The 114,061-nt window shown below is 70.8% G+C and carries 102 protein-coding genes, 1 tRNA gene and 2 pseudogenes (2 of these 105 running past the window's edge); 50 read left to right on the plus strand and 55 right to left on the minus strand.

Annotated features, from left to right (window positions below; translation table 11 throughout):
• Positions 1-442 carry the 5' portion of a CoA pyrophosphatase gene (locus ABZ385_RS03205; RefSeq protein ID WP_358581366.1) on the minus strand. Its footprint begins 218 nt before the window's first position, so only the first 442 of its 660 coding nucleotides appear in the window; its start codon is at positions 440-442; its stop codon lies beyond the left edge, outside the window.
• 254 nt (positions 443-696) lie between these two features.
• Entirely contained in the window at positions 697-1,761 is a 1,065-nt protein-coding gene (nth, locus tag ABZ385_RS03210) for an endonuclease III (protein WP_358581324.1), read from the minus strand.
• A gap of 470 nt (positions 1,762-2,231) precedes the next feature.
• Here nth and ABZ385_RS03215 point away from each other — a divergent pair, with 470 nt between their 5' ends.
• Positions 2,232-2,906 (plus strand): Crp/Fnr family transcriptional regulator, encoded by a 675-nt coding sequence (locus ABZ385_RS03215; protein ID WP_016642758.1) that lies wholly within the window; start codon positions 2,232-2,234, stop codon positions 2,904-2,906.
• Between the two features lie 80 nt (positions 2,907-2,986).
• Here ABZ385_RS03215 and ABZ385_RS03220 read toward each other — a convergent pair whose 3' ends face one another.
• The 4 genes from ABZ385_RS03220 to ABZ385_RS03235 all read right to left on the minus strand — a co-directional run bounded on the left by ABZ385_RS03220 (position 2,987) and on the right by ABZ385_RS03235 (position 5,518).
• A complete protein-coding gene (locus ABZ385_RS03220) occupies positions 2,987-3,817 on the minus strand; it encodes an MBL fold metallo-hydrolase (RefSeq protein WP_358581322.1) in 831 nt (276 codons plus the stop codon).
• A 97-nt stretch (positions 3,818-3,914) separates the two neighbouring features.
• The gene (locus ABZ385_RS03225; protein ID WP_358909413.1) at positions 3,915-4,799 is read right to left on the minus strand and encodes an NUDIX hydrolase; all 885 of its coding nucleotides are present in this window, start codon (positions 4,797-4,799) and stop codon (positions 3,915-3,917) included.
• A 72-nt stretch (positions 4,800-4,871) separates the two neighbouring features.
• Positions 4,872-5,360 carry a RidA family protein gene (locus ABZ385_RS03230; protein WP_358581318.1) on the minus strand — a complete coding sequence of 163 codons (489 nt, stop codon included), beginning with the start codon at positions 5,358-5,360 and terminating at the stop codon, positions 4,872-4,874.
• A complete protein-coding gene (locus ABZ385_RS03235; RefSeq protein ID WP_003975360.1) occupies positions 5,357-5,518 on the minus strand; it encodes a DUF4177 domain-containing protein in 162 nt (53 codons plus the stop codon). The genes ABZ385_RS03230 and ABZ385_RS03235 overlap by 4 nt, the downstream gene beginning before the upstream one ends.
• 128 nt (positions 5,519-5,646) lie before the next feature.
• Between ABZ385_RS03235 and ABZ385_RS03240 the strand changes: the two genes are divergently transcribed.
• Together ABZ385_RS03240 and ABZ385_RS03245 are read left to right on the plus strand one after the other, a co-directional pair.
• Positions 5,647-6,627 (plus strand): ArsA-related P-loop ATPase, encoded by a 981-nt coding sequence (locus ABZ385_RS03240; protein ID WP_358909415.1) that lies wholly within the window; start codon positions 5,647-5,649, stop codon positions 6,625-6,627.
• The gene (locus ABZ385_RS03245; protein ID WP_358699235.1) at positions 6,624-7,943 is read left to right on the plus strand and encodes an ArsA family ATPase; all 1,320 of its coding nucleotides are present in this window, start codon (positions 6,624-6,626) and stop codon (positions 7,941-7,943) included. The genes ABZ385_RS03240 and ABZ385_RS03245 overlap by 4 nt, the downstream gene beginning before the upstream one ends.
• 195 nt (positions 7,944-8,138) lie before the next feature.
• On the opposite strand, the gene ABZ385_RS03250 is transcribed toward ABZ385_RS03245, so the two are convergent.
• The gene (locus ABZ385_RS03250) at positions 8,139-8,483 is read right to left on the minus strand and encodes a WhiB family transcriptional regulator (RefSeq protein WP_030782081.1); all 345 of its coding nucleotides are present in this window, start codon (positions 8,481-8,483) and stop codon (positions 8,139-8,141) included.
• A gap of 561 nt (positions 8,484-9,044) precedes the next feature.
• Here ABZ385_RS03250 and ABZ385_RS03255 point away from each other — a divergent pair.
• Positions 9,045-11,387, plus strand: coding sequence for a transglycosylase domain-containing protein (locus ABZ385_RS03255; protein WP_358909416.1), 2,343 nt, complete (start codon positions 9,045-9,047; stop codon positions 11,385-11,387).
• Positions 11,388-11,792: 405 nt separating this feature from the next.
• Here ABZ385_RS03255 and ABZ385_RS03260 read toward each other — a convergent pair whose 3' ends face one another.
• A complete protein-coding gene (locus ABZ385_RS03260) occupies positions 11,793-12,257 on the minus strand; it encodes a GatB/YqeY domain-containing protein (RefSeq protein WP_358909418.1) in 465 nt (154 codons plus the stop codon).
• Positions 12,258-12,374: 117 nt separating this feature from the next.
• Here ABZ385_RS03260 and ABZ385_RS03265 point away from each other — a divergent pair, with 117 nt between their 5' ends.
• From ABZ385_RS03265 to ABZ385_RS03280, 4 genes are all read left to right on the plus strand, one after another.
• Positions 12,375-13,304, plus strand: coding sequence for a metallophosphoesterase (locus ABZ385_RS03265; RefSeq protein WP_358581306.1), 930 nt, complete (start codon positions 12,375-12,377; stop codon positions 13,302-13,304).
• A gap of 404 nt (positions 13,305-13,708) precedes the next feature.
• Positions 13,709-14,548 carry a Pr6Pr family membrane protein gene (locus ABZ385_RS03270; protein WP_358909420.1) on the plus strand — a complete coding sequence of 280 codons (840 nt, stop codon included), beginning with the start codon at positions 13,709-13,711 and terminating at the stop codon, positions 14,546-14,548.
• A 50-nt stretch (positions 14,549-14,598) separates the two neighbouring features.
• A tRNA-Pro gene (locus ABZ385_RS03275) sits at positions 14,599-14,672 on the plus strand.
• Positions 14,673-14,897: 225 nt separating this feature from the next.
• Entirely contained in the window at positions 14,898-15,962 is a 1,065-nt protein-coding gene (locus tag ABZ385_RS03280) for a hypothetical protein (protein WP_358909422.1), read from the plus strand.
• Between the two features lie 110 nt (positions 15,963-16,072).
• On the opposite strand, the pseudogene ABZ385_RS03285 reads toward ABZ385_RS03280, so the two are convergent.
• Positions 16,073-16,324 (minus strand): annotated as a pseudogene (locus ABZ385_RS03285) (LacI family DNA-binding transcriptional regulator); the annotation flags it as partial.
• 186 nt (positions 16,325-16,510) lie between these two features.
• Between ABZ385_RS03285 and ABZ385_RS03290 the strand changes: the two are divergent.
• The 4 genes from ABZ385_RS03290 (at position 16,511) to ABZ385_RS03305 (ending at position 21,934) form a co-directional block, all read left to right on the plus strand.
• Complete coding sequence (locus tag ABZ385_RS03290) at positions 16,511-18,667, plus strand: NACHT domain-containing protein (RefSeq protein WP_358909424.1); 2,157 nt, start codon at positions 16,511-16,513, stop codon at positions 18,665-18,667.
• Positions 18,668-18,703: 36 nt separating this feature from the next.
• Positions 18,704-19,261, plus strand: a complete 558-nt coding sequence (locus tag ABZ385_RS03295; protein ID WP_358909425.1) for an SAVMC3_10250 family protein — start codon at positions 18,704-18,706, stop codon at positions 19,259-19,261.
• An 887-nt stretch (positions 19,262-20,148) separates the two neighbouring features.
• Entirely contained in the window at positions 20,149-20,784 is a 636-nt protein-coding gene (locus ABZ385_RS03300; protein ID WP_358909427.1) for a hypothetical protein, read from the plus strand.
• Entirely contained in the window at positions 20,753-21,934 is a 1,182-nt protein-coding gene (locus tag ABZ385_RS03305; protein ID WP_358909429.1) for an XRE family transcriptional regulator, read from the plus strand. The genes ABZ385_RS03300 and ABZ385_RS03305 overlap by 32 nt, the downstream gene beginning before the upstream one ends.
• An 82-nt stretch (positions 21,935-22,016) precedes the next feature.
• Here the strand turns inward: ABZ385_RS03305 and ABZ385_RS03310 are convergent, their stop codons facing one another.
• The 3 genes from ABZ385_RS03310 to ABZ385_RS03320 all read right to left on the minus strand — a co-directional run bounded on the left by ABZ385_RS03310 (position 22,017) and on the right by ABZ385_RS03320 (position 24,243).
• Positions 22,017-23,522 carry a LacI family DNA-binding transcriptional regulator gene (locus ABZ385_RS03310; RefSeq protein WP_358909431.1) on the minus strand — a complete coding sequence of 502 codons (1,506 nt, stop codon included), beginning with the start codon at positions 23,520-23,522 and terminating at the stop codon, positions 22,017-22,019.
• 27 nt (positions 23,523-23,549) lie between these two features.
• On the minus strand, positions 23,550-23,867 hold the full coding sequence (locus ABZ385_RS03315; RefSeq protein WP_358909758.1) for a DNA-binding protein: 318 nt from the start codon (positions 23,865-23,867) through the stop codon (positions 23,550-23,552).
• Between the two features lie 118 nt (positions 23,868-23,985).
• On the minus strand, positions 23,986-24,243 hold the full coding sequence (locus tag ABZ385_RS03320; RefSeq protein WP_358909433.1) for a helix-turn-helix transcriptional regulator: 258 nt from the start codon (positions 24,241-24,243) through the stop codon (positions 23,986-23,988).
• 476 nt (positions 24,244-24,719) lie between these two features.
• Here ABZ385_RS03320 and ABZ385_RS03325 point away from each other — a divergent pair, with 476 nt between their 5' ends.
• From ABZ385_RS03325 to ABZ385_RS03345, 5 genes are all read left to right on the plus strand, one after another.
• Complete coding sequence (locus tag ABZ385_RS03325) at positions 24,720-25,640, plus strand: hypothetical protein (protein ID WP_358909435.1); 921 nt, start codon at positions 24,720-24,722, stop codon at positions 25,638-25,640.
• Positions 25,637-26,353, plus strand: a complete 717-nt coding sequence (locus ABZ385_RS03330; protein WP_358909436.1) for an ATP-binding protein — start codon at positions 25,637-25,639, stop codon at positions 26,351-26,353. The genes ABZ385_RS03325 and ABZ385_RS03330 overlap by 4 nt, the downstream gene beginning before the upstream one ends.
• A 455-nt stretch (positions 26,354-26,808) precedes the next feature.
• Complete coding sequence (locus ABZ385_RS03335) at positions 26,809-27,777, plus strand: DUF2637 domain-containing protein (RefSeq protein ID WP_358909438.1); 969 nt, start codon at positions 26,809-26,811, stop codon at positions 27,775-27,777.
• A 257-nt stretch (positions 27,778-28,034) separates the two neighbouring features.
• On the plus strand, positions 28,035-28,460 hold the full coding sequence (gene mobC / locus ABZ385_RS03340; RefSeq protein ID WP_358909439.1) for a plasmid mobilization relaxosome protein MobC: 426 nt from the start codon (positions 28,035-28,037) through the stop codon (positions 28,458-28,460).
• Positions 28,461-28,466: 6 nt separating this feature from the next.
• Positions 28,467-30,146: a relaxase/mobilization nuclease domain-containing protein gene (locus ABZ385_RS03345; RefSeq protein ID WP_358909441.1), complete on the plus strand. Its 1,680-nt coding sequence runs from the start codon at positions 28,467-28,469 to the stop codon at positions 30,144-30,146.
• A 47-nt stretch (positions 30,147-30,193) separates the two neighbouring features.
• Here the strand turns inward: ABZ385_RS03345 and ABZ385_RS03350 are convergent, their stop codons facing one another.
• The 15 genes from ABZ385_RS03350 to ABZ385_RS03420 all read right to left on the minus strand — a co-directional run bounded on the left by ABZ385_RS03350 (position 30,194) and on the right by ABZ385_RS03420 (position 45,347).
• Positions 30,194-31,423: a damage-control phosphatase ARMT1 family protein gene (locus ABZ385_RS03350; RefSeq protein WP_358909443.1), complete on the minus strand. Its 1,230-nt coding sequence runs from the start codon at positions 31,421-31,423 to the stop codon at positions 30,194-30,196.
• Positions 31,424-31,447: 24 nt separating this feature from the next.
• On the minus strand, positions 31,448-31,993 hold the full coding sequence (locus ABZ385_RS03355; RefSeq protein WP_358909445.1) for a hypothetical protein: 546 nt from the start codon (positions 31,991-31,993) through the stop codon (positions 31,448-31,450).
• 75 nt (positions 31,994-32,068) lie between these two features.
• Complete coding sequence (locus ABZ385_RS03360; RefSeq protein WP_358909447.1) at positions 32,069-32,338, minus strand: hypothetical protein; 270 nt, start codon at positions 32,336-32,338, stop codon at positions 32,069-32,071.
• Positions 32,339-33,617: 1,279 nt separating this feature from the next.
• Complete coding sequence (locus ABZ385_RS03365; protein ID WP_358909449.1) at positions 33,618-35,117, minus strand: amino acid permease; 1,500 nt, start codon at positions 35,115-35,117, stop codon at positions 33,618-33,620.
• Between the two features lie 44 nt (positions 35,118-35,161).
• Complete coding sequence (locus tag ABZ385_RS03370; RefSeq protein ID WP_358909451.1) at positions 35,162-36,013, minus strand: hypothetical protein; 852 nt, start codon at positions 36,011-36,013, stop codon at positions 35,162-35,164.
• 157 nt (positions 36,014-36,170) lie between these two features.
• Positions 36,171-36,821 (minus strand): Sua5/YciO/YrdC/YwlC family protein, encoded by a 651-nt coding sequence (locus ABZ385_RS03375; protein WP_358909453.1) that lies wholly within the window; start codon positions 36,819-36,821, stop codon positions 36,171-36,173.
• Between the two features lie 4 nt (positions 36,822-36,825).
• On the minus strand, positions 36,826-37,605 hold the full coding sequence (locus ABZ385_RS03380; protein ID WP_358909455.1) for a phytanoyl-CoA dioxygenase family protein: 780 nt from the start codon (positions 37,603-37,605) through the stop codon (positions 36,826-36,828).
• Complete coding sequence (locus ABZ385_RS03385; protein ID WP_358909457.1) at positions 37,574-38,410, minus strand: creatininase family protein; 837 nt, start codon at positions 38,408-38,410, stop codon at positions 37,574-37,576. Before ABZ385_RS03385 ends, ABZ385_RS03380 begins: the two co-directional genes overlap by 32 nt.
• Positions 38,407-39,204: a class I SAM-dependent methyltransferase gene (locus ABZ385_RS03390; protein ID WP_358909458.1), complete on the minus strand. Its 798-nt coding sequence runs from the start codon at positions 39,202-39,204 to the stop codon at positions 38,407-38,409. Before ABZ385_RS03390 ends, ABZ385_RS03385 begins: the two co-directional genes overlap by 4 nt.
• Positions 39,201-39,866 carry an HAD family hydrolase gene (locus ABZ385_RS03395; protein WP_358909459.1) on the minus strand — a complete coding sequence of 222 codons (666 nt, stop codon included), beginning with the start codon at positions 39,864-39,866 and terminating at the stop codon, positions 39,201-39,203. Before ABZ385_RS03395 ends, ABZ385_RS03390 begins: the two co-directional genes overlap by 4 nt.
• Positions 39,863-40,309: a hypothetical protein gene (locus ABZ385_RS03400; RefSeq protein ID WP_358909461.1), complete on the minus strand. Its 447-nt coding sequence runs from the start codon at positions 40,307-40,309 to the stop codon at positions 39,863-39,865. The genes ABZ385_RS03395 and ABZ385_RS03400 overlap by 4 nt, the downstream gene beginning before the upstream one ends.
• The gene (locus ABZ385_RS03405; protein ID WP_358909463.1) at positions 40,291-41,361 is read right to left on the minus strand and encodes an enolase C-terminal domain-like protein; all 1,071 of its coding nucleotides are present in this window, start codon (positions 41,359-41,361) and stop codon (positions 40,291-40,293) included. Before ABZ385_RS03405 ends, ABZ385_RS03400 begins: the two co-directional genes overlap by 19 nt.
• Positions 41,358-43,409, minus strand: a complete 2,052-nt coding sequence (locus tag ABZ385_RS03410) for a hypothetical protein (protein ID WP_358909465.1) — start codon at positions 43,407-43,409, stop codon at positions 41,358-41,360. The genes ABZ385_RS03405 and ABZ385_RS03410 overlap by 4 nt, the downstream gene beginning before the upstream one ends.
• A complete protein-coding gene (locus ABZ385_RS03415) occupies positions 43,406-44,503 on the minus strand; it encodes a hypothetical protein (protein ID WP_358909467.1) in 1,098 nt (365 codons plus the stop codon). The genes ABZ385_RS03410 and ABZ385_RS03415 overlap by 4 nt, the downstream gene beginning before the upstream one ends.
• A 145-nt stretch (positions 44,504-44,648) precedes the next feature.
• On the minus strand, positions 44,649-45,347 hold the full coding sequence (locus ABZ385_RS03420; RefSeq protein ID WP_358909469.1) for a haloacid dehalogenase-like hydrolase: 699 nt from the start codon (positions 45,345-45,347) through the stop codon (positions 44,649-44,651).
• Between the two features lie 96 nt (positions 45,348-45,443).
• On the opposite strand from ABZ385_RS03420, the gene ABZ385_RS03425 reads away from it, so the two are divergent.
• Together ABZ385_RS03425 and ABZ385_RS03430 are read left to right on the plus strand one after the other, a co-directional pair.
• Entirely contained in the window at positions 45,444-46,214 is a 771-nt protein-coding gene (locus ABZ385_RS03425; RefSeq protein ID WP_358909471.1) for an XRE family transcriptional regulator, read from the plus strand.
• Positions 46,201-46,668, plus strand: coding sequence for an NUDIX domain-containing protein (locus ABZ385_RS03430; RefSeq protein ID WP_358909472.1), 468 nt, complete (start codon positions 46,201-46,203; stop codon positions 46,666-46,668). Before ABZ385_RS03425 ends, ABZ385_RS03430 begins: the two co-directional genes overlap by 14 nt.
• A gap of 4 nt (positions 46,669-46,672) precedes the next feature.
• Here ABZ385_RS03430 and ABZ385_RS03435 read toward each other — a convergent pair whose 3' ends face one another.
• Complete coding sequence (locus tag ABZ385_RS03435) at positions 46,673-47,248, minus strand: HD domain-containing protein (RefSeq protein WP_358909474.1); 576 nt, start codon at positions 47,246-47,248, stop codon at positions 46,673-46,675.
• 262 nt (positions 47,249-47,510) lie between these two features.
• On the opposite strand from ABZ385_RS03435, the gene ABZ385_RS03440 reads away from it, so the two are divergent.
• The 5 genes from ABZ385_RS03440 to ABZ385_RS03460 all read left to right on the plus strand — a co-directional run bounded on the left by ABZ385_RS03440 (position 47,511) and on the right by ABZ385_RS03460 (position 53,780).
• Positions 47,511-48,932 carry a hypothetical protein gene (locus ABZ385_RS03440; RefSeq protein WP_358909476.1) on the plus strand — a complete coding sequence of 474 codons (1,422 nt, stop codon included), beginning with the start codon at positions 47,511-47,513 and terminating at the stop codon, positions 48,930-48,932.
• Between the two features lie 306 nt (positions 48,933-49,238).
• Positions 49,239-49,655, plus strand: coding sequence for a hypothetical protein (locus ABZ385_RS03445; protein WP_358909478.1), 417 nt, complete (start codon positions 49,239-49,241; stop codon positions 49,653-49,655).
• The gene (locus ABZ385_RS03450) at positions 49,652-49,813 is read left to right on the plus strand and encodes a hypothetical protein (protein WP_358909480.1); all 162 of its coding nucleotides are present in this window, start codon (positions 49,652-49,654) and stop codon (positions 49,811-49,813) included. Before ABZ385_RS03445 ends, ABZ385_RS03450 begins: the two co-directional genes overlap by 4 nt.
• Positions 49,814-50,201: 388 nt before the next feature.
• Positions 50,202-51,404, plus strand: coding sequence for a DEAD/DEAH box helicase (locus tag ABZ385_RS03455; RefSeq protein WP_358909482.1), 1,203 nt, complete (start codon positions 50,202-50,204; stop codon positions 51,402-51,404).
• 111 nt (positions 51,405-51,515) lie between these two features.
• Positions 51,516-53,780: a restriction endonuclease gene (locus ABZ385_RS03460; RefSeq protein WP_358909484.1), complete on the plus strand. Its 2,265-nt coding sequence runs from the start codon at positions 51,516-51,518 to the stop codon at positions 53,778-53,780.
• Positions 53,781-53,973: 193 nt separating this feature from the next.
• Here the strand turns inward: ABZ385_RS03460 and ABZ385_RS03465 are convergent.
• The 3 genes and pseudogenes from ABZ385_RS03465 to ABZ385_RS03475 all read right to left on the minus strand — a co-directional run bounded on the left by ABZ385_RS03465 (position 53,974) and on the right by ABZ385_RS03475 (position 60,581).
• A pseudogene (locus tag ABZ385_RS03465) lies at positions 53,974-55,448 on the minus strand (LacI family DNA-binding transcriptional regulator).
• Between the two features lie 715 nt (positions 55,449-56,163).
• A complete protein-coding gene (locus ABZ385_RS03470) occupies positions 56,164-60,261 on the minus strand; it encodes a HEAT repeat domain-containing protein (RefSeq protein ID WP_358909486.1) in 4,098 nt (1,365 codons plus the stop codon).
• Positions 60,240-60,581 (minus strand): CU044_2847 family protein, encoded by a 342-nt coding sequence (locus ABZ385_RS03475; protein ID WP_358909488.1) that lies wholly within the window; start codon positions 60,579-60,581, stop codon positions 60,240-60,242. The genes ABZ385_RS03470 and ABZ385_RS03475 overlap by 22 nt, the downstream gene beginning before the upstream one ends.
• A gap of 461 nt (positions 60,582-61,042) precedes the next feature.
• Between ABZ385_RS03475 and ABZ385_RS03480 the strand changes: the two genes are divergently transcribed.
• The 10 genes from ABZ385_RS03480 to ABZ385_RS03525 all read left to right on the plus strand — a co-directional run bounded on the left by ABZ385_RS03480 (position 61,043) and on the right by ABZ385_RS03525 (position 74,419).
• Positions 61,043-61,435: a hypothetical protein gene (locus ABZ385_RS03480; RefSeq protein ID WP_358909490.1), complete on the plus strand. Its 393-nt coding sequence runs from the start codon at positions 61,043-61,045 to the stop codon at positions 61,433-61,435.
• A 435-nt stretch (positions 61,436-61,870) separates the two neighbouring features.
• Positions 61,871-62,416 (plus strand): DUF5994 family protein, encoded by a 546-nt coding sequence (locus ABZ385_RS03485; RefSeq protein WP_358909492.1) that lies wholly within the window; start codon positions 61,871-61,873, stop codon positions 62,414-62,416.
• 707 nt (positions 62,417-63,123) lie between these two features.
• Positions 63,124-63,327: a cold-shock protein gene (locus ABZ385_RS03490; protein WP_004986771.1), complete on the plus strand. Its 204-nt coding sequence runs from the start codon at positions 63,124-63,126 to the stop codon at positions 63,325-63,327.
• A gap of 423 nt (positions 63,328-63,750) precedes the next feature.
• Complete coding sequence (locus ABZ385_RS03495; protein WP_358909494.1) at positions 63,751-65,205, plus strand: DEAD/DEAH box helicase; 1,455 nt, start codon at positions 63,751-63,753, stop codon at positions 65,203-65,205.
• A gap of 41 nt (positions 65,206-65,246) precedes the next feature.
• Positions 65,247-65,573, plus strand: coding sequence for a CBS domain-containing protein (locus ABZ385_RS03500; protein WP_358584492.1), 327 nt, complete (start codon positions 65,247-65,249; stop codon positions 65,571-65,573).
• A 38-nt stretch (positions 65,574-65,611) separates the two neighbouring features.
• Positions 65,612-65,980 (plus strand): SCO5918 family protein, encoded by a 369-nt coding sequence (locus tag ABZ385_RS03505; RefSeq protein WP_358909496.1) that lies wholly within the window; start codon positions 65,612-65,614, stop codon positions 65,978-65,980.
• A 180-nt stretch (positions 65,981-66,160) separates the two neighbouring features.
• On the plus strand, positions 66,161-71,965 hold the full coding sequence (locus ABZ385_RS03510) for a caspase family protein (protein WP_358909497.1): 5,805 nt from the start codon (positions 66,161-66,163) through the stop codon (positions 71,963-71,965).
• A gap of 13 nt (positions 71,966-71,978) precedes the next feature.
• Positions 71,979-72,362, plus strand: a complete 384-nt coding sequence (locus tag ABZ385_RS03515) for a hypothetical protein (RefSeq protein WP_358582870.1) — start codon at positions 71,979-71,981, stop codon at positions 72,360-72,362.
• Positions 72,359-72,994 carry a hypothetical protein gene (locus ABZ385_RS03520; protein ID WP_358909499.1) on the plus strand — a complete coding sequence of 212 codons (636 nt, stop codon included), beginning with the start codon at positions 72,359-72,361 and terminating at the stop codon, positions 72,992-72,994. Before ABZ385_RS03515 ends, ABZ385_RS03520 begins: the two co-directional genes overlap by 4 nt.
• Before the next feature lie 651 nt (positions 72,995-73,645).
• Positions 73,646-74,419: a hypothetical protein gene (locus ABZ385_RS03525; RefSeq protein ID WP_358582866.1), complete on the plus strand. Its 774-nt coding sequence runs from the start codon at positions 73,646-73,648 to the stop codon at positions 74,417-74,419.
• Positions 74,420-74,448: 29 nt separating this feature from the next.
• Here ABZ385_RS03525 and ABZ385_RS03530 read toward each other — a convergent pair whose 3' ends face one another.
• From ABZ385_RS03530 to ABZ385_RS03540, 3 genes are all read right to left on the minus strand, one after another.
• Positions 74,449-74,745: a DUF6401 family natural product biosynthesis protein gene (locus ABZ385_RS03530; RefSeq protein ID WP_358700073.1), complete on the minus strand. Its 297-nt coding sequence runs from the start codon at positions 74,743-74,745 to the stop codon at positions 74,449-74,451.
• Positions 74,746-74,950: 205 nt separating this feature from the next.
• Positions 74,951-75,895 carry a DUF2382 domain-containing protein gene (locus tag ABZ385_RS03535; protein WP_358909501.1) on the minus strand — a complete coding sequence of 315 codons (945 nt, stop codon included), beginning with the start codon at positions 75,893-75,895 and terminating at the stop codon, positions 74,951-74,953.
• Between the two features lie 253 nt (positions 75,896-76,148).
• Complete coding sequence (locus tag ABZ385_RS03540) at positions 76,149-77,363, minus strand: FAD-dependent monooxygenase (RefSeq protein WP_358909503.1); 1,215 nt, start codon at positions 77,361-77,363, stop codon at positions 76,149-76,151.
• A 191-nt stretch (positions 77,364-77,554) separates the two neighbouring features.
• Here ABZ385_RS03540 and ABZ385_RS03545 point away from each other — a divergent pair, with 191 nt between their 5' ends.
• From ABZ385_RS03545 to ABZ385_RS03555, 3 genes are all read left to right on the plus strand, one after another.
• The gene (locus ABZ385_RS03545; protein ID WP_358582858.1) at positions 77,555-77,743 is read left to right on the plus strand and encodes a hypothetical protein; all 189 of its coding nucleotides are present in this window, start codon (positions 77,555-77,557) and stop codon (positions 77,741-77,743) included.
• A 116-nt stretch (positions 77,744-77,859) separates the two neighbouring features.
• Positions 77,860-78,513 (plus strand): M23 family metallopeptidase, encoded by a 654-nt coding sequence (locus ABZ385_RS03550; protein WP_358909505.1) that lies wholly within the window; start codon positions 77,860-77,862, stop codon positions 78,511-78,513.
• A 106-nt stretch (positions 78,514-78,619) separates the two neighbouring features.
• Complete coding sequence (locus tag ABZ385_RS03555; RefSeq protein WP_358582853.1) at positions 78,620-78,895, plus strand: chaplin; 276 nt, start codon at positions 78,620-78,622, stop codon at positions 78,893-78,895.
• Positions 78,896-78,964: 69 nt separating this feature from the next.
• Here the strand turns inward: ABZ385_RS03555 and ABZ385_RS03560 are convergent, their stop codons facing one another.
• From ABZ385_RS03560 to ABZ385_RS03585, 6 genes are all read right to left on the minus strand, one after another.
• The gene (locus ABZ385_RS03560; protein WP_358582850.1) at positions 78,965-79,837 is read right to left on the minus strand and encodes a tyrosinase family protein; all 873 of its coding nucleotides are present in this window, start codon (positions 79,835-79,837) and stop codon (positions 78,965-78,967) included.
• A 53-nt stretch (positions 79,838-79,890) separates the two neighbouring features.
• Positions 79,891-80,346 carry a tyrosinase family oxidase copper chaperone gene (locus ABZ385_RS03565; protein WP_358582847.1) on the minus strand — a complete coding sequence of 152 codons (456 nt, stop codon included), beginning with the start codon at positions 80,344-80,346 and terminating at the stop codon, positions 79,891-79,893.
• Positions 80,347-80,382: 36 nt separating this feature from the next.
• Positions 80,383-81,048, minus strand: coding sequence for a vitamin K epoxide reductase family protein (locus ABZ385_RS03570; protein WP_358909507.1), 666 nt, complete (start codon positions 81,046-81,048; stop codon positions 80,383-80,385).
• A gap of 319 nt (positions 81,049-81,367) precedes the next feature.
• Positions 81,368-81,637: a hypothetical protein gene (locus ABZ385_RS03575; RefSeq protein WP_358582841.1), complete on the minus strand. Its 270-nt coding sequence runs from the start codon at positions 81,635-81,637 to the stop codon at positions 81,368-81,370.
• A gap of 190 nt (positions 81,638-81,827) precedes the next feature.
• On the minus strand, positions 81,828-82,466 hold the full coding sequence (locus ABZ385_RS03580; RefSeq protein WP_358582838.1) for a hypothetical protein: 639 nt from the start codon (positions 82,464-82,466) through the stop codon (positions 81,828-81,830).
• 261 nt (positions 82,467-82,727) lie between these two features.
• Entirely contained in the window at positions 82,728-82,967 is a 240-nt protein-coding gene (locus tag ABZ385_RS03585; protein ID WP_358582836.1) for a chaplin, read from the minus strand.
• 387 nt (positions 82,968-83,354) lie between these two features.
• Between ABZ385_RS03585 and ABZ385_RS03590 the strand changes: the two genes are divergently transcribed.
• The 8 genes from ABZ385_RS03590 to ABZ385_RS03625 all read left to right on the plus strand — a co-directional run bounded on the left by ABZ385_RS03590 (position 83,355) and on the right by ABZ385_RS03625 (position 92,703).
• Positions 83,355-84,494: a glycosyltransferase gene (locus ABZ385_RS03590; RefSeq protein WP_358582833.1), complete on the plus strand. Its 1,140-nt coding sequence runs from the start codon at positions 83,355-83,357 to the stop codon at positions 84,492-84,494.
• Positions 84,491-85,972 carry an exopolysaccharide biosynthesis polyprenyl glycosylphosphotransferase gene (locus tag ABZ385_RS03595; RefSeq protein WP_358909509.1) on the plus strand — a complete coding sequence of 494 codons (1,482 nt, stop codon included), beginning with the start codon at positions 84,491-84,493 and terminating at the stop codon, positions 85,970-85,972. The genes ABZ385_RS03590 and ABZ385_RS03595 overlap by 4 nt, the downstream gene beginning before the upstream one ends.
• 5 nt (positions 85,973-85,977) lie before the next feature.
• Complete coding sequence (locus ABZ385_RS03600; RefSeq protein WP_358909511.1) at positions 85,978-87,330, plus strand: O-antigen ligase family protein; 1,353 nt, start codon at positions 85,978-85,980, stop codon at positions 87,328-87,330.
• Positions 87,327-88,958 carry a lipid II flippase MurJ gene (locus ABZ385_RS03605; protein ID WP_358909513.1) on the plus strand — a complete coding sequence of 544 codons (1,632 nt, stop codon included), beginning with the start codon at positions 87,327-87,329 and terminating at the stop codon, positions 88,956-88,958. The genes ABZ385_RS03600 and ABZ385_RS03605 overlap by 4 nt, the downstream gene beginning before the upstream one ends.
• A gap of 106 nt (positions 88,959-89,064) precedes the next feature.
• Positions 89,065-89,766: a polysaccharide deacetylase family protein gene (locus ABZ385_RS03610; protein WP_358909760.1), complete on the plus strand. Its 702-nt coding sequence runs from the start codon at positions 89,065-89,067 to the stop codon at positions 89,764-89,766.
• A complete protein-coding gene (locus ABZ385_RS03615; RefSeq protein ID WP_358909515.1) occupies positions 89,763-90,926 on the plus strand; it encodes a glycosyltransferase in 1,164 nt (387 codons plus the stop codon). The genes ABZ385_RS03610 and ABZ385_RS03615 overlap by 4 nt, the downstream gene beginning before the upstream one ends.
• Positions 90,923-91,576, plus strand: coding sequence for a lipopolysaccharide biosynthesis protein (locus tag ABZ385_RS03620; RefSeq protein WP_358909517.1), 654 nt, complete (start codon positions 90,923-90,925; stop codon positions 91,574-91,576). Before ABZ385_RS03615 ends, ABZ385_RS03620 begins: the two co-directional genes overlap by 4 nt.
• The gene (locus ABZ385_RS03625) at positions 91,573-92,703 is read left to right on the plus strand and encodes a GNAT family N-acetyltransferase (protein ID WP_358909519.1); all 1,131 of its coding nucleotides are present in this window, start codon (positions 91,573-91,575) and stop codon (positions 92,701-92,703) included. The genes ABZ385_RS03620 and ABZ385_RS03625 overlap by 4 nt, the downstream gene beginning before the upstream one ends.
• A 24-nt stretch (positions 92,704-92,727) precedes the next feature.
• Here the strand turns inward: ABZ385_RS03625 and ABZ385_RS03630 are convergent, their stop codons facing one another.
• The 3 genes from ABZ385_RS03630 to ABZ385_RS03640 all read right to left on the minus strand — a co-directional run bounded on the left by ABZ385_RS03630 (position 92,728) and on the right by ABZ385_RS03640 (position 95,686).
• A complete protein-coding gene (locus tag ABZ385_RS03630) occupies positions 92,728-93,912 on the minus strand; it encodes a glycosyl hydrolase (protein ID WP_358909521.1) in 1,185 nt (394 codons plus the stop codon).
• A gap of 654 nt (positions 93,913-94,566) precedes the next feature.
• The gene (locus tag ABZ385_RS03635; RefSeq protein ID WP_358909523.1) at positions 94,567-95,340 is read right to left on the minus strand and encodes a chaplin; all 774 of its coding nucleotides are present in this window, start codon (positions 95,338-95,340) and stop codon (positions 94,567-94,569) included.
• Between the two features lie 118 nt (positions 95,341-95,458).
• Complete coding sequence (locus tag ABZ385_RS03640; protein WP_358582875.1) at positions 95,459-95,686, minus strand: chaplin; 228 nt, start codon at positions 95,684-95,686, stop codon at positions 95,459-95,461.
• Positions 95,687-96,011: 325 nt separating this feature from the next.
• Here ABZ385_RS03640 and ABZ385_RS03645 point away from each other — a divergent pair, with 325 nt between their 5' ends.
• The 3 genes from ABZ385_RS03645 (at position 96,012) to ABZ385_RS03655 (ending at position 99,359) form a co-directional block, all read left to right on the plus strand.
• Entirely contained in the window at positions 96,012-96,545 is a 534-nt protein-coding gene (locus ABZ385_RS03645; protein WP_358698381.1) for a GNAT family N-acetyltransferase, read from the plus strand.
• Between the two features lie 98 nt (positions 96,546-96,643).
• Complete coding sequence (locus tag ABZ385_RS03650; RefSeq protein ID WP_358582812.1) at positions 96,644-98,488, plus strand: prolyl oligopeptidase family serine peptidase; 1,845 nt, start codon at positions 96,644-96,646, stop codon at positions 98,486-98,488.
• A gap of 73 nt (positions 98,489-98,561) precedes the next feature.
• Positions 98,562-99,359, plus strand: a complete 798-nt coding sequence (locus tag ABZ385_RS03655; protein WP_358582809.1) for an SURF1 family protein — start codon at positions 98,562-98,564, stop codon at positions 99,357-99,359.
• A 13-nt stretch (positions 99,360-99,372) separates the two neighbouring features.
• Here the strand turns inward: ABZ385_RS03655 and ABZ385_RS03660 are convergent, their stop codons facing one another.
• The 7 genes from ABZ385_RS03660 to ABZ385_RS03690 form a co-directional block, all read right to left on the minus strand.
• On the minus strand, positions 99,373-100,509 hold the full coding sequence (locus ABZ385_RS03660; protein WP_358909525.1) for a hypothetical protein: 1,137 nt from the start codon (positions 100,507-100,509) through the stop codon (positions 99,373-99,375).
• Positions 100,506-101,168 carry a SigE family RNA polymerase sigma factor gene (locus tag ABZ385_RS03665; protein WP_358582804.1) on the minus strand — a complete coding sequence of 221 codons (663 nt, stop codon included), beginning with the start codon at positions 101,166-101,168 and terminating at the stop codon, positions 100,506-100,508. Before ABZ385_RS03665 ends, ABZ385_RS03660 begins: the two co-directional genes overlap by 4 nt.
• Before the next feature lie 364 nt (positions 101,169-101,532).
• Positions 101,533-102,591 carry an aspartate-semialdehyde dehydrogenase gene (locus ABZ385_RS03670; RefSeq protein ID WP_358697704.1) on the minus strand — a complete coding sequence of 353 codons (1,059 nt, stop codon included), beginning with the start codon at positions 102,589-102,591 and terminating at the stop codon, positions 101,533-101,535.
• On the minus strand, positions 102,588-103,862 hold the full coding sequence (locus ABZ385_RS03675) for an aspartate kinase (RefSeq protein WP_358582800.1): 1,275 nt from the start codon (positions 103,860-103,862) through the stop codon (positions 102,588-102,590). Before ABZ385_RS03675 ends, ABZ385_RS03670 begins: the two co-directional genes overlap by 4 nt.
• A gap of 217 nt (positions 103,863-104,079) precedes the next feature.
• Positions 104,080-104,754 (minus strand): DUF5063 domain-containing protein, encoded by a 675-nt coding sequence (locus ABZ385_RS03680; protein WP_358582797.1) that lies wholly within the window; start codon positions 104,752-104,754, stop codon positions 104,080-104,082.
• Positions 104,747-105,346, minus strand: coding sequence for a recombination mediator RecR (gene recR / locus ABZ385_RS03685; protein WP_358582795.1), 600 nt, complete (start codon positions 105,344-105,346; stop codon positions 104,747-104,749). Before recR ends, ABZ385_RS03680 begins: the two co-directional genes overlap by 8 nt.
• Positions 105,347-105,417: 71 nt before the next feature.
• Positions 105,418-105,759 (minus strand): YbaB/EbfC family nucleoid-associated protein, encoded by a 342-nt coding sequence (locus ABZ385_RS03690; RefSeq protein WP_358582793.1) that lies wholly within the window; start codon positions 105,757-105,759, stop codon positions 105,418-105,420.
• A gap of 279 nt (positions 105,760-106,038) precedes the next feature.
• Here ABZ385_RS03690 and ABZ385_RS03695 point away from each other — a divergent pair, with 279 nt between their 5' ends.
• Complete coding sequence (locus ABZ385_RS03695) at positions 106,039-106,794, plus strand: SLATT domain-containing protein (RefSeq protein ID WP_358697705.1); 756 nt, start codon at positions 106,039-106,041, stop codon at positions 106,792-106,794.
• A gap of 102 nt (positions 106,795-106,896) precedes the next feature.
• On the opposite strand, the gene ABZ385_RS03700 is transcribed toward ABZ385_RS03695, so the two are convergent.
• The 5 genes from ABZ385_RS03700 to ABZ385_RS03720 all read right to left on the minus strand — a co-directional run bounded on the left by ABZ385_RS03700 (position 106,897) and on the right by ABZ385_RS03720 (position 113,626).
• Positions 106,897-107,547, minus strand: coding sequence for a hypothetical protein (locus ABZ385_RS03700; RefSeq protein WP_358582788.1), 651 nt, complete (start codon positions 107,545-107,547; stop codon positions 106,897-106,899).
• Positions 107,548-107,670: 123 nt separating this feature from the next.
• A complete protein-coding gene (locus ABZ385_RS03705) occupies positions 107,671-110,280 on the minus strand; it encodes a dolichyl-phosphate beta-glucosyltransferase (protein WP_358909527.1) in 2,610 nt (869 codons plus the stop codon).
• Positions 110,277-110,975: a GntR family transcriptional regulator gene (locus tag ABZ385_RS03710; RefSeq protein ID WP_358698052.1), complete on the minus strand. Its 699-nt coding sequence runs from the start codon at positions 110,973-110,975 to the stop codon at positions 110,277-110,279. Before ABZ385_RS03710 ends, ABZ385_RS03705 begins: the two co-directional genes overlap by 4 nt.
• Before the next feature lie 216 nt (positions 110,976-111,191).
• Positions 111,192-112,550 carry an aspartate aminotransferase family protein gene (locus tag ABZ385_RS03715; protein ID WP_358909529.1) on the minus strand — a complete coding sequence of 453 codons (1,359 nt, stop codon included), beginning with the start codon at positions 112,548-112,550 and terminating at the stop codon, positions 111,192-111,194.
• 263 nt (positions 112,551-112,813) lie between these two features.
• Entirely contained in the window at positions 112,814-113,626 is an 813-nt protein-coding gene (locus tag ABZ385_RS03720; protein ID WP_358909531.1) for a VTC domain-containing protein, read from the minus strand.
• Positions 113,627-113,994: 368 nt separating this feature from the next.
• On the opposite strand from ABZ385_RS03720, the gene ABZ385_RS03725 reads away from it, so the two are divergent.
• Positions 113,995-114,061, plus strand: partial view of a helix-turn-helix transcriptional regulator gene (locus ABZ385_RS03725; RefSeq protein ID WP_358909532.1) — the beginning only. 1,130 nt of this gene lie beyond the right edge of the window; 67 of the gene's 1,197 nt are visible here — the first part of the coding sequence; it begins with the start codon at positions 113,995-113,997; its stop codon lies beyond the right edge, outside the window.

Raw genomic sequence — 114,061 nt, forward strand, 5'->3', positions numbered from 1 at the left:
TCTCGTTCGGATCGACGACGCCGACGGGGGTCGGGGTGCGCCACCAGCCGAGCACGGGCGTCACGACGAAGTCGCTCACCGGGATGAACAGGCGCGGCAGCACGCCGAAGAGCTGGACGCCCCGCGGGTCGAGGCCGGTCTCCTCCTCGGCCTCGCGCAGGGCGGCGCGCAGCGGTCCGTCCGTCTTCGGATCACCGTCCCCCGGGTCGAGGGCGCCGCCCGGGAAGGACGGCTGCCCCGCGTGGGACCGCAGGGAGCCCGCGCGCTCCATCAGGAGCAGCTCGGGGCCTCGCTCGCCCTCTCCGAAGAGGACGAGGACCGCGGACTGGCGCCCGGTGCCGTTCTCCGGAGGGAGGAAGCGGCTCAGCTGGAGCGGCTGGATGGTCCTCGCGGCGCGGGCGACGGGCGTCAGCCAGGCGGGCAGGCCCTCGGAGCTGAGCAGGGGGTGCGCCCCGGACGGCGGCCGGGCACCGCTGCCCGCCGGGTCGGCCGCGCCCTCCGTGCCGACGCCCGCTCCGCCGTGCGTCCTGTTCGCCGTGCCGGCCGTCTCAGTCGTGCCACCGGTCGTCTCAGTCGTGCCGGTCGTCTCAGTCGTGTCAGTCGTCTCGGTCGTGTCGCTCGCGTGCCTCATCTGCACCCCCGTCCGTCCCTGGACAACGCTCTTTGCCCCCGCGTTCGTTCCGTCCTGCTTCCGGTTCACCCCGCGGCCAGCGGCGGCGCGGGCTGCCCGGGGTAGTCCGCCGGGGGCTTGAGGCGCTGGCCCGGGAAGCCGCCCATCTCGTACTTCAGGAGCTTCTTCGCCTTCTCCGGGTCCGTCTCGCCTTCTCCGTACGAGGGGCAGAGCGGGGCGATGGGGCAGGCACCGCAGGCGGGCTTGCGGGAGTGGCAGATGCGGCGGCCGTGGAAGATCACGCGGTGCGAGAGCATCGTCCACTCGCTCTTCGGGAACAGCTCGGCGACGGCCGCCTCGACCTTCACCGGATCGGTCTCCTCCGTCCACTTCCAGCGGCGGACGAGCCGGCCGAAGTGGGTGTCCACGGTGATGCCGGGCACCCCGAAGGCGTTGCCGAGGACGACGAACGCGGTCTTGCGGCCCACGCCGGGCAGCTTGACCAGGTCATCGAGGCGTCCGGGGACCTCGCCCCCGAAGTCGTCCCGCAGGGCCTTGGCCAGGCCCATGATCGACTTTGTCTTGGCGCGGAAGAACCCGGTCGGCCTGATCAGCTCCTCGACTTCCTCGGGGACGGCCGCGGCCAGGTCCTCCGGGGTCGGGTACGCGGCGAACAGCCTCGGCGTCGTCTGGTTCACCCGCAGGTCGGTGGTCTGCGCGGAGAGCACCGTGGCGACCAGCAGCTCGAAGGGGTTCTCGAAGTCCAGCTCGGGGTGGGCGTACGAATACACCTCGGCCAGCTCGCGGTTGATCCGCCGGGCCCGGCGGACGAGGGCGGCGCGGGACTCCTGCGGGGGGACGACCGGCGCCTTGACGGCGCCGGGCGCGGCCTCCTTGGCGGGAGCCTTCCTGGCGGCGGCCTTCTTGGCGGGGGCCTTCTTGACGGCGGCCTTCTTGACGGCGGCCTTCTTGGCTGCAGGCTCCTTGGCGGTGGCCTTTTTGACCGCGGCCTTCTTCGCGGGGGCCTTCTCGGCGTCGGCCGCCTTGGCGCTGGGGGCCTCGGCGCTGGGGGCCGCCTTCTTCGCCGCGGACTTCTCGGCACCGGGCGCGGTCTTCTTGGCCGCACTCGCCGCCGGCGTTGTCTTCTTCACTGGAGGTGCCTTCTTCGGGGAGGTCGGTTGCCTCGCGGGTGCCGTTCGCTTCTTTTGGTGCCGCTCACTTCTCGGGGGGTCCACTTCACGGGGGCGTCCGTTTCTCGGGGACGCCTGCCCTACCGCAGCTGCCCGCTCCGGCGGGGGTGTACCCACCGAACGGGCCACGCCTGCCCGATTTGCCGGATTATCCGACCCCCCGGACGTCTGTTCGCCCACAGCAGAATCGGGGGGTGCGGCCACCTTCCCGGCCCCCTTGGCCTGTGAGTTCACCGGCTTTTTGGATACCCGGTCAGCCTAGAGGCCGACACCGACATCCGTCGTCGGCCCCGAGGATCGGCCCCCAATTGGCCCCCTCCCGCACAGCACGCCACGCCGGTGCGGCAGACTTGTGACTGATCACACTGTTTGGACCGTCCGGCAAACTGGGGAACACGGTCCCCTGATGCAGGTCGACAAGGAGAGAACTCGTGGACGACGTTCTGCGGCGCGCCCCGCTCTTCGCGGCGCTCGATGACGAGCAGGCCGCGGAGCTCCGCGCCTCCATGAGTGAGGTGACGCTCGCGCGCGGGGATGCGCTTTTCCATGAGGGCGACCCCGGAGACCGCCTGTACGTGGTCACCGAGGGCAAGGTGAAGCTGCACCGCACCTCGCCCGACGGCCGCGAGAACATGCTCGCGGTGCTCGGCCCCGGTGAGCTGATCGGTGAGCTGTCGCTCTTCGACCCGGGTCCGCGGACGGCCACGGCCTCCGCCCTCACCGAGGTGAAGCTGCTCGGCCTCGGCCACGGCGACCTCCAGCCCTGGTTGAACGCCCGGCCCGAGGTGGCCGCCGCGCTGCTGCGCGCCGTCGCCCGGCGCCTGCGCAAGACCAACGACCAGATGTCCGACCTGGTCTTCTCCGACGTGCCGGGCCGCGTGGCCCGCGCGCTCCTCGACCTGTCGCGCCGCTTCGGCGTGCAGTCCGAGGAGGGCATCCACGTCGTGCACGACCTCACGCAGGAGGAGCTGGCCCAGCTGGTCGGCGCCTCCCGCGAGACGGTCAACAAGGCGCTGGCGGACTTCGCGGGCCGCGGCTGGCTGCGCCTGGAGGCCCGCGCGGTCATCCTGCTGGACGTGGAGCGGCTCGCCAAGCGCTCGCGCTGACACCCGAGTCCGTACGCCGATGGGCCCCGCCTCTCAGGAGGCGGGGCCCATCGGCGTACCCGGCGGCATAGGGACCACCGTCAGATCAGGCCGTGTTCCCGCAGGTAGTCCAGCTGTGCCCGGACCGAGAGCTCCGCGGCCGGCCACAGGGAGCGGTCCACGTCCGCGTAGACGTGCGCCACGACCTCCGCCGCCTCGACGTGGCCGTTCTCCACGGCCGTCTCGACCTGGGCCAGACGGTTCGCCCGGTGCGCGAGGTAGAACTCGACGGCTCCCTGGGCGTCGTCCAGGACCGGCCCGTGGCCCGGCAGGACCGTGTGGACGCCGTCGTCGACCGTCAGGGAGCGCAGCCGGCGCAGGGAGTCGAGGTAGTCGCCCAGGCGCCCGTCCGGGTGCGCCACGACCGTCGTGCCGCGCCCCAGGACCGTGTCCCCCGTCAGCACCGCCCGGTCGGCGGGCAGATGGAAGCAGAGCGAGTCCGCGGTGTGCCCCGGCGTGGCGACCACCCGCAGCTCCAGGCCGCCGGTGGTGATGACGTCGCCGGGGCCGAGACCCTCGTCGCCCAGGCGCAGGGCGGGGTCGAGGGCGCGTACGTGAGTCCGGGTCAGCTCGGCGAAGCGGGCGGCGCCCTCGGCGTGGTCGGGGTGGCCGTGGGTCAGGAGGGTCAGCGCCACGCGCTTGCCCATCTTCCCGGCCGTCTCGACGACACGGCTCAGATGGGCGTCGTCGAGCGGGCCCGGGTCGATGACCACCGCGAGGGGCGAGTCCGGCTCCGAGACGATCCAGGTGTTGGTGCCGTCCAGCGTCATGGCGGACGGATTGGGCGCGAGGACGTTGACCGCGCGGGCGGTGGCGGGGCCGCTCAGGACCGCGCCACGGGGCTGGCCCGGGAGGGCTGCGGCTTCGGTCATACGGGGGTGACTCCCGTCGGGATCGGGGTGGGCGCGGGACTCTTGGGCAACGGGGCGCGTCCGGGACGTGCGGGACGCGCACGGGGCCGGGCCGGGGTCATGGCGCGGCGTCCGGGGTGATCCGTTTGGTGAACTCGCCGTGGCCCGGCCAGGAGAGCACCAGTTCGCCGCCCTCCAGGCGCGCCTGAGCGAGCACCGGGGCCATGTCCTGCCCCGCGGCCGCGTCGAGCGCCTCGGAGGGCGACACATAGGCGCTCAGCGCCCGCAGCGTCGCGATCGTCGGCGGCATCATCAGCAGCTCGCCCTTGTCGTAGCGGGCGGCAGCCTCCGCGGGGCGGATCCAGACGGCGCGGTCCGCCTCCGTGGAGGCGTTGCGGGTGCGCTGCCCCTCGGGGAGCGCGGCCACGAAGAAGAACGTGTCGTAGCGCTTGGGCTCGAACTCCGGAGTGATCCACCGCGCCCAGGCGGCGAGCAGGTCGCTGCGCAGGAAGAGCCCCCTGCGATCCAGGAAGTCCGCGAAGGACAGGTCGCGGGCGACCAGGGCCGCGCGGTCCGCCTCCCAGTCCTCCCCCGTGGTGTCGCCGACGACGCTCTCCGTGGAGGGTCCGGCGAGCAGCACGCCCGCCTCCTCGTACGTCTCGCGGACCGCCGCGCAGACGATCGCCTGGGCAGTGGCCTCGTCGTCGACGCCGAGCCGGGCGGCCCAGGACGCGCGCGTGGGGCCCGCCCAGCGCACCAGGTGGTCGTCGTCGCGCGGGTCGACGCCGCCGCCCGGATACGCGTACGCGCCTCCGGCGAAGGCCATGGAGGCGCGTCTGCGCAGCATGTGTACTTCAGGCGCCCCGCCGGCCGCCGCGCCCCGCCCGTCCCTGAGCAGCATGACGGTGGCGGCGCGGCGCGGGGTCGCCGGAGTCAGCTCGCCGCTCGCGAGGGCGCGGATGCGGTCGGGCCACTCCGGGGGGTACCACTGCCCATTTGCCATGGGCGGAGGCTATCCCCTGGTGAGCGGATGTTCGAGAGGCAGTGATCGGGTCCGGCGGGACCCCGCCACGGCTCAGGCCTCGGTCAGCTCCACCTGGAACTCGACCTCCACCGGAGCGTCCAGCGGGAGCACGGCCACGCCGACGGCACTGCGCGCGTGCACGCCCTTGTCGCCGAGCACCTCGCCGAGCAGTTCGCTCGCGCCGTTGATCACGCCGGGCTGGCCCGTGAAGTCCGGGGCGGACGCCACGAAGCCGACGACCTTCACCACGCGCGCGATGCGGTCGAGGTCACCGGCGACGGACTTCACCGCGGCCAGGCCGTTCAGCGCGCAGGTGCGGGCCAGGTCCTTGGCCTCCTCCGGGGTGACCTCGGCGCCGACCTTGCCGGTCACCGCGAGCTTGCCCTCCACCATGGGGAGCTGCCCCGCGGTGTAGACGTACACGCCGGACTGGACGGCCGGCTGGTACGAGGCCAGCGGCGGCACGACCTCCGGGAGCGTCAGGCCCAGCTCGGCGAGGCGGGCCTCGACGGCCGAGCCGCTTCGCGCCGCCCCGCTCATGCCTGCTTCTCGCGCTTCAGGTAGGCCACCAGCTGCTCGGGGTTGTTCGGCCCGGGCACGACCTGGACCAGCTCCCAGCCGTCCTCGCCCCAGGTGTCCAGAATCTGCTTCGTGGCATGGACGAGCAGAGGCACGGTTGCGTATTCCCACTTGGTCATGTGGCCGACTGTAGTCGGTGTCAGGGGATGCTCAGGCGGGGCATGGGGGAAGGCTCGGGGTGGGGATCGGGGAACGCTCAGGGTGGGCTCCTGCGTAGGCGGGGCGGCGACTGGTTAGGCTCAATGACGTGAGCAGGCTCCAGGTCGTCAGTGGCAAGGGCGGTACCGGCAAGACCACGGTGGCCGCCGCCCTCGCGCTCGCCCTCGCGACGGAGGGGCGACGCACCCTCCTCGTGGAGGTCGAGGGCAGGCAGGGCATCGCGCAGCTCTTCGAGACGGAGGCGCTGCCTTATGAGGAGCGGAAGATCGCCGTCGCTCCCGGGGGCGGGGAGGTGTACGCCCTCGCCATCGACCCCGAGCTGGCACTGCTCGACTACCTCCAGATGTTCTACAAACTGGGGGGCGCGGGCCGGGCCCTGAAGAAGCTCGGCGCCATCGACTTCGCGACCACCATCGCGCCGGGCCTGCGGGACGTCCTGCTGACCGGCAAGGCCTGCGAGGCGGTGCGCAGGAAGGACAAGAGCGGCCGGTTCGCCTACGACTGCGTGGTGATGGACGCCCCGCCGACGGGCCGCATCACCCGCTTCCTGAACGTGAACGACGAGGTGGCTGGCCTCGCGAAGATCGGCCCGATACACAATCAGGCGCAGGCCGTGATGCGGGTCCTCAAGTCGTCCGAGACGGCGGTGCACCTGGTGACCCTCCTCGAGGAGATGCCCGTGCAGGAGACCGCGGACGGCATCGCCGAGCTGCGGGCCGCGGGGCTGCCGGTCGGGCGCGTCATCGTGAACATGGTGCGCTCGGCCCTGCTGGACGACGCCGAGCTGGAGCTGGGCCTCAAGCAGGCGCCTCGTACGGCCATCGCCAAGTCGCTCTCGGCGGCGGGGCTGGGCGGCGCGCGGCGCGGCGGCAGCGCCGAGCGGCTGGTGGACCCGCTCCTCGAGCAGGCCGGGGAGTACGCCGAGCGGCACGCCCTGGAGCGCGATCAGCGCTCCGTCCTCGCGGAGTTCGGCCGGCCGCTGCACGAACTCCCGCTGCTGGCGGGCGGGATGGACCTCGCGGGCCTGTACGAGCTCGCCACGGCACTGCGGAAGCAAGGGATCGCATGACCCCGGAACCGGCACGGACCTCGGCCCCGGCGCGGCCCCTGGACGCCGCCCGCGCGCTGGACGTCGACGCCCTGATCGACGACCCGAAGACCCGCATCGTGGTGTGCTGCGGCTCCGGGGGCGTGGGCAAGACGACCACGGCGGCGGCCATAGGCCTGCGCGCGGCCGAGCGGGGCCGCAAGGTCGTCGTGCTCACCATCGACCCGGCACGCAGGCTCGCCCAGTCCATGGGCATCGACCGGCTCGACAACGTACCGCGGCGGGTCAAGGACATCGACGGGGACGGCGACGGCGAGCTGCACGCGATGATGCTCGACATGAAGCGGACCTTCGACGAGATCGTCGAGGCGCACGCGGACAAGGAGCGGGCCGCCGCGATCCTCGCCAACCCCTTCTACCAGTCGCTCTCGGCGGGCTTCGCGGGCACGCAGGAGTACATGGCGATGGAGAAGCTGGGCCAGCTGCGCTCGCGGGAGGAGTGGGACCTCATCGTCGTCGACACCCCGCCCTCGCGTTCGGCGCTGGACTTCCTGGACGCGCCCAAGCGCCTCGGGTCCTTCCTGGACGGGAAGTTGATCCGGCTGCTCATGGCGCCGGCGAAGGTGGGCGGCCGGGCCGGTATGAAGTTCCTGAACGTCGGCATGTCGATGATGACGGGGGCACTGGGCAAGCTGCTCGGCGGGCCGCTGCTGCGCGACGTACAGACGTTCGTGGCGGCGATGGACACCATGTTCGGCGGGTTCCGTACGCGGGCGGACGCCACGTACCGGCTGTTGCAGGCGCCCGGCACGGCGTTCCTCGTGGTGGCCTCGCCGGAGCGGGACGCGCTGCGGGAGGCCGCGTACTTCGTGGAGCGCCTCGCCGCCGACGACATGCCGCTGGCGGGTCTGGTGCTGAACCGTGTGCACGGCAGCGGGGCCGCCCAGCTGTCCGCCGAGCGGGCGCTCGCCGCCGCGGAAAATCTTGAGGAGAGCGGCATTGTGGATCAGGGGGACGGGAAGGTTGCTGATCGTAACTCCCCTGTGAACAGAGCGACTTCGGAGCCGGGCGCGGCGCACGCGCCCACGACCGACCAGCCCGAGACCGACCACTCCCTGACCGACCCCGAGTCCGCCGACCCCTCGGTGGAGAAGTTGACCGTTGGACTGTTGCGTCTGCATGCCGAACGTATGCAGCTGCTCGCGCGTGAGCAGCGCACGCGGGACCGCTTCACGGCGCGCCACCCGGAAGTGGCGGTGGCCGAAGTGGCCGCGCTGCCCGGCGATGTGCACGACCTCGCGGGGCTCCGGGCCATCGGTGACCGCCTGGCGAGCTGAGCGATCGGCGAAATGACCGCCTGGCGGGTTCAGCGGTCGATGAGGACCGCTCGGCAGGTCCAGCGGTCGGCGAACTGACCGCTCGACAGGTCCAGCGATCGGCGAAATGACCGCTCGGCGAGTCGAGGCGCCGACGGGCCGACTCCGCAGGAGCCAGTAGTGCGTGTGGGCCAGACGCGTGTCGCCCCAGGGGCGCTACCCCACCGCGGCGTAGCTCTCGTATGTCTCCTCGTCCTCCAAGTCCACGGGCAGCAGGCCCGCGCCGCGCTCGTACTCGGAGCGCGCCGTCTCCAGGAGCCTGCGCCATGAGGTGACGGTGGGACGCCTGCGCAGCAACGCGCGGCGCTCACGCTCCGTCATGCCACCCCACACGCCGAACTCGACGCGGTTGTCGAGCGCGTCGGCCAGGCACTCGGTCCGCACCGGGCATCCGGTACACACCGCCTTGGCCCTGTTCTGCGCTGCTCCTTGAACGAACAGTTCATCTGGATCGGTAGTGCGGCAGGCCGCCTGCGCACTCCAGTCGGTTACCCAGCCCATACCGGCGCCGTCCTCTCCCGAATCGAGGCTCCCCCACGGCGGCAGCGGCATATTCACCGCCGCCAGTTGAGGACGTTACGGAAGGTGGGCACAGCGCAACACCCCCTTCGGGCCCAATCTTGAATGGCCCGAACGGACTATGGGTAAGCGGCAGATCACCCGACGGAGTGAGCGGACGACATATGGGGGGAACCCGGCACATCGGGAGAGTTCAGTTGTGTCACGGCGGGCACTCGACGCCACGTAAGGGAAGGTCGGGCAGGAATCCGTCGCATTCGGGAGGGACGGAGGCTTGTTGCCGCACCGCACTGCTGTGACAGTTGAGAACAGCTTAGGCCAAGGCATTCGCCGCTGTCCGGCGATTGGAAACCTCCGTGGAGCGGCGGCCCGATCGCCCCTGGCGACGGGGCGGGCGGCAGGGGCCCGCGACGGGGGTCCGCGACGGGGCGGGCCGCCCGGATGTACGGGGCGGGCCGCCCGGATGTCACGATCCGGCACTCGAACATCCCGAGGAACACTTGCTCCCTCGGAACGCCGTTGCGTACGGATTAGGCTGCCCCCATGGGAAAGAAGCGCTCCGGCGGTGGTCTGTCACCAATTCAACAGGCCGCGAAGTTCCTCGGTGTCAGCGTGCTGGCGGGTGCGGTGCTGGCCGGGATCGCCCTGCCCGCGGCCGGAGCGCTGGGCCTGGCGGCCAAGGGTTCCGTCGAGGGATTCGACGAGATCCCCGCCAACCTGAAGCAGCCGCCGCTCAGCCAGCGCACCAGCATCCTGGACAGCAAGGGCGGCCACATCGCCACGGTCTACTCGCGTGACCGCACGGTGGTGCCGCTCAAGGACATCTCGCCGTACATGCAGAAGGCGATCGTCGCGATCGAGGACTCCCGGTTCTACGAACACGGCGCGGTCGACCTCAAGGGCATCCTGCGCGCGCTCAACCAGAACGCGCAGAGCGGCGGCGTGTCGCAGGGCGCCTCGACGCTCACCCAGCAGTACGTGAAGAACGTCTTCGTCGAGGAGGCGGGCGACGACCCGACGAAGGTCGCCGAGGCCACGCAGCAGACCCTCGGCCGCAAGATCCGCGAGCTGAAGTACGCGATCCAGGTCGAGGAGAAGCTGGGCAAGAAGCGCATCCTCAAGAACTATCTGAACATCACCTACTTCGGTCAGCAGGCCTACGGCATCGAGGCCGCCTCGCAGCGCTACTTCTCCAAGCCCGCCAAGGAGCTGAAGCTCCAGGAGGCCGCGCTCCTGGCCGGCATCGTGCAGTCGCCCAGCCGGTACGACCCGGTCAACGACGCCACGGAGGCCACCCAGCGGCGCAATGTCGTGCTGCAGCGCATGGCCGACACGCACGACATCTCGCAGCAGGAGGCCGACAAGGCCAAGAAGGCGGAGCTCGGCCTGAAGGTGAGCCGCCCCAAGAACGGCTGCATCACCGCCGTCAGCGGCGCCGGCTTCTTCTGCGACTACGTGCGCGAGATCTTCCTCAACGACCCGGTCTTCGGCAAGACGAAGGAAGAGCGGGCCAAGATCTGGAACCGCGGCGGCCTGAAGATCCGTACGACGCTGGACCCGAAGGCGCAGGAGTCGGTGCAGGCGTCCATCAAGGAGCACGTGAACAAGGGCGACGACGTGGCGACCGCCGCCACCCTCGTCGAGCCGGGCACGGGCAAGATCGTCGGCATGGGCCAGTCGCGGCCCTACGGCTTCCGCAAGGACGAGACGACGATCAACCTCTCCGTCGACAGCGACATGGGCGGCGGCGCGGGCTACCAGCCCGGTTCGACGTTCAAGCCGATCGTCGCGGCGGCGGCCCTGGAGGGCGGCAAGTCCGCCGGGCAGACCTATCCGTCGCCGTACGAGATGCCGTATCCGGAGCGGGTCACGACCTGTAGCGGCAAGGACTGGCTGAACCTCAACAACGAGAAGCTCAGCAACGAGAACGAGTCCGAGGTCGGCCCGTACGGCATGCGGGAGGCGACCGCCAAGTCGGTCAACACCTACTACGTGCAGCTGATCGGCGACGTCGGCATCTGCCCCGTGACGAAGCTGGCCGCCAAGATGGGCGTCGAGCGGGCCGACGGCAAGGAGCTGGCGCAGGCGCCGTCGATCGCCCTCGGCACGCAGGAGATGTCGCCGCTGACGATGGCGAGCGCGTACGCGACCTTCGCCTCGCGCGGCACGTACTGCTCGCCGGTGGCCATCGAGTCGGTCACCACGCTCGCCGGCAAGTCGCTGCCGGTCCCGAAGACGACGTGCTCGCGCGCGATGTCGGAGAAGACGGCCGACACGATCAACACCCTCCTGAAGGGCGTGGTCGAGGACGGCACCGGTCAGAAGGCGGGGCTCGGCTCCCGGGCGAGCGCGGGCAAGACGGGTACGACGGACTTCCGTTACGCCGCCTGGTTCGTGGGCTACACCCCGAACATGTCGGGCGCGGTCTGGGTCGGCGACCCGCAGCACAAGCGGCAGATGGTCGACATCACCATCGGCGGAGTCCCGTACGACAAGGTCTTCGGCGGCGAGGTGCCGGGCCCGATCTGGCGCGACGCGATGAGCGGCGCGCTGGCGGACAAGCCGGCGCCGAACTTCAGCTCCGTGCGGCTTCCCGGGAGCGACAAGGGCCGCGACAGGGGTGGTGACGGTTCCAGCGACGGCGCGGGTACCGATCCCGGTGCCGGAACCGGTACCGACCCCGGTACCGGCGGCGAGGGTGATGGCGGGGGCGGTGGCGATGTCGGAGGTGGCGACGGCAAGCCGGGCACCGGTGGCGGTGGCGACGGCGACCCGTGGCCGGGTATCTCGATCCCGCCGGACATGCTTGGTGGCCTCGGTAACGGCGGGGGTCATGGTGGGGGTCACGGCAATGGGGGCGGGGATGGTGGGGGCTGGCGGCGGTAGTGGTAGCGGTGGCGGTAGTGGTATCGGTAGCCGCTGGCGGTAGGTGAGTAGTACGAAGATGAGGGCGCCCCCTGGTGCAGGGGGCGCCCTCATCGGCGTACGGGTGCCGGGGATCGGGGTCGGCGTACGGCTGGAGGCGGAACCGGGTCGGGGGTGCGGCTGGAGGCGGAACCGGGTCGGGGGTGCGGCTGGAACCGGAAGCGGGTCGCGGGTGCGGCTGGAACCGGAACCGGGTCGCGGATGCGGCTGGAGCCGGAAGCGCCGCTGGAGTCGGGAGCGCTGCCGGAATCGGAGGCCGACAGGGCGGCGGCGGGGGCCGGCGAACCGGAGCCGGAGCCGGAGTCGGCAGGCCGAAGGCGGCGAACGGGGAGCGGTGGGGTGGTGGACGGGGGCCGGGGGGCGGGGTCAGCCCGCGAGGAGCTTCTTGACCGTGGCGGCGACGCGGCCGCCCTCGGCGAGCCCCGCGACCTTCGGGTTCACGATCTTCATGACCTGGCCCATGGCGCGCGGCCCCTCCGCCCCGGCGGCCCTGGCCTCCTCGACGGCCTGCGCGACGATCGCCTGGAGCTCGTCGTCGGAGAGCTGCTTGGGGAGGTACTCGGCGAGGACCTCGCCCTCCGCCTTCTCCCGCTCCGCCTGCTCGGTGCGCCCGGCCTGCCCGAACGCGTCCGCGGCCTCCCGGCGCTTCTTCGCCTCGCGGGCGATCACCTTCTGCACGTCTTCGTCGGAGAGTTCGCGCGCCTGCGTGCCCGCGACCTCTTCCTTCGTGACGGCGGTGAGGGTCAGCCGGAGCGTCGAGGAGCGCAGCTCGTCGCGCCCCCGGATCGCGGCGGTGAGGTCTTCCTGCAGCTTCGACTTGAGCGTGGTCATGGGGTGATTGTGGCAGGTGCGAGGCGTTTCCTGCCCGCTGATTTCCCCGGGGCACGGGCAGGTTGGCCGCCGGCTCCCTCGCGTCGGGGGGCCGTCGGCATCTGACACGATGGGAGGATGCGCGCGCGATACGCAGTACCCCTGGGCATCACGGCGACGGCCGCGGCCGGTCTCGCCTACTCCGTGGGCTTCGAAGCCCGTTCGTTCCGGCTGCGGCGGATCACGATCCCCGTCCTGCCGGCGGGGATGCGCCCCTTGCGGGTCCTCCAGGTCTCCGACATCCACATGGTGTCCGGGCAGCGCAAGAAGCAGCGGTGGCTGCGCTCGCTCGCGGGCCTGCGCCCCGACTTCGTGATCAACACGGGCGACAACCTCTCCGACCCGGAGGGCGTTCCGGAGACGCTGGACGCGCTGGGCCCGCTGATGGAGTTCCCCGGGGCGTACGTCTTCGGGTCGAACGACTACTACGGGCCGAAGCCGCGCAACCCCGCCCGCTATCTCGTCGAGAAGGTCCAGGGCAAGCACGGCCTGAACGGCAACGCGCCGGCTGTCGGCGTCATCCACAACCCCTGGGAAGGCCTGCGCGACGGTTTCGACGAGGCGGGCTGGGTGAACCTCACGAACACCCGCGGTTCGCTGAAGGTCGACGGCTATGAGATCGGCCTCACCGGCGTGGACGACCCGCACATCAAACGCGACCGGTACGCGCGCGTGGCGGGCGGTCCGGACGCGGCGGCCGACTTCTCGATCGGCATCGTGCACGCGCCGTACCTGCGGTCCCTCGACGCGTTCACGGCGGACGGCTACCCGCTGATCCTCGCCGGCCACACCCACGGCGGCCAGGTCTGCATCCCCTTCTACGGAGCCCTGGTCACCAACTGCGACCTGGACACGGACCGCGTGAAGGGCCTCTCCACGCATACGGCGCAGGGCCGGACGTCATTCATGCATGTGTCCGCGGGCTGCGGGGCGAACCGGTACACGCCGATGCGGTTCGCCTGCCCTCCGGAGGCGTCGTTGCTGACGTTGGTGGAGCGGCGGGGGTAGCGGGGGCGGGCTTCGGGCCTCGGGGGGACTCGGGGGTTCAGGTCTCGGGGGTCTCGGGGGTTCGGGGCTCGGGGCTCGGGTCCCGAAGATCCGGAGCCCCGGGGTCTCGCAGTTCCCGTAGGTCTCGCAGGTCTTGCAGGTCCGGGGGGCCTGCACGTCTCGGAGGTCTCGCAGGTCCGGGGGGCCTGCACGTCTCGGAGTTCTCGCAGGTCCGGGGGGGGGACTGCCGGTCTCGCAGGTCCGGGGGGTCCTGCAGGTCCCGGAGGTCTCGCAGGTCCGGGGGGGGTCCTGCCGGTCCCGGAGGCCTCGGGAGCCTCCTAAAGGGCGGCCCGTGCGGATCACCCGCATACGCGTCCACCGCCCAGCTCCCACCGCTCACCGCCACCACCCCTACGGTGGAACGCATGATCACACCGACCCCCTCGGGCCGCTCGGGCTACTCGGGCCGCTCGTCCCCCACGAGCCGCTCGGGCCGCTCGGGCCGCTCGGGCCGCTCGGGCCGCTCGGCCACCGCGTTTGCGGCCGGCGCCGCGGGTGTCCCCGCGGAGGCGGTCGTGCCACCCGTACGCCGCCCTCGCGTGGCCGCCCTGCGCGCCCTGATCGCGCTGGCGGCGGTGACCGGAGTGGTGATCGACCTGGTCACCGGCAGCCCCTTCCGCGTCCTCAGCTACTTCACCGTCCAGAGCAATGTGCTGGTGGCGGTGGTCCTCGGCCTCTCCGCATGGCGGGCGTGGCGGGCCAGGCGCCCTCTCCCGCCCTGGCTGACCGGGGCCACGGTCTTCTTCATCGCCATCACGGGCCTCGTCTACCACCTGGTCCTGGCGAACGGCTCCAGCGGCTTCTCCATGACGGAGGAGGGGCCGCCGTCCAACTGGCACGCCCTCGCCAACCACCTCCTGCACACCGTGACCCCGCTCGGCGTGGCCCTCGACTGGCTGCTGCTCACAAGGCCGGGCGGCCTGCGCCCCCGCCATGCGGCCCTCTGGCTGCTCTACCCGCTGGCGTACCTGGCCTTCGCCCTGACCCGCGGCGCCCTGCTCCCACCGGGCTCGCCGGCCCGCTACCCCTACCCGTTCCTGGACGTGGCCGCCCATGGCTACGCCGGCATCCTCGGCAACGCGATCATCTTCGGCTCGGCCTTCTACGCACTGGCCCTGCTGACCGTCACCCTGGACCGCTTCCGCCCCGGCCCACGAGCCCCGAAGAACCGGATTTCGCCTCAGGCCGCCGGTCCGCTAAAGTAATCGATGTCGCCACGGGCCTGCAGCAATGCGGGGCGGTGGAACAACGACATCGGGGTGTAGCGCAGCTTGGCAGCGCGCTTCGTTCGGGACGAAGAGGTCGTGGGTTCAAATCCCGCCACCCCGACAGCTGAAACACCAGGTCAGGTCCGGTACTGAGAGATCAGTACCGGGCCTGATTTGCGTTGGGCGGCCATTCTGGGAGCCGTTTGGGAGCCGACTTCGGGATCCGGCTCCCCGGGGAGCCACCTGGGAAGCCGCACTATCGCGACGGGCACCCCTCCTGGTACATGGGCTCGCTGTCAGTGTTGCCGTCTAGCCTTGAGCCACCACCGTCCCATAGGAGATCGGATTGGCCGGGTTCAAGATCGACAAGCGCGCGATCGCGAAGATGCAGAAAGAGATCGTCAAGGAGTTCGAGCGGGCGAACCGCAAGCATCCCGTACGTATCCCCATCGAGGTTGAGCCTCCGTCCATAGGGGTGCTCACCCTCGCGAGTGCCAGCGGCCTCGAAAGCGACCCTCAGCTGTCTCGCTTGTTGCTCTGGCTGTACGAGTCCGTCCAGCAGGGTCCGGGCCCCTACGTAGACGTGAAGGTCTTCGCGCGGAGCAAGGGACTGCCAGAAGACGACAGCGACAACATGGCCCTGCAGCTAGAAAAGTTCGGGCTCGTCAGGATCGCGCGAAGCCTCGCCAGCGGGCTCTCCGAGGTGTATCCCACCGACGACGGGCTGCTGGAAGCACGCCGCCTACTCACCTTGCGCACCGACTCAGTCGAACGCTTCGGGCACGCCTGCGATGTCTTGTTGCGCTGGGTCCTGCGCGTGGGCGGAAGGCAAGCCTCTGTTCCGGCGCTTGCGTTCCTGGAAGATCCGCTGTGCAGCTTCGCCGGAGATCCCCTGGCCGAGGATGAGGTTCTCAGCGCGCTCGACTACCTACGCGAGCACGCTCTCCTGGAACGAGTAGTCACAGATGCCGGGGTCGCAGTCCTGATCACGGCGCAAGGCACCCGCTGCGTACTCGCTGGAGGCACCGTGAATGACTTTCTGAGCCGCCAACCGGCCGGCGGCGACACGTACAACATCACCGATTCGCACGGCTTCGTTGCTGGCTCTCAGCAGCACGTCGTACAGAACAACACCTTCGGCCTGGACGCATCTAAACTCGCCGGATTCGCCCAGCAGGTCCGGCAGTTCGCGCCAAGCCTGGGAGCCTCCGCGGAGGAGCAAAGCCAGTTGGTCCTGGACGCAGAGGTCCTGGAGGAAGCTGCCACCACCGATGCGCCTGAACCGGGTCGCGTACGGGCCGCATTCGACCGGCTGAACACAACCCTCAACGCCATCGGTACGGCTACCCCTGGCCTGACGATGCTGATCGGGGCAGGGCAGAGCGCATGCCAAGCCGTCTTCGGTGCCTGAAGCACTACTGGGAGCCAGCGAGCGAGCTTTGAGAAGACCGTCGAGCACGCACCGGTGACATCGAGCACATCGCGAGGCGTGCGTTGAGCGCCGCCTACCTCTGCTCAGTGAGGCCGAGCATGGGGCGCCTTCTTCGGGTACCAGCCGGAGACCGCCGGGGTGAACAGCCAGGTGGCGAAGCCATTGCGGCGCCAGTGGGCTGCGTGCTCCGAAGGGGCGCCTCCCCGTACGAACCCGAGATCTGTGATGGCGAGTTCGACGCGTACGCGGGTTTCCTCGCGTACGCGGTCGGGGTGGTTGAGGACGTTGGACACCGTGCCCGTGGAGACTCCGGCGCGACGGGCGACGTCGTCGAGCTTCGCTGACGGCGATTCTTGAAAACGACCCTGGCCGCTTCTCGCCTCAGCTCGTTCCTATGTGGGGAAGCTGGGGAGCCCCCACTCTTGGAGTGCCCCCTCGGCTGCATCTGCTGCGCTCTGCGAACCGTACGAGGTGCTGATCGCACGAACCCCCGTCCGCGTCCCGATACCCATGGCAGCATCACTGGCATGCGCAGATCACAACGCGTCGTTCTCACGCTCTTGACCGTGGCGTCGGGCGCAGGGATCGCCTCCTTCCTGTGGTCCTACCGTGCTAAGCAGCAGGGCCTCGAAGACGGGGATGTGACGGGCCGACTCGGGGTTGCGCTGGCACTGGTGGCCCTCGCTTGGGGGTTCTGGTCCCAGTTCGACGGCCGACGGGAGGGAGAACGCGAGCAGCCGCTGAGCGCCAGCGTCGACCTGGTGGCCCGGCGGATGCGTCAACATTGGGAAGCCGCTGAAGATCTGCACCGGCTCAACGACGGCCACGCTCTGTCGGTCGCCTGGCGCAGCGACACATCAGGGCTCTCACTCGATCTCGCCGCCGTGCGCGAAGTGGCCGCAACGTGGGAGTCAGCGGCCGAACAGCCTCCGGACGCTGCGGCGCCTCCCACTGGTGGGGACGAACTGGCGGGCGAGGGTGCTGATCTCGCCCAGATCCTGCGCGACCGGGTACCGACAGGTCGCCTCGTCATCCTCGGTCGGGCGGGATCCGGTAAGACAGTACTGGTCGAGCGCCTGCTGCACGGCATGCTGGGACAGCGTTCGGCAGGTGGTCCCGTTCATGTCCGTATTCCGCTGGGGAGTTGGCCACTGGAGGGACCCGATCTGGACGCATGGATGGCGTCGTACCTGATCCGGATCGAACCCTCTCTGCGCTCGTTCGCACCACGCAACCACGGCAGGCGCGTCCGTCGGGCTGACGCACTCCTGGACGAGGGCCTGATCGTGCCCGTCCTGGACGGCTTCGACGAACTGCCGCTCGGCGCACGACGTCACGTGCTGCGGAAGATCAGCGCGGCGCTGCGGGCGAAGCGGCCACTGGTGCTCGTGAGCCGCCCGGACGAATACCGTGAGGCGGTCGAGGTACCGGACGGCACGGGCCGCCGTCTGCTCCCTGGCGCCGCGGGTATCGAGCTGCTGCCGGTACCGGCGGACCAAGCCGCGAAGTATCTCCGTCAGAAGGAGGGCGACTGGGACGAACTCCAGGAGAACCTCAGCACGGACAGCCCAGTCGGCGCCGCCCTGAGCAGCCCTCTGACCCTCTTTCTGTGCCGCACCGCATACGAACGGGCGGCACTAAGGCCCGGGGCATCGCCGGGCGAACTCCTCGACACCGCCCGTTTCCGAAACGAACTCGCCCTGCGCACCCACCTCTTCGAAGCATTTCTTCCGGCCGTGTACCGGGAGAGCAGGGCAGAACAGCAGCCCCCGTGGTCCGCCGAGCGTGCCGATCGTGCGCTGCGCCACCTCGCCCGCCATCGACGGGCCACCGCGTCCGTCGTTGGCTCGAGGACCGACCTCTCATGGTGGCAGCTCCACCATCTCGGTCCACGGATCCGGCGCCGCCTCGCGTGGGCGATATCGCTCATGGTGGCAGTCCTCTGGCTTCTGAGCGGAGTCAAGAACCCCGACGTCCTTCCCTCCGCTCTGTTCGCGTCCCTCGTCCTCTTCGGCTTCGGTCACGCCGTTCTCAGGCATCCCACAGCCGGCCGAGGCCCAGCGGCCGGACTCGGCTGGCACTGGCGGTGGATTCCCATCCCTGCCGGCTTCGGCGCACTCATGGGCGCGGCCATGGCCCATGCGCACGTCGAGGCCGGCGCCCTCCCTGAAGAACCTGTCTCGTACGTCGTCTTCGCCGCCCTGTTTGCCTGTCTCGGTGCCGTCATCTGCGGCTGGCGTCCCCGCAAGGCCGACCGCGACCGCCCTGTGACACCGCTGTCTCTGCTGCGTCAGGACTGCCGCACATTTCTCGCATGCCAGCTGACCTGGACGCTCATCATCACGCTGACGTTCTCTTCGATTCTGGCGCCCTCAGTCTGGTCGAGCCTGCCGCGGCTCGACCAGACAGGCATCGGGTACGGGGAGTTACTGCTCACCGTCGCCCAAGTCTTCTCACTCTTGGCCGGGTTCGGCATGGCTGTCGGCTTCATCGCCGCGTACTGCCAGACCGCGTGCGGGCACTTCGCCCTTGCCTGTCTGGGGCACGGCCTCACCGGGCGCACCCCTCTGCGGCTCCTCGCCTTCCTGGACGACGCGCACCACCGCGGCGTACTCCGACAGGTGGGCGGCACTTATGAGTTCCGCCATGTCGAACTGCGGCGGCACCTCGCAGCGGAGGACTGAATCGTCAGGTTGTTCGCGACATACGCGGAGGGGAACATGCGAGAGCTGCTCTACCTGTCACGACCGAAGCTCGACACGTTCATGCCCAACGGAAAGCCGGTAGCTCTGCGCGCCGCAGAGCTCGGCGTCGACGTCTCGGTGGTCAATGCGCGGATCGAGGCGGGCCCATCCAACGACGAAAGCACCAACGAGCCGGTCCGCTTCGGCAAGGTCATCAAGCACATCGCGCGCCGGGCGGGAGAGGTTCACGACCGGTCGGTGCGACCTGGCGAGTGGATTTGGTTCGACATGCCGATGGGCTACGGCAAAGTGCACGAGGACACCGCCCTGCCCGATCTCCCGGACGATGTCGTCCTGTTCGGAGGTGACGCTCCTCAAGCCGACTCGGCAAAGCCCGTCGAGCTACTGCTGTGCGGCTCAGCGTGTCGCCTCACCGACCGGTGCGCTCCCGCGACGGGCGGAAGCGACGACAGCCGGATGGGGTCCGGCACCCGCTGGCTGCACGAGATGATCACGCTCCTCAACTCCCGTGATGAGGAGGGGATTACCACTCTTCCGCCAGAGATCGTGAAGCCCGAGCATCGCATCTGGTGAGTCAACGACCCTGATGAAGTGGCCCATTGGGCGTGCCGCATGATTGACACACATCACCCTCGCCATCAAGGGCAACGCCTCGCCGGCCTTGCCCGGGTGGTGATGCATCTAGACGACACGAGGTGGATGAGCTGTCTTGTCGTGGCGACCCCGCTGTACGTTGAGTACGGCGGGTTCACACCGATCAGATCCTGGTACCGGCGCTGGGGCAACAGGAGGCTGCCGGATCCGGCGCACCATGGAGGTCTGTGATCTTCCACGGTGCCACCGACCTCAGTCCGCGTCAGCAGGGATCGTCCCGGACCGGACACTCGCCTAAGACTGGACGAGCTGCAGTACTTCCTCGCGTGACGTCCACCTACGCAAGACTTGCCCGCGCAACGTGATGCGCGAGCACGGCCTAGACTCGCCTCCGCGCCCAGCTGGGAGAATTCTGGGAGATGATCTTCTCCCAGAGGCCCACCGAGGCCACCCCACCCCAGGCCCTGACCAGCACGAATACCGATACACCCCGGTGGTGATCTTGCTCGAACCTGATTCGGGACGAAGAGGTCGTGGGTTCAGATCCCGCCACCCCGACAGCTGAAACACCAGGTCAGGCCCGGTACTGAGAGATCAGTGCCGGGCCTGATTTGCGTTTGGGGGCCAGTTTGGGAGCCGACTTCGGGAACGGGCTCCCGAAGTCGCACGCGTGCACCCAACGCGCTTGCCCACGAGTAGAGCTCTGGGGCGCCCGACTAGGCCGACCTTTTGCCCACACAGCAGCGCTGCGGTCGCCCACCGCGGCGATGCGCTTGACCTGTCATCACGTCATCTCGCCTGCGCCCCTGGGTAGTTGTGGCACTATCACTTGCACCCTTAACTTTTCCCGTGATATTTTCACGGCCGTGATTAAGGATGAGGTCGCGTACATCCGCGACGCCACCGCACAGCTCTGTGAGCCGCTTCACGACGCCTTCGCTTGGGCAGTCCAGCATCAGCGGACACAGGTGCCCGAGCTGGACGGTCACACCTACGGCTGGATCCGTACACACATGACCCGAGCCTTTGTCCACTACTGCCTCGCGTCCGCAGCAGCCAAGCTTGGCGACTGGAAGCTCAGCGGCAATCACCGCAGGAACGGCGAGCTGTGGCTCACGAACGACGTGTACTGCACCCGCCTGCTTCATGGCTTCAGGGCCGACCACGTCCCTGCACCCGGCCCGAACCGCAAGCGGCGCGCCTTCTATCAGAACCGCCCCCTGGCGAAGTTTGGCCAGCCGACCCTGATGGGACCCGAAGACAACGATCTGCTTATCCTCTGGCGTATCGATACCGAGGGCGCGCCGTTGTTCCGTGTAGTGCGGACCATCGGGACATGGAGGTTCGGCAAGGAACAGCTTGTCGACCTTGATTTCCCCCTGCTCGCCAGCGCGTCCGACCTGCGGGACCTTCACTTTGAACCGCAAGATGAAGGTCTGGAACTTGAACTTCCGGATGAGGAGACGAACGATGCCGACGGCACTGGAGGCTTCGCCTGGTGAGCGGCTGCGGACGCTCCGCGACCTCCTTGGCCTCACCGGCGCCGACCTCCATCGCCTGACTGGAGTCAGCCAGAGTTGGACCTCGCAGGTTGAGACGGGTGCGCGCGAGCCAGCCGAGGATCGGCTACGCACGATTGCCGAAGCCACAGATACTCCGATGAGTTTCTTCTACGCCCAGCCCTCCTCTGTCCCCCTGGACTCCTTGCGCTTCCGCAAGATGGCGACAGCGAGCCGAACTGTCACGCGCCGAATCAGCGCGTTCTACGGGGAGAGCTTCCGCGTTACGGAGGAGATCGTCGGTAAGGCTGGCTACCCGGCACCTCCGCTTCCCTACGCCAGCGCTCCGGACCTATCGAGAGGCGACATCGAGGCCCTAGCGGCTCAGACCCGCGAAGCCCTGCGTTTGGCTCCAGACAAACCCATCCCTCACCTCACTCGCGCACTGGAGCGCGCCGGCATCGCGGTCGCGCCTATCGTGCTACCGGACCCGACGGGCGACTCAGTCAGCCCGACGAACAAACACTTCGGTGTCTCGTACTGGGCGGGCATCGGCGAGACCGCCTTGATCGCGTACTTTCCTGGCGCCCAAGGTGACCGCGATCGGTTCACACTCGCCCACGAACTTGGGCACCTCGTGCTTCACACCTTCAGGCCGCGCGCCGCAGACCCAGAAGGGGAGGCAAACCAGTTCGCAGGCGCCCTGCTCGTCCCTGGTGAAAGAGCGCGCGAGGAAATCACAGACCGGCTGACCCTGGAAGGCTTCGCGCGGCAGAAGCAGGCGTGGGGGGTTTCCATTCAGGCCCTGATCCTTCGCGGCGCAGCAGTGGGGAACATCGACGACAGCCGCAAGCGGTCCTTGTACGTGCAGCTCACTCAGCGCGGATGGCGAAAGACCGAGCCTGTCTCAGTGGGGCAGGAAGATCCCCTCCTTCTGTGGCGTCTGTTGCAACGCCAATACGGGGACAAGCCCTACCTGCCGGCATCAGACCAGCTGGCAATCCAGGCGCCCGTTCTGCGATCCATCGCCCCCCAGCCAGCGGCGAGGGCGCAAGGTGCGGTCACGGGACGCCCAAAGCCTGACGGAAAGGTAGTCGCTTTCAAGCCGCGTGCTGATCGCCAAGGGGGCACTCTCCGCAGCACCGCGCCCTGACTGCTAAAAGGCGGAATGTGGTGAGGTCGGACCCATCTCGTGAGTGCCGACCTCACCTCACTCAGCCACAGCCCCCGGAGATTCACCGGCGCGCTCGCAGAAGGTCGTTGAGCGCACTCACTGGCGATGTGGGGCACATCGCCAGGCGGGCATCGAGAGCCGCCTCCCACTGGTCCGTCAGACCGGCCATGAGGCGCTTGCGCATGCCCGGCGTGACATGGGCGTAGCGTGCCGAGACCGAGCCGTCGATGTGGCCCATCCGCTCGTCCATGAGGACCTTCTCGGTGCCGAGGTCCTCCATCATCGTGCGGTGCGTGTGGCGCAGGCCGTGGGGTGTGAAACCCTTGGCGATCGGGAGCCAGCAGGCGTCCGCCCGAGCGGCAGCTCCTCGGCCGCGGGCCGGGACGCCAGGCCAAGGCTCGCCGAGGACAGGTACCGGACGAGCCTCCTGGGGTGCCTTCTTCGGGTACCAGCCAGAGACCGCCGGGGTGAACAGCCAGGTGGCGAAGCCGTTTCGACGCCAGTGGGCCGCGTGCTCCGACGTGGTGCCTCCGCGTACGAAGCCGAGGTCGGCGGTTGCCTGCTCGACGCGGGCTCGGGTGTCCTCCCGTACGCGCTCGGGGTGGTTGAGAACGTTGGAGACCGTGCCGGTGGAAACTCCGGCGCGGCGTGCGACATCGGCCAGCTTCGCGCCCAGGTGGCCGCCAGTGCGGGCTGTGCCCTGGCCTCGGAAGACGTATGTCCTACCGTGGCAGCGGCACGGCAGGGGCTTCGTACGGGCGATGTGGTTGAGGACCAGGGCTGATAGCCAGTTCGGCGAGTCGATGGTGCGGTAGCTGTCGTCTTTGGGCGGGCAGCGGACCAGCTCGCCGGTGTCCAACTCGTACAGCTGCCACTCGACTCGGAAGGCCGCAGGGCGGACGAACTCTGTTTCCAGGCCGACGATTTCGCCCCAGCGCTTGCCGGTGTAGCCCTTCAGGACGGTGGCGACGAACTCGTCGTCGCGGCCTGAGAGCAAGGCCGTCCTCTCGGCGGTGAGCAGGATGCCGAGCGCGTCGGTGACGACATTCTCCGGGCCGCGATCGCGGGAGCGGCCGGCGCGCTTGCCTCGGCCTCGGCGCCTCGCTGCCGGGTTGGACGTGATCAGGCCCTCGTCGATCGCATCCTCGAAGATCAGGTGGAGCGTGGAGCGCCAGGTCTTGACGCTGGAGGCCGCGTACGCGGCCCGCTCCTTCTTCTCCCACAGCTCGACATCCGTGCGCAGGATGCCCGCAAGCGCCTTGTCCTCGAAGTCGGGGAGCAGATGCTCCTCGATGTGGCGCTTGTAGTTCTGCATCGTCGAGGCAGCCAAGTCCTGGGCTGCGTACCAGCGGCTCGCGTACTCGCCGAAGGTCTCCTGGCCGAGCGCCGGGTCGCGCCAGTCACCGCGCCGGTACTTGTTCTCGGCCTCGCTCGCGGCGCGCTGGGCCTCGCCCTTGGTCGCGAACTTGATCGGCTTGCCATCCTCGCCGACGACGGTGAGGTGCTTGCCGGGCGCGATCTTGTAACGGCCGCGCCAGTAGTTTCCGCGCTTCTCACCGAAGCCCATGTGTCCCTCCCCTTCTTCGTCGTCGTGCTAGGCGGCGGGTCCGAACTGGCTCTGGCGGGCTCGGCGGGGTGGCCGGGAGCGCAGGCGAGTCGTGGGTGCGGCGGAGGGCGGAGGAGCCTGTGGAGAGGGGGACTTGGAGGTGGGGCGAGCTTCGGCTCGCTGCTGTGGGACCGCGGGGCGGGCCTCGTGCATGTGGATGATCTCCGCGAGGTGTTCGCCGGTGAAGCGGTACGCGCGGCCGACCCGTGTGAAGGGGATGAGGCGTCGGCGGGCGCGGTCCTTGACCCACCAGGCGGAGCAGCCGAGAACGTCGGCGATCTCCTCGGGGAGGTAGAGGCGCGACAGCGAGGAGCCACCGGGTCGGAGCGGAGCAGGTGTGGGCGCGGCGGGTATGGCGGCTTGGGGCAAGGGTGAGGAGTCCTTACGTAGGCGGCGCGGGGGGCATGAGTTGGAATGCCCGCGCTCACAGCGCGACCTCGCCCTCCAGCAGGGCGAAGGGCGGGACGCGGAGGGCCTGGGCGAGGGCGGTGAGGTCGTCGATGTCGCAGCGGCGGTGGGCGCGCTCGATACGAGAGAGCGCAGTATTCGACATCGGGTGTCCCAGAGCGGTGACGCGGGCGGCGAGCTGGCGTTGAGAAAGGCCACGCTCGGTGCGGATAATTTCGATAGTGCGGGCGGCCCTGATTCCTGCCGGGCCGATTTCAAGAGGTCGGGTTGCCATGGAGATTTTGTAGCCTCCCTTCCCCGGTTTCGCTAACCGGGGATCGTCTGCTATAAAGCGCCGCCGCGATTCACGTAACAGCCAATTCGGGCATGCAAGGATCGAATGCGAGGTACGAGGTGATGCTCTGACGTGCGGTGTCGTGTTGTAGCTTCCTCGCCGACGGGCAGTCAACAGGTTGCGGATGTGATCCTTCTGGCTCGGCCCCAGGGGTAGATGATTTCGCCAACCGGGGATCGCCCCTTACGGTTTTGGCGGCGCACCACCAATCTCATCTCCAAAGGCATTTCTGCCGTGAGAGATGGGGGTGGACTTGCGCGGCGGAGTGTGGCTGTGTTGACAACACCTCCGAATGCGCCGGCACCTGCGGCGGGCCCCACGCCGCGCGCCTCGCACCATCTCTCCCCTTCCCCAATGTGACGACGGTGAGCCCTGGCCCCGACCGCCCGGCCACCGAGTGAGGACACCCACCTGCCTTGGCACGAATACGCACCATCAAGCCCGAAGCCTTCATCTCCGAATCGCTCGCCGCAGTGGGCGTCCACGCCGAGCGGACCTTCTTCGGGCTCCTCACCCAGGCCGACGACCACGGCCGCTTCCGCGACCAAACCGCAGTGATCGCCGGTGCTCTGTGGGCGCTGCGGCCCGAGCACGGCCCGCTGGAAGTCGAGGACGACCTCAACCAGCTCGACACGGCCGGCCTGATCTGCCGGTACGAGGGCGAGGACGGCAAGCGGTACCTGCACATCGTCACCTGGGCCAAGCACCAGAAGATCAATCGGCCGAGCGGCAGCCGCTGCCCTGCCTGCCCGCATCACGAAGGCGGACGCCCCTCGCAGCCCGCCGGGAGCCATCACGGAGGGCTCACCGGGCCTTCAGTGAGCCCTCCCGGCGCCCTCACCGAAGACTCGCGCACTCTGCAGGAGCCTTCGGTGACTAGCGGCGAATCCGCAGCTCAGGAGAGTTTCAGTGAGCAATCACGGGGGATTCTGGGAGGGCTCACTGAGGACTCGGTGAGCCCTCAGGGTCCGGATCTAGGACCTAGGATCCTGGATCTAGGATCACCTCCGGTGGGAGGCGCGAGCGCCCCCGCGCCTGAGTCCGTCTCGGCCAAGACGCTCATCGCCGAGTATGCCGCCGCATGCGCAAACCGGCCGCCCGGCAGCTTCCTCGGTCATCTCGGCAAGGAGACCGCCAAGCTGCTCGCCGAAGGCATCGACGCGGCGTACGTACGCACCGGACTCGACCGGCTGCGTGCCAAGGGCCTGCACCCCAGCGTGCTGCCGGGCCTGGTCAACGAGGCCATGAACCCGCCCACGCCGAGCGGCACATCCGCAGGGCACCAGCCGTGGACCAACCCGATCGACGCGCAGGCCGCGTACGGGGGTGAGCTGTGAGCACGAAGACATCTGCCCGCGAGCCACGCCAACTGGGCGGCGCCGTGGCCAAGCTGGGGGCGATCCTGGCCTCCCGCGACATCGATCCCACCGCCGTTGGCGACGCCGCTCCGTCGCCGGAGCCGGTGACCGCGCTGGAGCTGGCCGCCGCCCGCCTCCCGCGCCGCTACCGCGATGCCCTGGCCGACCACGCCCACGTATCGGCCTGGGTCGAGGAGATCGCGGCCGCCGGTCGGCCGGGGCCAGGTGGGGCGCCAGGCATCGCATACGGCCCGTCGCTGCTGATCGCGGGCCCGACCGGCACCGGCAAGACCTACCAGGCGTACGGCGCCATCCGCTCGCTGCTCGGCGCCGGGGTCCGGCTGCGCTGGGAGGCCACCACCACCGCCGAACTGCACGCCGCCCTGCGCCCACGCCAGGGCCACGACGGCGAACGCCGCTTCCAGAAACTGGCCCGCAGCCCGCTGCTGCTCCTCGACGACCTCGGCGCCGCCAAGGCGTCGGAATGGACCGAGGAGCTGACCTACCGACTCATCGACCACCGGTACGTCCACGAGCTGCCTACCCTCATCACCACCAACCTCCCCATCGCCGACCTGCGCACCGCTGTCGGCGACCGCGTCGCCTCCCGCCTCGCCGAGATGACCCGCCGCGTCATCCTCGACGGCCCCGACCGCAGGCGCGGCGCGGTCACCAGCCCCCGCAGGTACTAACAGGCCCGTGCGCCCCGGCGCCGCCTCACCCGCCTCGTCCGACAGCAACCTGACCACCAAGGCCGACGGCGTTGCCGAAGGGGGGCGAGCAGACCCGCTCCTACGCCATCGCCCGCCACCTCACCGCCGTCGGCTGAACCCCTACCGGTGCGCGACGCGATCACGCGAGCGTCCACGCGTACACGCGCCCAGGCGTACACGCGCGGGGCCCCTTCAGAACGGGCCCGCGTGAACGCCCCTCACGCCCACCCCACAAGCCCCACCTCTCCACCCTGGAGCCCACTGCCTTGCACTCCCCCGCCCCGAGCGCACTGACAGCCATACGCGGCAACCGCAGCACCCACGCAGGCATTGACCCTGCTCCCGCTCGCTCCGGCCGCCGAGGACGAGGCCCTCGCCAGCATGGCGATCCTGGCGATGCTCGCCAGGCACCGGCATCAGCTAGGGAGCGTCGCATGAACCGCAACGGACGCATCTCCCTGGTCATCGGCCTGTCGGCCGTCGTCCTCATGGCCTTCCGCGTCTCGTGGAACGCGCTGTCCGACGTGGCCCGCGCCATCGGCGCCGACTCCGCCGCCGCCCTGCTCTACCCGATCGTGGTCGACGGGCTGATGGCGCTCGCACTGGTCGCCACGCTCGTGCTGACCGGCGCCGACCGGAAGTTCGCGCTGCGGGTCCTGGCGACCTACACGATCGCCAGCCTCCTTCTGAACTACGTGCACGGCCTCGCTCCGACCCTGCACACCTCGTCGAACCGGTGGGGCCGACTGTCCGACTGGGACCCTGCGAACTGGGCCCTGGTGCTGCTGGCGACCTCGCTCCCGATCGGGTCTATCTACTTCGGGTCGGACCTCGTGGCGAAGGTGCTCCACCACAACCCCGAGTCGGCCGACCCAGCCGAAACGGCCCCTGGCGAGTCGGCCAGACAGCAAGCTGACGAGTCGGCTAGTGAGCAGACCGCACAGCCGAGGTCTGACCAGGACGAATCGGCCCCCGATCAGCCGACCGAGTCGCCCCCCGTGAAGGTCGCCGAAGCGCCCGCGACAGGGCCGACCGCAGCCGGCGAGTCGGCCCCCACCCCGGCTGCCCGACCGCCCCGGTCGGCCGCCGTGGCTGAGTCGACCGGAGCCGCCCCGCGTCGGACGACCGGTCGGATGCCCGCCGCCAAGTCGACCACCGACCGCACCCGCCCCCGCACCCGGACCGACGCCGAAATCCTCGACGAGGCCCGACTCCTGACCTCCAACTGGAGCGACGACAAGCTGACCGCCGAGCGCCTGCGCGACGAACTTCGGATCAGCCAGAAACGCGCCCGCGTCGTGCGCGACCAGCTGAAGTCCGAGCGCACCGACCAGGCCAAGCCCGGCGCGAAGGCCGCCTCCCAGCAGCAGGGCGAACTCAACGCGCCTGCCGACGCCGCCTGATTCCCCACGTACCTCACCCTCACGGCCCGCCCCCCGCTCCTCGGGAGGCAGCGCGGGGCCCTCGACACCAGCACCCCACGGAGATCGACCTCATGCACGACCCGAATCACGGACCCGTCGCAGCTCAGCAGCAGACGACCACCACATCCCTCACACGCGCAGCAAGTTGTCGGGTAAGGAGTCCTTACCCGGCCGCCGCCCCGGTGGGGGCGGCGGCACCCGGCGTCGAGGGCGCGCCGGAGAAGGCCGGCCCGGGGGTGCCGACCGAGGCAGGGGGCTTCGAGTCGTCGCCGAACGCGCCGCGTCGCCGTCTGCGTGACAAGCAGCTGCGCAAGCACCGAGTCCACCCTCGCTACAACGACGACGAGTTCGCCCTCGTGAAGAACGCCGCTGCCCTGAGCCGTATGAAGCCCGGCGGTTACGTCGCCGAGTGCTCTCTCGCCGCCGCCCGCGCCGACGACCCCTCCGCCGCCGTCGCCGACTACCGCGCCATGGTCAAGACCCTGATGGCCGCCAACGGGCAGCTCGGCAAGATCGGCAGCAACCTCAACCAGCTCACCTGGCACCTCAACAAGGACGGCGCCTGGCCCCACCCCGACACCGTCCAACGCCTCCTGGCCCGCGTCGAGGCGTCCATCGCCGAGTTGGACGCCGCCGTCGCCCAGGTCACCGAGGGACGGTGAGAGCCGGTGATACCGAAGATCATCCTAGGCAAGGGGCCGGAGGCCACGCGCCGCACGATCGGCTATCTCTTCGGCAAGGGCCGGGCCAACGAGCACACTGACCCGCATCTGGTGGCCTCCTGGAACGGCTTCGCCCCCGACCCTGGCCGCAGCCCCCACCGCGACCCGAAGGAGGTGGAAAGGCAGCTCGCCACCCAGCTCGACCAGCCCGTGAAGATGCTGGGTGACAAGGCACCCAAGTACACCGTGTGGCACTGCCCCGTCCGCGCCGCGCCCGAAGACCCCATCCTCACCGACGCCCAGTGGGCCGACATCGCCCGCCGCATCGTGGCCGCCGCCGGCATCGCCCCCGACGGGGACGAGGAAGCCTGCCGGTGGGTGGCCGTCCGCCACGCCGATGACCACATCCACATCGCCGCCACCCTCGTCCGCCAGGACGGCCGCCACCCCCAGCGCGACTACGACCAGCGCGCCGTCCAAAAGGAGGCCCGCCAGATCGAAATCGACTATGGGCTGCGGCGGTTGAAGCCGGGTGACGGCACCGGCGCCAAACGCCCCACCAGCAAAGAGCACTTCAAGGCCAAGCGCCTGGGCCAGGACACCACATCCCGCGAGATCCTGCGCCTGCGGGTACGCCGCGCAATGGCCGCAGCCGCCAGCGAAGCCGAGTTCTTCGCCTTCCTGGAGGCGACCGGCGTGAACGTACGCCCGAAGACCGAGCCCTCCGGCGACGTGACCGGCTACAGCGTCGCCCTGCCCGGCGACGTCAACAAGCAGGACGAACCCATCTGGTACGCGGGCTCCACCCTCGCCGGCGACCTCTCCCTGCCCAAGATCCGCCAGCGCCTCACGCACACCAGCCCCGCGCCCGCCCCCATCCCGCCGGGCAATCCGTGGCACCAAGCCACCGCCGCCACCGAACGCATCCCCCACCACCTCACCCGTGGTGACGATCCCGCCGCCCAGGGCCAGCTCGTCGCACTCGGTGCCGCCTTGGACCTGCTGCCACTCACCGCACCGGCCGGGATGAGGAACGAACTGGAACGAGCCGCCGCGGCGTTCGAGCGCGCCACCCGCTCCCGCATCGCCGCCGACCTCGACAGCGCCCGCGTTCTGCGCCGCAGCGTCCAGGCGATCTGGCACAACCCCGCACCCGTGGGCGACGGGTCCGGCCTGGCGATGCTGATCGACGCCGCGCTCACCGCGGTCGCCTTCGCCCGGCACTGGCACCACACCCGCCAGCACGCCCAGCAGGAAGCGGCAGCCGAACAGGCCCTCCTCCACCTGCAAACCGCGTACGCGCAGATCGCCACACCGGTGCTGGACAGCCTCGCCCGCCACGCGCCCACCCTGCAGACCAAGCATCGCCTCGCCCAGTACGTCCACAGGGCGGTGCCCACCTACGCCGAGCGCATTCTTGACGACGCCGCCTGGGATGCCTTGGCCGCATTGCTCGCCGAGGCCGAGAAGGCAGGGCACAACGCAGCCACCGTTCTCGACCAGGCCGTCAGTCAGCGCACCCTGGACGACGCCCGCAACCCCGCCCGCGCCCTGACCTGGCGCATCCAGCGCCTCGGCCAACGTCACGCCCCCGGCCCTCGCGCCCAGGCCGCAGTGCAGCACCCCGCCCCCGGCACCAGCGCGCCCGGCGCCAGGCCAGCTAACGGTGCCGCTCGTCGGCGTTGACCGGGCACAGAGGGCCAGGAGCCGCTGGCCCAGCGCGGCGGCCGCGTCTACGGCCGAACTTGGATCAAGGCATGAGTACCGCTCGTACGCCAAGCCGCACCTGACTGCTCCAGAGCGTCCAGCGCTTTCTGCTCCAGCCCCACGATGACGTCGGACTTGAGCGTGCGGAACGCCGCGACGGCCCCGGGGAAGTACGTCGTGCAGTCGGCGAACGGTGTCGTCGTGTCCCACAGGCGGTCGCCCACCAGCCGCCGGTAGTTGAGGTCGCCCTTCAGGATGGTCAGCGTGACAGCCGCGAACTCCTCTCGCAGGTCCTCCGGCATGTCCTTGTACGGCAGCGGCGCGCAGAAGAACGGGTGGGCGCGGATCTCCAAGCGCCCGGTCGCCATGGCGTCCCAGAGGCGCCCGCAGATCCCACCCGCCTCACCGGGCGCCTCAGCGAGGCGGCGCAGGCAGTCGACGACGTCGGCCGTCATCGCGTCGGAGACGTAGTACGGGTAGGGCTTTACGTGGAGCACGATCCGCTCGGCGTGCCGGTGCAGCAGGAGGTGGTCGATGAGGATCAGGTCCGGGGTCAGCTCCCGCCCCGCGTTGTCGGCCACCACGGCGACCGTTGCGCCGGCCCCGGCGGGCAGGAGCTGCCAGAGCACAGCGCTGTCATCGGCGACCAGGCCATCGGCAATGGCACCGGGCGCTGCGTCCCCCTCCGTAACGCGGAAGCCGAGGTCCGCGCGGTTGCCCCAGAGCGAGGCGTGGAGCAGAGCTGTGGCTCGCTCGACGGCCGGTGCGTCGGCGAGCGCGTCCAGGGCCCAAAGCTCCTCGTCCACTGCCATGCCGCGCAGCTCGGCCCTCTTGAAGGGGGCGAAGGGATCGACCCCTTGCCACGGGCTCGTACCGAAGTATTCGGTGGCGCCGAGGAGCCTGCGGTAGAAGTAGCTCTCCGCCCACAGGAACGGGGCGTCGAACCACGATCGCCCGAAGTGCTTTCGCCCCCAGGCCGACCACTGTCCGTGGTCGGGCTCCGAGGGGTCGAGCGGTTCGATCACGCCGTTGGTGATCTCGTCCAGCAGGGCATCGAGAGCCTCGTGCTGGCGGGGGCCGTACGGGAAGGCGTCTCGTACCTGCTGGATCAGGGCCGGATGGCGCTTGGCCAGGACGCCCCAGGCGAACGAGCCGGGCTCGTTGCTCAGGATGACTTGTGCGTCCCGTTCGGCGGCCGGACGGGAGGAGCCGCTGTCCACGCCGTCGTCCGAGCTGCGGGGCGTCTTCTCTGCCATGTGTCCAAGCCTTTCGTTTGTCGCTCACGCATCCTTGGTCCTCAGGGCCATTACCCCCGCCGCACTGCCGAGCAGCACTTCTCCCGTTGCGGGTTCGAAGGCCGTGCAGTGCAGGGAAGCGTCAACCCTGATCTTGGCGATCTGGCGTTGCTCGCTGAGCGACCTCAGGCGCACTGTCCCGTCCGCCGCGGCTGACACCAGGCGATCCTCGTCACCGGTGAAGCCGAGCATAAGGATGCGGCCGGTGTGCCCGGCGAGGTGGGAGGTGAACCTGTCCGCGCCGCGGTGCCGCACCGCGATGTCACCGGTTCCCGCACCGACCGCGACACGATGCCCTGGTCCGTCGACTGTGAAGGCGCGGGCCCACCCGCTGGGGCTGGAGAACCGGCTCTTGAACTCCCCGGTGAGGGCGTGCCACACGCGTACGGAGCCGTCGCCTCCACAGGCAGCGACCAGGTCACCGCTGTTGTCGAAAGCGAGCGAGCGCAGTCGGCCCGCGTGAACGTCCTGGCTCCACAGCAGCGCCCCTGTAGAGAAGTCCCAAACCCGGATGTGTCCGTCACCGGACATGGTTCGAGTCCTGTGGTTTACCGGCGGCCGGGAAGAATGAGCGCCCGACGGCTGGTGGGCTGCCGAGGTGCTGGGTCAGGTGGAACCAAGTACCTCGTCGCAGTCGGTGCACATCCACTGCGTCTTGTTCGGCGGACACCACGGTTGCCCAGGGCTCTTCGGTGCGTACGAGAGCCTGGTCATGCCCGCCGTCGACTTGCCGCAGATGGTCATCTCCGTCGGAGTGTCCGACCCAGGCGGATCGGCGGGCGCGGCGTGCACCGCTTCGATATAGATGGCAGCATCCCCCGGGCCGAAGTCCTCGGAAAGCTGCTTGTGAGGCTCCTCGAAGGTGACGATTCGCATGACTCTCACTGTGCGCCCGTGCCCTGTCTGCTGGCTACGTCTGGGCTGAATCCCGAAGGTAGGGCGGCAGTTGGCAGCAGATGTAGCGTCGCGAATCTCGGAGGATGAGGGACGATGCTGTGGCGCCCTTGAGCTGCAAGGGCGTCCATGCGTTCCCGAAAATCGGCGGAGGCGTTTCTGCGCATCCCCGTGGCAGCTGCCTGACTGCAGCTTCGTACTTTTACTCAAGGCCCGTCCGTCGCCCGTACTCGCGGCGAGGCGGGATGTCGAGCGAGCCATCGCGATGGCCCCCGTACGCGCGGTGTCCTGGTTCAGGGTGAGCGACCATGCCGTATCGAGCAGCGACCAGACGCTGTCTGCTATAGAACCGGCGCGACCCACGCATGCCCCGCCTGCCGATCCCGCCTCTTTACCCCATGACGGGGCCCCTGCGGCCTTGGCGGTCGGCTTAGGCAGTATCAACCAAGCTAGGGCCGCTGGAGACCAGGACAGTGGCGGCGGAGACACCAGGCTGGCGTACGGGCTGCCTCCGGCCAGCGCCACGTCCCCAGGCTGTGAGCTGAGTCGGTAGGTCCCAGTGCGTTGAGCCACTCGGTAACAGAGGACGACCTCAGCGCTCTCTGTTGCCCGGTTCGGGCACGGTCGAGTGGGCAGGTCTTGTCCGGTCAGGGGAAGGCGTGGCCGCACTGTCGTGGTCGCTGACGAGCCACGCACCCAAAAGGAGGCCCACGACGAGCAGGACCAGGTGACGGTTCTTCTTCCACCACGACGGCGGGCTGGGCTTGGTTATGACGTATTCCACGCCTGGGGGTTTCGGCACGGAGGTCCTCCCTCTCTTGGAGAGCATCCCGGAGTAGGCGTGATGCTGCCTCGGTCTGGGAGCGTGTGGACGTGCGGACGTGGACGTTTACGCGAGTGGAGTTGCCGGTGAGGGCCCAATCCGTGGTGGCGGCTGGGCCTGCAAAGGACGGGCAGTTCCCGCTGCCGAGCGGGTCGCCTCGTAATGGCTTGGAGCCAAGTGTGAAATATGAAGCTGGCGAGCAGCCACTCGATTAGCGGTGCCGCCGGCACGATGAGCCCTGCGAACCAGAGGTTCTCAGCCAAGCGGCTTCAGGCGTTTCGCGGTTTGAGCGAGAGGTGCTGTGCAGACGGCTGGAGATACCGCCACTCGCGCCAAGGCTGCCGAACGCAGACTCCGCGTGGCCCGCCCCGCATCAGCGCGGACCACGTCAAAGCCGTATGGAGGGGACCTACCAGCGAGCCGTCTGCATCCGTGGCCCTAATCGCGATCGCGGCTGGCGTTACGCGGGTGGTGCGGGTTGAGGAACCATTTGCGGGCCGAGGCGAGCCACCAGATACCGCAGAAGGCGACGACGACCCCGACCGCGATCGGCGCGTAGTTGAAAGTGTCCGCGGTGACTGGGGAGCTCTGCGGCAGCATGAACAGCACCGTGATCACCACGACCCACGCGACGGCGATCGTGCCGACCGTGGTGGACCAGGAGCCGAGGTGCCAGGGGCCGCGCTCGAACCGGCTCCCCAGGCGCAGCCGCAGGAACGTGGGGATCACGTACGCGATGTAGAGGCCAATGGTCGCGATAGAGGTGACGGCCGCGTAAGCGGTGCTGTTCCACAGGTAGGGCAAGCCGAGGACGAAGGCACCGCCGGTGGCGAGCCAGACGGCGTTGGTGGGGGTCCGTGTGCCGGGGTGGAGCTTGTGCCACGTCCGGGAGAAGGGCAACGCGCCGTCACGGGAGAAGGCATAGATCATTCGGGAGTTGGCGGTCACGGAGGCCATCCCGCAGAAGAGCTGGGCAACGATGATGACGAGCAGCAGCCACTTGCCGACCGCCGCGCCGAGGACGTCCATGAGGACCTGCGCCGGGGGCACGCCGGTGCTCGATTCGAGGGCGCCGGTGTAGGAGTCGATGGCGTAGGTGAAGCCGAAGAGGAGGACGAATCCGGCCGCGAGGGAGACGAGGATCGAGCGGACGATCCCCTTGGGGCCGGCGGTGGCCGCGTCGATCGTCTCCTCGGTCATGTGGGCCGAGGCGTCGTAACCGGTGAAGGTGTACTGCGCCATCAGCAGCCCGATGAGCACCACGTAGGCGCTGGAGGCGAAGCCGGTGTTGTTGACGAACTCGCCGAAGACGAAGTGGGCCGACTGGTGGTGGTCGGGGATGAGGACCAGGGCGCCGCAGATGACGACGACGCCGAGGATGTGCCACCAGATGGACACCTCGTTGAGGGCAGCGACGATGCGCACGCCGAAGGTGTTCAGGACACCGTGCAGGACCAGGATTATCCCGAACAGCATGATGGTGTGCCCTGGCGTGGCGGCGTATCCGAACTGGAGATCAAGCAGGGCGTTGAGGAAGTTGGCGGCGCCGAAGTCGATACCCGCGGTGACGGCTATCTGGCCGAGGGTGTTGAACCATCCGGTGAACCACGCCCAGGCCGCCGCCGAGCGTCTCGGAGCCATGCGGTGCGCCCAGAAGTACAGGCCGGCGCTGGTGGGGTATGAGGAGCAGACCTCGGCCATCGACAGCCCGACGAAGAGTGTCATGAGGCCGACGAACAGCCAGCCCCACATGATCACCGCCGGGCCGCCGGTGTTCATGCCGTAGCCGTACATGGTCATGCAGCCGGACAGGATCGAGATGATCGTGAAGCTGACGCCGAAGTTGGCGCGGCCGGACATCGAGCGGGACAGCGTCTGCTGGTAGCCGAGCTGCTTGAGGCGTTCCTCGTCGGAGACGCGGGAGACATCGAGAGGCACAGGGGTTCCGTCCTTCGTACGTGAAAGGGGGATGGTTCGGGTGCTCAGCGGTGTCGGCGTCGCGGAGGGCTGTAGGCCCAGCCGCGGTGCCGCAGGAACAGTTCGCGGGGCTGGCCGCAGTACGACCACGGCACTTGCGTGGCGTACGGGCCGATCGCGTCGAAGACCTCCAGGGCCTCGTGGTGGCGGTTCGCGAACGACAGGGCGTGGGCGAGGTAGTTGGCGTCGTCGGCAAAGCAGGCGTGAGGCTGCGGTGCTCGGTAGCGCCACCAGCGCTCCAGCACCGGATCGATCTGCGGGCAGTCGACCCAGGGGTGGATCGTCAGGCCGTATGACGTCTGGTCCTGCTCTTGGCGGGACCGGTGTGCTTCCGCCAGGGCGATCAGGGGCAAGGCCGCTATGGGCAAGCCTTGGGGAGCGATGGATGCCTGCTCCTCGGCCCACCAGGCCGCCTCACCTGGCTTGCCGTGATGGCGGGGAAGCAGGTACGTGATGACCTCGTGATGCGCCTCGCGGTTCCACGGGTCACGCTGCTTGATCTCCTCCCACACGTGGCAGAGCGTGTCCCGATCGGGAGCGTGGGTGCGAAGTAGCGCGAGCATGACAATTAAGGGGGCGACGTCCTGCGGCCACACTTTTAGAGCGGCACGGCACGTGGCCCACGCTTCCTCCATAAGCATCCGGCCCGCGTCCCGTCCGACGATCATGGCGCGTAGAGCCTGGACGTTCGCGAGAAGGGCGAGGGCGTGTGGTGAGCGCGGTTCGGCCTTCGCCCAGGTGTCCGCGAACCGGAGCCGTGCCCCCGCTTCGGCGAGGACCTGGAGGCGGAAGATCCGGCGATCCCAATCCTGGCCGGTAGAGGTTAGGAGATCGCGCGGGCCCTCCCAGCGGCCCATAGAGGCATCTTCGAGAACCCGCCGCAGCGCCTCGTCGCCCCTCGCCGGGTGCGTGTCGAGGAGTGGCCTGGGCCTCATTCCTTCCCGCCCTCGACCGCGATCCGCAGCCTGCATGGCCCCGGCGCCCGTCCCCACGCGACGCGACTCGATATCTCCATCAGGAGGGCCGCACTTCCCGTCCAAGGACTGCGTTGACAGCTCGCTGGTGTACGAGGCCCGTGCGTACGAGCTTGGCCTCCGGGGTGAAGCAGTCCACGATCGTCATGTGGTTGGCCGCAGGGCAGACCCCTCCGTCGACGACGACGGACACCGTGAGGCCGGAGGCTGCGAGGAAGGTGTGAACCTCGTCGAGGGTGACGGCGGGACCACGGTCATCCGGTCCGGCGTCGCCGGAGATGTTGGCCGTCGTCGCGGCTACAGGGACCTTTGCCCGCGCAGCCAGTTCGCCGAGGAACCCGGGCGCCATGGTGGTGAGCGCCGGCGAGCCGACAGCGGCATGGCGTGCGGCGTCGTCGGGGTCCCGCCACGGCAGGAGGAGTGCGAGGTCGCCGGGCCAGAACTGTTGGGCGAGTCTCCGCGCCTCGGCTCCGAGTTGGAAGTGCTGTTCACAGACAGTCAGCGAGGGAGTGACGTAGGCGAGGGATTTGCCGGTCGGGCGCCGCTTCCCCTCGAAGATGCTGCCGGCGGCGTCTGCGTTGCTGGCGTCGGCGCAGATCATGTACCAGCGGTTGGTGGGGACGATGACGAGCCCTCCGGCCTCGATGGCGCGGGCAGCGGTATCGAGTTCGCCGGGGTAGACGATGCGCATGGTGCTACTCCTGGAAAGTAGGCGCGGGGATATCCGCGGGGGGCGGGTAGTCGAGCCAGGGGTCACGGAGAGCTTGGAGGCGGCGGCCTGCGTGATGCGGGTGGGAGACGCGGAAGTACGCCATCACCCTGGGGAACGGCATGAAGTTCTGGGCCACCGTGTGGGGAACGAGGTGGTGCATCAGCAGGACGTCTCCGGGGAGGCCGAGAAACGGGGTGCCTCGCTCGCGGTCGATCTCTGGCGGAACCTGCTCTGTCATTCCGAGTGACCACTCCTCGGCGAACCAGCGGGCCATGGCGAGGTGCCCGCCGGGCAGGTAGTGCAGCGCTCCGCATCGCGGGTCGCTGACGTCGGAGAGGATCACGCCGACAAGCAGGGAGAACGTACGCAGCTCGCGCGGGTCCAGGTGAGGGCAGGAGACCCCGTCGACATGCATGGCCTTTACCGGTTGCATGCCTGGGAACTCGCTTTCGGGCACGCGTATCTGGATCTGCGCGGTCGTGACCGGTGCGGCGGCGCCGAGCAGGTCGCCGACGAGCTCGGCTGCGCCTGTCTCCGTGTACAAGGCGAGCAGTTCTGCGCTGTCCCCCAGTTCCGGGGCGAAGGTGCGCCGGGAGTAAGCAGGTATGTCGTCCGGAGTCATTTCCTTGCGGTACGACACGTCGATCAGGGAGACGGCTCGCCTCACCTGGTCGGGGGCGGCCAAGCCGCGTCGTATGAGGACGCCGTCCCGTTTGAAGGTCGCCCTCTCCTCAGCTGTGAGACGCATGGGGCCCCCGTACATCGATCGGTTCGTGGGATGTGGGTGGGACGAGCCGGTCCAGGACGTCCACACACGCCTCCAGGGCGGCGGTGACGAGTGCCTGGCCGTGATCGGCGGTGGCCTGCCGCGGGTCGCCACCGATGACTCCGTGCGCGGAGATCGCGGGGTTGTCCGACGACCAGGGCCATGTGGTGCCCCGGCCGAATACGAGGCGCTGGATCTCCTCCCGTCGGGCGGGATCGTGAATGGGCTCACTCGGGAGGAGGTCCATCCGTACGTGGTCGGGTGCGAGGGCGAGCATCAGGGAGGTTTCCCGGACGCCGGCGTGCACCTCGGGGAACTCGCCGTCGCCCTGGAGCCGGCCGGCGGCGAGAGTGCCGGGATTGACCACGCAGGTTGCCGCATCGTGCGTGCGCTGGAGTTGGTGTACGAGGGCCTCAAGGACGCCCTTATTGCCTCCGTGGCCGTTGACGATGAGGACCGTACGCGCGGGGGTGGCCCTGATGTACTCCCCCACCAGCGTCTCGATCAGGGCGGTGTAGAGCGAGACGTTCAGGGTGATGGTGCCGGGTGACCAGGCGTGCTCCGGAGAGAGCCCATAGGGGACGGGGGGCACGACCCAGAGGTTGTGACGGTCCGCGACGTGCGTGGCCAGTCGCGAGGCGAAGCGCTCGGCGATGAGGCTGTCCGTGTTCAGCGGCAGGTGCGGGCCGTGCTGCTCAAGAGACCCGACCGGCAGGCAGAGGACCGACCGCTCACTCAGCTCGGACGTGAGACGCGGGGCTGTCAGCCTGCCGTAGGACCGCGCCTCGCCAGCAAGTGTCATTTCTTGCCCCGCCGTCCGAGGCGGATGAGGAATTCGTTCTCCTCGGGGAAGGTGTCGTTGTCGCTGAAGTCGGCCAGCCGGTGCTCCAGCGCGCCCTCGAACTCCTTCAGCCGGTCACCGAAGAGGTGAGGAGCGGCGAAGGACGTGGAGTAGAGGTAACCGAGGATGCTCTCCGCGGCCCAGGTGCGCTGAACGGGTACGCGGACTTCCTCGACCTCGTTGAAGGGCGACTCCTCCATGATCTCGCTGTAGGGGCGGTTGTGGTGCTGGAAAGTGCCGGATCCCGCCCGCCGCTCCTCTCCGAGGAAGCTCTTCACCACATCCCGGACGGCTTCCTTCCAGGGGCTCCCAGCGGCCCAGAAGCTGTTGTCCCCGAAAATGGCGACCACGCCGTCCGGAGCGACCTGCTCGTCCAGGAGAGTCAGGACGGCGGCTTGGTCGAGCCAGTGGAACGCGCGGCAGATGGTGACGAGTTCGGCCTGCCAGCCAGCGGGTGGCGTGAAGTCTTCGGCCGTGCTCTGGACGATGGACAGGCTGGAGCCCTCGGGGAGCTTCGGCCGCAGCGCCGACTCGGCCGCGGCAAGCATGTCGGCGTCGTTGTCGACGGCGATGATGTCGCCGAAGCGGTCGAGGAGAGCCTCGGCCACGAGCCCGGTTCCCGTACCGACGTCCAGGAGCCGGCGGTGGCCATCGGGGCGTGCCGGGGCAGCGCGGTCGAGTACCGATGCCACATCGTCGGGGATGCCGGGGCGGAACTGGCGGTAGTACGTGGTGGTTCCGGCGAAGAGGCTCATGTGACGCTCCCTGCTGCGAGGTGTTCGATGTGCGAGGCGGCTGCCGTCAGGTCGGCGACGACGCGTACGCCGTGGTTAACGACCAAATCTTCAGCGGGGACTTGGCGCCCGCGGGATATCCAGACGGCTCTGATGCCCGATTCGACGGCCCCCACGATGTCGCAGGCCCAGTCGTCGCCGACGTGGATCACGCGATCGGGGACGACTCCGAGCTGGTCGATGACGGTGTGGAAAGCGCGGGGGTCCGGCTTGGTGTGTCCGATGCGGCAGGAGGGGAAGTAGTCGCTCACCCAGGGGGAGAGCAGGCCACGCAGACCCTCGGTGTCGGCGTCGACGCACGTGACGTTGGACAGCGTGACCACAGTCGCGACGCCACTGATCCGGCGCAGAGCCTCCGTCGTGCCAGGAAAGAGACGGAACGGGGCCGGGGGAAGATCACGGGGGAATGACTCCGGTGGTACCCCCAATGCCTCGCAGACCCCGGCTGCCACGGCGTCGGTGATCTCCGGTTGAGTGTGGAGGCTGGCCCGCATGACCGCCCGGGCCTGAGCCGCGGGCAGCGGGGAGACTTCCGTCAGCCGCATCGTCAGGCCCGGGCCATCGGCGGTGCCGAGGGTTCCGCCGACGTCGACCATGACCAGGAGTGAGGGATCGGTGGTCATTGGGGCCTCCCGGTGATCGCCGGCAGGGCGGAGACGATGGCCTCGACGCGCGCCTGTCTGATGGTGGTGGTCGTGGACTCGGACAGGTAGGTCAGGACGTAGCGCAGCTCCGCCTCGTCCAGCGCCTCCAGGGCGCGCCCTTCCTTCGCGGCTGCCTGCTCAAGGTCCGGCGGCACGGTGCGCGGTCGTAACCCATGCGGAAGGTGGAGCGATCCATCCCACTCCGTTCCCACAGCAGGGACGGCGGAGTGCTCCGCCGGACGTAACACGGTGACGTCGTCCAGGGTGAGGATGCGCACGAAGATCCTTTTCCCTCCCGTCTCCAGGCTCCCCTTGAGGAAGGTGTCGTGGCCGTCGAGCCGCTCGGAGAGCACCAGGAACGGCCCATCAGGACCCTGGACGACCGTGCCGTGGACAGCGACGGTCATCGATGTGCTGGGCATGCCGTGCTCCTCTGGGCCGTGCCGAGACCTGGGGTGGCCGGCAGACGAATACGTCCGTGCTCTACATGAAGTGGGGTGTCGTAGAGGAGTTGCCGTCGCGGCTCCCACTGGAGCCGGTACTCCACGGCCGGTACGGCGTCGTGATGGGCGGCCGCGAGGTGGAGGCCGGGGACGAGCGAGCGCCCGTGCGGGTAGACGGGGACGGCCTGGGCGCGGGTCACGTCGAGGATCTGAAGTGCACGGGTAAGACCGCCGCAACCGACGACGTCGAGGGTCAGAGCGCTGGGGCTGACGTACTGGATCAGCCCGGCCGGGTCCTCGTCGACGTGCGCGCGCTCACCAACGGCCAGCGGCAAGTGCGCGGCCGCGAGGAGTGCATAGGTGTCCAGGTCGTGACGCGGCAGCGGGTCCTCCAGCCAGCGGAGGCTGCCGCCATCCACACTCTGGGCGAAGGCCATGGCCACAGCTGGAGTCCAGGTACCCACCGCGTCGACGGCAAGCGGGGCACCAACGGCCTGGGCACTGCGCTCCACGGCTCTCGCCATGCGCACGGCGGCGAGATCGGGTGCGTCGGCCGACGCTCGACGCAGTCCCCACTTAGTGAAGGACCAGCCGCCCGACGCGACCCTGCCAAGTACGTCCAAGTCCTCGACGGCGGCCAGGTCCTGGGAAAGCCAGGAGGCGTAGGCCGATACGTCTGACCGTGGCGCATCGGTGCCCAGGAGGGCGGCGACGGGGCAGGAGGCGAGCCGGCCGTGCAGATCCCAGACGGCACAGTCGATCGCACCGACCGCCCACGACGCGCTCTCCGACGGGGCTCGACGCGACGCCGTACGCAGCCGCTCCAGGAGCCGGACGTGATCCAGGGCGTCGGCGCCAGGCACGACGGATGCCAACGCATCCCTCACATAACTGCCGATCCGCTGACTGACCGGACCGTAGGTGCCGACAGCACCCGCGCCGTGGATCATGATGAAGATCGCGTCGTCGCACGGGGCCGTGTTCTCCCGCACTTCGGTGATCTCCAGGCACTCGATGGTCGCCGGGTTCATCGGACCACCTCGCGGGAGACCAGCAGAAGGCCGGCGGATCGCTCCACGCCCGACCGATCCATGCGGAGGGCGTGGGCCAGGGAGCGCTGAGGCATGGGACCAGGCGGCTCCTGCCAGCCGATGACGTCAACGGGGCGACGGAGCCGTCCGGCCAGCAGCCCCCAGACGGCTGCGGAGTGGCCAAGGGTGAGGACGAGCACGGGAGCGTGGGTGCCGAGGTAGTGGTCGACCTCCCCGTCGTCGAGGCCGCGAGGCCACCGCGACGAGTCGCCGAGAACGGTCAGGTCGAGAAGGTTCACCACGCGAACGCGGCACCCATACCGATGGCGGATGGCGTCCACGGCCTCCGTGGCGACGGCGGCCGGGATGTCTCCAGCCGTCACGATCGTAAGATCGGGCTCACCGTCGTCGCTGAGGTGCGGCCAGATCGCTAAGCCATGCTCACGCTCCTCGTCGAGCGTGGCGACGGGGTGCCCGGTGCAGGCGTGTTTTCCGGCGATCACGAGGTTGACGCCATCGACGGAGTCGAAGACCTCGTCCAGGACGGCCGCGGTGCGCACCGGGTCCGCCGGTGTCAGCACGCGCACCCGAGGATCGGCCAGGGCGAGGAGCGCACTGGCCAGAGACGGATCACCGTGGGTGTAGACGTTGTGCCACCCATAAGACGTGAGCAGAAGGTTGAGGCTGGGCAGGCCCATCGCGCCGGCCAAGCGCCGCTGCTTGATGTGACTCACCAAGCCGCTGGTGAGCAGCGGTGCGAACGCCTCGTACGAGACCATCACCCCTCGACGCCCACTGGCGGTCCAGCCGGCCAGCCACTCCAGCAGCACCTCCTCCGCCAGGAGTTCGTATGCCCAGGGCTCGCCGACTAGGCCCGGGAGCCGGTTGGACGACAGCTCGTCCGGGCTGAGGACGCGGAAATCTCCACGTGCGGCGTGCCGCTTCATGACCTCGGTGACCGCTTCACCGAACGTGTCCACCTGTCGGAGGATCGAGATCCGCCCTGCTGCTCCCGGGCGCTCGGCTGGAGCGAAGGAGCACCAGCGAGCCATGGCCACCGCCTCGGCTAGTTCCCCGCGGGGGCGTCCGTCCGGGTCGAAGAGATCTGCGGGCCGGTAGGAGGCGAGCCAGTGGGTCAGCTCGGTGAGCTGCTCCTGATCGGTGTGCGGGCTGACCAGCGGTGTCTTGTGCAGGGCGGGGGTGCCCAGCAGGGGGCGGCCTCCGAGCGATGTGGGGCCGCCCCATCCCTTCAAACAGCGCAGGATCAGTACCGTGTGCCGGCCCGCAAGCGTCTCCTCCAGTGCCTCCCGTAACGCCACCTGGAAGACGCTGTGCTCCTGCGGAGCGCCCGTCCCCACATGCACCACCGAGCCTGCCCAGCCCAGACCGCCGAAGTACGCGCGAAGCTCGTCGTCGTTCATCGCGCCGAGCAGCGACTGCTGCCCCATGCGGAAACCGTTGGCGTGCACGATGGGCAGTACCGAGGCACCGGGAAGGACTTTCTGCCCCAGCCAGCTCGCTGCGGTCGTAGGGGTCTCACACTCGCCGTCCCCGATGATGGGCACGACAACCCTTCCCGGCGCGTCGAGGGCGACTCCCTGCGCGAACGGAAGACAGCCACCGAGCCGCCCGCCGAGGAAGCCGCCGGCGGGGAGAGAGGGAGAGACCTCGGCCCCGAGGCCCTCCACGTCCGGGAACGCCTGCGCCAGCCGCCGCAGGCCATCCGCATCCGAGCCGAACCGCGACCGCACCTTCGCGAGCTCACCCGTCACCCAGGACAGGGCGAGCTGGACGACACCAGCGTGCCCCGCACCCAGGAGCGGCACCACATCCACTCGCCGGTCCAGGTGCCCGGCAGCGAGCACCACGTGGGACAACGCCCAGGCGGTGCCGGGCACGGTGCCCCAGTGCCCGGAGGGGCGTGCCTTTACATGCTCGGCGACCAGCGGCTCCGTGAGCAGGACGTTGTCCCGCAGGTGCAGCTGACAGACCGAGGCGTAGACGGTCGCCCGCCACAGAGCATCGGCCAGAAGGGCGGTCGCGGTCACCGCGCACCGACCAGGGGCTCTTCAGCGAAGGTGAAGTACCACAGGGGCCGGTAGCACTCCCATGCGGCGGGCCGCAGTCCAGTGGGGCCCATGATGTCCTCGATCACCACGCGGGCCTGCAAGTAGTGCTCCAGGTCCTGGGCTCCGGGGGTACGCAGGCCGGCCATGACTGAGTTGTGGGCCTGGTAGATCTGGAAGTTGGGGAACTCGGAGACGTATGGAGCCAGCGCACCGACGCCCGCATGCAGGGCCGCAAGCCCGTCCAACCCCACGATGTAGGTGAACGAGGTGTCGTGACCGGCTTCCAACGCGCGCCGGAGCACTCCCGGCATCTGTGATGCGACGAGTGCAGCCTTGCTGGCCTTCAGCAGCAGATCCCGGCGAGTGAAGCACTCAGCGGTGAGCCGCAGCACGAAGGGTGTCACGTCGCGGGCGAGTTGATCAAAGGCGTACCTGGATCCCAGCACTGAGGTCAGGAAACCGATTCGCGCTTTGACACCATGCTCGTCGAGCACGGCCCGCAGAGTGCGAAGGTGATGCACCGCCGCCGCCTCGCGTTCGAAGCAACCCGTTGAGACGGTCACCTCACGCAGTTCCGTCAGGTCGCGGCGCGGGTGCTGCTCCCGCAGAGCGGAGAGGAGCTCCCGCAGGTCCCGCTCCTCCGAGAGCCGAGGGTCAGCGGCAGCTTCAAGGGTGTTCGGGCAGAAGGCGCACCCCACACAACGGCTGCGCGCATTCGGGTTGAGGGTGAGAGCCGCGCCGCCATCGCGGAAATACCCGCCGACCGCCTCGTCCGCATCGATGCGTTCGACGGTTCCGACTGGCGCGCCGCCCAGCGTGAGGTGCTCGCCCCTGAGCCGGAACGGAGAGTCCGTGACGTTCAAGGGGACTATGAGCTGCCAGGGCACCGATGGCGCCCTCAACAGTCGGACCTGGACGCGGGCCCGGTGGCGCGGCAGATCGGAGTCGATGCCGTGCAGATTGACCGCGATGAGCAGCGCGTCCTCGACAGGCACGCGGTACTTGGCTGCAAGCCGTTCCACCGCTCTGAGCGTGGAGGTCGTGCTGGTCTGTCCGCTGAGTAGTGCCGTCATGCGCGTGCTCCGTCCAGTCAGCCGGAGGGGGTGATGCGCCGGCGGCCCGTAAGGGTTCAGCTGCCGACGACACGCAGAGACTGTCGTGGAACACGAGGACGCCGAACGCCGTCCTGGGACCTCTCGGGGACGTCCTGGGACGTTTTCAGTCGCTGCCCTCGGCCAGCGAGCGCAGATGACTCACCAGAGCGGCGACACCCCGCAGATCAGAGAGAACCATCGCTGCCCCGGCGGCCCGCAGCTCGTCGACGCTGTGGATGCCAGACGCCACGGCGACGACATGAGCCTCGGAGTCGAGGGCAGCCTGGACGTCGCGAGGGGTGTCACCGATCAGCACGACGGGCGTGTCGTGCGGAAGGCCATGGGTCTGCTGAATGTGCTCTCGTGCCACCTTGACGAGGGCGGCACGATCCTCTGAGTGTTCTCCGTAAGCACCGCACTCCATGTCCACGAGCACATCGAGCCCAAAGGCACGCAGCTTCACACGGGCGTTGGCGGCAATATTCCCTGTGAGCACCGAGGAGATCATGTCCGGTTCCGCAGCTACCGCCGCGAGTGCCTCCCGCACACCGGGAAGAGCAGAGCCGCGCGCCGAGAGCTCCGCTTCGCGCCTCGCACCCGCTGCCTCCAGGGCGAGCGCGATCCGCTCCCAGGCTGGTGGCTCCAACCCGTGATCCCGGAACATGTCGGCGAGGATCAAGCGGTCCGTCCGCCCTTCCGTACGGGCAGGACGGTCAGGCGCGCGGCCGGCGACCGTCGCGAAAGCCGCCGCGTAGATCTCCTTGCTGACGCCCGAGTTTTCGATGAGCGTGTGGTCGATGTCCCAAAGCACGATGAGTGGCACACCACCAGCGTAGGCAGACGTGCAGCTCCCGCCTTTCCCCGGTGATGTCGAAAGATGCTCTTGCCGCAGGCAGTGCGGTCCGGTTGGCTTACCTGAGTGAATGAGCGACTTCGTTCCGCACTCGTGCAACGCAGCCTCACCGTGGATGAGGTGGCCGAAGCCTGCTCCGTCGACCCCAAGACAGCCAGCCGCTGGGTCAGCGGCCGGGTCCCCCACCGTCGACACCGCTGGGCCGTCGCCAACCTGTTGCGGGTGGATGAGACATACCTGTGGCCCGAAGCAGGCGAGAAGACGTCTCGCTTCGGTGCCGCGCAATCCGAGATCGCAGACACATACCCAAACCGCGCGAGCGTCCCCCGCGATGTCTGGATCTCCCTGCTGCTAGGGGCCATGAAGCAGATCGACGTCCTGGTCTTCTCCGGCACCTTCTTCGCACAGAGCAACCCTCACATCGCTCGCATGCTCCAGGAACGTGCCCAGGCCGGCGTGCGTGTGCGGCTGTGCTTCGGCGATCCGGCAGGAGAAGCGGTACGCATCCGCGGCCACGAGGAAGGTATCGGCGACACCCTGGCCGCCAAGGTCAGGGCTTCACTCACCTACTACCGCACTCTCGTCGGCCACCCGGGCTGCGAGGTACGCCTGCACGACACGACGCTGTACAACTCGCTCTTCCGCTACGACGACCACCTTCTGGTCAACACCCACATCTGGGGCCAGCCGGCCAGCGCGAACCCGCTCTTCCAGCTCCGCCGCACCGCCAACGCAGAATGGTTCGACCGGTACGACGAGAGCTTCGAAGCGGTCTGGAAGACAGCGCGCCCCTGGGCGCCCGACAGGCAGGAGCACCACCGCAGTGGGCAGGACTGAGTACTACTACGACCCCAAGGCCCCCAAGGCGAACACCCTGATCCCCGCAAGCAACCTGCTCGTCGTGAACGACCAGGGCGAGATACTTCTACAGCGGCGCCGTGACACCGGCCAGTGGGCCCTGCCCGGAGGCGCCCAGGACATCGGTGAGAGCCCCGCCCAGTGCGCGGTGCGCGAATGCGAGGAGGAGACCGGCATCATCGCGGAGGTCACCGGCTTCCTCGGCGTCTACTCCAACCCGTCGCACATCGTCGCGTACACCGACGGCGAGATCCGCCAACAGTTCGAGGTCGCGTACATCGGGCGTCCCGTCGGCGGTAAGCCGACGATCAACGAGGAGGCAGACGGCGTACGTTGGGTGCACCCGGACGACCTCGAAGCCCTCGACATCCACCCGAGCATGCACGAACAGATCGGCCACTATCTGGCCGGCACCTACCCCTACCTCGGATAGCGGTTCAGAGCGCGAGGCCCGCTTCATCCGCCAAGGCCCCCACCCGCCCGACACTGGCGTGGATCTCAGGCGCGGCCCGGCGGATGAACCGTCCGACGATGCTGTCCGCGCCGTAGCGGCCCAGGATCTCGCCGACTCGCTCCTCGGACGTCGTACGGCCGCCGTCCGGCGTCGTCGTCATGTCGCAGTACACCAGGGCGTCGACGAGCAACGGTTCGTCGAGCAAGGGGAACTCGTCGGCCAGCTCCGACCGAAGTCCGCGCTCCTCGGCCTCCAGGAGGGCGAAGGAATGGTTCGCCACCAGGCGAACAACTCGATCGTCGACCTCGTTGAGCGTCCGCAGGTGACGGGCACCGTCGAGCGGGTGGAAGCCGGTATCGACTAGCGGTGGTGCGTAGCCGATGTCGTGCAACACAGCCGCCGCCTCCAGGTCGTTAGCCCTGTCTCCCATGACGGGCGCCAGGCTTCTAGCGCGGGACGCCACTCCCTGCGTATGCGCCCACCGCCGTGGCAGGCTTTCACCCAGCAGTGCTTCCGCTAACTCGTACGCGTACCCGACTGTCGTCACGCCCGTGAGCATACGACTGCGGGCAAGGCGGGGACGCAAGATCAGTGGCGATGAACGTAGCGACCTTGCTGCACGCGAAGCCATAAGCAGGGCTCGCACGTGTGCTGAGCGCCTTCTCCCGAATCTCGGCCTAAGGTGCGTCCTGGCTTTGACGGTGGCTAGGACAACGACTTGACGTACACCGTCCAGCTCTTCATGGAGACGGGCAGCTGCACCCTCATGGCCTGAATCACACCCTTGCCGTCGATATCCGCAATTCTTACTGTCCCAGTGCATGGACTCCACAGCCTTCGACGTGATCAGGCGACTCGGTGACCTCCTGACCGTGCAGGTGAACTCATCACCCGAACTCTCCGCCGGAGTGCAAAAAGCAGCCGCTGCCGTCGACCGTGAACGAGCGAAGAAGAAGACCAGAAATGAAGGCCACGGCCCCCGCAAGCCGGACCTGCGTCAACTCCCCCTCGCCGAGTGTGCCCCTCTACAGACGACTCCGTGGGACCTGCTCGCGACGTTCGCGCGCGCTACGACCCTTGCCCGGCAAGGACGAGGCAGGGGGCTGGCTGAGCACTGGCAGGGCCTGAAATACTGCCGGGCCTTTGCCGCCGACCGGCACGGAAGCCTGCACCTCACCGATGAAGGGAAGGCTCCCGAGCTGTCCTACCGGGCCATGCAGGCAAGGGAGCTGGGACGGGCGTTTGGGCTCGCTGTCGCAGAGCGGGCGCTTCGCGAGCGGTATCCGGACCGCCTGATCAGCATCGTCGACGCGGAAACCGTTTTGCTTCCCGGCTTCGCGCGGACCAAGCCAGCTGGGACTCTCGGCGCGAGACCGCGGCCGGACTTTCTGCTGGAGGTATGGCGTCCCGGGGAGGCTTCCCGGATCTTCGTGGTGACCGTGAATGGCAACCACCAAACTGTGAAGCCGAAGACCTCCGCGAGCGCTCGCACGACATACAGACAACTGGGTCGGGGCAGTGAACGCGTGGAGCGGCTCCATCTGGGGCAGCGGAACGAAACTCCCACGCTCATGACGTCGACCGAGTTCCTGGCGACTGCCGGTGTGACAGTGCACATTCTGCACACAAAAGGAGGTGTCGAGCTCCCGGTACGACCGAGCTCCGGTGCGGGTTCCGCCGATATGGCCATCGGGCGCCGCGCTCTGCCGTACGTGGACTCCGTGGCCATCCCCACGGCACGCGGAGCGGAACGGCACAACGCCTTCCTGATCCCTGAACGGCAGTTCTCCTGGTTCGGCCAAGTAATTGCCCGGGCCCACGCCGCCGGGCAACTCTCACTAGCCGGTGGCGGAGGGAAGGTCGGCCAGTATCTGATCGATGAGCAGGGCCGCAAGCACTTCAGCGAAACAGCCTTCGCCGGGACTGCCAGTGTCCACGACGCGGAAGTCTGTTTCGCGGAGGAGCGATACGTCGGTACTGACCAGGTCTTCCGTATCAACGGCACGCGCATCGAAGCGTTCTCTGGCATGGCCACAGATCTCTATGATCTGCTCGCAGAGGGCAAGGTGGAGGAGTACCGCCGACGGGCGTACGAACGACGGAACGACTGGCCCGAGCCAGAAGACATCGACGACTGGGGTGCGAGTTCCTTTCGGCCGGACGGCACTGCGCTCGCGATACGGGTGGTGCCGACGAGGGCATTGCCCGATGACCGGTCCCTGCGGGCACCAACCTGCGAGTGAGGAAACACGCTTTCGACTTGGTGCGGGGACGAGCCCAGCAGTCCCAGATCCCGCTATACCAGCGGACGTACTCCTGGATCGAGAAGCAGCCGGCACAGCTGTGGGGGCGACATCCCGACCAGTTTGAGCCGACTCGAGGGAGACCGGGAGCAAGCCGGATATCAGGTCGGACACCTCTTCTCCGACGTTCGGAGGTGGCCGGATGCCGTCCCTCCCGTTCAGCCTCGACTGTCTCTTACAACGGCCCGCGTGCCAAAGTCGCCGGACGGACCGTGCAGGCACACACGCGAACGCAAGGAGCAGCACATGCGCAACGGGGGAACGCCGTGGACACTCGCCGTGCCCACGGGCGGCGACACACTCCGGCAGGAGCGTCTCACCCGGGATTTGCACGCCACCCTGCACGCGACGGAGGGGCTTGTCGTCGGCTTTCATGACGCAGACAAGCCCACGCAACCGGGCCATAAAGGTGCCGGTGTGGGTGAGGTGGCTCTCTGGGCCGCCAGCACCGCCGCTGTCGCCCGCCCGACATCTCAGGTCCTGATCACCCTGATCAAGGAGTGGTGCGCCAAGGAGCGGCACCGCAAAGTCGTGGTCACCGTCGGGGACGACTCCATAGAGATCACTGGCCGTCCGGACGTTGCACAGGAGCGCATGGTCCGCGAGTTTCAGGACCGGGTCGCCGACGAGGGCGGCCCCGAACCGGATGACGGCGCAGTATGACTCGCTTTCACAAGCGCCGGGCTCTCCTGATCGGCAATGAGCACTATGACGACGGCCGCTTCTCTCCGCTGGCCTCCGTACGGGCGGATGTATGGGGACTCGCCCAGGTACTGAAACACCGCAACATCGGCAACTTCGTCTCCGTCCGGACCGAATAAGGCACGCCGCCTCGCCCACACGCGCTTCCTCGGATCGTGGCGCCGAACCCGATTCCTGCGGACGACCGGTCTGAAGGAGTACGCCGGTGATCCCGCCACGGGATGCCTCGCGCTCGCCGGCTTCGCCGCGGCTGAGGCTGAATGGCGCGACGGGCGCGAGCACGCGGCCACTGCTGACGACACAGCACTCACGCGTTCCCTCCGCGATGCGGAGAGCACCGTCCAGGACGCCTCACGCACGCTCCTCGCCACCACGGTCCAAGCCGCCGCCTGGGCAGGACGCCGCCGCATTCTGGACCTGTTGGTAGCTCGGGACGGCAAACGCAGCGACTGGCCACAGATGCGGAGAGTTCTGGGTCGCTCGAACGGTTCCACGGACGCGCCCGCTGTGGCCGGCTGGGCTGTCACCAGCCTTTCCGCCCGGCGGTTCCCGCTGGGCCCGGCCCTGTTCGATCTCGTCGTCGTCGACGAGGCCAGTCAGTGCGCCATCCCCCACGTCTTGCCGCTGCTATTCCGGGCGCGACGCGCCCTAGTCATCGGCGACCCCATGCAGCTCACGCACATCACGCAGACCAGCCCGCACCGCGAGGCTCTCATCCGGCACGGAAACGGGCTGCGGTCCGACTGGCTGGAGAAACACCATCTCGCCTACCGGCGCCACTCCGCCTTCCACGCGGCCGAACAGTCGGCGGGCGGCACATTGCTTCTCGATGAGCACTTCCGCTGTCATCCGCACATCGCCGGCCTATCCAACGATTTCTTCTACGACGGTGGCCTGACGGTGCTTACCGACACCCGCGGCCGTCCCGCTCTGGCGCACCGCTCAGCTGTCATCTGGACGGATGTGACCGGGCGGGCCGCCCGCCCTCCGTTCGGCGGCTCTTGGGTCAACGAGGACGAGATCCGCAAAGTCCATGACAGCGTCCGCTATCTGCTGGAACAGCTCCCGCCCGATGCCACCGTCGGCGTTGTCACTCCCTTCACGGCGCAGGCCGAAACGCTGCGCAAGCGGCTGCGGCCGTATGACGAGGAGCGTCTACGCATCGGTACAGTGCACACCTTCCAGGGGGGAGAACGGGATGTCATGGTGTTCTCGCTCGTTGCCGGAGAAGGCATGCATCCTGGCGCCGTCGAGTGGGTCGGTGGACAGCTGAACCTGTGGAACGTCGCCATCACCCGGGCACGCGGTCATCTCATCGTGGTGGGGGACAAGGAGCTCTGGCGGAAGCGGGGAGGCGTGGGCGCCGCGCTGCTGGGAGCCGCGGAACGGTACAGCGTACCCCCCGGTGGTGGAGACGAGGATGTGCTGCTCAAACGCCTGTACCGGACCCTCTCCCGTACTGAGGAAGGCACCATCACGCTGGGCGAGACCGTTCACGGACATTCGGCGGACGCTCTGATCAGGGGCGTCGGTGTTACCACACCTAGGGCTGTACTACTCGACAGGGGAATCGAAGAGGGCTCCGACGCGGCCCGCCACCTACGCCTCATGCTTCACCGCCGGAACCTGCTGGGCAGTGAGGACGGAGAATTCGAAGCCGTTCGATGGCCAGCTTGGAGGCTGTACGAGACAGACGGACAGAGGGGATGAGCGACATGGTTCCGGAGAGGTTCTAGAGGAGAATCTGCCCCCTCTGGCCAGCACTCGGACCGCTGCAGAGAGTATGGAGGCCAGTGGCGGTCTACACAGGGTGAACACGGCATGGATTCCTTCGACTTGGGGCGGCTGACGGACCACGACTTCGAGGTGGTCTGCCGTGATCTGTTCAGTGACGTCCTCGGTATCCCGCTGGAGATCTTCCCGCGCGGCCGGGACCGTGGCATCGACCTGCGGTACACCGGTCCCTCCGGGACGACCGTCGTGCAATGCAAGCACTGGCCGCGCGAGACCCAGACGACGCTGATCAGGCGCTTGATCAAGGATGAACTGCCCAAGGTTCGCGCGCTGGCACCTGACCGTTACATCGTCTCCACGACGGTCGCTCTGACCGTCGAAGGCAAAGAAAAGCTCTGCCGTGCCTTCGCCCCGTACGTGCGCGGCACCGGCGACCTGTACGGCGTGGATGAGATCGTCGCCGAGCTGCTGCGCCGTCCGGACCTGGTCCGGCGGCACTTCCGGCTTTGGCTGAGCAGTACCTCCGTCCTTCAGACCGTGCTGAACCAGGACCGGTACCTGCGCTCGTCGTGGCTTCAGAAGCGGCTACCGGGCGTCGCCGACACCTTCGTCCCGCACGAGGGCTTCGAGCGAGCCAAGCAGCTTCTGGATACCCAGCAGGTCTGTGTCATCGCTGGCATCCCCGGAGTGGGCAAGACGACGGTGGCACTGATGCTCGCGGCCTGGCTGATGGGCAACAACTATGAGATCCACGAGATCTCCCAGGACATTAACGAGATCGGCACCCTGTGGCGCGATGGCTCGCGGCAAGTGTTCCTGTACGACGACTTCCTGGGCAGTACGGCCCTTGAGACGCCGTTGAACAAGAACGAGGACAATCGCCTGCTGTCAGTGATACGGGAGATTCAGGAGACGCCCGGCAAGGCACTGGTGCTGACGACCCGGGACTACCTGCTGGAGCACGCCCGTCTCCGGCATGACCGGCTGGTCGCGCCGGACGTGTCGGACGCGGTCAGCGTGATTCGGCTGACCGACCTGCATCGGCGGGTGCGAGGCCAGATCCTCTACAACCACGTCCACCACTCCTCCCTGTCGCCGGACGACAAGCGCCGATTCACCGATCCAAAGGTCTGGCATCCGGTGGTCCGGCACAAGAACTTCAACCCGCGTCTGGTCGAGGAGACCCTCCGGCTCTCCGCGCGCCGGGGCCAGGACGTCGCGGCGGCGATGCTGGAGAACCTGGACGACCCGCGCCGCGTATGGGAACGCATCGTTGAGAACGAGCTGACGGACGAGGCTGTCCATCTGCTGGAATTGCTCTTCGCCTTCGGATCCGCCGGCCTGAACGAACTGGAAGAGTCCTGGCGCCGGTACCGCACAGAGGTGGAACGGGTGGCGGACGGCAGAACGTTCCGCAGGGCACTGCAGTTGTTGGACGGCACGATGGTCTCGGTCGAACAGGGGCAGGTCGCGTTCCACAATCCGTCGATCGAGGACTATGTCCGTTTCCACCTCGACGCCGGGCGGGCCCGCTTCCCGGAACTGCTCAAGGCACTCGTTCACGAGGAACAGGTGCACCGGATCGTCTCTGCGGCCCGTATGGTCGACGGGACGGGCATCCTGGCCCGGCTGCGGGAGCATGAGCCGACCGTGGCAGCCATCGTTCAAGCGATGGGGGACGACGTGGAGACCCGGCTGTGGGATGAGAACGAGAGCCAGCCGACCCGTCTGGAGTGGGTGCTGGAGATTGCCGAGTTGTTGGACTCCGCGACGCTGGCGGCGTACGTGATGCGGGAGGCTCTCCCTCCGTTCATCCACTACGAACACTTCTCCCATCTGGAGAGCCTGGCCGACTCACTCGCCGTCAGTCCGTTGGTACCGAGCGCATACGCCGAGCGATTCCGGGAAGAGGCAACCGACGCCATCCACAGCGAGCTGCTGGAGAGCGTCGAGGCCGGCGACTGGTACTGGTCCATCGCGCTGTACCACCAGCTGCGCCGGACACCGTCCAGAGCGTCCCGCGAACAAGCGACCGAGGGGCTGGTCCGGAACGCTCTGGAGGAGCTGCGCCGGCTCGCCGCAGAACCCGAGCGTGAACCACGTATCGCCTACCTGGAACTGTTGGAGGAACTGGTGGACTTCCTCCTGAAGCAGAGGGCTGAGAACGAGCTGCCCGAGGAGTTCGCCGTCGTGTACGGCAGAGCCCAGCGCGTGTTCGCGCTCCGGGAAGCAGAGCGGAACAAGTGGCTCCAGGAGCACCGGGTCCAGTGGGATCCGTCCGAGCGTTCCGACGTCGCTCGCGATCACGCGCTAGTCACCGCTCTGATGCGCAAGCTGAACGACACACACTGACCGCTTCCGGCTGGGAGCCATCTGGGAGCCGACCCGCTCCCCAAGCCCCTTCGACACCAACCGAGACCACCCCACCCCAACGCCCTGAACAGGCAAAACACCAAACCACCCGGTGTCGATCTTGTTGGAACCTCATTCGGGACGAAGAGGTCGTGGGTTCAAATCCCGCCACCCCGACAGCTGAAACACCAGGTCAGGCCCGGTACTGAGAGATCAGTACCGGGCCTGACCTGTTCCTGAAGGGCTCCTGGAGAAATCCTGGAGAAGATCTTGGATTTCCTCTCCGGACAGCGCCCTCCTGTCGAGCCTTCAGCAACGCGTCCAGGGCAGTCACGGGCGAGCCGGGGATCATCGCCCGGCGTGCTTCCAACGCTTCCTCCCACATCTCGGTGTGCGCGCTCATCAGCGCTCTCCGCATTCCGGCCGTGATGTGGTCGTACCGCGACTGCACGGAGCCGTCCTCATGGCCCAGCGTTCGTCCATGAGCTTCGGCGGGGTCCCCACTTTCCTCATGAAGGTCTTGTGAGTATGGCGGAGCCCATGCGATGTCGGGCCCGGAGCGATCGGCACCCAGCAGGCCTCAGCGCGCTTGGCGGCTCCTCACCCCCGTGCCGGAATCCCGGGCCACGGCTCGGCGACCACGGGCACCGGGCGCTCCTCCTGCCTGCCGCGCCGGGGGTAGCGCCCCGTGGCGGCGGGTCGAAACAGCCAGGTGGCGAACCCGGAGCGACGCAAGTGTGCGGCCAACTCCCCCGTTGCTGCGTTATGGACGTACCCGAGATCGGTGATGGCCTCCAGCACCTTCAACCGAGTCGGCTCCGCCACAGCGTCCGGGCGGTTGAGGGCGTTGGGGGCGGTGCCGGCCGAGACGCCGACGCGGCGCGCTACGTCGACCAGCTTCGCTCCCAGACGGCTGGCAGCGCCATTGGCGGTGCCGTGCCCGCGGAAGGCGTAGGCCAGTCCATGGCACTCGCAGGGCCGCGTTTCGTCCGGGCGATGTGGCCCGCTAGCAGCATGGCGAGGAATTCCGAGGGGGGGTCGATGTCCCGGCAGGAGTCATGCTTGGGCGGGCAACGGTGCAGTTCGCCGGTGTCCAGCTCGTAGAGCTGCCACTCCACGCGGACGCTCTTCGGTCGGACGAATGCGGTCTCAAGCCCAACGATCTCGCCCCAGCGCATACCGGTGTAGCCCTTGACGATGCCAGCTGCGAACTCATCGTCGCGGCCGGACAGCAGCGCCATGCGCTCGGCTAGCAGAAGAATGCCGAGAGCTGTCGTGATCGTCTTCTCCGGGCCTCGGTTGCGTGAGCGACCAGCGCGCTTTCCTCGTCCGCGCCTCTTGGTTGCCGGATTGGAATCGCGCAGCCAGCTCTTCGATGTGCCGGCGGTAGTTCTGCATGGTGGACGCCGCCAAGTCCTGTGCGGCGCACCAACGGTTCACGTAGGCGCCGAAGGTGTTCCCGTCAGGGGGCGCCTTCTTCGTTCTGGCCAACAGTTTCGCCTCTTCGGCGTCCGCCGCTTTCTTTGCCGCTGCCCTGGTCCGAAAACGGAGGGCCTCACCATCTGCGTCCCGGACTGTTGCGTACTTGCGGGGCGCGAGCGTGTACCGGCCGTGCCAGTAGCTGCCGAGGTTCTCGGCATAACCCGACTTGGCTGTTTGTGCAGGCAGCAGCCTGCTTCCGGGGTTCTGTCAGTTGTGTCAGCGAGCTGGGGTTCTGTCAGAGAGCTCGTGCGATGCGGGGGTGGGTCTCGTAGCGCGGGGAGGGCGGCCGGCCGCCGCGTCCGGTGCGTGGAGGCGAGGGGAGCTGGCGGATCCAGCCGTGTTCTTCGAGCAGGCTCAGTGCGGGGTCGAGATCGCCGATGGCGGGGAAGCAGCATCCGGAAAAGCTCCCGTTTGGTGAACTGCTCGGGTCGGATACCGACAAGTGTGGCCAGGACGTTCAGGCCCGCGTCGTGAGCAGGGTCGGCGCTCATGACGGTGAACACGTCCAGGGCGTGGGCGGTGAAGTAGTCGCCCAGCTCGGTGGCGGCGGCCATGGTGGCGGCCTCAATGGGCTTGTGCCATCCGACCTCCGGGGGGGGTTGCCAGGTGCAGCAGTCCGGCGATGCGGGCCACGGCCCCGTCCCGCTTGGATGCCCACTTCACGACCGGGGCCAAGGGTCCGTCGGCACGTGGGCTCCCCTTCCTCGCCCTGGTGGAGGCCTGACGGCTTCAAGTTTTCCACGCCCGTTGCGACCGGCCACCGGCCTTGCCTCCCCGTTCCTCGGAGGCACCCCCGTCAGCACGCCTGAGGGCCCCGAGCCAGTTAGGTAACGCACACTGCACCAGGTAGCGCCTATCCATCCGCGAACGCGGCAAGCTGGGCACGGTAGCCGTCGCGCGGTCAGATGGGGCCGGCCCTGCGGGTGTCGGATTGGCGTGCCTTCGCGAGCAGCGCGCGGCCGTGGCCCCGCAGCAGATCGGAGGGGACCGCGCCGAGCGAGACGTCCCGGACGACCTGGCGCAGTTCCCCGACCGGGGAGCCCGCCAGCACCTGAAGCACCTCCAACTTGTTCCGCATCGGCACCTTGGGGTCGGACACGAAGTCCCGGGCCGCGGCCGCCGCCGGTGCGTGCTGCAGCTGAGCCAGGGAGATCAGCACCCTGCTCTGGAGATAGCGGTTGCGCTCCCTGGCCAACCGTTCGAGCAAAGTAAGCACGTCCGCACCGCCCAGGTGCTGCAACACCTGGACCGCGCCGACACGGACCATCGGCGACAGGTGCCGGGTGGCGGCGATCGCCCGGTGGGCGGCGCTCGTCTCCGGCAGCAGGCGACCCCGGGTCAGCGCCAGCGCGCGGACCCGGACCGCCGTCACCTGGCGGTTGTCGGCCGCCACGTCGGGCAGCACCTGCCTGGCCCGCTTCGGGTGCGCCCGGCACAGCGCCTCCAGCACCTGGATGCGCGAGTGATCGTCGACCGATACGTCCGTAAGCAGCTCCTCCAGTGCCCGGCACCCGTCCTCCGGAGCGATCTTGCCCAGCGCGCTGGCGGCGCGGATCCGCAGCGCCGGACCGAACGCCGACGAGGCGAGCCGCTCCAGGCAGCGGCGTGCCCGGCCGTCGCCGAGGTCCGCCAGGAACGTGCCCGCCCGCACGCGCATCTCCTCTAGCAGATCCGGGTTGTCCAGCACGGACAGCAGGGCGTCGGCGGCCTTGCGGGTGCGGAACTGGTCGAGGCGCTCGGCGGCCAGGATTTGCGACGTCCGGGGTGCCGAAGGATGCAGCGCGATGATGGTGAGCGGGTACAGCGCCCGCAAGTCTCCTATACCGTCCAGTGCCTCGGCGGCCTGCAGACGCAGACCGATACCTACCGCGGGGTCGCCAGCCAGGCCGTACAGGACGTCCTGGCCGCGCGGGTCGGAGAGGGAGAGCAGCGCCCGGCCCGACTGGAGCCGCTCCGGTCCGGGCAGCCGCTCCGTCGCCGCGATCGCGGCAAGCGCGTCGGCCGCTCTGGGGTCGCCGTGCCGGGCCAGCGCCTCGGCCGCCCGCAAGACCAGCGCCGGCTCGTCGGACCGCCCGGTCAGCAGATGGGCCAGGATGTCCACGACGCGGGGGTCCCGAAGCCGGGAGAGTCCGTCGGTGGCCGACAACCGCAGGAGACGGTCCTCTGAAGTGTCCTGGGCGATCCGAGCCAGGCATTCGACGGAGTCTTTCCCGCCCAGCCATTCCAAGCCCTCCAGCGCCCGGCTACGGGAGGACACCAGGCGTTCCCGGTCCTCGGCAGCCTCGCGCAGGTACCGGAAGGCGAAGCGTGCGTGGAGCCGGGATAGCGCTTCCACTGCGGCGGACCGCACATGTGGGTGGGCCAGACCGTCGACGGTTATGCCGAGCAGGATGGCGACCGCGCTTTCGGGCGCGATTCGGTCCAGGGACTCCGCGGCGCGCAACCGGTCCACCCACCAGGTCTCGGAGGACCGGGCGAGGTCCGCCAGCGCTCGCGCACCGCGCTCGTCTCCCAGCCGGCCAAGGATCTCAGCGGCCCTGATCCTGTGCCCCGCGTCTGCTTCTTGGTCGCCGGCGACGGAGACCGGAAGCTCATGGGCGTCCGCGGCGCCGAGGTCTGCGAGCATCTCCGCGGCGTGCAACCGAGAACCCAGGTCGTGCATGGGGAGTGCCGCGAACGCGGAAATCTCCACGGTGCCCCGGGCGTCCCCGAGGTCCACCAGCGCCCGGGCGGCACGCAGCCGGTCGAACGGGTCACGCCGCTCGTCTCGAACCACCGCAAACAATTCCCGCCTGGCCACCCGCAGCACCCGCCAAGGGACGGCAGCGCCCTCGCTGCTCAGTCGGGCAACGTATTCGGCGCCGTGCAGCTCCCTGGCCCAGTGCGCGAGCAGCCGCGCGAACCCCGGACGGCTGGACCAGGAGGAGACGAGGAAGTCGACGTAAGGACTCTCAATGGCGGCCAGCGGGGCCACCCGGCGCCTGCGCGGCCAGCCGCCGACGATCGAGCGGTAGGCGGTCCGGTTCCATTCGGGGTCTCCGACCGTGGCCTGCGCCGCAAGGTGTTCGAGCAGCGTCTGGTGGACGAACTCCAGGCCGCCGCCACGCCGGACGACCAGGCCGCCGCGCAGCACCACCTCCTCACACAGGGTGATCCACTGCTCAGGGTGAAGCGACGCGGGCCGCAGGTGGCCCGTCCACCGTTCGATCAACTGCCGTTCGGGGGTGATATCTCCGCGGTACTTGGCCAGCGCCAGCTCCTGCAGGAGTTGATCCGTCAGAGCGCCGAGTCCTTCCGCCGCGCTGGCCCCCTCGGCGCCGTGACGGTCCAGCACGGCGTGCGCCTGCTCCAGCACGTTGGCCCGCTCGCCGTACTGCTTGGCGCGGAGGAGGTCCATGAACTGCGTGTAGAGCGCCCAGCGGCCCCGAGGCAATGGCTTCTGACCGGAGTATGCGTGCAGTTGACAGAGCATGGTCGCCATCAGCGGCACCGTCGCCATGTGCCGCACGCTGGGAATCCTGACGTGATCCAGGAAGGCAGTGGCCCTTGCCTCTGGCTCGGGCAGGCCCAGGGCAGTGAACCAGGCGCGGGCGAACCCGGGTAGCTGCTGGATGTCGAAGGGCAGCAACGAGCAGCATCGAAAGCGAGGTTCGGGTATATCCCGGACGTCGAGGGTGGGCCTGGTTGCCAGGACGAACCGGAACTGGTGCGCGTACCCGTCCTGTTCCCGGATCGAGGCGAGCTTGCTTAGGACGCGCTGCCGCCCCTCCGGGCTCATCACCTCGTCCAAGCCGTCCACCAGCAGCAGCCAGTGCACGCCCGGCGCCGGAGGAGCGGAGAAGAGGTCTTCGCGGATAGGCCTGACCAGCCCGGCGGCGCTCAGCTCCCGGGAGACGGCGTCATGCAGGAGACTCGCGAAGGGCCGGTCGCCGACAAGGTCTGCGGCCCTCACCAGGACGGGGACGGAGTGGTAGAAGTGCTCCTCGGTCCACCTGCGGGCGACGGTGGTGATCCAGGACCGCAGCAGGCTCGACTTCCCGAAGCCCGGCCCGCCGAAGATGATCACGTCGTCGGAGTGGTCCAGAAGCCCGTCGGCGGGGGTCCGCGTCTCGGCGTCGGGCACCTGGTCGGGGCCCCGGTACGCCGTCGCGTGCTGGTGGACGTAGACGGTGGACAGTGGCGGCGGCTCCGTGCCGGGGACCACGCCCGGGTGCGGGTGCTTTCGGGCGGCTAGCGCGGAGATGTCCAGGAACTCACGCAACTGTGGTCCGAGGAAGGGCCAGCCGCCCGCCTCGATCTGCGCGTCCGACAGTGTGCCGAGCCAGGTCCGGCAGTCGGTGCTCCACCGGCTGTCGCACCAGCCGGGATCGATCCGGGCGGTCAGCTCATGCGCCCCGACCATGTGCGAACTGCCGGTCCGGTCGGCGGTGGTGAGCATGCCAGCCACGCACCCCGTCCGGTGGTTGAGGACGGGGCTGCCGCTAAAACCAGCGGTCACCACCGTCCCTCGTAACCGGTGCAGGCTGTTTGGTCGCTCGAAGGCACGGGCGGACGTGCCCTCGTAGGTGAAGGTCGCGGACTGCCCGGCGCGGAACATGCCGGACGGGTGCCCATGAGTCCACAATGTGTCACCGACGGCCAGCCGATCCGACAGCGGCAGGGCGGCGGGACTCTCCCGCCGGTCGGCGTCGGTGACCTGAAGGAATGCCAGGTCGAGCCCCTCCCCCGGGGTCAGGAAGTACCGCTCCGGACGTGCCTCAAGTTCCAGAACCAGCGAGCGCGAGGCGATGCGACCCACGATCCTGCGCGGTAGCTCCGTCACCGAGGCGGCCACCACGTGGGCGCACGTGGCCACCACGCCGGGTGCCACGAAGAAGCCGGTGCCCACGGCGAGCGGTTCGCCGTCGGGCGAGGGCACTTCAAGCGCGACCACGGAGTCCAGCAGCGCCGACTCCTGCCTCTCCGGGGGGAGGCCCGTCAGGCCGAGGTACTGTCCCATTCGAGCGTGACCTTGAAAGCCGACTTCGCGCTCGCCTTGCCGATGGCGGCCACCAGAGAGCCCGACTCCAGGGCGATGTCGCAGCCGAACTCCAGCGTCACCCTGCTCGCTGTGCTCTGCCGGGCCTGCTCGCCCACGGCCCGCGCCACCGCGTTCAGTCCGGACATGACCTGGTCGAGGTTGGGGCGACGGGCGCCGATCGCGGTCTCCTCGCCGTCCGTCGCCGCCTCGGCGGAGCCCGCGAACACCTGGATGCGCACCCCGTCCTGGGTCACCGGGACCACAACGGTCTCTACCACGGCGCGGTCGTACTCTGTCATCGTGCATCCCCTCAAGACATCGGCCCGAACGTCCGTGACGAGCCCTGAGCGGGCCGTAGCGGGACATCGTGACACAGACCACTGACAGTGCGGGGCCGCGCGAGATAATGCCTGCGCACGGTGGTTCGGCACGGCCCCATGAAGCTCCAAGGGCGAGCAGCGAGCTTCAACTGGCGCCGCCCATGCTTACCGCAAGCAAGACCCCGCCACGCCGCGCCTGATGGATGCGCTCTGCCCTGGCTGCGCACATGCGGCTTCACCAAGTAGCAACGTTGTCCAGGTCCTTGTCCAGTGCGTCGTCGGCCCTCATGGTTTGCCGCTGTACGCGCATTGCGTCTGACCTGCTCCGTGAACCCCTACGAGCACCGCTGTACAACCGCGCGCACCGTTGGAAGGCGGGCGCGGCCGTGAGGCTGGGCGTTCCTCTGATTGGCGGTGCGACGGCCTGCGACGATGTGAGCATGCCGACGCCTGGAACGCCCCTCCCACCTTCACTCATCCCCGATTGCACCAAACCGGAAGCTCACCGCGCGGCCTACAGAAGCGCCAAGGCCAACGACGCGATCTTTGTGTGCATCGCTCGCCAGGGATCCGGCTGGAAGGTGGAGCTTGACGCCTTCTCCAGCAGTGGGCCCACCATCCCGGATGAGGCAGTGGCAGTCCTGCAGTTCGCGGTTGAAGCCTTGGTGTCTGCCGGCACGGTGACGCAAGCCAACATTGCACCTGACTACATCTCCATATGGGCGCTCAAGAGCGAGCGGCAGGCACGCGAAATCGCGGCTGCGTTCCATGCCGCCATGCAGGGACTCCGGCAGCTATACATCGTCCTTCCAACCCCGCATAGAAGAGCCTAACCTCCGAGGCTCGCCGTGCCTGACGCCGAGGCGAGCCGTGCGCCCTGCGGACCACGCATCTGCGGACCGCAGCCCGGCACCCGCATTTGCGCGCACCGCGCGTGAGCGAGCCTTGGAGAATTCCTGGAGTGATCTTGCGTCAGGATCCCTGAGACTAACGGAGACCGACGCTCTCCCACCCTCTGACCTGCACCTTGACCTAGAGCACAGGTGGACGATCTTCCGGGCCCAATCCGGGATGAAAAGGTCGTGGGTTCAAATCCCGCCACCCCGACAGCTGAAATACCAGGTCAGGCCCGGTACTAAGAGATGAATACCGAGCCTCACCTGCGTTGGGGGCCCAGGTAGGGGTTTGCGGGATCGGCTTTCGTGTCGGTTTCTCGCTCGGCTTCAGCGCACCGGGCCGGTACCACTGCCCGGGGACAGGTCGACACCATGACGGTGCTCACCGTACGGACCTCGACGAACACGCCGCCCGTCTCGCCTTCCAACCGTTCGGGCTTGCGGTTGTCCCTCAGGCCTCCGGGGCCGCAGGTCGGGCTGCTCGACGGGGCCTGGTGGCCGCGATCCCGTGACCTCCTTCGTGAACTTCCCTCGCTGGCCTCGCAGTTGGACTCCGTGTGGGGACGCATCACCCGGGTCGCCGTCAATCCGGCGTACTGGGGCGTCATACCGCGCGAGGTGCCCGTCCGCGGCCATGTGGTCAAGGTGGTCGGGTTCCGTACCGAGCAGGACCCCCACCAACTCCTGCTGCTCTCCTATCGCGTCGGCCGCTGGGATCTGTTGGTCGTTCCTCCCGAGGCCGATCCGGATGTCGCCTCACGGCTCATGGCCGTCGCCTGCGATCCCCGGGTCGTCCGCACCGCCAGCGCGCTCATCGCCGCGCAGGCAATGGCGGCCACAGCGGCAGCGGTAGCGGCGTGGGAGGTCGAAGTGGGCGCCACCGTCGGACGCCTCGGCGCTCCCGGTGGGAGGAGGTGACAGTCATGGGTATCGGTGTCACCATCGGCGGCCTTCTTCTGTTGCTCTTGATCGCCCTTGCGATGCTCGCCCTTGCGGTGCTCTTCATTCGTCTTCTGCATCGTCGGCACTCCTCCTCTCGTCGGCTTCCCGTGCGCCCCGGCAGCCGTGACCACGCCCCGCAGCAGCCTGATGCGGAGGGCAGGTCGCCCAGGTCCTCAGCCGGTTCTTCGTCTCCGACGAACCCCGCAGCTACCCACGGCAGTGAAGATGGCGGCAGCCGCTTGCACATGACCGTGGACACCCGGCTCGCCCGGGAAGCCGAGCCGTCGGCCAGGGTCCTGGCTCGCCGACAGCCGCTCGCAGGGCTGGCGCACCCACACGTCGGCGAAACGGTCTGACCCCCGAGTTCGTCCCGTCTGCGGCCACATTTTCGTGGCAGGAAAATCCGTGATCTGTGCTCGCGAAGTGAGAGTTTAATGATCCGGGCAGGAAGGGTTTTTGATGGAACGGGCGGAGGGGAATTATCCGGCGCGCACCGGCCGAGATGTCGTGCTACTGTCTTCATCAGTTGCAGTTGTGGTTCCCGAAAAACTTCAAGTGCTCCTGGTCGAATACTGCGATCGGGGCGCTTTTGTATGACCGGTCTTTTCCGGCGGGGTAATCATCGCGGCGACACGGTGTCCGCGCAGCGCGGATCCCGATGTACTGCCCCAAAGGAGATTGACATGGCTACTGGCACTGTGAAGTGGTTCAACGCGGAAAAGGGCTTCGGCTTCATCGAGCAGGACGGCGGCGGCGCCGACGTCTTCGCCCACTACTCGAACATCGCCGCCCAGGGCTTCCGCGAGCTGCTCGAAGGCCAGAAGGTGAGCTTCGACATCGCGCAGGGCCAGAAGGGCCCGACGGCCGAGAACATCGTTCCCGCCTGACGCGTACGCGCACACTTGCAGCTGGGGCCCGCATCCTTCGGGGTGCGGGCCCCAGCTGCATGCATTTCCCGCACGTCCTGGGGTCCGCCCCTGGTGACGGTGCGGCCGCCCTACCGGCCGCACCCGTGCGCGGGGATGGGTGCGGGCTTTCCAAGCCCCCCTCCCCCGCCCCACCGAACCCGTAACTCGTCATCCCCTCCGCGCCCTGCGTCTGCCCGAGCGATCAGCGGCATCAGCGGTCAGTTTGATTCCGACTTCCGGTCTTTGATTCGGCTCCGGTTTCGGCTCGCGTCTGGGTTTGGGTTTGGGTTTCAGTTCGGGTTTTAGTCTCTGTTTTTTCTTCGGTCCATTCTTGTGATTCTCTGCGCTGCTCATCGCTGCGGGAATTCCTTGATATGCGCCGCATCGAGGAAGGTTCCCCGCATGAACCGCACACGTTCGAACGACCGTTTCGCCCGCCCCCGTAGTGGCAGTGGTCACAGCCGTCGGCCCGCCGCCGTGCAGGGTGAGTTCGCTCTCCCCAAGACCATCACCCCGGCTCTTCCCGCCGTGGAGGACTTCGCCGACCTGGGCATGCCGGGCCCGCTCCTCGCCGAGCTCGCCAGGCAGGGGGTGGCCGTCCCGTTCCCGATCCAGGGCGCGACGCTGCCGAACTCCCTCGCCGGCCGTGACGTGCTCGGCCGCGGCCGCACCGGCTCCGGCAAGACCCTCGCCTTCGGCCTCGCCCTGCTCGCCCGTACGGTGGGCCAGCGCGCCGAGCCCCACCAGCCGCTCGGGCTGATCCTCGTACCCACCCGTGAGCTCGCGCAGCAGGTGACCGACGCGCTCACCCCGTACGCCCGTTCCATGCGGCTGCGGATGACCACCGTCGTCGGCGGGATGTCGATCGGCAAGCAGGTCGCCGCGCTGCGCGGCGGGGCCGAGGTCGTCGTCGCCACTCCGGGCCGGCTGAAGGACCTCATCGACCGCGGCGACTGCCGGCTGAACCAGGTCGGCATCACCGTCCTGGACGAGGCCGACCAGATGGCCGACATGGGCTTCATGCCGCAGGTCACCGAGCTGCTCGACCAGGTACGTCCCGAGGGCCAGCGGATGCTCTTCTCCGCCACCCTGGACCGCAACGTCGACCTGCTCGTGCGCCGCTACCTGACGGACCCCGTCGTCCACTCCGTCGACCCCTCGGCCGGCGCCGTCACGACGATGGAGCACCACGTCCTGCACGTCCACGGTGCCGACAAGCACACGGCCACCACCGAGATCGCCGCCCGCGACGGCCGCGTGATCATGTTCCTGGACACCAAGCACGCCGTCGACCGGCTCACCCAGGACCTGCTCAACAGCGGCGTACGGGCCGCCGCGCTGCACGGCGGGAAGTCGCAGCCCCAGCGCACCCGCACCCTGACGCAGTTCAAGTCCGGGCACGTCACGGTGCTCGTCGCCACGAATGTCGCCGCCCGCGGCATCCACGTCGACAACCTCGACCTCGTCGTCAACGTCGACCCGCCGACCGACCACAAGGACTACCTCCACCGCGGCGGCCGCACCGCCCGCGCCGGCGAGTCCGGCAGCGTCGTCACGCTGGTCACCCCGAACCAGCGTCGCGGCATGGTCCGCCTCATGTCGGACGCCGGGATCAGCCCGCAGATCACCCAGGTCCGCTCCGGCGAGCAGGAGCTGCACCGCATCACCGGCGCCCAGGCCCCCTCGGGGATCCCGGTCGTCATCACCGCGCCGGTGACCCAGCGCCCCAAGCGTGCCGGTGCCGCCCGTGGCCGTCGCCGTCCCATCTCGGCGGCGCGGCGTGCGCACGTACAGCAGCAGCGGAGCGCCGGTGACGCGCCGGTCGCCGTGGCCGCCGCGGCCGTGACCGCCGCGTAGCTCTCGTCCCCCGAAGCCGTCCCCTCTCCGTAGGAGCACCCTTGACGCTGGTTCAGACGCTGGTCCGCCCCATGAACGCCGGGTCCGTGCTCACCTCGCAGGACGACACCGCGGAGGAGGCCGAGCCGCGGGTCTGGGCCGACATGACCGTCGAGGACGCCCTGTGCGTCATGGCCGGCGCTCGCGTCAGCCGCCTCGTCGTCTGCGACGAGGACGGCAAGCGTACGGACGTCGTTACGTGGGTGGGGCTCACCGCCGTCCGGTCCGCTTCCGGGTACACGGATCGGGTCCGCCTGCGCGACATCGGTGCCCTCGGGGCCCTTGGGGCTGTCGGTGCCCTCAGGGCTGCCGACGCCCTCGCCGTCTGAAACAACTCATCGTCGCCACCCTCTCCCTGCGAGGTCCCATGCGCTGTGTCATCGCTCGTTTCCCGTTCGACCTGACCAAGAGTGGCGTGCTCGAGACGATGAAGGGCGTCAAGCCCGAACCCGTCACCGGGCAGTCCGTGATCATCGGGCGGCGCCACTACCCCGTCAAGCAGGTCGGCCGGGTCATCACCCGCCAGGACCCCCGCGACTTCAGCGCGGGCGAGGTGCTCCGGTCCATGGCGCAGCTCGGTTTCACCTGCCGTGCCGCGCCTCCCGTCCGCGTGCCGGCCGTCGTCCCCTCGGCCGTCCTCAGCCCGCTCCAGCGGGCGTCCGCCATGCTGGGCGCCTCCGTGGCCCCTGTGGCCCCTGTGCCCGCCGTGGCCGCCGTGGCCGCCGTGGCCGTCTGATCGGAACAGCAGCAGCGAGGGCCGGTACTGATTCCAGTACCGGCCCTCGCTGTTTCCGTACCGGCCCTCCCGCTTTCCGCCACGGGCGGGCGGCGGGCGCCGGGCGGGGTGAAATCATGTGGCCCACGTGGCCCTTGTGGCCTTGAGGCGGTGGGTGGCCCAGGGCCCGGGGGAGGGCGGATGGAGCGCGTCGTGCGGAAGGCGCTGTTGATCGGGGTGGGGGAGAGCCCCGGCGTCGAGCAGTACCTGCGGCCGCTCTCCGCCGCCGTCGACGCCGATCTGCGGGCCATGAGCGCCGCGCTCCGCGGCAGTGACTACGCGGTGGAAGTGCTGCGGGACCCGACGCGCAACGCCATCACCGAACGCATCACCGCCCTGTCCGCCGAGGCGCCCCCGGGCAGCACCCTGCTCCTCTACTTCACCGGGCACGGCGTACGCATCGGCGACACCGACTACCTGGTGCCCGCCGACGCCCGAGCCCCCGCCGCCGATGCCCCTACCGGGGACGCCGGGCCCGCCGGGGCCACCACCGATGCCCTCACCGGAGCCGCCGGGCCCGCCGCCGATGCCCCCACCGAAACCGCCGAAACCGCCCAAGCCGCCGCAGCCGCCAGCATCCCCACCCGTGCCCCCGCCGACCGCTGGGACCAGCCGCACGTCCGTGAGTCGCTGCTCGGCGCCGACATCAGCAAGTACCTGGGCCGGTGCCGTGCCGACACCGTGCTGTGGCTCATCGACGCCTGTCGCTCGGCCGCGGGTGGCGGGGACGGCAGGGACGGCAGGGACGGCAGGGACGGCGGAGACGGCGGAGACGGCGGAGACGGCGGAGACGGCGGGGACACGGCGTTCGGCAGTCGGGTCGTCGCGGGCCCGCCGAACGCCCGCTTCGCGATGATGACCGGGTGCGCCCCCGGCGAACGCAGCGGCTTCGCCGACACGGGCAGCTTCTTCTCGCTGGCCCTCGCGCACGCCTTCGACCCGCTGACCGAGGCCACCACGGTGGAGCAGGTGTACGAAGTGGCCCGGCGCGAGGCCCGGACGCTGGCCCGGCGGGCCCGGGCCGAGCCGCAGCGGGTCCTCGTCCGGTACGGCAGCGACCTGGAGGCCGAGTGCCGTGGCCGGCAGGTCGCCCAGGGCCGGCGGCTGCTGGAGACCTGGCGGGAGGCCGTGCGGACGCCGGCGCTCTGGCAGCACGTGCCGGCGGGCGACGCGGAGACCGTCGCCCGGCTCCAGGACTGCCTGGGCGCCCTCGCCGGGGACGTGGCCCGCCATGTGCATCGCGCCCAGGAGCGGCTGCCCGACCCGTGGGCCGACGACGACTTTCCCGTACGACTGTTGCGTGACCGGCTCCCGATGGTGCTCCCGAAGGGCGCCGAGCTGTCCGCGCTGGAGGTCGCTGCGCTGATCGCGGGCGTACTGCTGCACGAGGCGGCCTGGGCCGAGCGGCTGAGCCAGGCCGCGGAGCTCCACCCGCACCGCACCGACCGCCGGTCCGACGCGGACGCCCAGCGGCGGCACTACGAGCAGATCGCCGAGCAGCACCCCCAGGTCACCGAGAAGCTCGGGGGCTGGCACTGGTGGCGGACCGGCCCCTCGGACGAGCGCAACGCCGTCATGCTCTGGCTCGTGCACCGCTGGATCGGCGAGCGGTTCGCCACCGACGAGGAGGCCGTGCCCGCGGCCTGGGCGGACGCGTTCGTCACCCGGCTGCTCCAGCCTCAGGTGGCGCCGTCCGGGTCGGGCGTGCCCACCGGCGAGGGGGCCGGTCAGGACGGTGCGGGCCGGCGAGCCTCGGCTCCGTCCCCGCTCAGCGGCCGCGCCGGCCAGTTGTCTCTCGCCCTGCGGACCATCGCCGCCGGTCTCGCGCTCGGCGCGCCGCCCGACGAGCAACGGCTCGCGCTCCCGGACCGCCATGTCCTCCCCGCGTCCCCGAACTCCCCTGCCGGGCAGGCGATGTGCAAGAGTCCGCAGCGCCTGCGCGTACGTCCCCTCGCCGCGCTGTTGCGCCTGGCCGGGCTGCTCGCCCTCGATGCCCGGCGGCTGCCCGAGGTCCTCGCCGAGCATCTCGCCGTCTCCGATCCGGTCGTGCCGCGCGACGTGATCACCGTCTTCCGGGACGCCACGTGGGATCTCGAACGGGACGGTGCGGCCCCCGCGTACCTGCACCTCGACGCCGTCTGCCCGCACCCCTCCATCCACGCCGCGCTCGCCTCGGTGGTCGAGGACGCGGACGAGTTCGGGCACGCGCTCAAGGAAGCGGCGGCGCGGCTGCCGGCCGACGACGCCGCGCTGCTGCGGAGCGTGCCCGCCCGGCTGACCGACCACCGGCTGCGTCCGGACGAGGTCGACGGCTTCAGCGCGTACGACATACCGCTCGCGCACTTCTCCCTCGCGCAGACGGAGATCCGCCGACTGCTCATGGGCGAGCAGCTCTACGACGGCAAACGGTCCCTGGCGCTGCGGGAGTTGTACCAGAACGCCCTGGACGCCTGCCGCTACCGGGAGATGCGGGTCCGCTATCTGCGCGGCTGCGGCAAGGAGCCGAGGCCCTGGGCCGGTCACATCCGCATCAGCACCGGCCGGGACGAGCGCGGGCGCTACGTCGAGTGTCTCGACAACGGCGTCGGCATGACCGTCGACCAGCTCAGGAACACCTTCACCCGGGCGGGGCGCCGGTTCGACCAATCCCACGCCTTCCGGCGCGAGCAGGCCGCCTGGCTACGTCATGACCGGGCCCTGCGTCTCTACCCCAACAGCCGTTTCGGCATCGGGGTGTTCAGCTACTTCATGCTCGCCGACGAGATGACCGTCGTCACCCGGCCGGTCGGCCCCGACGGACGCCCCGCCCGACGGGCCCTGCGCGTGGACATCCCGGTGAGCGGCAGCCTGTTCCGGGTCCAGGAGGCCGACGAACGCGAGGGCGCCGTCCTTCCGGAGGGCGGTACCCGCGTACGTCTCCATCTTCGCGAGCCCGGTGCGCTGAGCGGCGACGCGTGCCTCGCCGCCCTGAAGTCCCTCGTCCTGTACAGCGAGTTCAGGCTTGAGGTGGAGGGCAGGAGCGGGGGCGGGGGCGGTGACGAGGAGCGGCAGACGCATGTCTGGGCGCCGCGGTCGCTCCAGGCGGGCGGGGGCGCGTTCGAGGTCGGTGCGGAGTCGGCGCTCGAAGCGGTGCCGGGAGTCCTGTGGTGGGTTCCGGACGACGGCGCGATCGTGTGCGACGGCATCGTCAGCGACCAGCGCACCTTCGGGTACGTGCTCAATCTGACGGGCGCGCACGCGGGCAGGCTCAGCGTGAACCGGAACAAGCTGGAGGACTACGACTTCCGGTGGAAGTACCGGCAGATCCGGCGGGGCGCGGCCGCCCTCGCCGCGAGTCCCGGGCTGAGCCTGCCCTGGCTGCGCAGCATGGAGTCCAGGAACCCCGCGATCGCCCGCATCCTGTGGCAGGAGTGGCGGGGGAAGGGGGTCCGGGCCCTGGCCGACTTCGGCCGTACGGTCGATCTCGACGAGGTCGGCTGGTTCAAGCTGGACGCGTTCCTGGGCGGACGCGTTCCGGGACGGTACGAGGACGACTGGGTGAAGGGGGCGGTCCGGCCCTGGCGCAACGCGGTCCTGGGGTCCGGCGGCGGGCTCGGCGGGTTCAGTGGACCTGGCGGCGCGAGGGGTCCCGGCGACCCCGGCGGCCCTGGCGGCATGGGTGGACCCGCCGGCCCCGGCGGCCCTGGCGGCATGGGTGGACCCGGCGGCCCTGGCGGCATGGGGGGACCCGGCGGCCCCGGCGGACCGAGCGGTCTCGGTGACCCCGCCGGCCCCGGCGCCCCCGGCCGCACCGGCAACCCCGGTGGCCCCGCCACCCCCACCCACCCCACGACGCAGCGTGAAGCGGTCCCCCTGTCCCTCGAAGGGCACCCGGTGCCGGGTCCGGGCTGGTCGGACATCGCGAGCGGCGTCCACGGCGACTGGCGCAATGCCGTCCGGCTCGCCAACGTGCACAAGATGACCGTGTCGGAGGCGGTACGCGCGGCCCGGGGCCTGCGCATCGCCCACCCCCGCCTGGCGGCCCCCGCCGTGTACGCCCCGCACCCCCCGCCCTGCCCCCCGGCGGACGCCCCCCACGCGCCCCCCGGCGACGGCCTGGAATGGCGGCCGGGCTTCCTCGATCTGGAGATCGTCGCCGGTCTCCTCGGCCCCGAGCCCCATCCCATGGACGCCTCCCCCGGCCCGGTCCTGGGGCGTCTCTCGGCCTCGCGGGACTCCGGGCGGAAGATCTACTACCGGCACGCGCCCGACGACCTCAGCGGCATCGTGCGCACCTCCGCCAAGTGGCGCCGGGCGCTCGGTGAACTGGCGGACGAGTGCGCCAAGTTCGCCCCGTTCCTGGCCACCGCACCGCCCAGCGCCCCCGCCCATCACCAGGAGTACGTCTGCACGGACGACGACCTCGCCCTGCTCTACCTCAAGGTGGACAAGCACAGCTGGCGGCCCACCACGACGCCGTGGGACGTGCGGGCGGCGGCGGAGCGGATCGGCTGCGCCCCCGCCGACGCCTGGCGGCGGCTGGCGGACTTCGACTGGCTGCGGCCCGTCCCCGACCCCGTCCTGACCAGCCGCTGGGCCGCCGTGCCGGACGACCTCTTCCCCGTCCTGTGGCGCTACGTCGTGGCGGACGACGACGGCGGCGCGGCACTCCCGTGGGCCGCCACCGTCGCCCTCGCCGCGGAGCACGAGCTGCCGCTGCGCAAAGCCGAGCGGATCCTCGCCGAGCAGGCACGGCTCCTCGGCCTGCGCCACCGGCGGCGGTACCGCAAGGGCGCGCCGGGACGCCACGAGGTGCCCTCGCCCGAGGCCGGCGATCTGACGCACTGGCTGCACGACGCCGGCGTACGCCTGGAGGACGGTGTCTCCCTGCGGGACCTGGCCTACGTGCAGCCCCACCAGATGTCCCGCGTCGAACTCTCCTGGTACGCCGACGAGTTGCGGGCCGCCGGGGTGGACACCCCCGACGCCGCCCCCCTCCTGGAGGCGTGGGACGACCTGCCGACACCGAGCCGGTACGCGTTCTCGGGCATGGACCCGGCCCTCGACGCCGCCGACTACCCGGTGCCGGCCACCTCGGCCGTGCTGTTCGTGGCGAGTGAGCAACTGCGCGAGAAACTCTCGTACTTGTGGCGGACCGCCCGCCAGGAGGCGAAGCGCCTCGGGCTCGGCCCGGAACTGATCGCGCCGGCCCTCCCCAAGGGGCTGAAGAAGTTCTCCCCCACCTCGGACGAGACCGCGGCCCTGGTCGAGTACGGCTGGGAGGAGGACAGTGACTACGAGTGGTGCGAGAGCCCCGTCTGGACGCCCCTCACCGCGCGGCACCTGGTCGCCTACGCCCGCGCCCGCCACCTCGGCGTCCGTGCCGCCTTCGAGGCGCTGGCCCCGCTGCGCGCCATCGGCGCCCTGGTCCCGGAGCTGTCCGCCGAGGCCGTGGCCGCCCTCCCCGACGGCGTGCCCGGGCCGCACGACGTGGCGGTCGTCGACCCGGGGCACCGCGTCTCCGCGGCCGGGACGCCCTTGGTGCCGCTCGACCTCGTCAGCCTCGCGGGCCGGCTCGGCGAACCCGTACGGGACACCTGGCGCCGGCTCGCCCCGTACCTGCCGCTGGAGGGCACGGCCGCGGCGTTCTCCGGTGTCCCGGACACCGTGCCCCGCTGGCAGGACCTGGCGATCCTCTCCGAGCGGCTCGACGGCCGGCTGCCCGCCCTCGCCGGCCCCGTCGACCGGGAGCGGCTGGCCGTCTGCGCGGCGGCGGTCGGCGAGACGCCCGCCTGGGTGCGCGCCCGCCTGACGACGTACGCCGACTTGTTCGGCATCGAACCGCCACCCCCCGACGACCCCGACGCCCCCGACAGCCCCACCGACCCCGCCGATCCAACCGACCCCGAGGACCAGCCGTCCCCCGCCGCCCCCGAGAACGACGCCCCTGAAAACGGCGCACGATGACTGCGAGAACGCCATGACGATGCCGCACGGCCCCACCGCCGCCAACGCCCCCGCCCACGACCACTCCCTGGCGTACGCCGAAGAGGACCTCGGCGAGATCGACGCCGCCTCGTTCAGCCGGCGTACCGCGCCCGGCGACGCGGGCGTCCTCGTCACCGGGGTCTGCCCGCGCTGCCACGGCCGTACGCGGACCCTGTTCCCCTGGGGCATGCCGGGGACGGGCGGAAAGGGCGTACTGCGCCGGCTGCTGGGGGCGGGCCCGGCCGCGAGGCCGGCGGCCGGGGCCGACCCGCTCGTCGACGAGGTGCACTTCTGCGAGTGCGGCCACGCGCACCCCCTGTCCCCCGCGGACACCTCGTACCGAGGGTGCGGGGCGAGCTGGCGGCTCGGCCGGTGACCGCGCACCGCGACCGGCGCTGGGCCGAACTGGCCCGCGACCTGGAGTTCACCCGCCTCCCGGAACTGCGCAGACAGGCCGAGGGCTGGCGCACCGGCCTCACCGGGCTGACGGCGCTCCTCGCGGTGCTCGTCCTGCTGAAGGGGCAGGACAGCCTGACCGCCCTGCCGGCCTGGGCCCGCCACACGGCGACCGGGCTGCTGCTGACCGCCTTCGTCCTCCTGGTGGTGGGCTCGCTGCTGGCCGTCCGCGCGGCGCACGGCGTCCCGGGCGGCGAGATCCTCCTGGGCGGCCAGTCGCTGCGGCGCTGGACCGAGCGGGAGGTCTCGCGGGTCACCCGGGCGCTGGGGTGGGCGTCCCTCTGCTGCGTCCTCGGGGTCTCCCTGGTGGCGGGCGCGCTCGTCCTCGCCTGGGCCACCACGGAGACCGCCCCCACGCATCTGGTCGAGGTCAGGACCGCCGACCGCGTCGCGTGCGGGGAGCTGCTCGGCGCCGACCGCCGCCGCCTGTCCCTCCGTACGGAGACGGAGGGCATCCTGCGTCTGCGCCGGGCGACGGTGCTGGACGTGCGCCCGGTCCAGTCCTGCGCGGCCGGCACGACCACGGAGGCCGCCGTCGCTCGCCGGGGGTGAAAACAGGGGGCGGAAGCTGACTCGGGCGTTCCGGGGGACGTTCGTACGTCGTTGGGCTCTGCATGGCGGTTTTCGACGACTCCCCCCGCGACACTTCCACGCCCACCGCTCAGGGCGGCGCGGCGACCTGGCCCCGCGCGGTGGCCTGGCCCGGGGCGGTGACCTGGCCCGGCGAGCTGGACGCGGCTCTCGACCACTGCGAGTGGTGCGCGCGACTGCGGCAGGCCGACAAATCCGCTGCGTCAGACCTGTCCGACGGGTCGGACAGGTCTGACGGGTCTCCCGCCGCGTTCGCGCCCTCCGCGCATATGCGCGCGGCAAGGAGAAACGATTCCGTGGCCGTCCGTCGGCTGTGGTCCGGCGTGTGGCGAGGGCGCGGGCTGGTCGTCCTGTGGTCCGCCGCGACCGCCGCGGTCGTGTCGGGGGTCCTGGCCGTCGCGCTCGGCTGACCAAGGCCCGAGGCGGCGGCCCGAAGCGGCGGCCCGGGGCCCGCCCCGCCCGTCATCCGTTCGGTTCGGCCCGAGCGGCCGGTGATCCAACCCGGTGGTAGACACGGACGCAGGAGCGGGCGCCGTTGCGAGAGCCCCGCTCGTGGGGATCCGGACGCCCGCCGCCACCCGCGCGCGGGCCACAGCGAGTGGAGGACCACTCATGTCCCAGGGCATAACCCTTTCCGTGAATTTCACCCGGGGTCTCGACGACGCCTGGTCGAAGGTCGCCCAGTTCGTGCCCAAGCTCATCGGGTTCCTGGTCGTGCTGGCGATCGGCTGGATGGTCTCGAAGCTGATCACACGGGTGCTCGACCGGGTACTGAGGAAGCTGGGCTCGGAGAAGCTCGCCGAGCGCGCCGGGGCCTCCCGGATGCTCGCCGGCTCCAAGTACGACATGACCGCGATCATCTGCAAGGTGGTCTACGCGGCCCTGCTGCTGATCACGCTCCAGCTCGGCTTCGGCGTCTTCGGCCCGAACCCGGTCAGCGCCATGATCGACGGCATCGTCGCCTGGCTGCCGCGCGGCATCGTCGCCGTCGTCCTGATCGTGGTCGCCATGGCCGTGGCGAACCTCGTGCGGGACATCGTCACCAACGCCCTCGCCTCGCTCTCGTACGGCAAGACGGTCGGCACGGTGGTCTGGGCCTGCATCGTGGCGCTCGGCGTGATCGCCGCGCTGGGCCAGGCCGGCATCGCCACCGCCGTCACCCAGCCCGTGCTGTACGCGGTGCTCGCCTCCGTCGCCGGAATCCTGATCGTCGGTGTCGGCGGCGGCCTCATCGGGCCGATGCGGGAGCGCTGGGAGCGCTGGCTGCACACGGCCGAGCAGGAGACCGCCAAGGCCCGCACCAGCGCCGGCGCCTACCAGGCCGGGCGGGAGGACGCGCTGGCCAACCAGCCGGTACGCGACCGGGAGCCGACCGACCCCTTCTGAGCCGGACCCGCCCCCTCGGGGACGGACCGTCAGAGCAGACCGTGCCGTCTCACCAGCCAGGAAATGGCGGTGAGGCGGCACACCGCGTAGTCGTGGCCGACCGGCTCGCGCCAGTCCGACTCGGCCAGCGCGTCGAGGAAGCCGAGGGCGTAGTCGCCCAGCACCTCGGGGTCGGGAGCCCGCGGCACCAGCCCCGGGCCGCCCGCCGCCAGGCGGTCCCGCAGATGGGCCACATGCTGGTCGACGGCGGCGGTGAACGCCGCCTCGAAGGCGAATTCCGCGAACCGCGGGGTGTACGACGCGGTGATGCGGGCGAGCGGGGACATCCCTCCAAATTAGGGCAGCCGGACCGCCCCTCAGGGGGCATTTCGCCATGCCGTTGGTCACAGGAGGACGAGGCGGCCGCCCCCGGACGCGCCACCGGCCGCGCACAGCGGCAGAGGGAAGCACCCGGAGATGAGTGCTTCCCTCTGTGACCCGCTCTGTGACCTGCTCCGTGACCCGCTCGGTGCCGGGATCGCGGTGCCGCGGTCAGTGGCGCGGGCCTTGCTTCCCCTCGCGCCAGCCCTCGCCCTCGACGCCGCGCTCGCCCTTCATCCCGCGCTCGCCCTTCAGGCCGCGCTTGCCCTTCATGCCGCGCTCACCCGTGGCGTCGTCGAACTCGATCTGCTCCTTGCGGACGGTGTCGGAGATCTCGCGGGTCTCGGTGACCTTCTCCGTCTCCAGGTGCACGCGCTCGACCGGCACGGTCTCCTTGCTGACGACGGGCCGCTCGGAGTGCAGGGTCACCTCCGTCTCGGCCTCGCCGATGGTGCCGCGCACCCGGTCGCCCTCGCGGATCGGCTCCCGTACGACGCGGACCTCCTCGTGGGAGAGGGGCACGGACGTCGTGACGTCCTCGGTCACGACGACCTTCCGCAGCCGGGCGCGCCCGACCTCCTCCTCCTCGGTGCCGACCCGCAGCCGCTCCTCGGAGCGCACCATCTCCTGGTCCTTGGACCGGTCGCCCGCCCCGGCGCGCGTCGCGTACTCGCGCTGCCCGGCGCCCGCGCCCACTCCGGTGCCGCCCGCTCCGGCCAGGCCGGCCGCGCCGGTGAGCGGGTGCTCACGGGTGCCCGCCGTGCCGGTGCCGGTGCCGGTCGCCGCCGTGCCGGGCCGGGTCAGCCCGTAGTGGGCGTAGAGCTCGTGCTCCTGGCCAGGGTCGAGGTGCTGGTCGGCGTCCACCCGCGGGGCCTCCTTCACGGCCTCCTTGGTGGCCGTGACGTGCAGGTCGTCGCCGCGCAGCCGGGCCCCCGTCAGCGGCACGAAGCTCTCCTTCATGCCGAAGAGGCCGGTCTTGACGGTCACCCACTCGGGACGGCCGCTGCGGTCGTCGAGGTAGACCCGTTCGATGCTGCCGATCTTTTCGCCGGTCCGGTCGTAGGCTGTCAGGCCCTTGAGCGCGTCGGGGTTGGTGAAGGCCTCGCCCTGGGTCATGGATGATCACTCCCTTGGAGCGTGCGACGGGCAGGAACCGATCCGCCACGGAACGACGCACGCCTCAAGGTCCATCGCGCTCCCCCGACGTCCGCCGCGCAAGGCGAAGAGTCACGCAGCGTACGGAGAACGCGCCGCGCTCCTGCGCCATCCCGGTCCGTGCCGCGATCCGGCCGCCCACTCGCCCCCCGCCCCCGATAGGGCCATTCGGGTGAACGCGCAGGCACCCCACCCCGCCCCGCCGGGTCCGGCGTCAGCCCCGTGGCCGTCGGCTCTGCAGGGCCCGCGCCAGGCGGGGGCCGAGGCGCTGCTTGAGCCGGCGCAGGGAGGGGAGGCGGCCCACGGTCTGGTCCAGGTGGTAGTAGAGCTGCGGCGGCACATAGGGCAGCAGCGGCGAGTGGCGCTGGCCGAGCAGCGCGAACATCCGCCGGGGCTCCAGGCCGATGTACCGGGGCAGGTTCTCGTACCACTGGGCGCTGTGCCGGGCCGCGCTCTGCACCGGGAGCAGGGCCTGCTTGCGTTCCTGCTCGTAGCGCGCGAGCGCGGCGGGCAGCTCGGCCGGACCGGTGGACTCCAGCGCGCGGGCCAGGCACACGGCGTCCCGCAGCGCGAGGCTGGTGCCGGCTCCGATGGAGTAGTGCGTGGTGTGCGCGGCGTCCCCGATCAGGGTGAGGTTGCCGTGCGACCACGTCTCGTTGGTGACGGTGGGGAAGGCCTGCCACTGGGCGTGGCTCTCGATGTCGGTGCGGCCGAGCAGCGCGTGCCCGTCGAGCATCTTGGCGAAGAGCTTCTCCAGCAGGCGCAGGGCGTCGCCGTGGTCGAGGCGGTCGAGGCCGAGGCCGCTCCAGGTCGCTGCGGAGCACTCCACCACGCAGGTGCTGTGCCCGGAGCTGTAGCCGTAGGCGTAGCACCAGATCCAGCCGTGCTCGCTCTCCACGAAGGAGAAGGTGAACGCGGTGAACACCCGGGTCGTGCCGAGCCAGACGAACCGGTTGGCGCCGGTCGTCACCCGGGTGCCGAAGTGGGCGGCGCTCTCCGTGCGGAGCCTGCTGTGGGCGCCGTCGCCCGCGACGACGAGGTCCGCGTCGGGCAGGTCGGCGCGGCCGCGGATCTCGGTGCCGAAGTCGAGGCGGACGCCCAGCTCACGGGCGCGGTCCGCGAGGATGGTCCGCAGGTGGTGGCGTCCGATGGCGTGGCCCACGTCGCCGTCGTGGGCCACGGTCCTGTCGCCCACGTACGCGAAGCCGCCGCGCCAGCACACCGACTGCTCCTCGACGGCCCGCGCGGAGACGGGGTCCTGGGCGCGGAGCTCCGCCAGGAGGTCGGGCCAGAACGTCACGCCCCAGCCGTGGCTCGCGCCCGCCGGATGTCTCTCGTGGACGGTGATCTCGTGGGCAGGATCGCGCAGCTTGGCGAGGATGGCCAGGTACAGGGAGGCGGGACCCCCACCGACGCAATGGATCTTCACGCCGCCAACGTAAGCGCCCCCCGCCGCCCGGCGGCCGACCCACGCCCCTGTGTCGCCGCCCCGGGGCGGTGCCTCCCCCACTCGGACGAGCGCCGCGTTTTCGTCACCACCCGTGACGGAATAGCGATCATGAGTGACATCTGGGCAGGATCGAGGGGTCTCGGGATACGACGATGACGAGGAGAACGGACGTGTCGGTTCACCTCAGGCTGTTTCTGTCGCTGGTCGCGGTGCTGGTGCCGCTGCTCGTGTGCGTGCCCACCGCGGCCGCGCCCACCGGCCCCGCCGCCCCCCGGGTCGGCTCCGTCGGCGGCCAGGTCGAGTGCGACTGGAAGTACGGCAGGTCCTGCGTGGTCGGCGGCGGCATGTCCTTCATGTGACGCGCCGGCGCCTGTCCTTCACGCGACACGTCGGCGCGTGCCCCGTGTCCTTCGCCTGGCGTAGTCCCGGCGGCCACGGGATGCGTGCCGGGCCCGCCGCTAGTGAGCTGTCGGGCATGGACCACGACATGGCCGACGCGCTCGCGCCTCCCTCGCGGCGCCGCGCCCTGCGCCTCACCGCCGCGGGAATCCTGACCGCCGGCGCGGTCCCGCTGACCGCGCACCGCGCCACCGCGCGATCGGACGACGTCTGTACGGGTGGCTACGACGCCGAGTTCGAGCGGGACCTGGCCGAGGCGGACGCCCGCGTCGCCCCGGAGGACGACCGGGCCCTGTTCCCCGAAGCCCTGGCCCCCCGTGGCCGGTACACCCTGCCCCTGCGCCGCGACTTCCGGGTCAGCGCGCGCTACGGCATCCGCGGCGACTGGCTCGCCGGGCACCACACGGGCATCGACCTCGCGGTGCCGCGCGGGACGCCGGTGTACGCCGTCGGGGCGGGTGTGGTGGTGCTGGCGCGCCGGTCGGGGGCGTACGGCAACGCGGTGACGGTGCGGATGCGGGACGGCCACTACGCCGTCTACGCCCACCTCTCCGCCATCCGGGTCCAGCAGGGGGACGCGATCGGCGCCGGTACCCGGGTCGGGAGCAGCGGCGCGACGGGCCGGGCCACGGGCCCGCACCTGCACCTGGAGATACGGGTCCGCCGCGGCTACGGCTCGGACGTCGACCCGGTCCGCTACCTGGCCAGGCGAGGGGTACAGCTCCTTTGAGTCCTATGAGAGGGGCCCGTACGCGTGACTCGGCCAGGAGAACCGGCGTTAGAGATCACGCGGCTGCGCGGACGCAGTCGTCTTCCCTCAGTCAAAGGAGAACGTGATGTCTCGCATCGCGAAGGTTGCCGCTCTCACCCTCGGTACCGGAGCCGTCGTGCTCGGGGGCGCCGGCCTCGCCTCGGCGGACGCCGGTGCGCAGGGCACGGCCGTCAATTCCCCGGGTGTGGTCTCGGGCAATGTGATCCAGGCCCCGATCCACATTCCCGTGAACTTCTGCGGCAACACCATCAACGTCATCGGCGCGCTGAACCCCAGCTTCGGCAACAAGTGCGTGAACAGCGACGGTGAGCACCACCACCACCACGGTTACGGCAACTGACCTGACGGCACGTGGCGGAGCCCCCGGTGACGATCCACCGGGGGCTCCCCCGCGCCGGGCCCGGGCACGCTAATCGCCGTACCGGTACAGGCGTTCGTGGTCCAAGAGGTCGTCCGGTCTGACGTCCCACGGCGGCATCGGCTCATGGCGGGCCACTACGCGGTGGTACTGGGACGAGCGGGGCCCGGGGGGCCGTGCGGGGAGGTAGGGGGCCGAGCGGGGGTGGCGGCGCCGCCAGCGGTCCCACAGCAGGTCCACGAAGGCGTGGTGGAGCCAGAACACCGGGTCGTTCACGGAGGCTCCGCCCAGCATGTGGCCGCCGACCCAGCGGTGCACCCGGTTGTGGTTGCGCCACCGCACCTTGCTCCCGGGCCGCGTCCAGCCCTCCAGCTTGTTGCGGAAGCCCTCGGGGGCGCGGGAGTTCCACGGCGGTGCGTCGTAGCGGGGGTCGTCCATCGCCAGGGCGACGTCCCCGGCAGTGGGCAGGGAGACGGGATCGTGGGGGCGTCCGAGGTCACGGGTGAGGAAGTCGCCGTCGGTGATGCTCTCCTTGACGACCCAGTGCCCGTTCCGGCGTGCGAACGGGCCGGTAATGACCTGTCGGTCGGACCGCCGCCCGGTGCCGCCCATCAGGTCCGCGCCCCACAGCGAGGCGACCGGACCGCGCTCTTTCGTCCAGTCCCAGTACGGGACGGTGACGCCCGGATCGATCCGTTGCAGCGCCCGTTCGAATTCGAGCAGGAAGCGGCGGTGCCAGGGGAAGAAGGAGGGGGCCATGTGGGCGACCCGCAGCCCTTCCTCGCCGTCCGCCACGTAGTAGTCGATGTGCATGCGGACGAACTCGTCGTACTGGCCGCGGCGCTTGAGCTTCAGCAGCGCGTCGACGAATCTGCGCCGCTCGGCCCGGCTGAGGCTGCTCTGGTTCCTGCGCGTGTGGGCCATGTCCGTCCGTTCTGCGGTGCGAGGCGGGGCGGGTGCGGGGTGGGGCATACGGCTCAGTGGCCGCGGCCGCTCAGGGCCTGGACGGGGCCCAGTTCGTCGACGGCGCTTCGGGCGGCGGCGAGTGGTGTCGCGTACGACGCGAAGTGGTCCAGCGTGCTGAGGTAGCCGCCGTCCGCCCGACGCATCAGGCCGAGCGGCCGCCCGTCCACGGTGACCCGCCAGCCCGGGGCGTGTGCGTCCGTATGGGCCGCCGGCTCGCCCCGGATGTGGCGGCCCCGGTACATCTCCTCGAACGGCAGGTCGTCGGGCACGGAGGGCGCGCTTGCCTCGTCCGGCGTCCGTGCGGCCCGGAAGATCCCGGCGCCGGCGAGCACCGCCGCGCCTGCGACGGCGAGGAGATGACGGCGCCGCACACGGTCGATGAGCCGCGACGCGTCGGGCGCGGCGGGCGGGTCCTGGCGAGGGGCGTCGCCGACCCGGCCGGGGAGCGGGGCTACCCGGCTCAGCATGGGTGACATGGTCCCGGTCTCGTCCTTTCAGGGGGCTCAGCTGGTCCAGAAGTCCCACCAGCGCGTGAGGACGAGCATTCCGATGGTGCCCAGGTGCAGCACGGGAGCGGCCCACGGGAACTCGTGCAGGAAAACGCGCGGTCCGCGGGGGACCGGCAGGAATCCGCGGCGCACAGTGTGTGACGTCACGTACCAGAACAGGAGAGTGGTGGCGGTCCAGGCGAGACAGCACCACAGGCAGAGCGCGTTGACGCGGTACAGGGACTGGAATTGCAGCCAGGTGCAGAAAGCGACACCGAGGCCTGCGCCCGCGTTGAACGTCAGCCAGTACCAGCGCGGGAAGCGGGCTCCCGCGAGCACGCCCACCCCGGCACCGGTCACGACGGCGTAGGCGACCAGACCGATCAAGGGGTTGGGGAAGCCGAACACAGACGCCTGCGCGCTCTTCATGATGGAGCCGCACGCCACCACCGGGTTCAGGCTGCACCCCGGTGTGTAGTGCGGGTCCTGGAGAAGCTTGAGCTTGTCGAGCGTGATCACCCACGCCGCCACCAGACCCGCCGCGCCGGTGAGGACCAGGAGCAGGCCGAACCACCGGTCCCCCTCCGGGCGGTGGGTGCCTTCCGGGGGCGTGGCGCCTGCCGCGCCGGGCGCCCCGGCTCCCTGGCTCGGTACGCGGCGCGGCAGGTCGGTGGTGCTCATCGGCGGGGGCCCGTTCCGCGGTCGGTTGCTCGGGAAGGGTGCTGTCCACCGGCTGCTGAGGTCATGGGGGGAACCGTATAGACGTCGGAGGGCCTGGCCGGCTCCGTTGTCACCCAGGTGGCCGATCCGGGGACCGCCGTCACACGATGGGGTCACGCGAAGCGGGCCGGCCACGCCTGCCGGTCGAACTGGCCTTCACTCCTCGTGCGCGTGGCGCACGCGTGCGGACACCCGCGAGGGTCGGCCCGTGGAAGAAGTGGCCGGCCCTCGCGCCGCCCGGGCGCGGGGGGCCGGACGGGGGAGGGAAAGAGCCGGCGCGTTACCGGCCGGCGGGAATGCCACCGATGAGCTTCATGGGACCGCCACGGGTGTTCAGGCGACCCGCGGCGTCCGCGACGGTGTTGACGGCGGATGCGCCCTTCTCGGTGTCGATCAGCTTCGCGTCCTTCGGCCCGGGATCGAGCAGGGGCTGGGTGGCGAGGGACTCGACTTCTCCGGTCAGGCTGGTGGGCGTCAGGTCACCGGCGAACGCGGGCACGGCGGAACCGGCGATGGCGATCGAACCGGCAAGGACAGCAGCAGCCTTCATGGCCTTCATCATGTTCCTTTCTTTGGCAACTCGTGTCGCCTTCGGGGGCACCGTTCAGGCACCGATTGCCTGGCGTCCCACTTCACCGGACCCAACGAGCACGGGCGGGTCCGGAAACCCCCAGGTCCACAAACGTCCCCCGAGCCCACTCGAATGAAGAGCGCCGCCTTTCGTGCCTCCGCGGGCCGGGTCAGGGCGCCGGCGTCCCGGGCACCGCCGGGGAATGGGGCAGGGTCGCGGGCGGCAGACCCTGGGGGGCTTGGGCCCCGGGCGCGTTCGGCAGCGGTGACAGGCCCGCCAGGTCGGGTGTGGGCAGACCCCCGACGACCAAGGTGGCGGCGACCACGTTGACCATGCCGGTGACGAGGGCCGGGGCGTGGGTCCGGACGGCCGCGACGTCACCTGCCGCGGTGGCCTCCAGCAGCGTGGTGTTCGCCTTCTGGAGGGCGGTCAGGGCGCTCGCCCTGGGGTCGGCCGGCGCCTTGGGATCGGCCGGGGCCCCGGGGGCCTTCGCGCCGGTGGCCTCCACCGCCCGCCACATGGCCTCGTAGTACTTCTCGACGTCCTCGGGGGAGAGCTTGTGGCCGGGGGCCTTGAGCACCGCCGTGAGCAGTTCCGTGGTCGGAGTGATGACCCCGGCGGCGTCATGGAGCTGCCTGGCCTGGGCCAGCATCGTCTCCGGGGCCGGGGCGGGCGCACGGTGCGCGGTCCAGGTCTGGTCGCGCGGTGTGCCGTCAACGGGAAGGGCGAGGGCGGGGCCGGCCGTGCCGAGAACCAGCGTCGCGCACAGAGCGGAGGTCGCGATACGCCGTACGGGCAGAGCGCGCATGGGTGTCCCTTTCGGTGCTGCGTCGGATCTTGTGATCACCGTGGGAGCGAGCGAGTCGGACCGCAACCGAAGCGCTGCGGCACGTGGCGCCCGTACCTGGGCGCGGGGGGCTCACCGGCGCGGGTGGGAAAGGGATGTGACGGAGGGTCGGCCGGCGGGCGCCGCGGCCGCCGTTCGGGGCATGTGCCACCTGTCGGCGATCCGCGCACGAAAAACGGCCGCCCCCGCTTTCGCGGGGACGGCCGTCCGTCGGACGACGTGTCAGTGGTTGACGCAGACGTTGCCGAACGCCGGGTTCAGGACACCGATGACGTCGATGGTGTTGCCGCAGAAGTTCACGGGGACGTGGACCGGCACCTGGGTGGTGTTGCCGGAGAGCACGCCGGGCGAGTGGGTGGCGGCGCCCTGCGCACCGGCGTCGGCGGTGGCGACGCCCGCTCCCGCGGCCACCGCGGCGGCGGCGACGGCGGACAGGGCAAGGGCCTTGGTGGTACGCGACATGGAGTACTGCTCCTTGTGAGGGTGTGCCGTAGGGGCGGTGTGCCCATACGTGGGATCAACTGCCGATCACCACGGGGGGTTGTGCGCCCGGACGAGTGATGTGCGCGGGCTTCGTTTGCCACGGCGGCAACACCGGTTGACGCGCAGGCGGCGGGCCGGACCGGCTCACCCGGTGCCGCGTGTCGCCCCCGCGGCCCACGAGCCGGGGCACCCCCGCGCGATTCCGACACACGTAAGCGGGTTGACGGAGCGACAGCTCCCAGCCGTTACAGTTGCCCTCCTCCATATGGGCATTTCAGTCATACGCTTTCAAACCGCGTATTCAATGCGAACCTCTCATATCCGCTGTGGTCAGAGCTCTTCACACGTCGGAAGGCCAACGCCGTCATGCCACGGATCCTGCACGTCAGCCAGCCCGTGGACGGTGGTGTGGCACGGGTCGTCGCCGACCTGGCCGCGGCCCAGGCGGCCGCGGGGGCGGACGTCCACGTGGCCTGCCCCGACCAGGGCCCCCTGCCGCGCAGGCTGGCCGCCACCGCCGGCGTGCGCACCCACCCCTGGGCGGCGTCCCGCTCCCCCGGGCGGCGGCTGCGCGCCGAGGTGGCGGACCTGCGCCGCGTCATCGACGAGGTTGGGCCGGCGCTCGTCCACGCCCACAGCGCCAAGGCCGGGCTCGCCGCGCGGCTCGCGCTGCGCGGGCGCGTCCCGACCGTCTTCCAGCCGCACGCCTGGTCCTTCGAGGCCGTCGGCGGGGCCACCGCGCTCCTGGCCAGGCTCTGGGAGCGCCGCGCGGTCCGCTGGACGACCCGCGTCGTCTGCGTCAGCGAGGCCGAGTGGCTCACCGGCCGCCGCGCGGGCGTCGACGGCTCCTACGCCGTGGTCCCCAACGGCGTGGACGTGGACCACTTCGCACCCGGCGCCGGGCAGTGGGCCCGCGACCGGCTGCTGCCCGCCTCCTTCGCCCGCGCCCCCCTCGTGGTCTGCGTGGGCAGGCTCTGCCGGCAGAAGGGGCAGGACGTCCTGCTGCGCGCCTGGCCCGCCGTCACCGCCCGGGTGCCCGGCGCCCGGCTGGTCCTGGTGGGGGACGGGCCCGACGCCGCCCTCCTGCGCGGGCGGGCGGACGCCTCCGTGCTGTTCGCCGGGGCGGCGCGGGACGCCGCCGACTGGTACCGGGCGGCCGACGTGGTGGTGCTGCCCTCCCGGTGGGAGGGCATGGCGCTGGCCCCGCTGGAGGCCATGGCCTGCGCCCGGCCGGTCGTCGTCACCGATGTGAACGGCGCGCGGGAGAGCCTGCCGTCGGCCGCCCGCGCCCACGGACTCGTACCGCCGGAGGACCCCGCCGCGCTGGCCAGGGCCCTGGTCACCGTGTTGCGGGACGCGCGGTTGCGCGACGCGCTCGGCCGGCGGTGCCGACGGCATGTCCTGGACCACCACGACGCGCGGTACGCCGCGGACGCCATCGACGTGGTGTACCGCGAACTGCTGGACGCGGCGCCCACCGAGTACAGGGAGTGCACCACCACGTGAGTGCGGAACGAACCGTTGCCTCCTCGTCAGGTCAGTCCCGGCAGGGCACCGCCGCCCCGCCCGGCACCTTCGTCATCGCCCCCCGGGGGGAACACGGCGCACCCGCCCGGGACCGCGCGCGGCGCCCCGCCCGGCGGCGGCGCTCGGTCGCGGCGCTGGTGGCCGTCGACGCCGCCGCCGCGCTGCTCCCCCTGCTCCTGCTCGACGACCCACGGCGGTACGCCGTCCTCACCCCCCTGCTGCTGGCCGCCGTCGTGGTCCTGAACGCCCAGGGGCGCCTGTACGCGTACACCGCGCTGCCCGCGACGCTGGACGAGGTGCCCGCGCTCGCCGGCCGCGCCGCGCTCGGCTGGTCCCTCACCGCCGTCCTCGCCCCCGCCCTGCCCGCGCCCCCGCCGCCGCTCGCCCTGCCGACGCTGCTCACCCTCGGCGCGGCCCAGTGCCTGCTCGGCGTCGGGGGGCGCGGCCTGGTGCACTGGCACCGGCGGGCGGGCGCGCTGCGCAGACCCCGGCCGGTGCTGGTCGCCGGGCCCGCCTCCGACGCGCGCTCGGTGGCCGCGGCCCTGCTGCGGCGGCCGCGCTGCGGCGTGCGGCCCGTGGGCGTGGTGGGCGACACCGACCAGCAGGGTGAGGCGGAGGCGGCCCCCGGGCCCGCCGTCGAACTGCCGGTGCTCGGCACGGAGGACGAGGTGCACCGTGCCGTGATCCAGAACGACGTACGCACCGTGCTCCTGGTCCCCGGCGGCGCCCCCGGGCTCACCGGGCGGCTGCCGACGCTGGGCGGCTGCGAGCTCTGGGAGATCGAGGCGCGCCCCGCGGAGCCGGCGCCCGCGCGGGACGGCGTCCGGCAGTACGTGGCCGGGTTCGCCTGCCGCCCCCTCGCTCTCGCGGGGCCGCGCGGGACCAGCGTGGGCAAGCGGGCCCTGGACGTCGCGGTGGCCGGGGCGCTGCTGCTGGTGGCCGCTCCGGTGCTGCTGGCCTGCGCGCTGGTGCTGCGCGTCACCGAGGGGCCCGGCGTGATCTTCCGTCAGGAGCGGGTCGGCAAGGACGGGCGGCTGTTCACCCTGCTGAAGTTCCGCACCCACCGGCCCGCGGACCCGCAGGAGGCGGCGACGCGCTGGAGCGTGGCCGACGAGCACCGGATGAACCCCTTCTGCCGCTTCCTGCGCAGCACCTCGCTGGACGAGCTGCCGCAACTGTGGAACGTCCTGCGCGGCGACATGAGCCTGGTCGGGCCCCGGCCCGAACGGCCCTTCTTCGTAGCGCAGTTCAGCCAGACCTACCCCGACTACGCGCGGCGCCACCGGATGCCGACCGGCATCACCGGGCTCGCCCAGATCCACGGGCTGCGCGGGGACACCTCCATCGAGGACCGCTGCCGCTTCGACAACGCCTACATCGACAGCTGGTCCTTCTGGCAGGACCTGTGCATCCTGCTGCGCACGCTCGGCTGCCTCGTGCGCCGCACGGGGAGCTGAGCGCCGTGCCCCCACGCGATGCCGTCCTGCGCGAACTGCGGCGCGGCGCACCGGTCCTGCCGGTCGTCCTGCTCGTCGCGCTGCTCGCCCTGCCGGTGCCGGCCGGCGGCCAGGCCTCGGGCGGCGGCGCCGGTCCCGGCACCGGGACGCTCGCCGACGCGGTCTCCGCCCTGGTCGTCGGCCACTGCGCCGTCCAGCTGGCCCGCACCGGCCGGCGGCCGCTGAGCGGGAGTGCCGCGGTGCTCCTCGCCCTGCCGGTCGTCGGCGTCACCGTGGCCGCCCTCGGCGCCTCCTCCGCGGCGACCGGTGTCGCCGGGGCCGCGCGCTACCTCCAGATCTTCGTGCTGGTCCCGGCGGCCGTCATGGTCCTCGTGCGCGACGCGCGCGACGTGCGGCTGATCGGCTGGGCGTTCGTCGGGCTCGCCCTGTGGCAGGGCGCCATCGGCGTGCGCCAGAACCTGACCGGCACCGGGGCCTCGTACATGGGCGAGGACATCCGCGCGGTGGGCACGTTCGGCTCCACGGACGTGATGGGGATGGCCACGGTCGTCTCGTACGGGCTCGTCTGCGCCCTGGCGCTGGCCTTTCGCCCGCACGCGCCCCGGCAGCGCGCGGCGGCCGGGCTCTGCGCGGCCCTGCTGACCGTGCCGCTCGCCCTGTCCTACAGCCGCGGGGCGTGGATCGCCACGGTGGTGGCCTGCCTCGGCGTGCTGCTGCTGGCCGGGGCCCGCCGGGCGGGCCGGGTGCTGCTGGCCGGGGCGGCGGCCGCCGTGGTGCTCGTCGCGGGGCTCGGCGTGGGCTCGGCGATGCTCCAGGAACGGCTCAGCAGCATCACCCAGGTCACCGACGCCCCCGACCAGTCGGTCACCGACCGGTACACGATGTGGGCGGCCTCCGCCGACATGTGGCGCGAGCGCCCGCTGACCGGCGTGGGCCTCAAGGGCTTCCCCGAACACCGCGACGGCCACACCTCGCTGGCCCTGTCCTCGGGCAGCGACACCGCCGGGGCGGGCAGCGGCTTCGTGCGCCAGCCCCTGCTGTCCCCGCACAACATGTACCTGCTCGTCCTCGGCGAGCAGGGGCTGCTCGGCCTCGCCGCGCTCGCCGGCGGCTGGGCGGCGCTCCTGGTGTGCGGGCTGCTGCGGTGGCGGCGCCGGTGCGCGCGGCCGGGCGGACCCGGCGGCCCCGAGCTGGAGTGCGCGCTGCTGGCCTGCGGGCTGCTGATCTGGCAGCTGACCGACTTCGTCTACGCGGACATCGGCGGCCCCTCCACCGTCCTGACGGCGGTCGCCCTCGGCGTCGTGGCGTGGTGGGCGCTCGGCGTACGGCCCGCGCCCGGAGAGGCGGCCACGCGATGACGACCGTGCCGCCGACGGTGGCCCCGCCCCCGCCCTCCGGCGCGTCACGGACGGCCGAGGCGGGCCCGGCGCCCGACAGGAGCGGCGGCTCCTTCCTCGCCAAGGCCGCGCTGGTCACGGCCGCGCTGTCGGTGGCCGGTTCGCTCCTCGGGCTCGTCCGGGACCAGGCGCTCGCGCGCTTCTTCGGCGCCGGCACCGACACCGACGCCTTCCTGGTGGCGTGGACCGTCCCGGAGCTGGCCGCGACCCTGCTCATCGAGGACGGCCTGGCCTTCTTCCTCGTGCCGGCGTTCAGCCTGGCGCTGGCCCGCCGCGCCGAGAACCCCGCCACCGACCCCGTACGCGACCTCGTGCGGGCGTCGCTGCCCCGCATGTCCCTGTGGTTCGCCGCCGCCTCGCTCGTGCTGATGGCGGCGGCGCCGTACGTGGTGGCGCTGCTCGCTCCCGGGCTGCCCGACGCGCACCGGGCCGTGGACTGCACGCGGCTGACCGCCACCTGCGCCTTCACCTTCGGCCTCACCGGCTACTGCAGCGCGGCGCTGCGGGCGCACCACCGGTTCGTCGCGCCGGCGGCCGTGTACGTCGCCTACAACGCGGCCATCATCACCGTCCTGTTCGTGCTGGCCGCGCCCTGGGGCGTACGGGCCGCCGCCGCCGGTGTCGCGGTCGGCGGCGCCCTGATGGTGGCCGTCCAGGCGCCTTCCCTGTGGCGGCAGTTGCGGCGGGAGCCGGGCGCGGCACCGGCCGCGGCGGGCCCGGCGGCGGACCGGACGCTGCAGACGGCGATCATCTGGACGGTCCTGCTGTTCGCCCTCTGCCGTCAGTCGCAGGTCCTCATCGAACGCTTCCTCGCCTCGTCGCTGCCCGCCGGCGCCATCTCACACCTGAACTACGCGCAGAAGGTCGCGCAGATGCCGATGGTCCTCTCCCTCATGCTGTGCACCGTCACCTTCCCGGCGCTCGCCCGCGCGCTGGGCGCCGGGGAGACGGAGCGCGCCCGGGACCGCGTCGAGCGCGACCTCGTCCTGGTGGGCTGCATGGTGCTCGGCGGCACCGCCGCCATCGTCGCGACCGCGCCCCCGCTCATCGAACTGCTCTTCCAGCGCGGTGCCTTCACCGCGCCCGACACCGCCACCACCGCCTCCGTCATGCGCGTGTACGCGCTCGGCCTGCTGGGCCACACGCTGGTCGGCGCGCTCGCCCGCGCCCACTTCGCCGTCGCCCGCACCACGTGGATCCCGCTCTCCTCGATGGCCGTCGGCATCGTCATGACGGCCGGGATCGGGTTCCTGAGCGTCGGCACCTGGGGCGTCCACGGCATCGCCGCCGCCAACGCCACCGGCATCTGCGTCACCGCGCTGCTCCTGCTGCGCGGCATGGGCCCGCGCACCGTGCCCATCAGGACGCGGGCCGTCGCCGGGCAGCTGGGCCGGCTGGTGCTCGCCTCCGGGGGTGCGAGCGTGCTCGGCGCCCTGTGCGCGGGGCGGGTGGCGCAGCCCGTGCCCGCCGTCGCGGCGGGCTGCGCGGTGGTCACCGTCTCCTTCGTGCTGCTCGGCCTGCTCCTGCGGGCGCAGCCCTGGCCGTCCCTCCTCCGCTCCGTCACAGGAAAGCCGCGCCATGCCCGTTGACACCACCCCGTCCCCGTCCTCCCCCTCCCCGTCCCCCTCTCCCTCCGGCACCGACGCCGAGCCCTTTCTGCGGCTCAAGCAGCCCCGTACCGCCGCGTGGATCGCGATGTACCACTCCGTCGCCGACCCCACCGACGACCCGTACCGCGTCACCGTCTCCCCCGACCGCCTCGCCGCCCAGCTGCGCTGGCTGCGCCGCCGGGGCCTGCGCGGGGTGTCGATGCGGCACCTCCTGGACGCGTGCGCGCGCGGCCAGGAGGAGAACCTGGTGGGGCTCACCTTCGACGACGGCTACCAGGACTTCGTCGACCAGGCGCTCCCGCTGCTGCGCCGCCACGACTGCTCCGCCACCCTGTTCGTCCTGCCGGGCCGCCTCGACGGCGACAACGCCTGGGACCCGCTGGGCCCCCGCAAGCCGCTCCTGGGCGCGGACGGCATCCGGCACGCCGCCGAAAGCGGCGTCGAGATCGCCTCGCACGGCCTGACCCACGTCGACCTCACCACCGCCGACGACGAGGTGCTGCGCCGCGAGGTCGCCGGCAGCCGGGCGGCGCTGACCGGCCTGACGGGCACCGAGGTGCGGGGCTTCTGCTACCCCTACGGCCACGTCGACCAGCGGGTGATCGCCGCCGTACGGGACGCCGGGTACCGCTACGCCTGCGCCATCTCCCCCGGCCCCCTGGCGGGCGTCCTCGCGCTGCCCCGCGTCCACATCGGCCAGCGGGACACGGCCGCGCGCCTGCGGCTGAAGCTGTGGACGAACCGGCTCAGGCACCGCGCCCTGGACCGTCCGGCGGTCGCCGGATGAGGGTACTGCACGTCATCACCGGACTCGGGGTGGGCGGCGCCGAACTGCAACTGCGCCTGCTGCTGCGCCATCTGCCCGCCGACTGCGACGTGGTCACGCTGACCGACGCGGGCGCGGTGGCCCGGGGCATCGTGGCCGACGGGACGCACGTCACCGACCTCGGCATGGCCGGCAACCGCGATGTGGCGGTGCTGCCCCGGCTGGCCCGGATCATCAGGTCCGGCCGGTACGACGCCGTCCACACCCACCTCTACCGCGCCTGCCTGTACGGGCGCCTCGCGGCCCGCGCGGCCGGGGTGCGCGCGGTGGTGGCGACCGAGCACTCGCTCGGCGACTCCCAGATGGAGGGCAGGCCGCTGAGCGCCGGGGTGCGCGCGCTGTACCTCGCCGGGGAGCGCCTCGGCCGGATGACGGTCGCCGTCTCCCCCGCCGTCGGGGAGCGGCTGAACCGCTGGGGCGTGCCCCGCCGGCGCATCCGGGTGGTGCCGAACGGCATCGACGTGGACCGCTTCCGGTACGACCCGGCCGCCCGCGCCAGGACCCGGCGGCAACTGGGGCTGGCGCAGGGGACGTTCGTCGTGGGGGGCGTGGGCCGGCTGACCGGCGGCAAGCGTTTCGACGTACTGCTGCACGCGGCCGCCCGGCTCCCGACCGACGTCACCGTGCTGCTGGTCGGCGCGGGCCCCGAGGAGCCCGGACTGCGGGCCCTGGCCCGGCGCCTCGGCCTGGCCGAGCGGGTGCGGTTCGCCGGCGAGGCCGCCCACGAGGACGGCCCCGACCGGGGCGCGGGCGCCGGGGGCGCGCCGGGCCTGCCCGCGCTGCTGTCCGCCATGGACGCGCTGGCCTCCCCCTCCCCCGAGGAGGCCTTCGGGCTCGCCCTCGTCGAGGGCCTGGCCTGCGGACTGCCGGCGCTCTACGCGTCCTGCCCCGCCGTCGACGACCTGCCGGCCGAGGCCCGGGGCGCGCCCGCCGCGTACTGCCCGAGCGACCCGGACTCCTTCGCCCAGGCCCTCCACGACCTGCGCGGCACCATCCCCCCGCGCCGCTCGGCACCACCGGCGGCGGCCCAGCACTACAGCATCACCCGCAGCGCCGACCGGCTGATGCGTGTCTACGCGTCCGTCGTCCCCGGCCCGACCCCGGAGGTGAAACCCCGATGAGCGACACCGTGAACGAGCGCCCGCGCGCCGCCGCCCTGCGCGCCCGCCTCGCGCGGCTGCCCCGCTGGTGGCCCCTGCCGGCCTGCGCGGCCCTCGGCCTGCTGGCCGGCGCCGGGTACGGCGCGTTCCAGACACCGCGCTACACGGCCACGAGTTACGTCGTCGCCGTACCGCAGTCCAAGGCCGACCCGGCCACCGCGCTCGGGTTCGCGCAGGCCTACGGCCGGGTGGCGACGCAGCTCGCCGTGCTGGGCGACGCGCAGGTGGCGGCCGGGATGTCCGCCGCCGAGCTGCGGGACAGCGTCACGGTGGCCACCTCCCCGGACGCGCCGATGATCGCGATCTCGGCGGCGGACGAGAAACCCGGGACGGCCGCCGTCACCGCCAACGCGGTGGCCCAGTCCCTCGCCACGAACGCCAACCACGCCAAGGACAGCACCCAGGTCAGGCTCCTGTCGTTCTCCCGGGCCCTGGAACCGACCGAGCTGTCCTCGCTCTCCACCGGCGTGACGACCCTGGTCGGCGGCTGCGCGGGCGGGCTGCTCGGCGGCCTCGCCCTCCTGGTGCGGCCCCGCGCCCGTACGGAGGAGGCACCGGCCGCCGCCTCGGTGCCGGGCCCCGCGTCCGCCCTGGCCAGGAGCGCCCCATGAGTACGGCGACGGATGCGCGCCTGCTGACGAGGCGGCTGTGCGTCGACGAGGACGAGTTCGACGCGCTGGCCGAGCCGTGGGGGCGCCTGCACCGGGCCTGCCGGGCGGCCACGCCCTTCCAGAGCCACGCGTGGCTGTCGTCCTGGTGGCGTTCCTACGGGCGCCCCGGGCGGCTGCGGGTGCTGCTGGTGCGCGACGGGGACCGGCTCGTCGCGGCGGCGCCGCTGATGCGGGTGCACCGCCCGCTCCCCGCCCTCAAGCCGCTCGGCGGCGCCATCTCCGACTTCGCGGACGTGCTGGTGGACGACTCCGTGCGCGAGGCCGGGACCGAGGCGCTGGTCGCGGGGCTCGGCGAACTGGCCGCGACCGCGCTCATCGACTTCGGCGAGGTCCGTCCCGGGGCCTGCCTGGAGGGCGTCCACGCCCGCTGGCGGGGGCCGCGCCGGGCGCTGGCCGACTCGGCCTGCCTGGAGCTGCCCGGCCTGCCCATGGAGGAGCTGCTCCAGCGGCTGCCGGCCCCCCGGGCCCAGCGCACCCGGGCCAAGCTGCGCAAGCTGGCCAAACTCGGGGTGGAGAGCCGCATCGTGCCCCCCGACGAGGTGGAGGCCTCGGTGCGGACCCTGCTGCACCTGCACCAGTTGCAGTGGAGCGGCAGAAAGGTCACCTCGGAGCACCTGCGGCCGCGGTTCCGCGAGCATCTGCTGCGCGCCATGCGGCCGATGGTCACGGCCGGGGAGGCGGTGGTGACCGAGTTCCGCCTGGACGGCGAGGTGGTGGCCGCCGACCTGACCCTGCTCTCCGGCACGCTGGCCGGCGGCTATCTGTACGGCGCCCATCCACGCCTGCGCGAGCGCAAGGTGGACGTGGCGGCGATGCTCCTCGACGCGTGCACCCGCCACACCGGCGGCGAACAGCGCCGCGCGCTGAGCCTGCTGCGCGGCAACGAGCCGTACAAGCACCATTGGCGCCCCGAACCCGTCGCCAACCGGCGCTTCCTGCTGGCCCGCGGGCGCACCCGGCCGCTGCTGGCCGCCGCGGCCTGGGACGCCTCGGCCCGCCGGTGGGCCAAGGAGCGGCTGCGCGAGCGCGCGGCCCGCCGCGAGGGCGGGGGGCCCTCCTCGGAGTGAGGGCCCCCGCGGCGTGCGACGGGCTCAGGGGCGCCGCTGGCCCTGCCACCAGTCGAGCCGGAGGCACAGCTTCCCGCCCAGCCAGTGCTCGACCCACTCGCCGAGTTCCAGGGGCGAGCACGCGGGCGGTGTCACCGGCGGCTGGACCGGCGCCGTCGGGAGGTCGTCGCGGCCGGAGAGCACCTTCCGGTAGACCTCGGAGGCCCCGGGATTCTCCTTGCACTGCCAGATGCCGTGCGGGCAGTAGTCGGTGACCGTGTTGTACACGGGCTTCTTCTCGTCCATCCATTTCAGCATCCGGCGCATGTACTCCTCGTTGTCGCCGTTGCGGAAAAGGCCCCACTCCGGATAGGAGATGGGCTTCTTGTGCGCCGCCGCGAAATCGACGTGGTCCTGAAGCCCGTACGGCTCCGTGACCTGCTCGTCGAAGGGCATACCGCGCGGCTGGTCGTAGGAGTCCATGCCGATGATGTCGACCACGTCGTCGCCCGGATAGCACTGCGTCCAGGGAACGGCGTCCCGCCCTCTGCTGGGCGTGAAGTCGAACTGGAACTTCTGTCCGGCCACCGAGCGCATCGCGGTGACGATCCTGTTCCAGTACGCCTTCCAGGCCTCCGGGTCCGGGCCGCAACGGTGGGTGTACGTCGTGCCGTTCATCTCCCAGCCCGGCACGAGCACCGTGTCCGGCACGCCGAGGTCGACGAGGCGCCGGGCGAGCGCCCGGAAGTGGTGGTCGAAGCGGCCGGCGGCGCCCTGCCGCAGCAGGTCCGCCACCTCGCCGTCACCGACGCGCTCCTCGTTGCGTTCGAGCATCGGCACGTTGAGGACGAACAAGCGGTCGGCCCGCTCCTTGCGCCAGGCCGCCCACGCCTCCAGGAAGCGGGGGGCGCCCTCGATGTTGCTCCACCGGTCACCGGGGAGATAGGTGTGCCCGACCCGCAGCTCGGCCCCGCCGAGCCACTGGCTCAGTTCGTCGATGCGCTGGACACCGCGCGGCCCGTAATCGAGATAGGCGCCAAAGGCGGGGACCTTTTCCGCGGGGGCCGAAGAGGAGGGACCGCCCGGCGGATCGCCGTCGCGTGTGACGCCCGCCGGGTGAGCCGGGGCGGCGGCGAGAGCCACCGCCGAGACGACCCCGGCGGCGATGAGGGAAAGTCGCTTTCGCCGCCGCCCGCCCATCGGGCCGGCGAACCTTCGCCGTGCATTCATAGCCGCTCCTCTTTCTCAGCCACAACTCATTGGCACCTTGCCGACTTGCCACCTCGAGACTTCGTCATATGTATTCTTATTGCGCCAATCGGGTTTCTAATCCCATGTCAGTTCATACCGCCCGTACGGACGATCGGGCCCGAACGGGTGGAACCGGCCCCCCTGCCGGGGTGTGGCAACCCCGTGTGCGGCACGCGGCTCCTACGCTCGCCCCAGGTGACGCCGAGACGGCACCCGGCCCGGCTTCCGTGCATGCGATGGTCCACGGAAGCCGGGCCACCAGGCGCCGGCCGCTCTTCTGAGTGACGTGGTGGGCGAACGGGTGAAGCGTGCCCCACTCGCGGCCCCTCAGGTGGTGCACTGAAAGTGCTTCAGGGGACGGGCCGAGTCGCTTCCCGCCAGCCGTCGGCAGCCATGCCGTGGGTGAGCGACATTCCCCGACGGGTCGGCCGCCCCACCTCCTGCGCCGGCGGGGAAGCACTCGCGTCCGCACTTTCCCGCCGGCGGTTGGCCTCCGAGCACACAAGAGCCCCCGCACCCGTACGGGCCGGGCGCACGTGGGAGCCCCTTTCGTCAGAAGAACCCCGCTGCCTGGCAGGCAGCGGGGTTCTTCCACGGGGTGCGCGCGGGCGGCCCGGTTCCGGGCGGCCGGGGTTAGTGCCGGGCCGACGCGGTGAGTCCGCGGCGCCGGTAGAGGATCGCGCCGCCGAGCAGCAGCCCGGCACTGGCGGCCGCCGTGCCCAGGAGCGCCACATCCGTGCCCGTCTCGGCCAGCCTGCCCTCAGGGGCTTCCGCCCGCTCCGGGCGGTCGGACCGCGGCGTCTTCGGCTCGTGCTTCGAGTCGCGGGGCGGGACCACCTTGGGCGGGGTCTTGGGCGCCGGCTCGGTCCGGGGCCCGGGCTTCGGGTCGGGCTTGCCGGCCTCGGGCGGCGGGCCGTCGTCATGCCCGGGTGCTTCGTTGGCGCAGCGGTTGCCCATGGCCGGGTTGGCGACGGAGACGACGCCCACGGTGTTGCCGCAGACGTTCACCGGGACCTCGACGGGCGCCTGCACGTTGTTGCCGGACAGGACGCCGGGAGAGTTCGCCGTCGTACCGTGCGCTGTGGCGCCACCGCCGGCCGAGTGGTGTTCGCTCCGCTCCCCGTACCCGCCCGGGTTCCCGTGGGAGGAGGAGTGGTGGGAGGGGTGGGAGTGGTGCTTGCCGGGCGCCGACGTGTTGGCGCACTCGTTGCCCATGGCCGGGTTGGCGACACCGACACCGTTCACGGTGTTGCCGCAGGCGTTCACCGGAACGTGGATGGGAGCCTGCACGTTGTTGCCCGACAGGATGCCGGGTGAGTCCAGAGCCTGGCCGTTCGCCTCGGAGGACGCGAACGCGGCGGTGCCGGACAGGGACAGGATGCTCGTGGCGGCCGCGGCGGAGAGCATTCCTTTGCTGAGAGCCTGTCGCAATTGAGTGGTCTTTCTCTGTGCAATGGGGAGCCGGCCCCACGGCCGGGTGCCGCAGGAAGCGGCCAGGACGCGACTGGGACAGTCGGGCCCTACGTCAGTCGTTGACGCACTTGTTGCCGGAGACCGGGTTCAGGAGCCCCACGACATCGATGGTGTTGCCGCAGACGTTGACCGGAACGTGGACCGGAACCTGGATGACATTGCCGGAGACCACGCCCGGGGAGCCGACCGCCGTGCCCCCGGCCCCGGCGTCGGCGAACGCCGGAGCGCCCATGCCGAGGGCAACGACGGCACCGGCGACGATCGTCACGCTCTTCTTCAGCTGCACAGTTTTCCCTTCTTTCGGGTCACGCCTCGACGGCGGCTTCGGCCGGGCGGGGAGTTCTTTTCCCGCACCGTGACCTGAGCTCTGCTTAACGAGTGATGGGAAGGGAGGAAACCGAGCCGTTGATCCGCTGGGCAAATTCACCCGAATGCCACGTAGAGATTTCCTTTCTCGTTCCCTCCTCCCTCCCGGACGGGCCGCGGGCACGGCTCGACGCGCTGATCCGCGACGCACCGTTCCGCTGGGCGCTCCGGTGGTGTCACCATGCGGAGTCGGGATGCGGGGGAGTCGCCCTTTTCAGGGGGCGGAGCGGGAGGCGTGCATGGCGGAAGTGTTCTTGCGGCGGCTGAGCCGTTGGCAGGCGGAGCAGCAGCGGGAGGCGGTCGCCAACCTCTACGTGGAGGCGTATCGGGGCGCGGCCGGAGCCGAGTACCGCGACCGGCAGGGGTTCTTGCGGCGCTTCGAGCACGACGTCCAGCAGCCCGACTTCGACATGGTCGTCGCCGACTCGGGCGGCCTGGTCGGCTGCCTGTACGGGTACCGCGCCGCTCCCACCGGTGAGTGGTGGGAGGGGTTCCGCGGCATCCTGCCGGCCGGCGTCGAGGAGCAGACCGCCTCGGGGCGGGTGTTCCTGCTGGGCGAGCTGATGGTGGCGCCCGCCCACCGCGGGACGGGCGTCGCCACCCGGCTGCGGACGCTGCTCATGGCGCGGCACACCGCCGATGTCGTCGTCGCCGTGATCAAGCAGGACGACGAGCAGGGGCGGGAGGTCCTGCGGGCCTGGGACTGGGCGAAGCTCGGCGAGTTCGACCCCGGGCGCGAGGGGTGGCTGCGGCCGCCGTCGCCGCTGCCGTGAGCCGGGACGCGGGGGCGCTCGGTAGCTCCCGTGCGGTTGTCCACAGGCTGGGGACCCTCGCCAGCGGATTGTCGGCGGGTGCGGGCACTATGGGGGGCATGAGCGAGACGGGTGCCGAGAAGGCCACGGGGTCGAAGTCCATGCCCGACTGGGAGAAGCGGTTCCGGGCGCCGAGGGTGTCGCTGCCGGACTGGGCGCAGGACGCGCCGCAGCGCTCCCTGTTCGTGTCGAACGCGACGGGGACGTACGAGCTGTACGCCTGGGACCGGGCGACGGGCGCCCAGCGCCAGGTGACCGACCGGCCGAACGGCACGACGGACGGCGTGCTGTCGCCCGACGGCGAGTGGATCTGGTGGTTCAACGACAAGGACGGCGACGAGTTCGGCGTGTGGATGCGCCAGCCCTTCGCCGGCGGCCCGGACGAGCCCGCCGTGCCGGACCTCGCCGGTTCGTATCCCGCGGGTCTCGCGCTCGGCAGGGACGGCAGGACCGTGGTCGTCGGCCGCTCGACGGACGAGGACGGCTCGACGATCCACGTCGTGGGGCGCGGCCCGGCCGGCGGCCCCGACGAGGTGGTCGAGGTCTACCGCCACCGCGAGTCGGCGGGCGTCGGCGACCTCTCGCACGACTGCACGCTGATCGCCCTGGAGCACACCGAGCACGGTGACGCCATGCACTCCGCGCTCCGCGTGATCCGGCCCGACGGCTCCACCGTCGCCGAACTGGACGACACCGAGGGCGGCACCGTCGAGCTGGGCCTGGAGGTCCTCGGCTTCGCGCCGGTCGACGGGGACACGCGGCTGCTGGTCGGGCATCAGCGGCGCGGCCGCTGGGAGCCGATGCTGTGGGACGTCGCGTCCGGCGAGGAGAGTGACCTCGCGCTCGGCCTGCCGGGTGACGTGAGCGCCGAGTGGTACGCGGACGGCTCCGCGCTGCTGATCGCCCACGGCTTCGAGGCGCGGGGCGAGCTGTTCCGCTACGACCTCGCCACCCGCGAGCTGGTCCGCATCGAGACGCCGGCGGGCTCGGTGTCGGGCGCCACCGCGCGCCCCGACGGCACCGTGGAGTACATGTGGTCCTCGGCCGCCGAGCCGCCGGTGGTGCGCTCGACCTCGGGCGATGTGGTCCTGGACCCGCCCGGCATGCGGGCGCCGAAGTCCGTCCCGGTGCAGGACGTGTGGGTCGAGGGCCCCGGCGGCCGCATCCACGCCCTCGTCCAGAAGCCGGCCGGCGCGGTGGGGCCGCTCCCCACCGTCTTCGAGGTGCACGGCGGGCCCACCTGGCACGACAGCGACTCCTTCGCGGCGGGCCCGGCGGCCTGGGTCGACCACGGGTACGCGGTGGTCCGGGTCAACTACCGCGGCTCCACGGGGTACGGCCGCGAGTGGACCGACGCGCTCAAGCACCGCGTCGGCCTCATCGAGCTGGAGGACATCGCGGCGGTCCGCCGGTGGGCGGTCGACTCCGGGCTCGCCGACCCCGACCGGCTGGTCCTCGCGGGCGGCTCCTGGGGCGGGTACCTCACGCTGCTGGGCATCGGCACGCAGCCCGACGCCTGGGCGGTGGGCCTGGCCGCGGTGCCCGTCGCGGACTACGTGACGGCGTACCACGACGAGATGGAGGCCCTCAAGGCGATGGACCGCACGCTGCTGGGCGGCACGCCGGAGGAGGTCCCGGAGCGGTTCGCGGCCTCGTCCCCGCTGACCTACGTCGACCAGGTCAAGGCCCCCGTCTACATCTCGGCGGGGGTCAACGACCCGCGCTGCCCGATCCGCCAGATCGACAACTACGTGGACCGGCTGGCCGCGCGCGGCGCGGTCCACGAGGTGTACCGCTATGACGCGGGCCACGGGTCGCTGGTGGTGGACGAGCGCATCAAGCAGGTGGCCCTGGAGCTGGACTTCGCGGCGAGGCACCTGGGGGCGGTGGCGGGGCGGGGCTGAGCCCGGCCGGGAAGGCGCTCGGCGAGGGCGACCCCGCGGGTGGGCGGGGCGCGGGGCCCCGTACCGTGGAGGTGTGTACCGGTTTCTGCTGACGCCCCGCTGGTGGGGGATCAACCTCTTCGTCGCGCTGGCCATCCCGTTCTGCGTCTTCATGGGGTCCTGGCAGCTCGGCCGCTTCGAGGACCGCGTACAGGACCACGAGTCCGCCAAGGCGCAGGCGAAGGAGCGGGGCGCGCACGGCCGCGAGGCCGCGGCCCGGCCGCTCGACGCGCTGCTCCCGGTCGACCGGGACACCTCGGGCGAGCGGGCCACCGCCACCGGCCACTACGGCAGGCAACTTCTCGTGCCCGGCCGGGAGTTGGACGGCAAGCGCGGGTTCTACGTACTGACCCTGCTGCGCACGGACGGCGGCAGGTCGCTGCCCGTGGTCCGCGGCTGGCTCCCCGGCGAGGCCCGCACCGCCAAGGCCCCGGCCGCCCCGCAGGGCGAGGTCACGGTGACCGGCGCCCTCCAGGCCTCCGAGAGCCCCGGCGCCAATGGCGTCAGCGCGGCCGGCGGCCTGCCCCGAGGTCAGCTGGGCGCGATCAGCTCGGCGTCGCTGGTCAATCTCGTGCGCGACGACGTGTACGACGCCTGGGTCACCCTCGACAAGGGCGACTCCGGCATGAAGGCGGTCCCGGCGACCGCGCCGGAGAACACCGGCCTGGACCTGAAGGCCTTCCAGAACCTCGGCTACACCGGCGAGTGGTTCGTCTTCGCGGGCTTCGTCGTCTTCATGTGGTTCCGGCTGTTCCGCCGCGAGGCGGAGGTCGCCCGCGACGCGCGCCTGGGCCTGCTGCCCGACCCCGCGGAACCCGCGCCCCGCCCCTGAGGCGGGGGCGGATTCAGGAGGCGGGCAGGATTCCCGTGCGGTAGACCGTGCCCGCGCACGCGTTGGCGACCGTCGCACCCGCCGAGGGCGCGCCCGCCTCCGCGGTCAGGGAGACCACGACGCTTCCGTCGACCACGCCGCCTTCGGAGCGGCCCAGCTGGGGGTCCATGCCTCCCTCGGGCGGGCCGCCGTCCGTGGTGCCGCCGTCCGTGGGCGTCGGGTTCGGGGTGGGCTCGCCGCCGTCGGTGGGGCACGCCTCCGCCGGGACCCAGGCGAAGCGGACCTCGTAGGCCGAGCCGGGCTGCAGCACGAGCGGGCTGGCCTCCAGCGAGGGGTCGGGCAGCGCGGCCGCCGCGTCGCCCGCCGTGTGGTCCACCACCGTGACCTTCGTGGGGTCGGCCGCGCCCTGCGCCGTCACGGCGACGGCGCCTGCGGCCTCGACCGTGCAGCTGGTGGCGGAGATGTTGGTGACGCGGAAGCTGCCGTACACCTTGTTCTCCGCGTCGGCCGCGCCCGCGCTGCCGGTGGCGCCGAGCTGGGCGGCGGAGCAGACGGGCGAGGTGGCGGCCTCGGAGGCGCCGGGGTCGGGCGATCCCGGGCCGACGCCGCCGGTGGCGCCCTTCCCCTTGCCGTCCTTCTTGCCCTTCTTGCCCTTCTTGTCCTTCTCCTTGGACTTGCCCGGCTTCTTGTCGGAGTCCTTCGGGCCGGAGGCGTGGCCCTTGCCCGGACCGGAGCCGCCCTGCGCCTCCTGGCTGTTGCCCGCGATCGAGGGGCGGTCGTCCGCATCACCCCGGGAGTTGGTGACGTGCACCAGGGCGGGGACGGCCGTGCCGATGAAGAGCGCCGCCGCGGCGAGGCCGACGAGGGCCTGGCGCTTGTGGGCCCGGCGGGCCGGCACCGCCCGCCGCAGGTGTTCGAGGGAGCGCTCGCTCGGCTCGATCTCCTCGACCGCCTGCCGCATCAGCCGCCGCAGCGCCAGCTCGTCGGCGCCGAGGTCGTCCGCTCCCCTCTCCTCGGGGCCGGGGATCTCGGGGCCAGGGGCATCGGGGCCGGCGGCCTCGCGGCCGGGTTCCCTGGGACTTGGGCCGTGATTCACGTTTCCGTTCCCGCCATGCCGCTCGAATCCGCCCTGCTCGTCCTGCTTGCTCATGCCGGGGCCTCCATGGCGACCCTGAGGGCCGCGATGCCGCGCGAACCGTACGCCTTCACCGAGCCCAGGGATATGCCCAGGGTGTCGGCGACCTGCGCCTCGGTCATGTCGGCGAAGTACCGCAGGACGAGCACCTCGCGCTGGCGCCGCTGGAGGCCCTTCATGGCCTTGATCAGCTCGTCGCGCTCCAGCAGGTCGTAGGCGCCTTCCTCGGCGCTCGCCATGTCGGGCATCGGCTTGGAGAGCAGCTTCAGGCCGAGGATGCGCCGGCGCAGGGCGGAACGCGAGAGGTTGACCACGGTCTGGCGCAGATAGGCCAGGGTCTTCTCGGGGTCCCGCACCCGCTTGCGCGCGGAGTGGACCCGGATGAACGCCTCCTGCACCACGTCCTCGCAGGACGCCGTGTCGTCCAGGAGCAGCGCGGCGAGGCCGAGCAGCGAGCGGTAGTGGGCGCGGTAGGTCTCGGTGAGATGGTCGACTGTGGTGCCCGCGGTCATCGTGTCGTCAGCGCCCTCACGCTGCGCCGGAAGATGAGCGGGGCGCGCTGCGGGCATGGGCGCGATCACCGGCATGCCGCCGGGCGCGCGGGTACGACGAGGGGGACGCAGCGCTGCCGCGCCTCTCGCCTGTACCGCTGTGAAGTCGAGTACCTCTGCCACGCATGTTGGACACGCTTCCCCCCGTCAGGGTTGTACGCGTCCGGCATCGCGTTCGCGGCACGTCGTGCGCGCACCGCTCGGGACGATGCATCAAATGCCCCCATGCCTACCAGCTCTTCCCCTATGCCCCATTTTTCGCGGCGTCCAGGTCACCCCTGAGGGCGCTCGCTAAAGACGCCCCTCGCCGCGCCGCTGGTTGCAATGATCGGACGCGAAATCTTCGAATGCGGAGATGATCCAGTTCAAGCGTCCTGGGCCACCGAGTTGGACACAGAACTTACACAGATCACACAAACTCGTTCGTCGCGGGGCCGCGTAGCGATCAGTTCCGGGGAGAGAACGACCGGGGCACGCGTCGCCCGGATCAGCGCCCGGTGAACTCCGCGGCCACCAGTTCCGCGATCTGCGCGGTGTTCAGGGCGGCCCCCTTGCGGAGGTTGTCCCCGCACACGAAGAGCTCCAGGGCGGTCGGGTCGTCCAGCGCGCGCCGCACGCGGCCCACCCAGGTCGGGTCGGTGCCGACCACGTCGGCGGGGGTCGGGAACTCCCCGGCGGCCGGGTCGTCGAACAGCACGACCCCCGGCGCGGTGGCGAGGATCTCGCGCGCGCGGCCGACCGTGACCTCGCCCTCGAAACGGGCGTGCACGGTCAGGGAGTGCGTCGTCACGACCGGGACGCGCACACAGGTGGCGGCGACGCGCAGCCCCGGCAGGCCGAGGATCTTGCGCGACTCGTCGCGCACCTTCATCTCCTCGGAGGACCAGCCGTCCTCGCGCAGCGACCCGGCCCAGGGCACGACGTTGAGCGCCACGGGCTCCGGGAAGGGCCCGGTGTCCTCGCCCACGGCCCGGCGCACGTCCCCGGGGCTGGTGCCCAGTTCGGAGCCCGCCACGAGCTTCAGCTGGCGCCGCAGCGTCTCCACGCCGTCACGTCCCGCGCCGCTCACGGCCTGGTACGAGGAGACGATCAGCTCGCGCAGCCCGAACTCGGCGTGCAGCGCGCCGACGGCGACGATCATCGACAGGGTGGTGCAGTTGGGGTTGGCGACGATGCCGCGCGGGCGCACGCGCGCGGTGTGCGGATTGACCTCGGGGACGACGAGCGGCACGTCCGGGTCCATCCGGAAGGCCGCGGAGTTGTCGACCACGACGACGCCCTTGGCCGCGGCGAGCGGCGCCCACCGCGCGGACACCTCGTCGGGCACGTCGAACATGGCGACGTCGACCCCGTCGAAGACGTCCTCGGACAGCGCGAGGACCTCGACCTGCTCACCGCGCACCGCCAGCTTGCGGCCGGCCGAGCGCGGTGAGGCGACGAGTCGGATCTCGCCCCAGATGTCGGCGTGCTGCGACAGGATCTGGAGCATGACCGTGCCGACGGCCCCGGTCGCCCCGACGACCGCGAGCGTCGGCTTTCGGCTCATCGGCCGGTGCCTCCATAGACCACGGCCTCGTCCGTGTCGGAGTCCAGGCCGAAGGCGGTGTGCACGGCGCGCACGGCCTCGGTGACGTCATCGGCGCGCGTGACGACGGAGATGCGGATCTCGGAGGTCGAGATCAGCTCGATGTTGACGCCCGCGTCGCTGAGCGCCTCGAAGAAGGTCGCCGTGACGCCGGGGTTGGTCTTCATGCCGGCGCCGACGAGGGAGATCTTGGCGATCTGGTCGTCGTAGCGCAGGGAGTCGAAGCCGATGGCCGAGCGGGTCTTCTCCAGGGCGTCGATGGCCTTGCGACCCTCGTCCTTGGGGAGGGTGAAGGAGATGTCGGTCAGGCCCGTCGAGGCGGCCGACACGTTCTGCACGACCATGTCGATGTTGACCTCGGCGTCCGCGATGGCGCGGAAGATCGAGGCGGCCTCGCCCGGCTTGTCCGGCACGCCGACGACCGTGACCTTGGCCTCGGAGGTGTCGTGCGCGACACCGGAGATGATGGCCTGCTCCACCTTGCGGGCTCCTTGCTGTGATTCGTTGCTGACCCATGTGCCCTGGAGCCCGCTGAAGGACGAGCGCACGTGGATCGGGATGTTGTACCGGCGTGCGTACTCCACGCAGCGGTGGAGCAGCACCTTGGACCCGGAGCTGGCGAGCTCCAGCATGTCCTCGAACGAGATCCAGTCGATCTTCCGCGCCTTCTTGACCACGCGGGGGTCGGCGGTGAAGACGCCGTCGACGTCCGTGTAGATCTCGCAGACCTCGGCGTCGAGGGCGGCGGCGAGGGCGACGGCGGTCGTGTCCGACCCGCCGCGGCCCAGCGTGGTGATGTTCTTGCCCTCCTGGCTGACGCCCTGGAACCCGGCGACGATGGCGATGTTGCCCTCGTCGATCGAGGTCCGGATCCGCCCGGGGGTGACATCGATGATCCGCGCCTTGTTGTGGACGGAGTCGGTGATGACGCCGGCCTGGCTGCCGGTGAACGACTGCGCCTCGTGGCCCAGGTTTTTGATCGCCATGGCCAGCAGGGCCATGGAGATCCGCTCTCCGGCGGTCAGCAGCATGTCGAATTCGCGTCCGGCAGGGATCGGGGATACCTGTCCGGCGAGATCGATCAACTCATCCGTCGTGTCGCCCATCGCGGACACCACGACGACGACCTGATGGCCGTTCTTCTTGGCGTCGACGATTCTCTTGGCGACCCGCTTGATGCCCTCGGCATCGGCTACGGAGGAGCCTCCGTACTTCTGCACGACAAGGCCCACGTGCGCTCCTCGCTCAATCCGTTGTGCGGTCGGCTCAGTTTAACGAGCGACCGAAATTCGCCTCGCGGATATCACATCGTGAGATGTTCCGCTCACCGCTCGATCACCCCAGGGCATACGTGCCCGCTGGTCGGGTCGTACGTTCCGGTCGCTCGGCTTGGCACATGCCCGCTGTGGAGCACCGCACTCCGGAAAGTGGGGCGGCTCACAGGCGGCCCTAGCGCACCGGCTTGACCGTGTGCAGGCCGAGCGGGCCCGCGATCTCCTCGGCCATGACCCGGCCGGCCGCCTCGGCGAGCGCGTCCTCGGTCAGGTCCTCGTCGGTGTCCAGGCCGTCCAGGTCCTCCAGGGGCTGGTTCAGCCGGACGTGGGCGACCAGGGACTGGAGCGCGCGCAGGGCGGCGGACGCCGTGCCGCCCCAGTTGGAGAAGTACGAGAACTGCCACCACCACAGCGCCTCGACCGTGCGGCCGGCGCGGTAGTGGGCCAGGCCGTGCGAGAGGTCCGCCACGACGTCCGCGAGGTCGTCCGAGATGCGGGCGGGCACGGGCGCCTTGCGGGGCTCGTAGGGGTCGAAGACCTCGGAGTAGACGTCGACCGGCTCCAGGAGCACCGCGAGGCGCTCGCGGAGGTCGTCCACGTCCTGCTCGGGGCCGGGGTCCGGTTCGTACCGCTCCTCGGGGACGATGTCCTCGTGGGCGCCGAGGCGCCCGCCGGCCAGCAGGAGCTGGGAGACCTCCAGGAGGAGGAAGGGGACGGCCGAGTCCGGCTCGGCGCCCGTGGCGACCTCCCTGACCGAGACGATGAAGCTCTCGATCTGGTCGGAGATCTGCACCGCGAAGTCGTCCGGGTTCTGGTTCTCGCTGGTCGCGTGCAGCGTGGCGTCAGACATCTAGGAGTCGTCTCCCCTCGAAAGCGCGGCCCAGGGTGACCTCGTCCGCGTACTCCAGATCTCCCCCGACAGGGAGCCCGCTGGCCAGGCGGGTGACTTTCAGGCCCATGGGCTTGATCATGCGGGCGAGGTACGTCGCCGTGGCCTCGCCCTCGAGGTTCGGGTCCGTCGCCAGGATCAGTTCCGTGACCGTGCCGTCCGCGAGCCTCGCCAGCAGTTCCCGTATCCGCAGGTCGTCCGGGCCGACGCCCTCGATCGGGCTGATCGCCCCGCCGAGCACGTGGTACTTCCCGCGGAACTCGCGGGTCCGCTCGATCGCCACGACGTCCTTGGGCTCCTCGACGACACAGATGACCGAGGGGTCGCGGCGCGGGTCGCGGCAGATGCCGCAGAACTCCTCCTGCGCGACGTTCCCACACGTCGCGCAGAAGCGGACCTTGTCCTTCACCTCCAGCAGGGCGTGCGCGAGGCGGCGCACGTCCGTGGGCTCCGTCTGGAGGATGTGGAAGGCGATCCGCTGCGCGCTCTTGGGACCGACGCCGGGCAGCCTGCCCAACTCGTCGATGAGGTCCTGGACCACGCCTTCGTACAACGGATCGCCTTTCCGAAAGGTCTTGAGGAGACTGCCGACTCTCTACGTACGGTAGATGGCCGAGGGGTTTCTTAGAAGGGAAGGCCCGGGATGCCTCCGCCGCCCAGGCCCTGGGTGAGCGGTCCGAGCTTCTGCTGCTGGAGCGTCTGCGCGTTCTCGTTCGCCGCCTGGACCGCGGCGACCACCAGGTCCGCCAGGGTCTCGGTGTCCTCCGGGTCGACGGCCTTGGGGTCGATCACCAGGCCGCGCAGCTCGCCGGAGCCGGTGACCGTCGCCTTGACGAGGCCGCCGCCCGCCTGGCCGTCGACCTCCGTGCGCGCGAGCTCCTCCTGCGCGGCCGCGAGGTCCTGCTGCATCTTCTGGGCCTGCTGGAGCAGCTGCTGCATGTTGGGCTGGCCACCACCGGGGATCACGATCAGCTCCCTTTCCTACGGGTTCATGGGGCTAGGGGTTCATGGGCGGGGTTTTCCGCTTGAAACGAGCCTACGTGGTCAGGGGTGCCGTCGCCCCAGCACTCTTTCGGGTGAGAACGGCCGACCTCCTATACCTGATCAAGCGCCTCTTCCGGGCGGAAAAGCCGTGAACCGGGGCTCAGGGCCACCCATTGGGCGGTAGGACTTGGGGCACCGCATCGGTACGGAACGTTGCGTCGCCGCAGGAGAACAGTCACGGATCTCGTAGAGGAGTGCCGGGTGAGCCAGCCGGAGATGCAGCCCGAGGGGGTGCCCCCCGAGGGTCAGGGGGCGGGTGCCGGTGCCGGTGCGGACGGGCGGCGGCTGGGGGATCTGGCCGGGCGGGCCTTTCCGGCGGGCGACTGGGGCGAGCCCGCCGTGCGCCTGGACGAGCTGTACCGCTGGGTGGAGCGCAGCGCCCTGGAGACGGCGCAGTGGTATCTCACCGATCGCGGCCACAAGCGGCGCGGGGCGCGCCTGCTGCGGGCGGGCGCCGCGCTGGGCGGCGTGGGCGCGGGCGTGCTGCCGCTGCTCGATCTGGCCGGGGCGGTGGCGGGGGTGGCCACCTGGGGGTTCGTGGCGCTGCTCGCCGGGGTGGCGTGCGTGGGGTGCGACCGGTTCTTCGGGCTCACGTCGGGCTGGATGCGGGACGTGGCCACCGCGCAGGCCGTGCAGCGGCGATTGCAGGCGTTCCAGTTCGACTGGGCGTCGGAGAGCGTGCGCGAGGTGCTCGGGCCGACGGACGGCACGGCCGGGGAGGCGGCGGAGCGGTGCCTCGGGGTGCTGCGGAAGTTCTCCGAGGACCTGGCGGAGCTGGTGCGCGTGGAGACCTCGGACTGGATGGTGGAGTTCCGGGCCGGTCCCGTGCCGCTGGTCATGCAGGCGATGGTGCCCGGGGTGCCGCCCCGGGAGGTCCATGCCGTGCCGGGGCGGTTCCCGCTGCCGCCCGGGGCGCGGCCGAACATGCCGCGCCAGCGGCCGCCGGAGCCCCGGTAGTGCCCGGGGCTCCTTGTTCTCGGCGTTCTCGGCGTTCTCGGCGTTCTCGGCGTTCTCGGCGTTCTCGGCGGCTCGTGTCCTGTGCTCGGCGGCTTCGCGCGCTCAGCTGTAGATGATCATCGAGCCCTGGGCGAGGCTGCGGGTCGTGGCCGCGTGCAGGCCCAGCCAGACATGGCGTTCCCGGGCGAAGGGGCTCGCGTCCGCGGGGGCGGGCGCCGCCGGTTCCTCCAGGGCGGTCGGCGCCGCGGGCGGCATCGGGGCCTGTGGAGGGTTCGCCGGGTCTATGCCGATCGACGGGGCGACGAACTCCAGCTCGCGCAGGAGCGCCTGCGAGGAGCCCAGCGGGCCGCCCCCGGCGAGCAGCTCGTCGTTCGACAGCGGCGCCGGGAAGTCCACCGGGACGTACGCGCCGGCGTGGTCGTAGTGCCAGACCAGGTGCGACTGCTGGGCCGTGGCGTCGAACATCTCCAGGAGCTGCTCGTAGTCACCGCCCAGCGCGTCCACCGGCGTGACCTCCAGGCCGCAGATCCGCAGGAGGTAGGCGCGGCGCAGGAAGTGCAGCGCGTCGTAGTCGAAACCCGCGACCGGGGCGACGTCGCCGGACAGGCCAGGCATGTACGCGAAAACGGGGACGGACGGCAGACCGGCCGCGTGGAGCGCCTTGTCGTAGGCGGCGATCTCTTCCGCGAAGGGGTTGTCGGGGCTGTGGCACAACACGTCGACGAGCGGGACCAGCCACAGGTCGCAGGCCAAGAAGACTCCTCGGGTCGGATCGGGGTACGCCTGTATGTCCAGGTATGTACGTACGGACGCACCTGTGTGTGCGTAGCTGTGCGTTGCCTCGCGTGCTGGCAGCGTAGTGCCGCCCCCCGGCCGCTAGCTGCCCCCGTGCGCGTTCCGGTCACCGCGGTCGGTGTTCTCGTACAGGTCCCATACCCACACACCGTCGACCCACCGCGCCGGCCGTCCGACGAGTGCCTCCACGGTCGTGCGCAGGGCCGCGTCGTGCTGCTGCGGGGGCAGGACGAGGACGCCCGCGCGCCAGAACTCCAGGTCGGCGCGGGCCGCCTCGCGCCAGGCCGGGGTGATCTTGGGGACGCGGCCCGTGTCGGCGACGTGGCGCAGGAGGTTGGAGGTGTTGCGGGGCACGGGGCCGTAGATGCCGACGCGGTCCGGGCCCCAGGGGCCGTTGAAGTAGCCGCCGGGCAGGCGGAAGCCGAGGCCGGCGACGGTCTGCCAGTGCAGGGCCTCCGCGTGGGCCGCGTCGGGCACCGGGATCGGTACGAGCGTCTCGTCCGCGCCGAGGTGGGCGCGCCAGGTGCCCCGCGCGATGAACGGCGGCACCTCGGCCCGGTCCACGGCGTCGAGCGGCACGGGCACGATCGGCAGCAGGGCGAGGGCGACGGCGGCGAGACCCGCGTACCGGGCGGATCGCGGGCCGCCCGCCCGGGGGGCCAGCAGGCGGTCGAGCGCCAGCGCGAGCAGCATGCCGAGCGCCGGGGCGCACACCATCGCCACGCGCCCCTCGATGACGGACTCGAAGAGCGGGCGGTGCCGGATCGCCGCCCACGGGCCCGGCAGGACGATGTCGGTCAGCGGGATCCGGAACTTTGGGCCGAGCGAGAGCAGCGCCGCCCCGAGCGCGGTACAGGCGAGCGCCTTGACCACCGCCCGCTCCCCCATGCGTACGACGATCGCGAAGGCCAGGGCGGTGAGCGGCCACCCGTAGAAGGCGTTCTGCTCGGTGCGGTTCAGGGCGAGTGCGTCGGCGCTCTCGGCGGCGCCCGCGAGGGAGCGCTCCGCGAAGGCGACGAACGCGAGCGGGCTGTTGCCCGCGCCGTCGCCGTGCAGCACGCTCTGATAGCTCTGGGCGCCGAAGAACTGCCAGTACAGGGGGTAGGCGACCAGCGGGAGGGCGACGGCCAGGGCCACGCCGACGCCCCGGGCGAGCGGGCGCCAGGACCGCCGCGCCACGTCCCCGCGGGCCAGCGCGTAGGCGAGGGCGAACAGCAGCATGCCGAGCGCGGCGAGCAGCAGCGGTTCCTCGCCGAGGAAGATCTGGTACGCCGTGAACAGGCCGAGGACGACTCCGTCGCGTACGACCCTGGTGCCCTCGCACAGCCGCAGCGCCCTGTCGATGATCAGCGGGATCATGAACAGGACGATGAAGTTCGGGTGGGCGGTGGCGTGGCTGACCATCGGGGGCGCGAAGGCCGCGAGGGCCGCGCCGGCGGCGGCCGCGCCCCGGTGGGCGACCAGCCGCCGGCGAATCAGCCAGTACCAGGCGACGGCGGTGGCGGCCAGGCCGCCGGTCATCGCCACGTTCAGGGCGAAGGCGGGGCCCAGGAGCCAGGTCACGGGGGCCAGTGGGACGGAGAGGCCGAGCATGACCGTGTTGGCCATGAGGTTCACGCCGTCCGGGAAGTTCTGGAGGGTGGTGAAGAGCGGGTTGTGCAGGTGGCGGACGTTGTCCGCCGTCACCGCGAAGAACCACTCCCACTGGTTCTGGTCCTGCATGGAGTCCGGGATGTAGCGGTGGGCCGGCGAGATCCAGCGCTGCGCGTACAGGACGACCGACAGGATCAGGAAGAGGAGCGCGACCAGGACGTCGGCGCGGTGCGGGGTGCGAGGGCCGCGGCGGCGGGTCGCGTCCTGGCTCGCGCGCCGGGGGCGGATCGCGCGGGCCTTGAGGAGGGTCAGTTCGGCGAGGACCTTGACGTAGTCCAGCGGGCGGACCTTCGAGCCCTCCTGGTGGGACCAGCGCACGGGCACCTCGGCGACCGGCCAGCCCGCCCGGCGGAAGTACTGGAGTATCTCGACGTCTATGCCCCAGCCGCGCAGCCGCGACGCGGCGAAGGCCTCGCGGGCGCGGTCGCCGTCGAAGAGCTTGAAGCCGCACTGGGTGTCGCGGACTCCGGGGACGGCGACCGAGCGTATGAGGAAGTTGCCGGTCCGGCCGAGCAGCTCGCGCAGGCGGTGCTGGTGGGCGCCGATGGTGGCGCCCGGCCGGGCGCGGGAGCCGATCGCCGCGGTGTGGCCGTCCGCGAGCGCCTTGTCGAGGTGGTCCAGCTCCGCGATGGGCGCGGCGAGGTCGGCGTCGGTGATCAGGACGCGGCGGCCCCGGGAGGCCAGGACGCCCAGACGCAGGGCGTGGCCCTTGCCCTGGTTGCGCTCCGCGCGGATCAGGCGGACGCGGGGGTCGGCGGTGGCGGCCTCGGCGGCGATCTCGGCGGTGCGGTCGGTGGAGCCGTCGTCCACGACGATCAGTTCCCATGTGGGGTCGTCGGGGGTGCGCTTGGCCGGGGCGGGACGGGCGTCTGCGGCGGGGCTGTGGGGGGTGTGGGGGGTGGTGTGGCTTTCGGGGCTTTCGTGGCTTTCGTTCTGGTAGAGCGTGTCGAGGTGGGTTCTTATGGCCGTGAGGGTGGGGGCGAGGCGGTGCTCCTCGTTGTACGCGGGGACGACGACCGTCAGGTCGTGGGTGCTCATGCCGCGGCCAGCCGCTCTATCAGGGACAAGGAGTGCGCGTTGTACTCCCTGACGATGACGTGCGCGGCGGCGGGCTCGCGGCGGGCCAGGGCGTCGACCAGCTCCGTGTGCCGGGACCACAGCGCGCCGCGCAGCTCGCCGCCGCCCTCCTCGCTCCAGCGGCGCAGGTGGGTGACGGCGCAGACCCAGGACTTCACGCGCAGGCGGTGCAGGAAGTCGGAGAGGTGGGGGTTGCCGAAGAGGGCGCTCAGCTCGCGCCAGAAGCGCAGGTCGTAACCGATCAGGACGTTCAGGTCGCCCGCGCAGGCCGCGCGGGCCGCCTCCTCGCCCCTGCGGCGTACGGAGAGCAGCGCGTCGCTCATGTCGCCGCGGGCGTCGCCGTGCCGCGCCAGGTCGCGGAACATGCCGTCGGCTATCAGGCCCCGGGCCTCCAGCATGCGGCGGTAGTCGTCCAGGGTGTGCTCGTGGACGCGGAAGCCGCGGTGCTGGTCGGCGTCCAGGAGGCCCTGCGCCGTGAGGTTCACCAGGGCCTCACGTACGGGGGTCGCGGAGACGCCGTACTGCTCGGCGATCTCCTTGACCGTGAACTCCTGGCCGGGCTCCAGGCGGCCGGCGAGGACCTCGTCGCGCAGGGCGTCGGCGATCTGCTGGCGCAGAGTGCTGCGGATGACGGCGGGGCCGTCGGTGCCGGGCATCTGGGTTCCCCCACGGAGTCTGGCGTGGTCGCCTGGTGCGGTCGTCTTTCCTGGCCCTTTGGGAGGGCGTGGGCACGTCAGACTACGCGGTGGGGGTCCGGCCTGCCGTCCGCTGGCATCCGGGTGCCTGGTTGGCCCCGGGCGGGTGTTTCCCACCCACCCGCCCGTTGCTCCGGGTCCAGGGGTGGGCGGGTGGGGTTTCCCCAGGGGTCGGGGTCAGACCGTGTGGGCGTCCGCTGCTGTCAGTGCCGTGTCCAGTGCCGCGAGGCCCTCCTTCGCCTCCTGTTCCGTGATGGTGCACGGCGGCACCACATGGGTGCGGTTCATGTTGATGAACGGCCACAGGCCGTTCTTCTTCGCGGCGGCGCCGAACGCCGCCATGGGGGCGTTCGCCTCACCGGTGGCGTTGTAGGGCACCAGCGGTTCGCGGGTCTCCCTGTTCTTCACCAGCTCCAGCGCCCAGAACATGCCGACGCCCCGCACCTCGCCCACGCTCGGGTGCCGCTCGGCCAGTTCCGCGAGGCCGGGGCCGATGACCTCGGCGCCCATGCGGGCCGCGTTGGCGACGACGCCCTCGTCCGCCATGACGTTGAGCGTCGCGACCGCCGCGGCGCAGGCCAGCGGGTGACCGGAGTACGTGAGTCCGCCCGGGTAGGGGCGCCGGGCGAACGTCTCCGCGACCGCGCCGGAGATCGCCACACCGCCCAGCGGGACGTACCCGGAGTTGACGCCCTTGGCGAAGGTCAGCAGGTCCGGCACCACGCCCTCGAAGTGGTCCACGGCGAACCACTCGCCGGTGCGGCCGAAGCCCGCCATGACCTCGTCCAGGATGAAGACGATGCCGTACCGGTCGCAGATCTCGCGGACGCCCGCGAGGTAGCCGGGCGGCGGCGTCATGATGCCCGCCGTGCCGGGGATCGTCTCCAGGATGATCGCGGCGACCGTCTGCGGGCCCTCGAAGACGATCGTGTCCTCCAGGTGCTGGAGGGCCCGCTCGCACTCCTGCCGCTCGTTCTCCGCGTAGAAGCGGGAGCGGTACAGGAACGGCGCCCAGAAGCGGACGACGCCCGCCGAGCCGCTGTCGGAGGCCCAGCGGCGCGGGTCGCCGGTGAGGTTGATCGCCTGCTGGGTGCCGCCGTGGTACGAGCGGTACGCGGAGAGGACCTTCGCGCGGCCCGTGTGCAGACGGGCCATGCGGACGGCGTGCTCGACGGCGTCGGCGCCGCCGTTGGTGAAGAAGATCTTGTCCAGGTCGCCGGGGGTCCGCTGGGCGATGAGGCGTGCGGCCTCGGAGCGGGCCTCGACGGCGAAGGCGGGCGCGAACGTCGTCATCGTCGCCGCCTGCTCCTGGATCGCGGCGACGACCTTCGGGTGCTGGTAGCCGATGTTGGTGAAGACGAGGCCACTGGTGAAGTCGAGGAAGCGGTTCCCGTCGTAGTCCCAGAAGTACGAGCCTTCGGCACCGGCGACGGCCGGCGGGTCGATGAGCTCCTGCGCGGACCAGGAGTGGAAGACGTGGGCGCGGTCAGCGGCCTTCACGGCGGCGCCGACCTGCGGGTTCGGCTGAGGGGTCATGGGGCCGAGGGTAGATGTCCGCCCAGTGGACACGACATGGGCGTCCTGTCTGACGTGGGAAGCGGAACCCGACACTGTGTCGCATGGCGATGGCCGGGGGCGATGGCCGGGGCGGTGGCGGGGCCAAGGCCAGGGCGCGGTGGCGGGGCCAGGGGGCGGTGGCGGGGCCAGGGGGCGGTGGCGGGGCCAAGGCCGGGGGGCGGTGGCGGGGGCGGTGTCCGGCGCGGTGGCCCATGGCCGCGGCGCGGGCGTCACGCTCCCCCTCACCTCCCCGCCCGTGCCCCGCGCGGAAACGCCGTCCGTGCCGCTCGGGCCCACCTGCCGCTCCCCAGCTCGGGGCGGACCGCCGCGTATCCCCCGCAGTACTTCGTGAAGTCGGCCGCCCGCACCCCGAACCGGTGCAGCACCCGGTCGGCGTCGGTCAGGTGCCCCTCGGTCCTGGTCTTGGTCTCGACGAGGACGAGCCCGCTGTCGGCGGCGGCCGTGCGGCCCGTCGCGGTGTCCCGGACGACCAGCCCCGCGTCGCAGGTGACGCGCTGCCCGTCGGCGACGAACGTGGCCCGCTGGTAGTCGGTCACGAGCGAGCGGACCAGGCCGCGCGGGGCCTCGATGTCGTACGAGCCGCGCAGCACGCCGGCGAGGAAGCCCTGCCGCGCCTCGTCCAGGGCGTGGTCGGCGCCTTCGAGCCGCTGGCGGTGCTTGACGGTCTCGCCCCGGCCGCCCTTCAGCTTGATCTCGAACTGCCGCTCCCCGCTGTCGCGGTAGACCCGTTCGCGGATGCGGTAGCGGGGTCGCCGACCCTGCCGGTGGTCGTGGAAGGTGCCCAGCTCGGGGGTGTCGTAGTACGTCGAGTGGTAGCGGAAGCAGCGTTTGCCGCCGATGCTGAGCGCCCGGAAGGGGCCGCGGGGCCGCCGGGGGTCGGTCAGCAGCGCCGCGAGGTCTTCGAAGATCTCGACGGGCACGAGGTAGCTGTTGTCGTGGCGGGCGAGCAGCTGCGCGCGGGCGTTCACCTCGTCCAGCGCGATGGGGTGCGCGGCGAGCGCGGCGCGGGCGATGGCGCGTACGGCGGGGTTCACACGGTCTCCTTCGGGCGGCTGGGGGCGATCGTGCGGGACCGGGTCGTGCGGTGTCGTCGCGGTTCCTCGTCGGGGCGTCGGGTCGTCGGGGCGTCGGGCGGTCTTCTCCTGAACTCCCCGAACGGTATCGAAGGTTCCGCCTGTCGGAAGTGGACTTCCGCAAACGCGAGGGCGCGCGCATGCTGTCGCGGCAGCACCGGCGCGGCCCGTCGTACGACTCGCGGAGCGCTGCGAGTGGCAGGCGCGACGGCCCCTTCCGTCTCCGGGTGGGCGGGGCCGTTCGTCGTGTCCGGCATCCGGCGCCAGGAGTAGCGTGGAGACAACACCTTCCGGCGGGGGTATCAGTGACCGCACCTTTCGATGCAGGTATGGGCGATCGCATCGCGCAGCTCAGGTACCGGCGAGGCCTCACGCAGGAGGAACTCGCCGAGCGCG

It is taken from the genome of Streptomyces sp. NPDC005898 (assembly GCF_040629635.1).
In the GTDB taxonomy this organism is placed as follows: domain Bacteria; phylum Actinomycetota; class Actinomycetes; order Streptomycetales; family Streptomycetaceae; genus Streptomyces.

Bases quoted from the DNA above. Each gene is read 5' to 3' on its own strand.
- ABZ385_RS03525 (WP_358582866.1), top strand. From the start codon at position 73,646: ATGTCCCAGGGCATAACCCTTTCCGTGAATTTCACCCGGGGTCTCGAC.
- ABZ385_RS03385 (WP_358909457.1), bottom strand. From the start codon at position 38,410: ATGACACTTGCTGGCGAGGCGCGGTCCTACGGCAGGCTGACAGCCCCG.
- ABZ385_RS03515 (WP_358582870.1), top strand. From the start codon at position 71,979: ATGACGATGCCGCACGGCCCCACCGCCGCCAACGCCCCCGCCCACGAC.
- ABZ385_RS03645 (WP_358698381.1), top strand. From the start codon at position 96,012: ATGGCGGAAGTGTTCTTGCGGCGGCTGAGCCGTTGGCAGGCGGAGCAG.
- ABZ385_RS03650 (WP_358582812.1), top strand. From the start codon at position 96,644: ATGAGCGAGACGGGTGCCGAGAAGGCCACGGGGTCGAAGTCCATGCCC.
- ABZ385_RS03480 (WP_358909490.1), top strand. From the start codon at position 61,043: ATGCCGACGCCTGGAACGCCCCTCCCACCTTCACTCATCCCCGATTGC.
- ABZ385_RS03225 (WP_358909413.1), bottom strand. From the start codon at position 4,799: ATGGCAAATGGGCAGTGGTACCCCCCGGAGTGGCCCGACCGCATCCGC.
- ABZ385_RS03605 (WP_358909513.1), top strand. From the start codon at position 87,327: ATGACGACCGTGCCGCCGACGGTGGCCCCGCCCCCGCCCTCCGGCGCG.
- ABZ385_RS03295 (WP_358909425.1), top strand. From the start codon at position 18,704: ATGCGAGAGCTGCTCTACCTGTCACGACCGAAGCTCGACACGTTCATG.
- ABZ385_RS03505 (WP_358909496.1), top strand. From the start codon at position 65,612: ATGCGCTGTGTCATCGCTCGTTTCCCGTTCGACCTGACCAAGAGTGGC.
- ABZ385_RS03230 (WP_358581318.1), bottom strand. From the start codon at position 5,360: ATGAGCGGGGCGGCGCGAAGCGGCTCGGCCGTCGAGGCCCGCCTCGCC.
- ABZ385_RS03585 (WP_358582836.1), bottom strand. From the start codon at position 82,967: ATGTCGCGTACCACCAAGGCCCTTGCCCTGTCCGCCGTCGCCGCCGCC.
- ABZ385_RS03265 (WP_358581306.1), top strand. From the start codon at position 12,375: ATGCGCGCGCGATACGCAGTACCCCTGGGCATCACGGCGACGGCCGCG.
- ABZ385_RS03255 (WP_358909416.1), top strand. From the start codon at position 9,045: ATGGGAAAGAAGCGCTCCGGCGGTGGTCTGTCACCAATTCAACAGGCC.
- ABZ385_RS03510 (WP_358909497.1), top strand. From the start codon at position 66,161: ATGGAGCGCGTCGTGCGGAAGGCGCTGTTGATCGGGGTGGGGGAGAGC.
- ABZ385_RS03570 (WP_358909507.1), bottom strand. From the start codon at position 81,048: ATGAGCACCACCGACCTGCCGCGCCGCGTACCGAGCCAGGGAGCCGGG.
- ABZ385_RS03660 (WP_358909525.1), bottom strand. From the start codon at position 100,509: ATGAGCAAGCAGGACGAGCAGGGCGGATTCGAGCGGCATGGCGGGAAC.
- ABZ385_RS03435 (WP_358909474.1), bottom strand. From the start codon at position 47,248: ATGCTCACGGGCGTGACGACAGTCGGGTACGCGTACGAGTTAGCGGAA.
- ABZ385_RS03470 (WP_358909486.1), bottom strand. From the start codon at position 60,261: ATGGGACAGTACCTCGGCCTGACGGGCCTCCCCCCGGAGAGGCAGGAG.
- ABZ385_RS03565 (WP_358582847.1), bottom strand. From the start codon at position 80,346: ATGCTGAGCCGGGTAGCCCCGCTCCCCGGCCGGGTCGGCGACGCCCCT.
- ABZ385_RS03375 (WP_358909453.1), bottom strand. From the start codon at position 36,821: ATGCGCATCGTCTACCCCGGCGAACTCGATACCGCTGCCCGCGCCATC.
- ABZ385_RS03350 (WP_358909443.1), bottom strand. From the start codon at position 31,423: ATGGCAGAGAAGACGCCCCGCAGCTCGGACGACGGCGTGGACAGCGGC.
- ABZ385_RS03530 (WP_358700073.1), bottom strand. From the start codon at position 74,745: ATGTCCCCGCTCGCCCGCATCACCGCGTCGTACACCCCGCGGTTCGCG.
- ABZ385_RS03550 (WP_358909505.1), top strand. From the start codon at position 77,860: ATGGACCACGACATGGCCGACGCGCTCGCGCCTCCCTCGCGGCGCCGC.
- ABZ385_RS03220 (WP_358581322.1), bottom strand. From the start codon at position 3,817: ATGACCGAAGCCGCAGCCCTCCCGGGCCAGCCCCGTGGCGCGGTCCTG.
- ABZ385_RS03575 (WP_358582841.1), bottom strand. From the start codon at position 81,637: ATGAAGGCTGCTGCTGTCCTTGCCGGTTCGATCGCCATCGCCGGTTCC.
- ABZ385_RS03450 (WP_358909480.1), top strand. From the start codon at position 49,652: ATGACTCGCTTTCACAAGCGCCGGGCTCTCCTGATCGGCAATGAGCAC.
- ABZ385_RS03670 (WP_358697704.1), bottom strand. From the start codon at position 102,591: ATGAGCCGAAAGCCGACGCTCGCGGTCGTCGGGGCGACCGGGGCCGTC.
- ABZ385_RS03715 (WP_358909529.1), bottom strand. From the start codon at position 112,550: ATGACCCCTCAGCCGAACCCGCAGGTCGGCGCCGCCGTGAAGGCCGCT.
- ABZ385_RS03320 (WP_358909433.1), bottom strand. From the start codon at position 24,243: ATGGCAACCCGACCTCTTGAAATCGGCCCGGCAGGAATCAGGGCCGCC.
- ABZ385_RS03490 (WP_004986771.1), top strand. From the start codon at position 63,124: ATGGCTACTGGCACTGTGAAGTGGTTCAACGCGGAAAAGGGCTTCGGC.
- ABZ385_RS03635 (WP_358909523.1), bottom strand. From the start codon at position 95,340: ATGCTCTCCGCCGCGGCCGCCACGAGCATCCTGTCCCTGTCCGGCACC.
- ABZ385_RS03405 (WP_358909463.1), bottom strand. From the start codon at position 41,361: ATGAACCCGGCGACCATCGAGTGCCTGGAGATCACCGAAGTGCGGGAG.
- ABZ385_RS03560 (WP_358582850.1), bottom strand. From the start codon at position 79,837: ATGGCCCACACGCGCAGGAACCAGAGCAGCCTCAGCCGGGCCGAGCGG.
- ABZ385_RS03390 (WP_358909458.1), bottom strand. From the start codon at position 39,204: ATGAGCCTCTTCGCCGGAACCACCACGTACTACCGCCAGTTCCGCCCC.
- ABZ385_RS03535 (WP_358909501.1), bottom strand. From the start codon at position 75,895: ATGACCCAGGGCGAGGCCTTCACCAACCCCGACGCGCTCAAGGGCCTG.
- ABZ385_RS03610 (WP_358909760.1), top strand. From the start codon at position 89,065: ATGTACCACTCCGTCGCCGACCCCACCGACGACCCGTACCGCGTCACC.
- ABZ385_RS03400 (WP_358909461.1), bottom strand. From the start codon at position 40,309: ATGCCCAGCACATCGATGACCGTCGCTGTCCACGGCACGGTCGTCCAG.
- ABZ385_RS03460 (WP_358909484.1), top strand. From the start codon at position 51,516: ATGGATTCCTTCGACTTGGGGCGGCTGACGGACCACGACTTCGAGGTG.
- ABZ385_RS03495 (WP_358909494.1), top strand. From the start codon at position 63,751: ATGAACCGCACACGTTCGAACGACCGTTTCGCCCGCCCCCGTAGTGGC.
- ABZ385_RS03590 (WP_358582833.1), top strand. From the start codon at position 83,355: ATGCCACGGATCCTGCACGTCAGCCAGCCCGTGGACGGTGGTGTGGCA.
- ABZ385_RS03475 (WP_358909488.1), bottom strand. From the start codon at position 60,581: ATGACAGAGTACGACCGCGCCGTGGTAGAGACCGTTGTGGTCCCGGTG.
- ABZ385_RS03620 (WP_358909517.1), top strand. From the start codon at position 90,923: ATGAGCGACACCGTGAACGAGCGCCCGCGCGCCGCCGCCCTGCGCGCC.
- ABZ385_RS03440 (WP_358909476.1), top strand. From the start codon at position 47,511: ATGGACTCCACAGCCTTCGACGTGATCAGGCGACTCGGTGACCTCCTG.
- ABZ385_RS03555 (WP_358582853.1), top strand. From the start codon at position 78,620: ATGTCTCGCATCGCGAAGGTTGCCGCTCTCACCCTCGGTACCGGAGCC.
- ABZ385_RS03445 (WP_358909478.1), top strand. From the start codon at position 49,239: ATGCGCAACGGGGGAACGCCGTGGACACTCGCCGTGCCCACGGGCGGC.
- ABZ385_RS03260 (WP_358909418.1), bottom strand. From the start codon at position 12,257: ATGACCACGCTCAAGTCGAAGCTGCAGGAAGACCTCACCGCCGCGATC.
- ABZ385_RS03235 (WP_003975360.1), bottom strand. From the start codon at position 5,518: ATGACCAAGTGGGAATACGCAACCGTGCCTCTGCTCGTCCATGCCACG.
- ABZ385_RS03680 (WP_358582797.1), bottom strand. From the start codon at position 104,754: ATGTCTGACGCCACGCTGCACGCGACCAGCGAGAACCAGAACCCGGAC.
- ABZ385_RS03370 (WP_358909451.1), bottom strand. From the start codon at position 36,013: ATGGGCCGCTGGGAGGGCCCGCGCGATCTCCTAACCTCTACCGGCCAG.
- ABZ385_RS03310 (WP_358909431.1), bottom strand. From the start codon at position 23,522: ATGGGCTTCGGTGAGAAGCGCGGAAACTACTGGCGCGGCCGTTACAAG.
- ABZ385_RS03710 (WP_358698052.1), bottom strand. From the start codon at position 110,975: ATGCCCGGCACCGACGGCCCCGCCGTCATCCGCAGCACTCTGCGCCAG.
- ABZ385_RS03485 (WP_358909492.1), top strand. From the start codon at position 61,871: ATGACGGTGCTCACCGTACGGACCTCGACGAACACGCCGCCCGTCTCG.
- ABZ385_RS03705 (WP_358909527.1), bottom strand. From the start codon at position 110,280: ATGAGCACCCACGACCTGACGGTCGTCGTCCCCGCGTACAACGAGGAG.
- ABZ385_RS03250 (WP_030782081.1), bottom strand. From the start codon at position 8,483: ATGGGCTGGGTAACCGACTGGAGTGCGCAGGCGGCCTGCCGCACTACC.
- ABZ385_RS03395 (WP_358909459.1), bottom strand. From the start codon at position 39,866: ATGACCACCGATCCCTCACTCCTGGTCATGGTCGACGTCGGCGGAACC.
- ABZ385_RS03630 (WP_358909521.1), bottom strand. From the start codon at position 93,912: ATGAATGCACGGCGAAGGTTCGCCGGCCCGATGGGCGGGCGGCGGCGA.
- ABZ385_RS03245 (WP_358699235.1), top strand. From the start codon at position 6,624: ATGACCCCGGAACCGGCACGGACCTCGGCCCCGGCGCGGCCCCTGGAC.
- ABZ385_RS03305 (WP_358909429.1), top strand. From the start codon at position 20,753: ATGCCGACGGCACTGGAGGCTTCGCCTGGTGAGCGGCTGCGGACGCTC.
- ABZ385_RS03415 (WP_358909467.1), bottom strand. From the start codon at position 44,503: ATGACGGCACTACTCAGCGGACAGACCAGCACGACCTCCACGCTCAGA.
- ABZ385_RS03580 (WP_358582838.1), bottom strand. From the start codon at position 82,466: ATGCGCGCTCTGCCCGTACGGCGTATCGCGACCTCCGCTCTGTGCGCG.
- ABZ385_RS03290 (WP_358909424.1), top strand. From the start codon at position 16,511: ATGCGCAGATCACAACGCGTCGTTCTCACGCTCTTGACCGTGGCGTCG.
- ABZ385_RS03380 (WP_358909455.1), bottom strand. From the start codon at position 37,605: ATGTACGGGGGCCCCATGCGTCTCACAGCTGAGGAGAGGGCGACCTTC.
- ABZ385_RS03360 (WP_358909447.1), bottom strand. From the start codon at position 32,338: ATGCGAATCGTCACCTTCGAGGAGCCTCACAAGCAGCTTTCCGAGGAC.
- ABZ385_RS03270 (WP_358909420.1), top strand. From the start codon at position 13,709: ATGATCACACCGACCCCCTCGGGCCGCTCGGGCTACTCGGGCCGCTCG.
- ABZ385_RS03615 (WP_358909515.1), top strand. From the start codon at position 89,763: ATGAGGGTACTGCACGTCATCACCGGACTCGGGGTGGGCGGCGCCGAA.
- ABZ385_RS03625 (WP_358909519.1), top strand. From the start codon at position 91,573: ATGAGTACGGCGACGGATGCGCGCCTGCTGACGAGGCGGCTGTGCGTC.
- ABZ385_RS03355 (WP_358909445.1), bottom strand. From the start codon at position 31,993: ATGTCCGGTGACGGACACATCCGGGTTTGGGACTTCTCTACAGGGGCG.
- ABZ385_RS03335 (WP_358909438.1), top strand. From the start codon at position 26,809: ATGAACCGCAACGGACGCATCTCCCTGGTCATCGGCCTGTCGGCCGTC.